This is a genomic window from Pedobacter nototheniae, assembly GCF_032678625.1.
GTDB lineage: Bacteria > Bacteroidota > Bacteroidia > Sphingobacteriales > Sphingobacteriaceae > Pedobacter > Pedobacter nototheniae_A.
The window spans coordinates 1-115343 of sequence record NZ_JAVTSO010000007.1 but is presented as its reverse complement, the minus strand read 5'-3'; the positions used below and the strand labels follow the sequence as shown (position 1 = coordinate 115343).

99 protein-coding genes and 1 tRNA gene (1 of these 100 running past the window's edge) are annotated in these 115343 nt (G+C 37.2%); 46 read left to right on the top strand and 54 right to left on the bottom strand.

All coding sequences use genetic code 11. The annotated features are described in order from the left end of the window. The 6 genes from R2Q77_RS18430 to R2Q77_RS18405 form a co-directional block, all read right to left on the bottom strand. Positions 1-768 carry the 5' portion of a bifunctional riboflavin kinase/FAD synthetase gene (locus R2Q77_RS18430; RefSeq protein ID WP_316805198.1) on the bottom strand. It extends 243 nt beyond the left edge of the window, so 768 of the gene's 1011 nt are visible here — the first part of the coding sequence; its start codon is at positions 766-768; its stop codon lies off the left edge, out of view. 30 nt (positions 769-798) lie between these two features. After that, complete coding sequence (locus tag R2Q77_RS18425; protein WP_316805197.1) at positions 799-1662, bottom strand: YitT family protein; 864 nt, start codon at positions 1660-1662, stop codon at positions 799-801. After that, the gene (gene truB, locus R2Q77_RS18420; protein WP_316805196.1) at positions 1649-2389 is read right to left on the bottom strand and encodes a tRNA pseudouridine(55) synthase TruB; all 741 of its coding nucleotides are present in this window, start codon (positions 2387-2389) and stop codon (positions 1649-1651) included. Before truB ends, R2Q77_RS18425 begins: the two co-directional genes overlap by 14 nt. Before the next feature lie 94 nt (positions 2390-2483). Next, positions 2484-3278, bottom strand: a complete 795-nt coding sequence (locus R2Q77_RS18415) for an undecaprenyl-diphosphate phosphatase (protein WP_316805195.1) — start codon at positions 3276-3278, stop codon at positions 2484-2486. Between the two features lie 65 nt (positions 3279-3343). Beyond that, the gene (locus tag R2Q77_RS18410) at positions 3344-3568 is read right to left on the bottom strand and encodes a DUF3098 domain-containing protein (protein WP_316805194.1); all 225 of its coding nucleotides are present in this window, start codon (positions 3566-3568) and stop codon (positions 3344-3346) included. Continuing rightward, complete coding sequence (locus R2Q77_RS18405) at positions 3568-4446, bottom strand: cell division protein FtsX (RefSeq protein ID WP_316805193.1); 879 nt, start codon at positions 4444-4446, stop codon at positions 3568-3570. Before R2Q77_RS18405 ends, R2Q77_RS18410 begins: the two co-directional genes overlap by 1 nt. 201 nt (positions 4447-4647) lie before the next feature. On the opposite strand from R2Q77_RS18405, the gene R2Q77_RS18400 reads away from it, so the two are divergent. Together R2Q77_RS18400 and leuS are read left to right on the top strand one after the other, a co-directional pair. Next, entirely contained in the window at positions 4648-5061 is a 414-nt protein-coding gene (locus R2Q77_RS18400) for a hypothetical protein (protein WP_316805192.1), read from the top strand. Positions 5062-5303: 242 nt separating this feature from the next. Continuing rightward, positions 5304-8090: a leucine--tRNA ligase gene (gene leuS / locus R2Q77_RS18395; RefSeq protein WP_316805191.1), complete on the top strand. Its 2787-nt coding sequence runs from the start codon at positions 5304-5306 to the stop codon at positions 8088-8090. Positions 8091-8170: 80 nt separating this feature from the next. Here leuS and R2Q77_RS18390 read toward each other — a convergent pair whose 3' ends face one another. From R2Q77_RS18390 to R2Q77_RS18375, 4 genes are all read right to left on the bottom strand, one after another. Then, the gene (locus R2Q77_RS18390) at positions 8171-8923 is read right to left on the bottom strand and encodes a glucose 1-dehydrogenase (RefSeq protein WP_316805190.1); all 753 of its coding nucleotides are present in this window, start codon (positions 8921-8923) and stop codon (positions 8171-8173) included. A 230-nt stretch (positions 8924-9153) separates the two neighbouring features. Beyond that, positions 9154-10452, bottom strand: coding sequence for a DEAD/DEAH box helicase (locus tag R2Q77_RS18385; RefSeq protein ID WP_316805189.1), 1299 nt, complete (start codon positions 10450-10452; stop codon positions 9154-9156). Between the two features lie 197 nt (positions 10453-10649). Then, entirely contained in the window at positions 10650-11984 is a 1335-nt protein-coding gene (locus R2Q77_RS18380) for an MFS transporter (protein WP_316805188.1), read from the bottom strand. A gap of 8 nt (positions 11985-11992) precedes the next feature. Then, a complete protein-coding gene (locus tag R2Q77_RS18375; RefSeq protein WP_316805187.1) occupies positions 11993-13333 on the bottom strand; it encodes an APC family permease in 1341 nt (446 codons plus the stop codon). 270 nt (positions 13334-13603) lie between these two features. On the opposite strand from R2Q77_RS18375, the gene R2Q77_RS18370 reads away from it, so the two are divergent. Genes R2Q77_RS18370 through R2Q77_RS18360 form a run of 3 tightly spaced genes read left to right on the top strand, consistent with a single transcriptional unit; the run spans position 13604 to position 18057 of the window. Further along, positions 13604-15472, top strand: coding sequence for a DNA topoisomerase IV subunit B (locus R2Q77_RS18370; RefSeq protein ID WP_316805186.1), 1869 nt, complete (start codon positions 13604-13606; stop codon positions 15470-15472). 34 nt (positions 15473-15506) lie between these two features. Further along, positions 15507-17648 (top strand): ATP-binding protein, encoded by a 2142-nt coding sequence (locus R2Q77_RS18365; protein ID WP_316805185.1) that lies wholly within the window; start codon positions 15507-15509, stop codon positions 17646-17648. Between the two features lie 25 nt (positions 17649-17673). After that, positions 17674-18057 (top strand): hypothetical protein, encoded by a 384-nt coding sequence (locus R2Q77_RS18360; protein ID WP_316805184.1) that lies wholly within the window; start codon positions 17674-17676, stop codon positions 18055-18057. 69 nt (positions 18058-18126) lie between these two features. Here the strand turns inward: R2Q77_RS18360 and R2Q77_RS18355 are convergent, their stop codons facing one another. The 3 genes from R2Q77_RS18355 to R2Q77_RS18345 form a co-directional block, all read right to left on the bottom strand. Beyond that, a complete protein-coding gene (locus R2Q77_RS18355; RefSeq protein ID WP_316805183.1) occupies positions 18127-19143 on the bottom strand; it encodes a YihY/virulence factor BrkB family protein in 1017 nt (338 codons plus the stop codon). A 78-nt stretch (positions 19144-19221) separates the two neighbouring features. Then, positions 19222-21537, bottom strand: coding sequence for a BamA/TamA family outer membrane protein (locus R2Q77_RS18350; protein WP_316805182.1), 2316 nt, complete (start codon positions 21535-21537; stop codon positions 19222-19224). Beyond that, positions 21521-26512, bottom strand: a complete 4992-nt coding sequence (locus tag R2Q77_RS18345; protein ID WP_316805181.1) for a translocation/assembly module TamB domain-containing protein — start codon at positions 26510-26512, stop codon at positions 21521-21523. The genes R2Q77_RS18350 and R2Q77_RS18345 overlap by 17 nt, the downstream gene beginning before the upstream one ends. Positions 26513-26659: 147 nt before the next feature. On the opposite strand from R2Q77_RS18345, the gene R2Q77_RS18340 reads away from it, so the two are divergent. The 4 genes from R2Q77_RS18340 (at position 26660) to R2Q77_RS18325 (ending at position 32360) form a co-directional block, all read left to right on the top strand. After that, entirely contained in the window at positions 26660-27157 is a 498-nt protein-coding gene (locus R2Q77_RS18340) for a cytidine deaminase (protein WP_316805180.1), read from the top strand. Between the two features lie 196 nt (positions 27158-27353). Continuing rightward, positions 27354-30293 carry a DNA gyrase/topoisomerase IV subunit A gene (locus tag R2Q77_RS18335; protein WP_316805179.1) on the top strand — a complete coding sequence of 980 codons (2940 nt, stop codon included), beginning with the start codon at positions 27354-27356 and terminating at the stop codon, positions 30291-30293. 353 nt (positions 30294-30646) lie between these two features. Continuing rightward, the gene (gene pnuC, locus R2Q77_RS18330; RefSeq protein ID WP_316805178.1) at positions 30647-31273 is read left to right on the top strand and encodes a nicotinamide riboside transporter PnuC; all 627 of its coding nucleotides are present in this window, start codon (positions 30647-30649) and stop codon (positions 31271-31273) included. Position 31274: 1 nt separating this feature from the next. Then, positions 31275-32360 carry an acyl-CoA dehydrogenase family protein gene (locus tag R2Q77_RS18325; RefSeq protein WP_316805177.1) on the top strand — a complete coding sequence of 362 codons (1086 nt, stop codon included), beginning with the start codon at positions 31275-31277 and terminating at the stop codon, positions 32358-32360. Between the two features lie 3 nt (positions 32361-32363). Here the strand turns inward: R2Q77_RS18325 and msrA are convergent, their stop codons facing one another. From msrA to R2Q77_RS18300, 5 genes are all read right to left on the bottom strand, one after another. Further along, a complete protein-coding gene (msrA, locus tag R2Q77_RS18320; RefSeq protein WP_316805176.1) occupies positions 32364-32906 on the bottom strand; it encodes a peptide-methionine (S)-S-oxide reductase MsrA in 543 nt (180 codons plus the stop codon). Between the two features lie 184 nt (positions 32907-33090). Further along, positions 33091-34137, bottom strand: coding sequence for a hypothetical protein (locus R2Q77_RS18315; RefSeq protein ID WP_316805175.1), 1047 nt, complete (start codon positions 34135-34137; stop codon positions 33091-33093). A 96-nt stretch (positions 34138-34233) separates the two neighbouring features. After that, entirely contained in the window at positions 34234-35115 is an 882-nt protein-coding gene (locus R2Q77_RS18310) for a class I SAM-dependent methyltransferase (RefSeq protein ID WP_316805174.1), read from the bottom strand. A gap of 138 nt (positions 35116-35253) precedes the next feature. Continuing rightward, the gene (locus R2Q77_RS18305) at positions 35254-36006 is read right to left on the bottom strand and encodes an ABC transporter ATP-binding protein (protein WP_316805173.1); all 753 of its coding nucleotides are present in this window, start codon (positions 36004-36006) and stop codon (positions 35254-35256) included. Beyond that, positions 36006-36740: an MlaE family ABC transporter permease gene (locus R2Q77_RS18300; RefSeq protein WP_131536049.1), complete on the bottom strand. Its 735-nt coding sequence runs from the start codon at positions 36738-36740 to the stop codon at positions 36006-36008. Before R2Q77_RS18300 ends, R2Q77_RS18305 begins: the two co-directional genes overlap by 1 nt. A gap of 148 nt (positions 36741-36888) precedes the next feature. On the opposite strand from R2Q77_RS18300, the gene R2Q77_RS18295 reads away from it, so the two are divergent. The 6 genes from R2Q77_RS18295 (at position 36889) to R2Q77_RS18270 (ending at position 43372) form a co-directional block, all read left to right on the top strand. Then, positions 36889-37578, top strand: coding sequence for an SDR family oxidoreductase (locus R2Q77_RS18295; protein ID WP_316805172.1), 690 nt, complete (start codon positions 36889-36891; stop codon positions 37576-37578). Positions 37579-37597: 19 nt separating this feature from the next. After that, complete coding sequence (locus R2Q77_RS18290) at positions 37598-38281, top strand: PspC domain-containing protein (RefSeq protein WP_316805171.1); 684 nt, start codon at positions 37598-37600, stop codon at positions 38279-38281. A 7-nt stretch (positions 38282-38288) separates the two neighbouring features. Further along, the gene (locus tag R2Q77_RS18285) at positions 38289-39257 is read left to right on the top strand and encodes a LiaF transmembrane domain-containing protein (protein ID WP_316805170.1); all 969 of its coding nucleotides are present in this window, start codon (positions 38289-38291) and stop codon (positions 39255-39257) included. Between the two features lie 71 nt (positions 39258-39328). After that, positions 39329-39934, top strand: a complete 606-nt coding sequence (locus R2Q77_RS18280; RefSeq protein ID WP_316805169.1) for an RDD family protein — start codon at positions 39329-39331, stop codon at positions 39932-39934. 147 nt (positions 39935-40081) lie between these two features. Continuing rightward, positions 40082-42061: a (E)-4-hydroxy-3-methylbut-2-enyl-diphosphate synthase gene (gene ispG, locus R2Q77_RS18275; protein WP_316805168.1), complete on the top strand. Its 1980-nt coding sequence runs from the start codon at positions 40082-40084 to the stop codon at positions 42059-42061. A 33-nt stretch (positions 42062-42094) separates the two neighbouring features. After that, the gene (locus R2Q77_RS18270; protein WP_316805167.1) at positions 42095-43372 is read left to right on the top strand and encodes a mechanosensitive ion channel family protein; all 1278 of its coding nucleotides are present in this window, start codon (positions 42095-42097) and stop codon (positions 43370-43372) included. A 145-nt stretch (positions 43373-43517) separates the two neighbouring features. Here R2Q77_RS18270 and R2Q77_RS18265 read toward each other — a convergent pair whose 3' ends face one another. Continuing rightward, positions 43518-44345: an alpha/beta hydrolase gene (locus R2Q77_RS18265; RefSeq protein WP_316805166.1), complete on the bottom strand. Its 828-nt coding sequence runs from the start codon at positions 44343-44345 to the stop codon at positions 43518-43520. 61 nt (positions 44346-44406) lie between these two features. Between R2Q77_RS18265 and R2Q77_RS18260 the strand changes: the two genes are divergently transcribed. Beyond that, entirely contained in the window at positions 44407-44745 is a 339-nt protein-coding gene (locus R2Q77_RS18260) for a YtxH domain-containing protein (RefSeq protein ID WP_316805165.1), read from the top strand. Between the two features lie 52 nt (positions 44746-44797). On the opposite strand, the gene R2Q77_RS18255 is transcribed toward R2Q77_RS18260, so the two are convergent. Then, the gene (locus R2Q77_RS18255) at positions 44798-45199 is read right to left on the bottom strand and encodes a DoxX family protein (protein WP_316805164.1); all 402 of its coding nucleotides are present in this window, start codon (positions 45197-45199) and stop codon (positions 44798-44800) included. Positions 45200-45304: 105 nt separating this feature from the next. Here R2Q77_RS18255 and hemA point away from each other — a divergent pair, with 105 nt between their 5' ends. The 13 genes from hemA to R2Q77_RS18190 all read left to right on the top strand — a co-directional run bounded on the left by hemA (position 45305) and on the right by R2Q77_RS18190 (position 59031). Beyond that, positions 45305-46531, top strand: a complete 1227-nt coding sequence (hemA, locus tag R2Q77_RS18250; RefSeq protein ID WP_316805163.1) for a glutamyl-tRNA reductase — start codon at positions 45305-45307, stop codon at positions 46529-46531. Positions 46532-46850: 319 nt separating this feature from the next. Next, a complete protein-coding gene (gene hemC, locus R2Q77_RS18245; protein WP_316805162.1) occupies positions 46851-48431 on the top strand; it encodes a hydroxymethylbilane synthase in 1581 nt (526 codons plus the stop codon). 227 nt (positions 48432-48658) lie between these two features. Continuing rightward, a complete protein-coding gene (gene hemB / locus R2Q77_RS18240) occupies positions 48659-49627 on the top strand; it encodes a porphobilinogen synthase (protein WP_316805161.1) in 969 nt (322 codons plus the stop codon). A 124-nt stretch (positions 49628-49751) separates the two neighbouring features. Next, positions 49752-51122: a glutamate-1-semialdehyde 2,1-aminomutase gene (gene hemL, locus R2Q77_RS18235; protein ID WP_316805160.1), complete on the top strand. Its 1371-nt coding sequence runs from the start codon at positions 49752-49754 to the stop codon at positions 51120-51122. A 137-nt stretch (positions 51123-51259) separates the two neighbouring features. Next, positions 51260-52126, top strand: coding sequence for a sensor histidine kinase (locus R2Q77_RS18230; protein ID WP_316805159.1), 867 nt, complete (start codon positions 51260-51262; stop codon positions 52124-52126). An 8-nt stretch (positions 52127-52134) separates the two neighbouring features. Further along, on the top strand, positions 52135-52839 hold the full coding sequence (locus R2Q77_RS18225) for a response regulator transcription factor (protein ID WP_269425576.1): 705 nt from the start codon (positions 52135-52137) through the stop codon (positions 52837-52839). Beyond that, positions 52839-53354 carry a hypothetical protein gene (locus tag R2Q77_RS18220; protein ID WP_316805158.1) on the top strand — a complete coding sequence of 172 codons (516 nt, stop codon included), beginning with the start codon at positions 52839-52841 and terminating at the stop codon, positions 53352-53354. Before R2Q77_RS18225 ends, R2Q77_RS18220 begins: the two co-directional genes overlap by 1 nt. A gap of 98 nt (positions 53355-53452) precedes the next feature. Next, on the top strand, positions 53453-54478 hold the full coding sequence (gene hemE / locus R2Q77_RS18215; RefSeq protein ID WP_316805157.1) for a uroporphyrinogen decarboxylase: 1026 nt from the start codon (positions 53453-53455) through the stop codon (positions 54476-54478). Positions 54479-54682: 204 nt separating this feature from the next. Beyond that, entirely contained in the window at positions 54683-55243 is a 561-nt protein-coding gene (locus R2Q77_RS18210; protein WP_316805156.1) for a CopD family protein, read from the top strand. A 168-nt stretch (positions 55244-55411) separates the two neighbouring features. Next, positions 55412-56572 (top strand): hypothetical protein, encoded by a 1161-nt coding sequence (locus R2Q77_RS18205; RefSeq protein WP_316805155.1) that lies wholly within the window; start codon positions 55412-55414, stop codon positions 56570-56572. Positions 56573-56864: 292 nt separating this feature from the next. Beyond that, positions 56865-57434, top strand: coding sequence for an RNA polymerase sigma factor (locus R2Q77_RS18200; protein WP_316805154.1), 570 nt, complete (start codon positions 56865-56867; stop codon positions 57432-57434). Then, entirely contained in the window at positions 57415-58164 is a 750-nt protein-coding gene (locus tag R2Q77_RS18195) for a hypothetical protein (RefSeq protein WP_316805153.1), read from the top strand. The genes R2Q77_RS18200 and R2Q77_RS18195 overlap by 20 nt, the downstream gene beginning before the upstream one ends. 54 nt (positions 58165-58218) lie before the next feature. Next, a complete protein-coding gene (locus tag R2Q77_RS18190) occupies positions 58219-59031 on the top strand; it encodes an outer membrane beta-barrel protein (RefSeq protein ID WP_316805152.1) in 813 nt (270 codons plus the stop codon). Positions 59032-59108: 77 nt separating this feature from the next. Here R2Q77_RS18190 and R2Q77_RS18185 read toward each other — a convergent pair whose 3' ends face one another. Continuing rightward, positions 59109-59600, bottom strand: a complete 492-nt coding sequence (locus tag R2Q77_RS18185; protein ID WP_316805151.1) for a DUF6141 family protein — start codon at positions 59598-59600, stop codon at positions 59109-59111. A 92-nt stretch (positions 59601-59692) separates the two neighbouring features. On the opposite strand from R2Q77_RS18185, the gene R2Q77_RS18180 reads away from it, so the two are divergent. Further along, a complete protein-coding gene (locus R2Q77_RS18180) occupies positions 59693-60685 on the top strand; it encodes an ABC transporter ATP-binding protein (RefSeq protein ID WP_316805150.1) in 993 nt (330 codons plus the stop codon). Positions 60686-60697: 12 nt separating this feature from the next. Here R2Q77_RS18180 and R2Q77_RS18175 read toward each other — a convergent pair whose 3' ends face one another. Then, positions 60698-61111: a hypothetical protein gene (locus tag R2Q77_RS18175; RefSeq protein ID WP_316805149.1), complete on the bottom strand. Its 414-nt coding sequence runs from the start codon at positions 61109-61111 to the stop codon at positions 60698-60700. A gap of 134 nt (positions 61112-61245) precedes the next feature. Between R2Q77_RS18175 and R2Q77_RS18170 the strand changes: the two genes are divergently transcribed. Further along, positions 61246-61806 carry a DUF4230 domain-containing protein gene (locus R2Q77_RS18170; RefSeq protein ID WP_316805148.1) on the top strand — a complete coding sequence of 187 codons (561 nt, stop codon included), beginning with the start codon at positions 61246-61248 and terminating at the stop codon, positions 61804-61806. Between the two features lie 71 nt (positions 61807-61877). Here the strand turns inward: R2Q77_RS18170 and R2Q77_RS18165 are convergent, their stop codons facing one another. From R2Q77_RS18165 to R2Q77_RS18065, 21 genes are all read right to left on the bottom strand, one after another. Further along, complete coding sequence (locus R2Q77_RS18165; RefSeq protein WP_316805147.1) at positions 61878-62228, bottom strand: cupin domain-containing protein; 351 nt, start codon at positions 62226-62228, stop codon at positions 61878-61880. Positions 62229-62382: 154 nt separating this feature from the next. After that, entirely contained in the window at positions 62383-63633 is a 1251-nt protein-coding gene (ilvA, locus tag R2Q77_RS18160; RefSeq protein ID WP_316805146.1) for a threonine ammonia-lyase IlvA, read from the bottom strand. A gap of 168 nt (positions 63634-63801) precedes the next feature. Further along, positions 63802-64962, bottom strand: coding sequence for a 2-isopropylmalate synthase (locus R2Q77_RS18155; RefSeq protein ID WP_316805145.1), 1161 nt, complete (start codon positions 64960-64962; stop codon positions 63802-63804). A gap of 10 nt (positions 64963-64972) precedes the next feature. Next, complete coding sequence (leuB, locus tag R2Q77_RS18150; protein ID WP_316805144.1) at positions 64973-66064, bottom strand: 3-isopropylmalate dehydrogenase; 1092 nt, start codon at positions 66062-66064, stop codon at positions 64973-64975. A gap of 1 nt (position 66065) precedes the next feature. Beyond that, positions 66066-67529 (bottom strand): ATP-binding cassette domain-containing protein, encoded by a 1464-nt coding sequence (locus R2Q77_RS18145; RefSeq protein WP_316805143.1) that lies wholly within the window; start codon positions 67527-67529, stop codon positions 66066-66068. Then, on the bottom strand, positions 67529-68113 hold the full coding sequence (gene leuD, locus R2Q77_RS18140; RefSeq protein ID WP_316805142.1) for a 3-isopropylmalate dehydratase small subunit: 585 nt from the start codon (positions 68111-68113) through the stop codon (positions 67529-67531). Before leuD ends, R2Q77_RS18145 begins: the two co-directional genes overlap by 1 nt. Positions 68114-68175: 62 nt before the next feature. Then, positions 68176-68943 (bottom strand): methyltransferase domain-containing protein, encoded by a 768-nt coding sequence (locus R2Q77_RS18135; protein ID WP_316805141.1) that lies wholly within the window; start codon positions 68941-68943, stop codon positions 68176-68178. A 127-nt stretch (positions 68944-69070) separates the two neighbouring features. Continuing rightward, positions 69071-69352: an antibiotic biosynthesis monooxygenase gene (locus R2Q77_RS18130; RefSeq protein WP_316805140.1), complete on the bottom strand. Its 282-nt coding sequence runs from the start codon at positions 69350-69352 to the stop codon at positions 69071-69073. 81 nt (positions 69353-69433) lie between these two features. Beyond that, on the bottom strand, positions 69434-70840 hold the full coding sequence (gene leuC, locus R2Q77_RS18125) for a 3-isopropylmalate dehydratase large subunit (RefSeq protein ID WP_316805139.1): 1407 nt from the start codon (positions 70838-70840) through the stop codon (positions 69434-69436). An 85-nt stretch (positions 70841-70925) separates the two neighbouring features. Beyond that, positions 70926-72407: a ketol-acid reductoisomerase gene (ilvC, locus tag R2Q77_RS18120; protein WP_316805138.1), complete on the bottom strand. Its 1482-nt coding sequence runs from the start codon at positions 72405-72407 to the stop codon at positions 70926-70928. Between the two features lie 96 nt (positions 72408-72503). Continuing rightward, the gene (locus tag R2Q77_RS18115) at positions 72504-72971 is read right to left on the bottom strand and encodes a DinB family protein (RefSeq protein ID WP_316805137.1); all 468 of its coding nucleotides are present in this window, start codon (positions 72969-72971) and stop codon (positions 72504-72506) included. An 8-nt stretch (positions 72972-72979) separates the two neighbouring features. Continuing rightward, a complete protein-coding gene (locus R2Q77_RS18110; RefSeq protein WP_316805136.1) occupies positions 72980-73357 on the bottom strand; it encodes a glyoxalase superfamily protein in 378 nt (125 codons plus the stop codon). Between the two features lie 112 nt (positions 73358-73469). Then, a complete protein-coding gene (ilvN, locus tag R2Q77_RS18105; protein ID WP_316805135.1) occupies positions 73470-74108 on the bottom strand; it encodes an acetolactate synthase small subunit in 639 nt (212 codons plus the stop codon). Between the two features lie 125 nt (positions 74109-74233). Further along, positions 74234-75985 (bottom strand): biosynthetic-type acetolactate synthase large subunit, encoded by a 1752-nt coding sequence (gene ilvB / locus R2Q77_RS18100; protein ID WP_316805134.1) that lies wholly within the window; start codon positions 75983-75985, stop codon positions 74234-74236. Between the two features lie 21 nt (positions 75986-76006). After that, positions 76007-76597 (bottom strand): ORF6N domain-containing protein, encoded by a 591-nt coding sequence (locus R2Q77_RS18095; RefSeq protein ID WP_316805133.1) that lies wholly within the window; start codon positions 76595-76597, stop codon positions 76007-76009. A gap of 45 nt (positions 76598-76642) precedes the next feature. Further along, positions 76643-78325 carry a dihydroxy-acid dehydratase gene (gene ilvD / locus R2Q77_RS18090; protein WP_316805132.1) on the bottom strand — a complete coding sequence of 561 codons (1683 nt, stop codon included), beginning with the start codon at positions 78323-78325 and terminating at the stop codon, positions 76643-76645. A gap of 285 nt (positions 78326-78610) precedes the next feature. Beyond that, positions 78611-79501, bottom strand: a complete 891-nt coding sequence (locus R2Q77_RS18085; RefSeq protein ID WP_316805131.1) for an aminotransferase class IV — start codon at positions 79499-79501, stop codon at positions 78611-78613. 505 nt (positions 79502-80006) lie between these two features. Next, positions 80007-80753 carry a hypothetical protein gene (locus tag R2Q77_RS18080; protein WP_316805130.1) on the bottom strand — a complete coding sequence of 249 codons (747 nt, stop codon included), beginning with the start codon at positions 80751-80753 and terminating at the stop codon, positions 80007-80009. Positions 80754-80867: 114 nt separating this feature from the next. After that, the gene (gene atpC / locus R2Q77_RS18075; protein ID WP_316805129.1) at positions 80868-81113 is read right to left on the bottom strand and encodes an ATP synthase F1 subunit epsilon; all 246 of its coding nucleotides are present in this window, start codon (positions 81111-81113) and stop codon (positions 80868-80870) included. Positions 81114-81192: 79 nt separating this feature from the next. Then, positions 81193-82713, bottom strand: coding sequence for a F0F1 ATP synthase subunit beta (atpD, locus tag R2Q77_RS18070; RefSeq protein WP_410479308.1), 1521 nt, complete (start codon positions 82711-82713; stop codon positions 81193-81195). A gap of 187 nt (positions 82714-82900) precedes the next feature. Next, positions 82901-83419 (bottom strand): hypothetical protein, encoded by a 519-nt coding sequence (locus tag R2Q77_RS18065; protein ID WP_316805127.1) that lies wholly within the window; start codon positions 83417-83419, stop codon positions 82901-82903. 107 nt (positions 83420-83526) lie between these two features. Here R2Q77_RS18065 and R2Q77_RS18060 point away from each other — a divergent pair, with 107 nt between their 5' ends. The 5 genes from R2Q77_RS18060 (at position 83527) to obgE (ending at position 87227) form a co-directional block, all read left to right on the top strand. Further along, on the top strand, positions 83527-84429 hold the full coding sequence (locus R2Q77_RS18060) for an SDR family oxidoreductase (protein ID WP_316805126.1): 903 nt from the start codon (positions 83527-83529) through the stop codon (positions 84427-84429). A 111-nt stretch (positions 84430-84540) separates the two neighbouring features. Beyond that, entirely contained in the window at positions 84541-85005 is a 465-nt protein-coding gene (locus R2Q77_RS18055) for a peroxiredoxin (protein ID WP_316805125.1), read from the top strand. 98 nt (positions 85006-85103) lie between these two features. Further along, positions 85104-85177 (top strand) — tRNA-Arg (locus R2Q77_RS18050). A gap of 413 nt (positions 85178-85590) precedes the next feature. Further along, positions 85591-86160, top strand: a complete 570-nt coding sequence (locus tag R2Q77_RS18045) for an adenylate kinase (protein ID WP_316805124.1) — start codon at positions 85591-85593, stop codon at positions 86158-86160. Between the two features lie 71 nt (positions 86161-86231). Further along, positions 86232-87227 (top strand): GTPase ObgE, encoded by a 996-nt coding sequence (gene obgE, locus R2Q77_RS18040; protein ID WP_269425529.1) that lies wholly within the window; start codon positions 86232-86234, stop codon positions 87225-87227. A 63-nt stretch (positions 87228-87290) separates the two neighbouring features. On the opposite strand, the gene R2Q77_RS18035 is transcribed toward obgE, so the two are convergent. Further along, on the bottom strand, positions 87291-87905 hold the full coding sequence (locus R2Q77_RS18035) for a YdcF family protein (RefSeq protein ID WP_316805123.1): 615 nt from the start codon (positions 87903-87905) through the stop codon (positions 87291-87293). Between the two features lie 182 nt (positions 87906-88087). Beyond that, positions 88088-88453 carry a YtxH domain-containing protein gene (locus R2Q77_RS18030; protein WP_316805122.1) on the bottom strand — a complete coding sequence of 122 codons (366 nt, stop codon included), beginning with the start codon at positions 88451-88453 and terminating at the stop codon, positions 88088-88090. Positions 88454-88588: 135 nt separating this feature from the next. Here R2Q77_RS18030 and R2Q77_RS18025 point away from each other — a divergent pair, with 135 nt between their 5' ends. From R2Q77_RS18025 to R2Q77_RS18010, 4 genes are all read left to right on the top strand, one after another. Then, positions 88589-88969: an OsmC family protein gene (locus R2Q77_RS18025; protein WP_316805121.1), complete on the top strand. Its 381-nt coding sequence runs from the start codon at positions 88589-88591 to the stop codon at positions 88967-88969. 132 nt (positions 88970-89101) lie between these two features. Continuing rightward, positions 89102-90355, top strand: a complete 1254-nt coding sequence (locus tag R2Q77_RS18020) for a DUF2130 domain-containing protein (RefSeq protein WP_316805120.1) — start codon at positions 89102-89104, stop codon at positions 90353-90355. A gap of 78 nt (positions 90356-90433) precedes the next feature. After that, positions 90434-92566 (top strand): glycoside hydrolase family 97 protein, encoded by a 2133-nt coding sequence (locus R2Q77_RS18015; RefSeq protein WP_316805119.1) that lies wholly within the window; start codon positions 90434-90436, stop codon positions 92564-92566. An 8-nt stretch (positions 92567-92574) separates the two neighbouring features. Next, complete coding sequence (locus R2Q77_RS18010; protein ID WP_316805118.1) at positions 92575-93051, top strand: acyl-CoA thioesterase; 477 nt, start codon at positions 92575-92577, stop codon at positions 93049-93051. Between the two features lie 1165 nt (positions 93052-94216). Here R2Q77_RS18010 and R2Q77_RS18005 read toward each other — a convergent pair. From R2Q77_RS18005 to R2Q77_RS17965, 9 genes are all read right to left on the bottom strand, one after another. Continuing rightward, entirely contained in the window at positions 94217-95971 is a 1755-nt protein-coding gene (locus R2Q77_RS18005; protein WP_316805117.1) for an ATP-binding protein, read from the bottom strand. Between the two features lie 121 nt (positions 95972-96092). Then, positions 96093-97223, bottom strand: coding sequence for a sensor protein KdpD (locus tag R2Q77_RS18000; RefSeq protein WP_316805116.1), 1131 nt, complete (start codon positions 97221-97223; stop codon positions 96093-96095). Positions 97224-97283: 60 nt separating this feature from the next. Then, entirely contained in the window at positions 97284-98354 is a 1071-nt protein-coding gene (locus R2Q77_RS17995) for a porin (RefSeq protein WP_316805115.1), read from the bottom strand. A gap of 155 nt (positions 98355-98509) precedes the next feature. After that, positions 98510-99070 carry a potassium-transporting ATPase subunit KdpC gene (gene kdpC / locus R2Q77_RS17990; protein ID WP_316805114.1) on the bottom strand — a complete coding sequence of 187 codons (561 nt, stop codon included), beginning with the start codon at positions 99068-99070 and terminating at the stop codon, positions 98510-98512. Positions 99071-99410: 340 nt separating this feature from the next. After that, positions 99411-101438: a potassium-transporting ATPase subunit KdpB gene (gene kdpB, locus R2Q77_RS17985; RefSeq protein WP_316805113.1), complete on the bottom strand. Its 2028-nt coding sequence runs from the start codon at positions 101436-101438 to the stop codon at positions 99411-99413. A gap of 44 nt (positions 101439-101482) precedes the next feature. Beyond that, a complete protein-coding gene (kdpA, locus tag R2Q77_RS17980) occupies positions 101483-103201 on the bottom strand; it encodes a potassium-transporting ATPase subunit KdpA (protein ID WP_316805112.1) in 1719 nt (572 codons plus the stop codon). Between the two features lie 77 nt (positions 103202-103278). Further along, positions 103279-103356: a potassium-transporting ATPase subunit F gene (locus R2Q77_RS17975; protein ID WP_131536157.1), complete on the bottom strand. Its 78-nt coding sequence runs from the start codon at positions 103354-103356 to the stop codon at positions 103279-103281. 326 nt (positions 103357-103682) lie between these two features. Next, complete coding sequence (locus R2Q77_RS17970) at positions 103683-105263, bottom strand: M1 family metallopeptidase (RefSeq protein ID WP_316805111.1); 1581 nt, start codon at positions 105261-105263, stop codon at positions 103683-103685. Positions 105264-105333: 70 nt separating this feature from the next. Continuing rightward, complete coding sequence (locus tag R2Q77_RS17965) at positions 105334-106671, bottom strand: sigma-54 dependent transcriptional regulator (RefSeq protein WP_316805110.1); 1338 nt, start codon at positions 106669-106671, stop codon at positions 105334-105336. 213 nt (positions 106672-106884) lie between these two features. Between R2Q77_RS17965 and R2Q77_RS17960 the strand changes: the two genes are divergently transcribed. From R2Q77_RS17960 to R2Q77_RS17935, 6 genes are all read left to right on the top strand, one after another. After that, on the top strand, positions 106885-109356 hold the full coding sequence (locus tag R2Q77_RS17960; RefSeq protein ID WP_316805109.1) for a PIG-L family deacetylase: 2472 nt from the start codon (positions 106885-106887) through the stop codon (positions 109354-109356). A gap of 102 nt (positions 109357-109458) precedes the next feature. Next, positions 109459-111150 carry a sodium:solute symporter gene (locus tag R2Q77_RS17955; RefSeq protein WP_316805108.1) on the top strand — a complete coding sequence of 564 codons (1692 nt, stop codon included), beginning with the start codon at positions 109459-109461 and terminating at the stop codon, positions 111148-111150. 34 nt (positions 111151-111184) lie between these two features. After that, the gene (locus R2Q77_RS17950) at positions 111185-111703 is read left to right on the top strand and encodes a DUF2911 domain-containing protein (protein WP_316805107.1); all 519 of its coding nucleotides are present in this window, start codon (positions 111185-111187) and stop codon (positions 111701-111703) included. 166 nt (positions 111704-111869) lie between these two features. Next, the gene (locus R2Q77_RS17945) at positions 111870-113960 is read left to right on the top strand and encodes a glycoside hydrolase domain-containing protein (protein ID WP_316805106.1); all 2091 of its coding nucleotides are present in this window, start codon (positions 111870-111872) and stop codon (positions 113958-113960) included. An 82-nt stretch (positions 113961-114042) separates the two neighbouring features. After that, entirely contained in the window at positions 114043-114231 is a 189-nt protein-coding gene (locus R2Q77_RS17940; protein WP_316805105.1) for a hypothetical protein, read from the top strand. Between the two features lie 518 nt (positions 114232-114749). Further along, the coding region (locus R2Q77_RS17935; RefSeq protein ID WP_316805104.1) for a hypothetical protein at positions 114750-115343 on the top strand (594 nt) is incomplete at its 3' end.

The window sequence follows — 115343 nt, the reverse complement described above, 5'->3', positions numbered from 1 at the left end:
GTTCGAAACTGGTAATTTTAATGCTGCAGATTGAGGTTTAACGCTTGCGTCCTGATCTTCAGGTTGCAGGCTCATTTCTACCGTAACCGCATAAATGCCGTCGCCGGGGATTAGTTTATAAGTTTCTTCCACAAAAATATTAGCGGTAGGGAAACCAATGGTTCTTCCAATTTTATCACCTTTAATTACACGGCCAAATATAGAGAAAGAATAACCCAGGTAATCGGCTGCTAAACTTACATTGCCTTCTAAAAGAGATTGGCGGATTTTAGTTGAACTTACTGCCACATCGTGAATGTCCTGCTCCGCAATTTCTTCAACGCTAAAGCCGTAATCTAAACCTGCACTTTTTAAATCAGTTAAATTGCCCGATCGGTCTTTGCCATAGCGATGGTCGTAACCAATGATAATGTGTTTGGTTCCGATGGTATTTACAAGGATGTTTTTAATGTAATCTTGTGGTAACTGGTTAGAAAAATCCCTGGTAAAAGGGGTGATAATTAAATGATCTACACCCAGGTTTTCTAAAATACCAGCCTTTTCATTTATGGTATTGATCATTTTCAAATCCTGATTTTCTGGATCGATAATCATCCGTGGATGGGGGAAAAAAGTGAGGATTACACTTTCTCCACCGCTACTTTTCGCCTTTTCTACCAGTTGTTTAATGATTTTCTGGTGCCCGAAATGTACGCCATCAAAAGTTCCAATGGTTACTATAGCATGGTTTAACTTAGCAAAATCGGATAGGTTATTGTATATTTTCAAGAGAATAATATTAAAAATGTTGTATTTGGATTAATGAAGGGCACTGTGTTTTTTTACAACACCGCCCTTTAAATCCGCTATTTGTTGTTGAATAACAAAAGCATCAGCATCAATTTGCCTGATCATGCTTTGCAATTTGCTCATTTCAAGTTTTGTAACTACGGTGTAAAGAATGTCAATGTCTTTCTTTTCTCCGTAACCGCCCTCGCCTTTATAAATGGTTACACCACGTTTCATTTCATGGATAATGTATTCGCGGATGTCGTCTTTCTTTTCAGAAATTATGGTTACACCAGTATATTGCTCTAAACCATTTACAATAAAATCGATGGTGTTAGAAGCCGATAAGTACGTTAAAATGGCGTAAAGGGCTGTTTCGATATTTAAAAAGATGGCGGCAAAACCAAAAATAATGATGTTTAAAATGAGGATAATATTTCCAACAGTAAGTGGACTATTTCTGCTGATGTAAAGGGCTAAAACTTCTGTTCCATCAATTACGCAGCCACCACGCATGGCTAAGCCAATACCACCACCTAAAAAGAAACCGCCAAAAAATGCAATCAATAATTTATCGTGTGTGATGGGCTGAAAAGGCAAAACAATTAAGGCAATAGATAAGGCCACAATTGCTGCCGCGGTTTTAATGGCAAAACCTTTACCAATTTGCTTGTAACCTAAAATTACAAATGGAATATTAATGATGATGATTAAATAAGAAAGCTGAAATTTAGTTAAAGTACTGATTAAAAGCGAAATACCAGTAACGCCACCATCAATAAAATGACTGGGCATTAAAAAGCTTTTTAAGCCAAAACAAGCAGAAGTTATACCTGCAGTAATTAGAAAAAGCTCTTTTATGTAACGGGTATTTTTATTTTTAATGTGGTTCATGCTGCGTTTCAGTTTTTGCTTCTTCTTTTTTACTGCGAATATAATTAACGAGTTCTAAAACCTCAAACGCATCTGAGAGCAAAAAGTTTCCGCTACGGGTTCGGGTAAGTTTGGATAAATATGCGCCGTTATTCAATTGTTTACCAAAATCAGAAACCAGAGAGCGAATGTAGGTGCCCTTGCTGCAAACAATCCTGAAGTCAATTTCAGGAAGCTCAATCCTGGTAATTTCAAATGCCGGTACACTTACAAAACGTTTGCGAAGCTCTACTTCTTCGCCCAACCTTGCCTTAACATATAAACGCTCCCCATTAATTTTTACTGCAGAATGTGCAGGTGGATATTGTTCTATATCACCTGTAAAAGGTGCTGTAGCAGCATAAATTTGTGCTTCAGTAATTTGGCTGATATCAAAAGTATTGTCTACTTCCGTTTCCATATCGAAAGATGGGGTAGTAGCGCCCAGAATCATTGTTCCGGTGTATTCTTTTTCTTCGGCCTGGAAGGTATCAATTTGTTTGGTTAATTTACCTGTACAAATAATTAAAAGGCCGGTAGCAAGTGGATCTAAGGTTCCGGCGTGCCCAACTTTAAGTTTTTGTGGCTTTAATGAATTGCGGATTTTGCCAACCACATCAAATGAGGTCCATTTGTAGGGCTTGTTGATTAATAAAAGTTCGCCCTCGGCAAAATTGAAATCTTTAAACTTTGGATTTTCTGTACTCAAAATCTTTTTTCTACAAAGATACAGATTAGTATCTGTTACGAAATAACAATTTGTTTAAACACCTTCGCGCCCCCGTAACTGGATAATACTTAACCTATATAATTTGCAGGTTATGTCCGGTTAATAATAGAATGATAATGGCTAAGCCAACAATAATTCTGTACCAGCCAAAAACCCTGAAACCATGTTTATTTAGATAGCCTATAAAACTTTTTATAGCCAGCAAAGCCACAATAAATGCAATTACGTTTCCGATAATTAGTAAATTGGCTTGTTCGTGTGTAATGGTGTGACCTTCTTTGTAAAAATCATATAATTTTTTTCCGGTTGCAGCAAACATGGTTGGTACAGCAAGGAAGAAAGAAAATTCTGCTGCTACCTTTCTGCTTAATTTTTGGGTCATACCACCAACAATGGTCGCGCCTGAGCGCGAAACACCAGGTATCATTGCAATACATTGGAAAAAACCAATTTTTAATGCAGTTAGGTAGCTTACGTTTTCTTCTTCATTAATGGTTGGTTTATTAAACCATTGATCTACAAATAATAAAATAATGCCACCAACAAAAAGAGAGATGCCTACAGCTAAAGGACTTTCTAAAAGCTCATCTATTTTTTTGCTTAACAGCAAGCCAAAAACGGCCGCCGGAATAAAAGCAACAATCAGTTTTAAATAGAAGTTAACAGATTTAAAGAAACGTTTGAAATATAAAACCAATACCGAAAGAATGGCGCCAAGTTGTATGGCAATGGTAAATAGCTTTACAAATGGATCTGTTGCAATGCCCATCAATGAGGATGCAATAATCATATGCCCGGTACTCGATACAGGCAAAAACTCTGTTAATCCTTCAATTACTGCAAGGATAACAGTTTCAAAATAATTCATACAATAATGTTATAGCAAAAAAGAAAACGCTTAGTTTTTAAGCGTTTTCTTTTAATCAGGTTAAATTACTTCTTAAGTATTGCGTAAATACCAAATGCAAAACCAAATAGCACAACTAAAGGAGCAAGTAAGGTTTTTCTAAAGTCGTATATGTCAGTGGTACCCATCATTAAAATGAAACCTACAGCAACAATAGCTATACTAATTAAGAGTAACTGATAATTTTTTTTACCAAAAACCAATTCGTTTTTAACGCCCTGGCTTGCAGGACTTGTTTTTTTTTCTGCCATTATCTATATAAATGATAAGATTTTAAACGTAAATATCTGCTTACTGCAAACCAGGTACTAATACCGGTTATAAATATGCCAATAATTAATAAACCAATAAATACAATTCCAAACTCTTTATAATTGTTTAAGATTATAATTTCAGGAACTTCTTTTCTGGCATAAATTAATGTACCCAACAAAATAATAATTGCAATGAAAGCTGCTATTAATCCGTGAAGGGCTGCAAATAATAAGAAAGGACGTCTGATAAAATTTTTCGTTGCACCAACCAGCTGCATACTTTTAATTAAAAAACGTTGAGAGTAAATGGCTAATCGTATTGTATTGTTAATCAATGCAATGGCTATTACTAAAAGTACGGCAGCAAAAGCTAAAATAATTAAACCAATGGTGTTTATGTTTTTATTAACCATATCAATTAAAGAACTTTGGTAAACCACTTCTTTAACAACAGGGTTTTTAGAAATACTTGCTTTTAAAGCATCAATACTTTTATTGTTTGCATATTCTGCTTTCAAATACACGTCAAAAGTTGATGTAAGCGGGTTATAACCTAAAAAGTTAACAAAATCTTCTCCTAAATCCTGGGTCAGGTTTCGGGCTGCTAATTCTTTATTTACATATTGAGTTTGTTTTACCGCAGGATTGGCATTTAATTCTTTCTGGAAGGTTAAAACATCGGCTTCTTTAGCGCCCTCATCAACAATAATATTTAAAACAATGTTTTCTTTAACATAGTTAGATAAGTTTTTGGCATGAACAAGTACTAAGCCAAGTAACCCAAGCATTAATAAAACCAATGCAATACTAAAAATAGTAGAGATATATACTGTTTTGGTTTTCTTAGATGCGTCACTTACTTCAAATTCTTCCATGTATTTAAATTTTGTTTCTGCGAAAATATAAATTATACCTTATAACACCAATTTAATGCGTTGTTAAATGACAATAACGAATCTATTCGAGGTTTAGTTTTTAGAATAATCTTTGGTTAAAAGTAGGTATTTTTTAGTAATCGGTACGAAATTTGGTTAAAGGCCGTTATTATGTCAACCTAAAACATTAAAACACCTATCATGAAAAAACAAATTACCCTTGTAAGTCTGTTATTATTAGTCACGGCGACTATTTTCTCCTGTAAAAAAGACACAGAATCTGTAAAGGCCCGTATTATGGGAAAGTGGACAGTTAATAAAATTGTGGCAACCGGTTATACAGGCGACCTGACTGCGCAAAACGGTACATTTACTTATGGCGCATCAACTGATTATATGGATTTTAAATCCAGTAATGATGATGTTTTAGAATTAAGCTTAAAAGGAACTAAAACCATTGGTGATTATACCGGTACAAAAGATTCTTTTAATATGTATTTACCTGAAGAAGGCGTTTCTTATTGTACAGTAAGTACTTTAACAGATAAGGAACTTCAGTTTACAGCTAAGCTTGATAAATCAAATGTTGTTAAAGTATATTATTTAACAAGATAAAGTGCCTGTTTAAATTTATAAAATTTAAGCAGTTTCAAAAATCTAATCCTGATTATTTGCTTGCGCCATTGGTTCTGATATCAATGGCGCATTTTTTTTAATTATAATACTGCTGTACTGAAATTAAGTTATTCTTAATGTGGTGTAAATCTGTATTTCAGCCTTTAAAATTTATAAGATAATCCATTTTCTAAAACCCCTTAATTTGTGTAATTTCGCCACTTTAAAATCAGAAATTTGCAATGGATTACCAATTCAAAGAAATAGAACAAAAGTGGCAAAAGTTTTGGGCAGATAAACAAACGTTTAAAGCCGAAACCAATTCGACTAAACCGAAATATTACGTATTGGATATGTTTCCTTATCCATCAGGGGCAGGCTTACATGTTGGTCATCCGCTTGGTTACATTGCATCAGATATTTTTTCGAGATACAAACGCCTGAAGGGTTTTAATGTTTTGCATCCAATGGGTTACGATTCTTTTGGTTTACCGGCAGAACAATATGCCATTCAAACCGGTCAGCACCCGGCAATTACCACCGAAGCAAATATTGCAACTTACCGCCGTCAGTTAGATCAAATTGGTTTTTCTTTTGATTGGAGCAGGGAAGTACGCACCAGTGAGCCATCTTATTATAAATGGACACAATGGATTTTTATGCAATTGTTTAATTCTTGGTACAATATTGAAAATGATCAGGCAGAAGATATTTCAACATTGGTTGAAAAATTTAACGCATCGGGTTCAGCCGATGTGAAAGCAGTGTGTGATGAAGATACACGATCATTTTTGCCGAGTGACTGGGCAACTTTTACAGAGGAAGAAAGACAGGAAGAACTTTTAAAATACCGCTTAACTTACCTTAGAGAAAGCACCGTAAACTGGTGCCCGGCCTTAGGAACAGTATTAGCCAACGATGAAGTAAAAGATGGTTTTTCTGAACGTGGCGGTTATCCGGTAGAGCAAAAGAAAATGATGCAATGGAGCATGCGGATTACCGCTTATGCTGACCGTTTATTGCAGGGCCTGGATACCATTGACTGGCCTGAACCGATCAAGGAAATGCAAAGAAACTGGATAGGTAAAAGTGTTGGAGCTTCGGTTAAATTCCAGGTTGAAGGAAATGATAAACAAGTAGAAGTTTTTACCACTCGTGTTGATACAATCTTTGGCGTTTCTTATTTAGTACTTGCGCCCGAGCACGAATGGGTTGCAGAGCTGACTACTCCTGAACAAAAACAGAATGTTGAAAATTACATCGCTCAAACCAAAAAGAAATCGGAACTGGATCGCATGGCGGATACTAAAACAGTTTCGGGTGCTTTTACAGGAACGTATGTAATTAACCCGGTAGGTGGTGAGCGAGTTCAGCTATGGATTGCTGATTACGTTTTAGCAGGTTATGGAACGGGTGCCGTAATGGGTGTGCCAAGCGGCGATCAACGCGACTGGTTATTTGCAACACATTTCAACCTTCCGATTGTGCAGATACTGGATGCTCAGAAAGACATTGACCAACAAGCTGATTCGACCAAAGAAGGAAAATATATAAACTCAGGTTTTATTAATGGAATGACTTATAAAGAAGCCGTTCCGTTTTTAAATAACTGGCTGGAAGAAAAAGGATCAGGAAAAGCAAAGGTTAATTTCCGCCAGCGTGATGCCATTTTCGGCCGCCAGCGGTATTGGGGAGAGCCGATTCCTGTTTATTTCAAGAATGATTTACCTTATTTGTTGAAAGAAGAAGAATTGCCATTGTTATTGCCAGAAATTGATAAATATTTACCAACAGAAACAGGCGAACCACCATTGGCAAGAGCTGAAAACTGGGTGCCAAACGAAGGTGGAACTTATGAATTAAGTACCATGCCGGGTTGGGCTGGAAGCAGCTGGTACTGGTATCGTTATATGGATGCCAATAACGATCGTGATTTTGCTTCAAAAGAAGCTATCGAGTACTGGAAAGCAGTAGATTTATACATTGGTGGTTCTGAGCATGCAACAGGGCACTTATTGTACAGCCGTTTCTGGAACAAGTTTTTAAAAGATTTAGGGTATACCAAAGAAGAAGAACCTTTTAAAAAACTGATTAACCAGGGCATGATTCAGGGCAGAAGTAATTTTGTATACAGAATTAATGATGCCGATGGAAAGCCAACAAATACCTACGTTTCTGCAGGTTTAAGAAAAGAATATAAAACCTCGGCTTTACATGTAGACGTAAACATTGTAGAGAACGATACCTTAGATTTAAATAAATTTAAAGCCTGGAGGGAAGAATATGCCAATGCAGAATTTATTTTGGAAGGTGGTAAATATATTTGCGGTGTTGAAGTAGAAAAAATGTCTAAATCAAAATTCAACGTGGTTAATCCCGATGATTTGATTGAACGTTATGGCGCCGATACTTTGCGTATGTATGAGATGTTTTTAGGCCCGCTGGAGCAAAGTAAACCCTGGAATACCAATGGTATTGAAGGTGTATTTAAGTTTCTCCGCAAATTCTGGCGTTTATTCCACAATGAAGAATGGGCTTTCCATGTAAATGATGCCGTACCAACAAAAGCAGAGTTGAAATCGTTGCATAAGATTATTAAAAAAGTGCAAGATGATATTGAACGTTTCTCTTTCAATACTTCCGTTTCGAGCTTTATGATTGCGGTAAATGAACTAACGGACCTGAAATGTAGAAACCGTCAGATTCTGGAAGATATGGTGATTATTTTATCGCCTTATGCGCCGCACATTTGCGAAGAACTTTGGGTTTTATTGGGTAATGAAGCCGGAACTTTATCTTATACTGATTTTCCAACCTTTAACCCTGAATATTTGGTAGAAGATGAGTTTGCTTATCCGGTATCCGTTAATGGTAAAATGAAAATGAACCTGAATCTGAACTTAACATTGGCTCAGCCAGAAGTTGAAGTCATTTTGTTGGCAAACGAACAATTCCAGAAGTTTTTAGATGGAAAAACACCAAAGAAAATCATTTTTGTTAAAGGAAAAATTATTAACGTCGTGATTTAAAAGACTAAAGCAGTCATATAATAAAAAAACCGGATTGCTTATACAGTAATCCGGTTTTTTTATGATGTTATATTTACTTTTTAAACGGCAAGGTAGCCACCATCAATTGCATAGTAACTTCCGGTTACAAAAGAAGATTTATCGCAGGCAAGCCACAAACACAATTCGGCAACTTCTTCTGCTTCGCCTAAGCGGCCCATTGGATGTTTCGCAGCCAAGGCGGCATAGGCTTCTTTACTCATGGCTTCTAATAATGGTGTTTTAATAAAACCCGGGCCAATGGCATTAACCCTGATGCCTTTTGTGGCATATTCTACCGCTGCATTTTGCGAAAGGCCCACTACACCATGTTTAGCGGCTACATAAGCAGAACTGTTGGGGAATGCAACCTGACCTAATATTGAAGCAATATTTATAATAGATCCTTTGCCTGAAGTTTTTTCTATGGCCGGAATCTGATAACGCAAGCCATAAAATACACCATTTAAATTTACCTGAATTACTTTTTCCCATGATTCGATAGGGTATTCGCCAACAGGCGCACTTGCACCACCTATACCGGCGTTATTAACCGCAATATCGAGTTTGCCATATGTTTTTACAGCTTTATCCACACTTATATCCGAATCTTCGGGTTTAGAACTGTCTGCTTTAACAAAAATTGCTTCACCACCTGCCTCTTCAATTTCTTTAACTACCGTATTTCCATGTTCTTCATTTATATCTGTTAATACAACTTTAGCTCCATTTTGGGCAAATAAAAGTGCAATGCTTTTTCCAATGCCCGATCCACTACCAGTAACCAGGGCAACTTTTCCTTCTAATGTTTTCATATTTAATCATTTTAAAAACACCATAAATAAGGTGTTTATGTAATTAAGAAACATGTTTGGTTAAAATAAAGTTTCAGCCGTGGGGATAAGTGACATCCATAAGACATGCGCCGTGTGCTGGGAAAAACATTCTAAAAAAGAAACCCCGGATTAAATTTAATCCGGGGTTTTTTATGCTTATTTATTTCTTTAGCATTCTGATGTTGAAACGAGTTCAGCACGAGGGAAAATTAATCTCTTTTTCTTCTGTTGCCACCAAATTTGCGGTTGTTGCTTGCATTTCGTGGTTTGCCACTCATGTTGCCATCGCCTCTTTTAGCGCCGCCACCACCACCTTTCGATTGTGCCTGTGGTTTGCGTTTTACCTGGTTTTTAGCCATCATACTTTGCCAGCTCAGCGGATATGGGTGATCTTCAACAATTGGTAACGTTATTTTAATCAGTTTTTGGATATCTAATAAATATTCATTTTCCTCTGCATCACAGAATGAAATGGCAATACCATTTGCACCAGCACGACCAGTACGGCCAATTCTGTGTACATAAGACTCAGGAATATTTGGCAATTCGTAATTGAAAACATGAGATAACTGATCGATATCAATACCACGAGCAGCAATATCAGTTGCCACTAACACGCGGATTTTCTTTTCTTTAAATTCAGTTAATGCACGTTGTCTTGCATTTTGAGATTTATTACCATGAATGGCTGCAGCTTTAATGCCTGCAAAACCTAAGTCTTTGGCAATACGGTCTGCACCATGTTTGGTACGCGTAAAAACCAGGGCCGTTTCAATGGTTTTATCATCCAGCAAATGGATTAATAATTTCTTTTTATCCGGTTTATCAACAAAATAGATTGATTGATTAATGGTTTCGGCCGTAGAAGAAACCGGTGTAACCTCAACTTTAGTTGGGCTTGATAAAATGGTATTTGCCAGCTTCTGGATTTCATCAGGCATGGTAGCCGAGAAAAATAAAGTCTGGCGTTTAGCCGGAAGTTTAGCCACTACCTTTTTCACATCGTGGATAAAGCCCATGTCTAACATCCTATCGGCCTCATCTAAAACAAAAAGTTCGATGGTGCTTAAGCTGATAAAACCCTGGTTCATTAAATCTAATAAACGGCCGGGTGTAGCCACTAAAATGTCGACGCCTTTTCTGAGCGCTTCTACTTGCGAATGTTGGTTTACACCTCCAAAAATTACCAGGCGGCGTAAGTTTAAATGACGGCCGTAAGCTTTAAAACTTTCTTCAATTTGAATGGCAAGCTCGCGTGTTGGCGTTAATACCAGTGCTTTTATATTTTTTGATGCTTTGGTGTTGATGTGTTTTTCGTGCAATAATTGCAACATTGGAATGGCGAAAGCAGCGGTTTTACCGGTTCCGGTTTGTGCGCAACCTAATAAATCTTTTCCTTTTAATATGGTTGGTATGGATTGCTCCTGTATGGGTGTAGGCTGTGAATAACCTTCGGTCTCAAGTGCCTTTAAAATTGGCTCAATGAGGTTTAATTCTTTGAATAACATGTGTTTTCTGTGTAATATTTATCGAAGAAGCTAGAACAATCATTTGTTGAAGGACTAACTTGCGGAGAGAATATGTCATTCAGAATGACAAGCCCTTATTCCTGCTTCAGCGGCAAAGGTACGAAAAATGTATGAGGAATATGAAAAGGAAAGTAATGTGGCTTTAAAAGTACAAATTGTCTTGAAGAATGTTGATGTTATCGTTCTTCCTTAAACCGGCTAAAAAACAATAAAGCAATCAGGCACAGTGCAAAGCCTACAATGCCGTTTAACCTTAAACCAAAGTCATTTCCAGGATCTTTTCCATAAATGGTAAGCATGGCAAAAACAGCAATGCCGAGTGTTTGTCCTAATTTTACGAACAGGTATTTTACAGCGAAAAACATGCCTTCATGGTTCTCTCCGCTTTCAAGCGTATCGCGCTGGGCAATATCGGCTAAAATGGCTGTTGGTAAAATCCCTAATGCGGCTAAAGGAAAAGATGCTGAAATAACCAGCAGATATATTTGGGTATAAGGGCCAAATGGTAATTTTCCCAGAAAAAATATGGTTACAAAAATCAGGCACAATACGCCAAAAGCAATCAGTACAAAAGGTTTTTTGCCAATTTTTGCAGATCCGAAGTTAACCAAGGGGTAGAAAAGCAAAGAAGCCAGCACCATTGCGCCCATAAATTTTCCACCTTCCGATTCAGGCAAACCCAGCAATACGGTACAGAAAAATAATAATCCGCTTGAAATGATACTCAGGGCTGTATAAAAAGCAAAATCAGAAATCAGGTAATATTTGAAATTACTATTTTTAAATGTGTTTTTAATCGCCGGCCAAAGTGGAATATGTGTTGGTTTTGCAACAGAAAAATCTTTTTCGTTAATGAAAAGAATAGGAATCAGCATTACAATCCCTGATAAAATACATAAACCCCAAATGGCATACTGTATGGCTTCGCTGCGGTTTGCAACATTGAAATGGTGTTGAACCAAATCGGCAAAATTATTGGTACAGGCGGATAAAATAATACCCAGTACAAAACCAATTTGCTGATAACTTGATAATTTTACTTTTTGTTGCGGCGTGTGGGTAACCTCAGCCAAAAGTGCATTGTAAGGAATAATATAGGTAGTTACTGAAACAAAGAAGAAACATAAGGTAAGCGTAAGCCACCATGCATTGTGTAAACTTTCAGTTTTTTCGATCGGGTAAAAGACTAAACTGCAAAAAATCATCGCAGGCAAAATGGCCCATTTCATAAAGGGCATTCTACGGCCATTTTTATTTGTGCTGGCATCACTTTTAGAAGCAATAAAAGGGTCGAAAATGGCATCAACCAATCTGCCCGAAGCAGCAATGATAGAAAGAATATTAAACGCGCCTAATAAAACAAGTTGAGGAACCAGCGGAGGTAAACCTGCATTGCTTGGCGGTAAATAAAAATAGGGCAGCATAACGATGATAATATTCGTCATAATGCTCCAGCCCATCATTCCGGCAGCATAAGCAATTTCTTGTTTAAAGGAGAGCGTTTTGCCCATTATTTACGTTAATTCTTTTTGTTAAACAATCGCGTTGCAAAATAAACCGCAACTAAACCCATAAAAATATACAAACCATTCAATGCAGCGTTTGGATCGTCGGCATAAATACTAAAAGCCACAAAGGTATATGCTGCAATAAAAATTATAGGCAATATAGGATATAATGGAACGGTATAGATTGTTTTTTTATCAATATGTGCGGTTTTTTTTCGTAAAATAAATATAGTTGCTGCAGAACTCGCCATACTGATGCTTTCTAAAAATATGGTATAGTTTAAAATTTTATCAAATGTTTTGGCATAAAAAATAATGGCTACCGCTGCCACTGTAAAAACAGTAAGGCTTACCGTCATTACCTCGGTTTTTTTATTCATTTTACTGAATACTTTTGGTAAAGCGCCTTCTTCGCCCATGGCGTACATAGCCCTTGGATTGCTTAACAGGTTAACATTAACATAACCCATAACCGAGAAAAAAATAATAACAGAAAGCAGGGTAAAACCTGCCGGGCCAAAAATTTTTGAAGCCAATATTGCTGCAATACTTTCTGCAGATTTTAATTCCTCGAAACCAATTACTTTAACATACACATAGTTAATAGCGAGATAAAGAATTACAATAATGGTTAAGCCAATAATAATAGACCGAGGAATTACCTTTTTCGGTTCTTTTACTTCACCTCCAAAATTGATGGTTTGTGCATAGCCTGCAAAAGAAAAAGAAACGGCAATTAAACATAATCCTAAAGCTTTTCCATAATCTGCCCAGGTTGGTAAATGGCCATTTGGTGTTTTAAATACCGGTGCAATGCCTTCTGTATGACCACCAAAAAATATGGCGCAAATTAAGGTGAGTACCATTACAATTTTAATTACCGTTAATACATTTTGTGTTTTAGAACTTGCTTTTAATCCTAAAAGATTAATAAGATAAAATACCAGAATGGTTGTTATGGCAATAATCACCCGGTATGTGTCTGTTTGTAAATGAACTGGTAAAATAATTTTACTTAAATATTCTGCGCCGATAATTGAAATCGCGGCTACTGACGCTGCACTGGAAATAATGGCAATGCAATTAATGGCAAAAGCAATTGAAGGATGATACCCAACAGAGAAAATTTTATAGTAACCACCTGTTACGGGGTAGCGTGATCCGATTTCGGCATAAGTTAAGGCACCGCAGAAGGCAACAAAACCGCCAATAACCCAGGCTAAATAAAATAAATCAGGTATTTGGGCCTTTGCTGCTACGTTTACCGGGGTACGGAAGATTCCCATGCCAATAACCAGGCTCACCACAATCATCGAAAGATCAAACAGCGAAAGTTGTTTTTTTTGTTGCATTAAGTCAGAATAAAGCTTGAAGTTTCTCAAGATACAGCTAAATGTGTATTTGTTGAAATTTTATAGTTGATAGCCACGCAGATTAAGTTAAATTTGTATAATAATTTTTACTGACTGGAAATGTTGGTGCAACATTTTGCAAACCTGAAATGAAAATTATCCCTAAATCACATCATGGTAAAGTTCAATCCGATCTGATTTCTTTCGGTATTGACGTTTTATAGTTAAAACGGACAAGTTTCTTTAATATGGTGGTAAATAAAAATATTTATGGCAGAAGTAGTATATAACGACGATAGTATCCGATCACTGGACTGGAAAGAGCACATCAGGCTTAGACCGGGTATGTACATTGGTAAACTTGGAGATGGTTCGGCACAGGACGATGGTATTTATGTATTGTTAAAGGAAATTGTAGATAACTCTATTGATGAATTTGTAATGGGAACGGGTAAAACCATCGAAATTACGGTTTCAGAACAAAAAGTAAATATTCGTGATTATGGCCGTGGCATCCCTCTGGGAAAAGTTATAGATTGCGTAAGTAAAATAAATACGGGCGGTAAATATGATAGTAATGCTTTCCAGAAATCTGTTGGTTTAAATGGAGTAGGTACCAAAGCGGTAAATGCACTTTCTGCCAGTTTTACAGTTCAATCTTACCGAGACGGCAAAACCAAAAAGGTGGAATTTTCTAAAGGTGAAATTGTTAGCGAGCAACCTATTATTGATACCACGCAGCGCAACGGAACAGCCATTACTTTTTATCCTGATGAAAGTATTTTCAGAAACTACCATTACATACCTGATTTTGTGGAGAGCATGGTTTGGAATTATGTTTTCCTGAATACAGGCTTAACGGTAAACTTTAACAATCAAAAATATTTTTCTGAAAGAGGGCTTTACGATTTACTTTCTAAATTTAATAAACCTGAAGAAATTCGTTATCCGATTATCCACATGATTGGAAACGATATTGAAATTGCGATGACCCATGGCCAGCAGTATGGCGAAGATTACCACTCTTTCGTAAACGGACAACATACTACCCAGGGCGGAACACACCAGGCCGCTTTTAGGGCAGCGGTGGTTAAAACGGTACGTGAGTTTTTTAAAAAAGAGTTTGATGCTGCCGATGTGCGCTCATCTATTATTGCCGCAATTTCTGTTCGTGTACAGGAACCTGTTTTCGAATCGCAAACAAAAACCAAACTGGGGTCTCAAAACATGGGCCCTGAAGGACCATCCGTTGCTACCTTTATAAATGATTTTGTTAAAAAGGAATTGGATGATTACCTGCACAAACATACCGATGTTGCCGATGCTTTACTGAAAAGGATTATCCAGTCGGAAAGGGAAAGAAAAGACATTGCCGGAATTAAAAAGCTGGCCAATGACCGTGCAAAGAAAGCATCGTTACACAATAAAAAACTTCGTGATTGCAAGGTGCATTTTAATACCACACACGAGAAACGTTACGAAACAACCTTATTTATTACTGAGGGGGATTCGGCTTCGGGATCGATTACCAAATCGCGTGATGTAGATTGCCAGGCCGTATTCAGTTTAAAGGGTAAACCTTTAAATTGCTATGAACTGACTAAAAAAGTGGTTTATGAGAATGAAGAATTTAACCTTTTGCAGCATGCCTTAAATATTGAAGATGGTTTAGAGGGCTTGCATTATAACAATATTGTAATTGCAACGGATGCTGATGTGGATGGAATGCACATCCGCTTATTGATGATGACATTTTTCCTGCAGTTTTTTCCTGATTTGGTTAAAGCCGGACATGTTTATATTCTGCAAACACCTTTGTTCCGTGTTCGGAATAAAAAGGAAACCATTTATTGCTACAGTGATGAGGAACGTAGAAATGCGATTGAAAAGTTAGGCAATAAGCCGGAAATTACCAGGTTTAAAGGGCTTGGTGAGATTTCTCCTGATGAATTTGGTTTGTTTATCGGGAAAGACATCAGGCTTGATCCGGTGATTTTGAAAGATCAGACAATTAAAAGTCTTTTAGAATATTATATGGGCAAAAATACTCCTGACAGGCAGCAACATATTATCAGAAATTTACGCATAGAAAAGGATGAGGTGGCGGAAGAACCTAAAATAATAGAAGACGTAGCTTAACCTACGAAAAAATCAACCTCCTAAAATTAACGTATTGAAACCCAGAAGAAGCTCTACTGCAAAATACCTGATACTCGTAACGCTAATCCTGGCAATTTTTGGAATTACGATAGGGCTTTTTGTCAACTTTTCTAAAATCCCGCTGTTAAAATCTGTCAATAAAATTGTGCAGGTTCAAAACGATTATACAAAACTGGATAGCTGTATTTTTAAGCTTTATAACGCCGAAAACAGTTTTAGAATGTATGTGGTTAACGGTGAAAAAATCTACTATGATTTATTTACCAGCGAAATTAAAGAAGTTTCTTCTTTGATGGACAGTATTGAAAAAGATAACCAAAATGAGAATGTGCTGGCATCTGAATCTTTTGATAACCTGATTAAACAAAAGCGGGAACGAACTACACAATTTATTAATCTGAAAAGGCTTTCGGATAGTTTAATAAACTTTTCAGTAGATGCCGAAAAGAAGGTTGGGGAACTGAAACCAAACAATAAACTTTTTACCGCAAGGCAATTTAAAAGCATTGTTAAAATAGATACACTCAGAGCGGGAGTGGTTGCCCAGCCAAAGAAAAGGTTTTTTGGAAGGTTAAGAGCGGCTATATTTGATAAAGGAACTAAAGGAACAGATAGTTCTAAATCAACAGTGGTTAAAACAACGGTATCAGAAGATACATCTTCGGTAAGCCTGGCATTTAATAAACTACAACTCAAAGCCATTAACGATTATTATTTAAAACTTTACAGCACTAATAAAAAACTTAAAGATAAAGAGCGTGGCCTTTTGGATGTAAATCATTTACTAATTACCAATATTGTTAGTGGCCTAAAGAAATATAAGCTAAAAGAAAAGAATTATTATTCTTCTGTACAACAGATTGTTAACACTTCGGCATTTGATACTGTTGAGAATCTCGACAATTTTACAACCATTTTATTGGCTTTAGCGGTAGGCTTGTTGTTGTTCGTTTTTTATATGATTTATAATTTTTACAGAAATGAAAAAGCACTAATTGATTATAGCAATAAAGCATCGCTTTATGCCTTGTCGAAAAGCCGGTTTTTGGCCAATATGAGTCACGAAATCAGAACGCCTCTAAATTCTATTGTTGGTTTTTCTGAGCAGTTAAATCAGGTGAATTTAGAGCCACAACAAAAAGAGCAGGTTGGAGCGATTAGAAACTCATCTGTAATGCTTTTAGATGTGGTTAATGATATTTTAGATTTTTCTAAATACGAAACGGGTAAAGTTACCTTAGAAAATATTCCCTTCTCGCCAAAGGTTGCCATTCAGGATGTTTTTGACAGCATGAAAATCCAGGCCATAAAGAAAAAAATTGGCTTCGAAATTAATATGCCTGTTGATGGTGATTTATACATTCTTGGAGATCCGCTGCGTTTAAAGCAAGTTGTAATGAACTTGTTGAGTAATGGAATAAAATTTACAAATAAAGGTACAGTTACTTTATCTGCAAATTTAATTAAGAATAGCGATCAGTCTGCTTTATTAAAAGTTAGCATTACCGATACAGGGTTGGGTATAAATCCGGTCGATCAAAAAATAATTTTTGATGAGTTTGCACAGGTTTATTATTCATCAACCAAAGAGAAACAACAGGGAACTGGGTTGGGGCTTGCCATCTGTAAAAAAATAATAGAATTGCAGGGAGGTACAATAGAAGTAAATAGTGAAGAAGGAAAAGGGTCGACATTTTCTTTCGGACTACCATATAAAATTACCAAAAAACCCGAACAGCAGGAATTGATTGATACGCCGCCCGGTTTGGAAACTAATTTATTGGCTGGTAAGCGTGTTTTATTAGCGGATGATAACATGCTGAATATTTTATTAGCAAGTACCATTCTTAAAAAATATCACGTTGTTTTTGATGCAGCTTATAATGGTAAGGAAGCACTTGAATTGTTTAATGAAAATATTTACGACCTAATTTTAACGGATATCCAAATGCCGGAAATGGGTGGTATTGAACTTACTCATAAAATTAGAAACTGTGGTGATTTGCAAAAACAAGCAACTCCAATACTTGGCGTAACAGCTAATGTAATGCAGGAAGATCGTAAAAAATACATTGCCTCCGGTATAAATGATCTTGTATTAAAGCCATTTTTAGAACAGGAATTATTAGCTAAAATGATTCAGTTTTTAAAATAAAGAATCCAACAACTTATAAAATATAATGAAGAGAACGATTTTCTTGCTCATTTCCTTAATGGTAGGTATTGCTGGCTATGCACAAACTTACGCCCCGGTAAGCAGTAAGAATAAAACCTTCCTGCAAACGGTTAAAGGAATTACCTATACCTATAAAAATGGAACCATTTACGTTAAAAATAATAGTGCGTATAGCATAGGTGTTTTAAGTATCACTGCTTCTTCAAAAACGGATTCTACCTTATTCGGCATTGTTTTATTTGATGAAGGGCTGGGGAAAACAGCGCAGCAAAAAGTTTATTTTTCGAAGGGTTTAGGTAAGGAGGAAAAAGAAATTTCTTTAAAGGAAATTGATGAAAAGAATTTAGTGTTTAGCATTGATAGAGCCAGCAGAGCAACGCAAGAATAAATTTACGTTGGTTTGCAATGCGATTTTATAAGTAAGGCATAAATTATATTTATGCCTTACTTATTCATATTAAACTGATTCGTCTACTTTGGTTTCTTCCGGGTGTTGAGGGGGCAGCACATCAACTTTTTTCTCTATAACTGTAATTTGAGTATGAACCGCATATTTACTTGGTGTAATTCCACCATCATATTTCTCTGCATAAGCCTGCGTAAATTCTGCTCCAAAATAAAGGATAATCGAGGTATAATAAATCCACAATAAAATTACAATAATGGAGCTTGCCGCACCAAATGCCGATCCTGGATTGCCTTTTTCGATGTATATACCAATTACATATTTACCTAAACTAAATAAAAGGGCTGTAAATAACGCCCCAATGATGGCAGATTTCCATTTAATATTAACATCGGGTAAAACCTTAAAAATAATGGCAAATACCGCTGTAACTGCTGCAATTGTTATTACGTTGTTTAAAATATAAATCAGCAATGCCATTGTATCATTGGCAACCGGAATTACATCATCAATCCTACTTTCTGATAGGAGTGAGGCTAATTTCGATCTCAGGCCGATAACTATGCTGTTGACCACAAGGGATACCAAAAGCAGGAAACCCAGTGAAACCACCAGCGAAAAAGATAATAATCGGTTGGAAAGCATTTTTAACCATCCTTTTTTGGGCACTGCTTTTACTTTCCAAATGAGGTTTATGCTGTCTTGAATTTCTATAAAAATGGCTGTAGCACCCACCACCAGTGTGGCGATACCAATAATTAAACCGATGGTTGATTGCCCTGTTTTATTTGCATGCTCTACAAAGCTTTGTATTTGAGTTGCAGCGCTTTCTCCAACCATTTCAGAGACTTCAACAAAAAATCTGTCTTTGGTTTGCATTTTATCGCCAAAAAAAAGCGTTGCAGCCGCCAGTACAATGATAATTAATGGCGTAAGCGAAAATATAGTATAATAAGCTAAGGCTGCACTTAGTTTGGTAACCCGATCTTCTATAAAACCCTTTCCTGCTGCAACAAATAAATGATAAAGCGCGATAAAAAAATGTTTTATTTTAAGTATTAATTTCATTCCAATATTGTTTGGTTAAGCCATTTTGATGCGGCAGTTGGCCGAAGTAACGTTCAGCAATAGTTCATCTTTATTCAATTAGAACGGGTAGCCGATCCCAATGTTATAAATTAAATTTTCTTTACGCCACGTTTTATCGCCAAAAGCAACCTGATCAATTACCCAACGTTGCCCTTCTGGTAAATATGGTTTTCTGATCGGGAAAGCTACATCCAGCCGAATTACAAATATGGTTGCATCAACACGAAGTCCGGCACCTGTACCTACAGCGAGTTCATTGAAAGTATTTTTAAATTTATATCCGGAACCCGGTCTGCCCGGATTGTTTGTTGCCGGATTACCCAAGTCTTCTTTTCTTAACCAGATGTTTCCTACGTCAGCAAACACAGCTCCATATAAAATACTTACCAGCTTAAACCTTAATTCGGTGTTTAACATTAGTTTTATGTCCCCGCCCTGATCGGCAAATGTAGCCGTATCAGGTACTTTGTAGGTTCCAGGCCCTAAGGTTCTGGCTGGAAAAGCTCTGATGTCGTTGCTACCACCTGCAAAAAACTGTCGCACAAATGGTAATGATGAACTGTTTCCATAAGCATAACCATAACCCAGGTTTAAGCGGTTTGCCCAAATCAGGTTTCTGTTTATTTTATAATAATCTCTTAAATCAGCTTCCAGTCTCACAAATTGAGTTAACGGAACATTAAAAATAGACCGCCTGCCTTCCTCATCTTTGGGTACAAATAAACCCCAAACATTACCACCGGTTTCAACACTCCCATTAAAATAGGTATTGTTCCTACGCCTATCTTCCATTTGATTGGTATATGTAAAATTATAATTACTACCAATGATAAACTGTTTTTCGAGGGTGTTTCTGAGTAACGGATTTTGCTTATAAAGTGCTTTTTCTACAGAATCAGATGGAAAGCCCGGTTTTACAAAGTTTACTGAGATTGGATTAAAAGTATGTTCCTTATACAGATTTTCTTTAAAATTGTATCCAAATTCTCCTTTAAAGGCACTTAAATTATATTCCGAACCGCGACTAAGGATTTGGTATGATAAAGACGCAATTGTTTTTGGAATAAAGGCAGTGGTGCTGTTTGGTTTGTAAAATGGAACAATAAACCTTGGAAAGGTTAAATTTCCTTCTGCTGTAAATGAATAAGAATTTTTTCCTTGCGAGGTACCTTTAACCTGGGTTTCGAAACCACCGCTTACGCTCACATCCAACTGTTCGGCACCTCTAAAAAGGTTTCTGGTGGTTTGGGTAACTTTAACTTCAGAACCCACAAAATTGTTAGATTTACTCGTTCCCGTTACCGAAAATGATAAAGAGTTTTTCTTTAAAGGCGTTAAATAAATATTAAGATCCAGCTGGTTATTTTTAAAACTATCCACCGGTAAAAACTCTGCCCTCACATCCTGAAAAGCCCCAATGTTAACCATCCGGTTTAAAGATTGGTTATGGTCTTTCCGGTTGTATAATTCGCCTTTCTGAAAGAAAACCAAACGATCAAATAAACGGGGTTTGAAGGTATTTTTATTGTCGTAAATTTCGAAATCTTTATATTCAACAGGTTTTAAATGGCGCAGCACACTGTCTCTTCTTAAAGAATAGTTCGGGTAAATATTAATCTCCTTTATCGTATATGGTTTTAGGCCGGCATCTGGTGCAATATCTTTTACCTTTAGCGTAATGTTTACCAAATCTCTGCCAATGGTACTGTCTACCTGTAAAATCAAATAATCAGGACTGAAATAGAAATAGCCATTTTCTTTTAAATCATTGTCAATCCGGATGCGTTCATTTTTATACGTTTCTAAATCATAGTAATTCCCAATCTTCAATAAAGTTTTATCTTTATTTGCGTTGATAATTTTAGTCATATTGCCGGTGTCTTTCGGGAAAGTGACTTTATTAATTTTATATCTGGCACCAGTATTTGCGGTGTAAATGGCCTTGCCTTTCTTCTCTTTTATAATGGTATCACCTGTTACAACAGATTGTAAATAACCTTTACTAGTGAGGTAACTTTTTAAAACATCGTTATTGTATTTTAACTTAACATCACTCATTAAAACCGGTGCTTCGCCTTTTCTTCTCAGCCAATTTTTAAAGCCTTTTGGTTTTGTTGGTTCGCCAGCTAAATTATATATCGCCAGCTTATATTTAATACCCAAAATGGATGCATTAGGTTTTGGCCTTGTTTTGCTTTCAAGATCTTTTTTCACCTGTTTCTGGTCATCAATTTTAACTGAAGAATCAGGATTAATTTTTACCTCGGCCCCGGTGTATAAAGCCTGCCCGGGTTTTAACGATTTTGTACTACTACAGCCAGCCCAAACTAAACAAGCCAGTATAAATAGGGAAGGTTTAGTTAGTTGTTTCATTTTGTGTTTTCTGTTCAATGTTACGGTTTCTTCTTACTCTCTTTTTCTGAAAAATTTCTCTGAATTTATTATAATCTACAACCAAAGTAAATCCAAGGCCAGTTTCAATAATCTGTCCTTCAATAATTCCTTCGTTTTGGTTGCGTCTATATGCGCGTAAACGGTATCTTCCATCGGCAGAAAGTGCATATTCTACGTTTACGTTGCCTGCAATATTAGTTGCATTTTGTCCTGGTGCCTGTGGGCCTTCCAGTCCAAATGAGCTCCCCACCGTAACCGTTAAGCGATCATTTAATAGTTTTTTAGATAAACCTACTTCAAGATCGGTTTTTTGCTGCATTGATCCTGTTGAATAATCTTCGGATGAGTTTACACCGAAATTAATATCAACACCCTGAATTAAATCAGATGCCAAATTATTTAATTGCTCTGTAAGCAATTTGCTCACACTTGAACGGGCAAGCGTAGATACACCACCGCCACCACCGGCCAAACTCTGGAATGGATTACTGGCAATAAACCTGTTTAAAGCAAGCAAGGCGAAAACCTGTTTGTTCAACTCGCTTTCATCACGGTTTACATTGATCAGCTTGGTATAAACGTCGCCACCTAATGCACCTCTTTCATTTTCAGGCAAATCTATTTTAAAAGAAATCGTCGGTTTTAGTAATTCACCCTTCATCATTAAATATACCTGAAACGGTAACTTAGTACGGGCCTGGTAGTTTGAAGGATCGTTTAACAAATCAATTGGTGCAGCGTTAACCTCATACAATGCCGTTAGGTTTGCATTGGCTGCGGTTGGCTCTCCGGTCCAGATAATGGTACTTCCTTTAACCAGCTTAAACTCTTTTTTTACAACGGCTACAGTTAAGTTGTAAGAACCATCAACGATTTCATAACGACCGGTTAAACTAATTTTACCGCTTGGATCTATCGTTGCGTTTAAATTGGCATCACCCCTAACTTTTAGTGCATCACCATTAACAGGGTCAACCACTACATTTAACTCTGCCTCAGGATCGATGGTAATTGCTGCAACTAAATTTAAACCTTTAATCGGCGATTTACTGATGCTGTCTACCTTTAAAGCTTTTTGTCCATTAAATGGTGGAGCATCGGCATCTATAAACTGAACAATGCCTTCCTGATCTATAATCGAAGGATCATCTGCAGGCAAAGCGAAGAAAAATTTCGTTCCCTTTTCTACTTTAATGGTCATGTTAACATCAGGCTGGTTTAAATCGCCTCTAACCTTAATGTTACTGGTTAGGAAAACCGTTCCATAAATCATTTCATTATCAGCAGCGGTAGAATTTAAAGCCCTGAAATTATTCATTTTAATATCCAGGCCAAATCTATAATTTCTAAAGTCAGAAGTATAAACTTTACCGTTAATGGTTGCCTTTTGGTTTAATGAATCTATCAGCGTAAAGTTGTTGAAACTAATTCCTTCATTTGTAAATGAAATTTTTTCGTTAGGCATACGGAAATATGAATTTACATAGGCTATATTAATGCCTGCATTGTTAAAGGTTAAATCGCCCAATACTTTTGGGGCGGTTAAAGCGCCTTTAACACTAAGCTGGCCTGTAATTGTTCCCGTTCCATTTTTTAATTGTCCCTGCGATAAACTTTCAATGTTCTTTAATTCTATTTTATCAATATTAACGGTTAAATCCAGGGCTCCTTCTGGTGCAGTATAATAAAAACCGTTGGCCCTTAATTCGTGCACACCACTTAAAGCCACATTAACTTCAAAAGCATTGGATGTATTGTTGTTTACTGCAACCCTTAATGTTCCAAGCTGATCTTTTTGATAACGAAGCTGATCTATGGTTAAATTGGCTTCAAATTTTGGCGTACTTGCTAAATCTTTAACGCTGGCTGTTCCATTTAAACGGCCACCAACAAGCGTTGTATCTGTTTCAGCAAATTTGGTCAGTGTTTCTAACTGGAAATCTTTAAAAGCTACATTTAATGGCGCATTGGGTTGGGTAGGGTTGCTGTTAATGGATAACGACTGGCCGCTATTGCTAATTTCGAACTGATTAACCAGGATGCCTGATTGACCAAACTGAATGTAGTTTTCTGGTGCTACAACCCATTTTTGATAATCTAAAAGAAGTTTCTGTGGATCTAAACTAAAGCGGAAATCTTTATTAATCGACTGGAAATTTCCACCTATGGTATATTTATTTTTTAACTTGCTATCCCGAAGGTATATGTTTACCCCAAGGTTATTATTTAGGGCATCGCCGCTTACTTCTGTATTGTACAATTGGATTGATGGGCTTTGCAGGCTTTTAACGGTTAAAGCATAATCAATTTTATTGTTGTTATTATTGATGTTTAAACGGGTGCTGTCTACTTTGAAATCGCCGTATACTACACCCGGAAAGTTTCCGCGAACCAATAAACTATCTTTCTGCGTATCAATTAAACCATAAAATTGCGAAGGTTTAAAGACCGTAAGCTGCGGTACAAAACTTTTTAATAATTTAGAATCGTATACCTGTACAAAAAAGCGGAATCGCTGATCAGGAATTTTAGTAACCTCACCAAAAGCATAGTATTTGTTAATTTGATTGATAACGGCACTTCCAAGTTTAGTAAGCTGGTACTTTCCATCAATCCTTGCCGATAATATTTCCGATTTCAGGCTTAATTCGCTTTCGGTAGCTGTTGTTTTAGCTTTAACTAAAATGGTATCTACATTAATTCTTTGCTGGTCTTTAACAATCTGTAATCCGGTAATATCAACGGTTCCATTCAGGTAGTCTGCATCAGCGGTTGCTAAATCTACTTTAACAACACCCGCGGCACTTAACACACCAGGTGTAAAGTTTAAGGCTTTAAGGTTAACTTCCTTTAAATTTAAATTGGCTTTAACCGCAGGATATTTACCAGCCATGTTAACCTTTGCATCTAAGTTAAAATTTGCATTGCTATCGGGCATGCTGCTTTTAATGTTGATGTTCTGATTGCTGTAATTTCCGGCCAGGGTTAAATTACGATAGGTATATTTATTATAATAAGCGCTTAAAACTTTTGCATTAAACTTAGCGTCAATTTTTTTAGGGTCCAGTCCTTTTCCAGCAACATCTGCTTTTACCGTAATACGGCCCAGCTTTGGCTGCATTTTTAACAGCTTGCCAACATTAAAATTATTCAGACTTACATTTGCTTTGTAACTTTCCTTTCCTTTAGGTCCGTTCATGGCTGCAACCAATACGGCTCCGCCCATATCAGTTTGTACATTAAGGTTGGTGCTAAAATCAGTCATTGAGCCTTTAAAATTACCTTTTGCGTTAATTACATTAGGTAAATCTAAATTTGCTGGCAACGATTTTTTAGGTACAGCAACCAAAATATCGCTTTTGGTTAAGTAAAGCTTTTTAATATTTAAATCCAGGAAAGTTTTTTTAACATCAGGTAAACCTTTTGCAGTTCCACTAATATCAATCTGGGTGCTTTTTAGTCCGGTTACCTGTAATTTAGGAATATTCAGGTTATTTAAGTAACCATAAACATCTGCATTTAACTTAATTTTTTCATTTCGGTAATTCGCAGGAATGGCATCGCTAAAAAAACCGGCATCTTTTAAACCAATGGTGGTGTTTTTGAAGTTCAAGCTCAATTTAACTTTTTCAGGATGTTTGGTTAAATCATCCATGGAAGTAAAATTCAGTTCTGTAGCGTTCTCAATGGTTGTATTTGGTGTTTTTAAAACGAAATCGTTCAGTTTAATCTGTTTATCATTATAAACAGCAAGTCCTTTTAAATCAGTTAAAATAAAACCACTTTTTTCTTTTAAAGTACCATTTTTTACATTGGCTTTAATACCCGCTGCGCTGTAACTAATATCACTGGCGCCTAAGTTTAACCCGTTAATTTTTAAATGATTAAAATCCATTCCCTTGGCTGCAGGTTTTGCGGCCAGATTATCAAACTGGATATTGTTATCGGCAAGACTAATGTTTTTAATTAAAAGAGCCAGTGGCGATTTCTCTGCCACAACCGTATCTTTAACTTTTTTAAGGTCGTTGCTTGGCGCAGGTTTAAAAGCAAACAGAATATTTGATTTGTTCAGTTTTGCATCATCAACATTATATTTGCTGTTGGTTAAATCTACTTTTAAATTAACCAAACCCAGTTCGTTAATATCAGCAATTGCTTTTGTTGTAGAAAGGCGGTCATCATAATTAACCTTAACATTGCTGAAAAGGAAATCCTGAATTTCAATTAAAGGTAACTTTCCCTGTTCTTTTTTACTGCTGTCAACACTGTTGGTAATGTGTTGCACCAGTTGTGTTAAAGGTTTTTGCTGTAAATAGCTTAAGCTGGTGTTCTTCAAACTCAGCTGTTTAATAACATAATGCTGGTTTGCAAGGTCAAAATCTTTAATTTTAGTTTTAAATTCTCCTAAATGTACTTTTACATCATTACCGGCAACATCATCTCTGTATGTAATGCCAATATCTTCAAATGATACTTTATCAATAGAGAATTTTAGGGTAGAGGTTGTGTCTTTATTTACTTTTTCTTCGGGCTTTTTTTGTTCGCTCATAAAAGCATCAACCAGAAAAGAAAAGTTAAAGGTAGTGTCGGGATTAATCCTTTTTACGTTGGCGCGTATGTTTTTTAGTTCAATGTCGTTAATCTCAACGGTGTTTTTTAAAAGTTTAAACAAGCTGATATCAACCGCCAATTTTTCAGCATAAAGCAAGGTATCGCCTTTTTTATCCTCAATATAGAATTTATTTAAGACTACATCTTTAGGCAAAGCAATTCTTATACTCTCTAAACTTACCTCGGTTTTTGTCTTGTTTTTTAGGTAGTTAATGGCTTTCCCTTTTACAAAATTTTGTACTGCCGGGATATTTAAGGACAAGGCTAAGGCTACCACCAATAAAATGATGCTACCAATTGTCCAAAGTAAAATTTTTAAACTTTTACGTACGTATTTATTCAAAGCTAAGCGTGTTTGGTTGTTACTAAAAGCTAAAAGTATGCCATGTAAATTAATTAATGGCGTGTTTTGTTTTAATAATACAAAAAATAACCTAAATTGTTCGCCCGCTATAAAAATTTAACACAGCGGATTTTGAAATTATTAATTATGAAATCAATTGATCTAAATATAACTTACGAACACTATACTGGTATTGAGGAGTTAAGCGAAAAAGACAGGGCATTGTGTGAAATGGCAGAACAGGCTTTGGAAAGTTCTTATTCACCCTATTCAAAATTTAGGGTAGGTACAGCTATACAGCTTGCATCAGGAGAAACTGTTTTAGGAAGTAACCAGGAAAACGTGGCTTATCCCTCAGGTTTATGTGCCGAAAGAGTTGCTCTTTTTACGATTGGTGTAACCCATCCCGATGCTGTTGTGGAAAGTATGGCAATTACCGCACAAACCGATTCTTTTGAAATTTTAAAACCCATTACCTCTTGTGGAGCTTGCTTACAGGTGATGGCAGAATTTGAGAAAAAACAAAATAAACCCATTCAGGTATTATTTTACTGTCTTAATGGCGAGGTTTTAAAAGTTAACGGCGTAAAAAGCCTTTTGCCTTTTGTTTTTGTAGAGGATAGGTTGGTTACACCAAAGCTTTAATTTTACCTAAAACGGCGATTTGTAATAAGCTGATTTTAACTCAGGCAGCTTTTTTCCATTGTTTTATAAAGTTTCAATTAAAAAATACCTTTTAAAACCAGCTGAAACTGTGGATTTATGCTATAATGTGAATAACCTGTGTTCACGCTGTGCAATCATTTTTATTATATTTACAGCTGCCAATTTTTGTAAATAGATGAGTGAAGAATTAGACCAAAACGTAAACGACACCAACCTGCCGGATGGACAGGATCATAAACACACCATAACACCAATTAATGGTTTATATGAAAACTGGTTCCTCGAATATGCTTCTTATGTAATTCTTGATCGGGCTGTTCCGCATATTCATGACGGATTAAAGCCTGTTCAGCGACGCATTATGCACTCCCTTAAGGAGATGGATGATGGCCGTTTTAATAAAGCAGCCAACGTTATTGGCAATACCATGAAGTATCACCCGCATGGTGATGCCTCTATTGGTGATGCGATGGTTCAAATTGGTCAAAAAAACCTTTTAATTGATTGCCAGGGAAACTGGGGCGATCCGGTTACGGGTGACAGCGCTGCCGCACCACGATATATCGAAGCGCGTTTGTCTAAATTTGCAAACGATGTAGTATTTAATGCGGATACCACCATCTGGCAATTGAGTTATGACGGACGTAATAATGAACCCATAACTTTACCGGTTAAATTTCCGTTGTTGCTGGCCCAGGGTGCCGAAGGTATTGCCGTAGGTTTAGCTACCAAGGTAATGCCTCACAATTTTGTCGAACTCTTAGATGCCTCCATAGAAGTCCTAAAAGGTGTTCGTCCGGATATACTCCCCGATTTTTTTACCGGTGGAATGGCCGATTTTTCAAATTACAACGAAGGGCAACGCGGAGGTAAAATTCGGGTGAGGGCAAAGATTACCGAAAAGGACAAGAAAACTTTAGTCATTACTGAAGTTCCTTTTAGCACCACAACGGGTTCTGTAATTGATAGTATTTTATCAGCTAATGATAAAGGTAAAATCAAAATCAAAAAAATTGAAGATAATACCGCGGCGAACGTCGAAATTGTCGTGCATCTGGCGCCGGGAATTTCTCCTGATGTAACCATAGATGCTTTATATGCCTTCACCGCCTGCGAGGTTTCCATCTCGCCGAATACTTGTATCATCCAGGGAGATAAGCCACACTTTTTAAGTGTAAACGATATTTTAATTGAAAATACAAAACACACAAAAAGCTTACTCAAAAAAGAACTCGAAATTCGTTTGCATGAGTTGCAGGAGAAAATTTTCTTCAGTTCTTTATTAAAAATATTCATTCAGGAAGGCATGTATAAGAATCCTGAATATGAAAACTCAACAGATTTTGAAAAAGTTGTTGAAGTATTACATGCCTTATTTGCGCCGTTTAAGCCTTCGCTTTACCGTGAAATCTTACCGGAGGATTTCAAGAAACTGATCGATAAGCCGATGAGTAGCATCACCCGCTTTGATGTGAAAAAAGCCGATGAGCAAATGAAAAATCTGGAAGATGAAATTAAGGTGGTTAAAAATCACCTTAAGCACTTAACCGATTATGCCATTGCCTGGTTTCAGAAACTGAAAGATAAATATGGTAAAGGGCGGGAGCGTAAAACAGAAATTCGCTTGTTTGACCGTGTTGAGGCGGCTAAAGTAGCTTTAGCAAATATAAAACTTTACATGAACCGCACAGATGGTTTTATAGGCTCTGGTTTGCGTAAAGATGAATTTGTTGCAGATTGTTCTGATATCGATGAAGTTATAGTGTTTCGGGAGGATGGAAAATGCATCATTACAAAAGTGGCTGATAAAACCTTTGTAGGTAAAGGGATTATTCATGCTCAGGTATTTAAGAAAAACGATGAGCGTACCATTTATAATATGATTTATAAAGATGGTACAAGTGGTACCTCTTACATTAAGCGGTTTGCTGTTGTTGGCGTTACCCGCGATAAAGAATATGATTTAACCAAGGGCTCAAAAGGCTCCAAGGTTTTATATTTTACGGCCAACCTCAACGGAGAGGCTGAAGTGGTTAATGTGGCTTTAAAACCGCATTCTAAATTGCGTAAATTACAATTCGATCAGGATTTTGCAGAAGTAGCCATTAAAGGTCGTGGTTCGCAGGGAAATATTATTTCCAAATATCCTGTTAAAAAAATAATCCTGAAAAGCAAAGGTGTATCCACCTTATCCGGACTAAAAATCTGGTACGATGATTTATTGAAACGCTTAAATGTTGATGGGCGTGGTAAGTATTTAGGAGAGTTTGACGGAGATGATAAAATATTGCAGATTCATAAAGATGGATATTACGAACTAAGTTCTTTTGAGTTAAGCAACCATTTTGATGATGGCTTAACGCTCATTCAAAAATATGATCCTGAAAAGGTTTTTGCTGCTGTACATTATGATGGAAAAGCACAGAACTATTTTATAAAACGCTTTATTTTCGAATCGCAGTCTGTAGGGAAGAAAATATATTTCATTAGCGAAGAGCCTAAATCGAGGTTATTGTTTTTAACAGCTAATCCCGCGGCAAAAATTATTGTTGATGTATTAAAAGGCAAAACCCAAACCCCTGAAACTTTAGATTTGGTTTTAACAGAACTGATTGATGTAAAAGGATTAAAGGCAAATGGCAATCGCTTATCACCACATGATGTTCAGAAGGTGGTTTTAGCAGAACCCGAGGAGGAAATAACCGAAGTGGAAGAAGGGCCGGATGATGATGGGGAAGGGGATGATAATGAACTTACAGAAGAATCGGACGCTTTAGAAGAAAATGCAGCTGAAACCGAAGAAATAGTGCCTCAGCTGGAAGAAAAAAAGCCAGTTGTAAAAGATGTAGAGCCAATAATAGAAAAAACAATAGCGCCGGTTAAAAAAGAAGCTGTACCTGTTAAAGAAGTGCCTGTAAAAAAGGAGGAGGAGAAACCTGTAGTTGAAAAACCAATAACAAACCCCGATCCTGTAAAAAAGGAAGAAACCGTTAAGAAAGAGGAAGTAAAAGAAGAACCGAAGGTGGAAGAAAAACCAGTTAAGAAGGTTGATTTTGAAATTACCAATCCAAATGACATTGAAATTGATGATAAAGGGCAATTGGGCTTATTCTAATGCACTTTAAGTAAATATAGATGGTTCGTGGTTTTACACGGACCATTTTTTTGAAAAATACATTCTTGCGTTTAACGCTTAATTCTCCAATTTAAAAATTATATTTGCCCTGCTCAAAGGGGTGCTGATGCTTATGCAATTTCTGTTGCAAACATTGGCTGAGATTACACCCATTGGCTTTGAATGAACAATACCAATAATCAAATTTCCTAAAGAACTGACTATTGGTAAATTGATAATTGGAATTTCAACAGCCATGCACCTGATTCGGATAATGCCGGCGTAGGGAAGAGGTTAAATTACATTGCTGTTCGCCCCTGTTGCAGCTTTTACAATTAAATACTTAAAGGTAAATGATCAATTTCCAGGAGTGGGTTACGCTATTTTTTAATCAAATTTTACAAACTTCTTTAATCGAATGGTTAGCCGTAGGCTTTGGTGTTTCGGAGGTATTACTCGCTAAGCGGAATAACATCTGGCTGTATCCAACAGGAATTATCTCCATTTGCTTATCTATGTTTCTGTTGCTTAAAGTTAATTTATATGCAGAAACCTTGCTTAATATCTATTATTTAGTGATGAGCATTTATGGATGGATAATTTGGAAGAAACGAAAAGAAGATCATGGCGTTCAAATTTCATGGTCGTCTAAAAAGGATTTAACCATCGCTTTAATCATTTCTATTGTCGGTTTTGGATTTCTTTACCTGATACTAAAACGCTTCACAAATTCCGATGTGCCAATTTGGGATGCTTTTGTATCATCAACAGCCTGGGCAGGAATGTGGCTGCTTGCCAAGCGTAAAATAGAAAACTGGATATTCCTGAACATTTCAAATCTGGTTGCCATTCCACTGTTTATTCATAAGAAATTAGCCATGTTTGCCGTGCTTACCACAATACTTTTTATTGTGGCAATTTTTGGTTTTATAGACTGGAAAAAGATTTATAATAAGAGAAAATTAGAACCTGCATTTTAAGATGGAAGAAACATTAGTTACAAACTGGCAGGAAAAAGTAAAAGAATACGCTGCTGCCGCTGAAGAAATCGGCACATTACCTCCCGAAATACTCGAGTTGGCTTATCAGGAAGATTGGTTTAAACTATTTGTTCCCGAAATATATGGCGGGCCAGGTAAAAAACTGCCAGAAATTTTAAGATTAGAAGAGGCTTTGGCAGAAGCAGACGGTAGTTTAGGATGGACAGTTACATTGTGCAGTGGCGCAGGATGGTTTGCTGGTTTTCTTGATCCCGGGCTGGCAAAAGAAGTTTTTGCTGATCGAAAGGTTTGCTTTGCCGGGAGCGGAGCTGTTGGTGGCATTGCAACAAAGATAAAGGAAGGTTATTTGGTTAACGGACACTGGAAATACGCCAGCGGTGCGCTTCATGCTACAGTATTTACCGCTAACTGCCTGTTGAAAACTGAAAATGGCGATGATGTTTTAGGTGCGGATGGGCAACCTGAAATAAAATCATTTATTCTTAAAAAAGAAGAAGTAAATATTTTGCCCGGATGGTCTTATTTTGGTTTAATGGCCACCGGAAACCATGCTTTTGAAGTTAAAAATTTAATTGTACCTGCCAACCGTACATTTAAAATTAACGAAGAAATTAATGTTGCAGATGAAGGGTTTAATTACCCGTTTTTACAACTTGCAGAAACCACACTTGCTGTAAATAGCTTAGGTATGGCCAATCATTTTATCCGCCTGGTGGAAGATTCTTTCTATTCGCGCTCGGGTTTAAAACGGTATAATGAAAAGCAGTTGGCTTATTTCGAATTGGAATTAAAACGCTGTAAACAAGAACTAAAAGCCTGCAAGGAAAACTTTTATAAAAGCTTTGATGAATCCTGGAATCAGCTCCTTTTAAATAATTCGATTGAAACTGATAAATTAAATGAAGTAAGTGCATCGAGCCGGAAACTGGCGCATACTGCCAGAAAAGTTTCAGACGATTTATTTATTTATTGTGGACTGGAAGCGGCAAAGAAGGAAACGGAAGTTAATCGGGTTTGGAGAGATTTACACACTGCAAGCCAGCATGCGTTACTCACCTTTGAGTAACGCTTATTCTAATAAACCAGCTTTTATTTTTTCTTTAAAGTCGGTAGCAAATTTATTTAATTTCGGCTGGATCACAAAGGCACAATAAGGTTTGCCCTGGTTTTGATTAAAATAATTTTGATGGTAATCTTCAGCCTCATAAAACTCCGAAACTGGCCTGATTTCAGTAACAATAGGTTTGTCAAAAACCATTTGCCTGGTTAAATCGTCAATCATTTTTTCAGCTTCTGCCTTCTGTTCCTGATTATCGTAAAAAATTACCGAACGATATTGCGAACCCGTATCATTTCCCTGCCGGTTTAAACTTGTAGGGTTATGTGTTTTAAAGAAAATAAGCAATAGATCGGAAAAGCTGATTATCGTTTCGTCATACTCAATTTGAACCACCTCTGCATGGCCGGTATCGCCATTGCAAATTTCCATATAAGTTGGGTGTTTTAACTCCCCGCCCATATAGCCTGATGTAACCTGGTTTACTCCACTTAAAGTTTGAAATACGGCTTCGGTGCACCAAAAGCATCCTCCACCAAATGTTGCTGTTTGCATAGTCTAATTTAACGAAAAACTAAGGTATAAAGTTTTTGAAAAGTACATAAAAAGCCTCTAAAAATTAATATTTACGAGACTGTGATAGTAATTAAATAATTTATTCCTGTAAGCTCTAAGTGGCTTGGTGTGCAAACCTTTAAGGGCATAAAAAAAGCCTGCAATTAATTGCAGGCTTCATATTTTATTGATATTGAATGTATATCGGTTTTGGGGTAAGTTTTAATAACTCTTCAGGAGTCATCAAACGTTTAGGCTCCTTTTTTAAATCATTTTTATAAAATAATTTGAAGCCTGTAAACTGTACCGGCTCAGAGTAAATGAAGTGACGGTAAGTTCCTTTTTTCAATTCAGGTTCTCCCCATCCGTCCATGTGCATTACAATTTGAACTTCTGGTCTTAGTTTAATATTTTGATAATTGGTTACCATTTTCTTTGTAAAACGGTGAACGGTGAAAACTTTTGGAGGCAAGTTGTATTTTTTTACCAGGTTAGCTAAATAACCCGATACATAGTTAATGTCGGCAGCGTCGTAAGTTCCAATTCTCTTGCCCGGTAATGAGCCATCTTTCATAGAAAATTCCGGATCAATACCCAGGTGAACGTATGGCAATTGCAAATATTTCTCAATGTGTGGCAATTCTGACTTGATGTTACTTAAAGCAACCTGTAAATCTAAAAACACAATGGTTCCGGGGTGCATTTTAGCAATGGCTAAAACAGAATCAATCTGGCTGTTGGCCATTCTGTTAATGTATTTTCCATCTTTACCAGGGGTACCGCTTGCAACTGCTGCAATATAATGTAGCCCGGGTTGTACTGGTGTAGAAGGATCTGCTTTTTCCCAGCGTTTAACCTCTGTGTTTAACCTCTGCCACATTTCTTTTGGCGCGTATTCGCCTAATGCACCCATTTTTTTCGAATGTAAATTACCATAATAAACAACAATGCGTTTAAATGGTAAAATGGCTCCAGCAAGTGGCGTAGGTTGGTTTTTTACCGGCCATTTTCCTGTAGTATCGCCATTGGCAAGTTTTCGGGTTAACGAATCGTACAATTTAGGGTCAACAGGTTTCATAACATTTACAGCTGCTGAATCTGTTTTCTTTTTAGTTGTATCAGAAGAAAATATTTTACCGGTACTGCTTTTTCCGTCTGAATTACAGTTTGCAAATAAGCTGATGGCGGCAAACCCAAGTATTAGTGTGCCCGCTAATTGTGGAAATTTCATAGATTATTAATAGGTTTTTTTAAGCGTTAAGATTAGTTTTCCGATTTTATGAAAGTAAACCGGATTACTGATGATTCAAAATAAAGTAATTAACATTTACACATTGCAGAATTTGCCAAAAACACCTAAAGGTAGTTTTATGCCAGCAGTAGCCTGTAAATACAGTTCTCCGGTTTCCAGATTTTTAACCTGAGGATAGGATGTAAGAATTAAATTTTCAACAATTACAGAAGAAAACCCTAAAGAATAAGTATTAAGGATTAAAAAATGTTCTTTTTCATCCAAAAGCTGAACAACATCCTGCATCATTTCCTGGATATGATCTTCCAGTTTCCATTTTTCGCCATTTGGTCCATGCCCGTAAGCAGGAGGATCTAAAATGATACCATTATATTTTTTACCTCTTTTAAGTTCTTTTTTAACAAATTTCAAGGCATCTTCAACCATCCAGCGGGTATTTTTTAAGCCAGAAAGTTCCTGGTTTTCATTTGCCCAGGTTACCACCTGTTTAATAGAATCAACGTGGGTTGTTTCGGCACCTGCAGCATTAGCAATTAAAGAAGCTGCGCCCGTATAAGCGAAAAGGTTTAATACTTTTGGCTGTGGTGTTTTAAATTTCTTAATGGATGATGAAATGAAATCCCAGTTAACGGCCTGCTCCGGAAAAACGCCTACATGTTTAAATGAGGTTAAGCCCAAACGCAGTTTAATGGCAACTTCATTGTTTTTATATTCAACATGCCAGCGATCTGGTGTAGATTGATTTTTCTTTACCCATTCTCCAGAGGTAGCAGAACGGCCTCTAAAAGTAATGGTAGCCGTTTTTTTCCACTCCTGTTCTGATAATGTTTTTTTCCACACTGCCTGAGGCTCAGGTCTGATTAAAATAACATTTCCAAAACGTTCTAATTTTTCAAAATCCCCGCAATCAATCAGTTCGTAATCTTTCCAATGCGTGGGGGCAAGTAATTGTATCATGTATTATAATGTAAAATCCGTCGTTGCGAGGCACGAGGCAATGACGATCGTTTAGCTTAAGTCTAAAAATTCGTTAAAATCCTTGAAAATGGTAGATAAACCTTTTGTTACTCCGTGTACTCAAATATAACAATTTTCTTAAAATTTATCTTTTGCAGCTTTCATAAAGCGGCTGGCAAACACAAAGTCATTCAGTTCCTGGATATCGGTATGGGCAATTTCTTTATTGCTGCCTTCCCAGAATTTTTTCCCTTCGTGCAAAAATAAAATGTAATCACCAATGCCCATAACCGAGTTCATATCGTGCGTTACCACAATGGTGGTTGTTTTGTATTCCTCGGTAATTTCTTTAATTAATTCATCAATCACAATCGATGTTTTAGGGTCTAATCCCGAGTTGGGCTCATCACAAAACAAGTATTTTGGATTCATTGCAATTGCACGAGCAATTCCCACACGCTTTTTCATACCGCCTGATAGTTCGGCCGGAAATAATTTATTCTTGCCTTCCAGGTTTACGCGCTCCAGGCAAAAATTTACCCTTTCCAGCTTTTCTTTTCTCGATTGATCTGTAAACATGTTTAAAGGAAACATAATGTTTTCTTCAACAGTCATACTGTCAAATAAAGCCGATCCCTGGAAAAGCATGCCGATTTCTTTACGAACTTCGATACGCTCTTCGTAACTCATTGGGGTGAAATCGCGGCCATCGTACAGCACAGAACCAGAATCAGGTTGATGTAAGCCAACCATACATTTTAACAAAGTTGTTTTTCCTGAACCCGAACCACCGATAATAAGATTGGTAACCCCTTCTTCAAATACACCGGAAATGCCTTTTAATACATCGTTGCCGGAAAATGATTTATAAATATCCTTAATCTCTATCATTACAATAACAATTGGGTTACGATATAATCGCAAGCTAAAATTGAAATACAACTAATTACAACGGCCCTTGTACTGGCTTGTGAAACTTCTAATGCGCCACCTTTAACATAAAAGCCTTCGTATGCAGGAACTGAAGTGATGATAAACCCAAATACAAATGCTTTAACCAGTGCCACAACAATTGTGTATGGATTAAAATCTGTTGTAATACCTTGTAAATATTCGTTAGGTGTAACAGCTCCAGATACAGAACCACCAATGTAACCACCGGTAATACTTAAAAACATAGAAATGATCACCAGCATGGGTACCATCGTAATGCCTGAAATAATTTTAGGTAAAATTAAGTAACCCGGTGCATTAATACCCATAATTTCAAGGGCATCAATTTGTTCCGTTACCCGCATAGATCCAATTTCTGATGAAATGGCAGATCCGATTTTTCCGGCAAGAACAATGGCACTGATGGTTGGACTTAGCTCCAAAATACTCGAATCCCGGTTAACAGAACCAATAATGGTTTTAGGAATAAAGTCACTCACCAGCTGGAACGCGATCTGTAAAGTCATTACCGCACCAATAAAAGTTGATATAATGGCAATAAGGCCTAAAGAGCCCACTCCAACATAATCCATTTGCTTGGCAATTTCCTTAAGATATATCTTTAGTTTCTCCGGCCGTCTGAATACAGATTTGAGTAGCAGGATGTATCTGCCAAAATTGGTGAAATTCATTCCGTATAGTTTTGCTTAATTTAAATGTTAAATCTATAATACTACAAAGAAACAATAAATAATTTGTAGGGCTTTGCTAATTATAAAAATATTCGTGGTTTTAAATATAAATATGGTTTTTTGCTTACAAAAATTAAACCACAAAAATATGAAAGCGGTAATAACAGGTGCAACAAAAGGAATAGGTAGGGCAATTGCAGTTAAATTAGCCCAAAAAGGATACGATTTGGTTTTGGTAGCCAGAGGTTTAACAGATTTGGAGCAATTAAAAAGTGAATTACTTGCTTACGATCAAACGGTTTTAATTTTTGCAGTAGACTGTTCTGATAAAAATCAGGTTTATCAATTTTTGGATTCAGCGGAGCAGAATTTTGGTTTTGCAACGGTGCTGGTTAACAATGTTGGTGCATTTTTACCAGGGAGCTTACTTGATGAAGAGGATGAAGCTTTCGAAAAACAACAACAGCTGAATGTAAATGCAGGCTATTATTTTAGTAAGTATTTTGGTAAATTAATGCGTTCTAAGCGTCAGGGGCATATTTTTAACATCTGTTCGGTAGCGAGCAATGCGCCTGTAAAAAATGGAGGCAGCTATAGTGTAACAAAAGCAGCGATGCTAAGTCTTAATCATGTATTGCGGCAGGAACTGGCCTCTTACAACGTAAAGGTGACTGCCTTTTTACCCGGCTCTACTAAAACGTCATCCTGGGAAGGAACGACAATTCCCGATGAAAAATTTGTACAGCCAGAGGATATCGCAGAAACCCTCTTCACCATTTTAAACTTAAGTAAAGGCGTGAACGTTGATGAGGTACTGATTACCCCGCTGGATTTTTAAACATAAAGGAAATTACATTATGGAAAAGAAGCTTTTTAGAAACGAACACGATAAGATGATTGCCGGTGTAGCTTCTGGCCTTGCAGATTACATGCAAGTGGAGGTTACCATAATCAGGTTGTTATTTGCATTATCGGCCATATTTATGGCAGGAGGTGGCTTGTTGGCCTATATAATTATGTGGATCATTTTACCGGTAAATAACGATCCGGCAGCCAGGTTCTCAAAATTTAACGATTATTTTAATAAGAATAATCCAAATACGCCACCTTACGGAACTGCTGATCCCTTTGCAACATCTTTTGGTACTGGAAATGCCAACTGGAATCAACCGGTTAATGATGGTACACAGAAAAAACCTTTTGAAACACAACCAAATTTCAACCAATTTAATAAACCCAACGATACCGGGCGTACCATTGGCGGCTTATTCCTACTAGTGATTGGTAGTTTTTTCCTAATGCGTGAATTTGACCTGATTCCTGATTTTTTTAGATTTAGAAACTTATGGCCTTTAATTTTTATTGCCCTTGGAATTAGTATTATCGCTAAATCAAAAAGAAAAAACGATTGGAAAGACTGGCAAAATCAACAAACTGCGGCAGAAGCAAAAAATACAACCGTTGCGGATGAAGCTGTAATTGTGCATGATCAGGAAACGCCAAAAGAAGATAATAACTCATCAACCGTTAACCCTCAATAATAATATTATGAAATTAGATAGATTAATTTGGGGTATTTTACTACTTTTTATAGGTGGTGTACTTCTACTCGAAAACTTTGGCGTAATAGATTTCTATTGGCGCAATATCTGGCATTTTTGGCCAGTGTTTTTAATTATTGCAGGTGTTAACATCTTGTTTAACCGAAATAATTCGCAAATGGGGCATATCATTTCCCTTGCAGTACTTGTGGTAAGCTTATCGTTCCTTTTTTATAAAGGACAGCAGCCACCTGAGCGTTCGTGGTGGGGAACTAAAAACAATGTTGACATCAATATTGACGATGATGACGATAGTGATAGCGACAATAGTGATACCGTTTCATCCAGTCAGCTTAAAATGTCTGAGCCCTTTGTCGCCTTGGATTCGGTGAAGAAAACAATCTTAAATATCTCCGGTGGTGGCATTTCTTTTAACCTTAATGGCGAAACACCAGAACTGATTCATGCTGATATTAAGAAAAAACATGGCGACTTTTCTCTAATTAAACAAGTTACCGATACCGCTACACTTTTAACCTTTAAAATGAAGGATAAACAGAATAAATGGAATTTTGGTGATGGAGGAAATGATGTTAATTTTAAATTAAACAAAGCGCCAACCTGGGACATCATTATGAAGCTTGGGGCAGGTGAAGCAGATTTCGATTTCGCAGATTATAAAATACGTACTTTCCGTTTTGAAGGTGGTGCCGCTTCAATGAATATTAAAATGGGTGCATTATTACCAATTACCGATGTAATTGTTAAATCGGGTGTTGCTGATATTAAAATTAAAGTACCCACAAATTCGGGTTGCAGAATTAAAACCAAAACAGGTTTATCGGCTAAAGATTTCGGAGGCTTTGATAAAATTAGCGATGGTGTTTATGAAACCTCGAACTACAATTCATCAAGCAAAAAAATCTTTATTAATTTAGATGGTGGATTGAGTAATTTTGAAGTTCAAAGATATTAGTTTTAAGTTTAAGGGTTATTAGTATTCCGGTTTCAGATTCATATCTTTCCCAATCCTAAACCCAATCCAGAATGGAAGCGTATATAATTGTTGTAAATGGTAAACCCCAAGGTCCGTATACTCTAAATGAGTTAAAAGGCTTAGATATAAAACCAGGAACTTTTATTCGCAAGCCGGGAATGGACGATTATAAAGAAGCTCATGCAATGCCAGAATTGCGTGAGCTTCTTGGTTTTGTTTACCAAAAAACAGCCCCTCAATATTTTGCCGCTTTCGATCAGCGTTTGCTGGCCTCTGTAATAGATCATTTTCTGATTTTTATTATTTATAGTCTGATTATTTTGACCAGCTACATTTTTATTGAAGGCAAAGACGAACGCATTATGGCCTTTGTAGCTCCATTACCTGTTATTTTTATATTCAAATTAATTTATGGTAGTTTTGCTGAATCTTCGGCAAAACAAGCAACCATAGGCAAAAGATTATTAAGTATTAAAGTAACCAATATGGAAGGTAGCCGCGTTTCCATCGCGATTTCTTTTATCAGAAATTTTTCTAAAATTCTATCCGTAATACCTGTTTTCTTTGGATATTTATACAGCTTCCTGAATAAGAAAAACCAATGCTGGCACGATATTGCCGCAAATACATTGGTCATAAAAGACAGGTTGATTTAAATTAGAAAAGCAAAAATTACATCTATTTTTGCCGGAAAACACTGCGCTTTCATTTCAAAAAAAATAATTTTGGCTATAGGTATCCGGTTGATATAATTACAACAATACCACATTAAAACATTACAACAATCCTTATCTTTGCAACGCATGGAGAATTTATCAGTAAAACATGAATTAGATGGCGGATACTGCAACAGTTTAACGCAGTATTCCAGGTTTTTAACCCGCGAGGTAAATATTGGAGATATTGCTCTTGGTGGCTACAATCCAATACGTATCCAATCCATGACCACTACTGATACCATGAATACGCTGGCAACAGTAGAACAAACCATTCGTATGGTAGAATCGGGCTGCGAATACGTGCGTATTACCGCTCCAAGTATAAAGGAGGCCGAAAATTTAGCCAACATTAAAAAAGAATTGCGCCTGCGCGGATATCAGGTTCCTTTAATTGCCGATATTCATTTTACACCAAATGCAGCCGAAATGGCGGCCAGGATTGTAGAAAAGGTGAGGGTGAACCCGGGTAATTACGCAGATAAAAAGAAATTTGAAAATTTAGAATATACGCAAGACACTTACAATGCAGAGCTGGAAAGAATTAATAAAAAATTTATTCCGCTCATTAAAATTTGTAAGGAATATGGTACAGCCATGCGCATTGGCACCAATCACGGCTCGCTTTCCGATCGGATTATGAGCCATTATGGGGATACTCCTCGTGGTATGGTCGAATCGGCGATGGAGTTTATCAGGATGTGTGAAGACCAGAATTATTATAACCTGGTAATTTCCATGAAAGCCAGCAATACGCAGGTAATGGTTCAGGCTTACAGGCTTTTGGTAGAAACCATGGTAAAGGAGGGGATGAACTATCCGCTGCATTTAGGGGTAACCGAAGCAGGTGATGGTGAAGATGGGCGTATAAAATCGGCTGTTGGCATTGGAACTTTATTAGAAGATGGCCTTGGCGATACAATCCGGGTTTCTTTAACCGAAGATCCGGAATTTGAGGCACCGGTGGCTAAAGCTTTGGCAGATCGATATGTTTTGAGAAGCCAGAAGTCGGAAGTTGTAAATCGGGAGTCGCTATCTCTTGGCCAAACACCAAATGCCTTGAGCCCAACTTATAGTCCTTACGAATACAACCGACGCATAACCGAGCCGGTACAGCATATTGGTGGTCACCATCATCCGGTTGTGATGATTGATGTATCCAATGAAAATCTAAAAGATCCTTACTTTTTAAATACGGTTGGTTATAATTACAGCGCCGGCTTAGATAAATACAACCTTGCCGATCAGGCTTGCGATTTGGTTTACCTGGGAGATAATTTGCCTTCCTTTTCTTTCCCGGGAAACTTAAAACAAGTTTATAACTACAAAACCTGGCTTGGATTAAAAGATAAAAACAACTGCCATCCGTTATTTACTTATAATGAATTTGAAAAAGCTGAAGTTAAAGACGAGTTTTTAAACTTTGTTGAAGTTGATGCCCATCAGTTCGATAATTTGACGATTGAACAATTCGGTAATAACACCGTGTTGGTGCTTACCACCGCTGCTGTGCATGGTATGGCCCAGCAAAGAGCATTTTTTGTGGCTTTGCAGGAAAAGAATATCCTGATTCCGGTAATAATTAAACGCAGTTATAAAAATGTTGATGCCGATAATTTAATGTTGTATGCCGCTACAGATTTAGGGGCTTTATTTACCGATGGTTTTGGCGATGGGACCTGGATTGATGCAGCCGGACAAAACTTATCCCTAATTAATGCAACCAGTTTCGGTATTTTGCAGGCCACACGTACCCGGATTAGCAAAACCGAATACATTTCTTGCCCGAGTTGCGGGCGTACCCTTTTCGATTTACAGGAAACCACCCAATTAATCCGCTCAAGAACAGATCACCTAAAAGGCATTAAAATTGGTATTATGGGCTGTATTGTGAACGGTCCGGGAGAAATGGCTGATGCTGATTATGGTTATGTAGGCACAGGGCCGGATAAAATAACGCTTTACAGGGGTAAAGAGGTGGTTAAAAAGAATGTAACGACGGCTTTTGCACTGGATGAATTGATTGATATCATTAAAGATGATGGCAACTGGGTAGAAAAAGTTTAAATTCTGCCTATATTAGGCTCTCAGGCATTGATAATGATTATAAATTTTGAAGAACTGTTTGCGCAGTTAAGAACTTTACTTACCGAAAATGGTTTTGCAGGCTCAGGCTTAAAAAATGCTTATTTATCTATCGGGCTGCTTTGTTTAATTCTGTTTTTGTACGTTACACTGTTCATTACCAGGCAAATATTTATTGGTATAATCAATAAGGTTATCATAAAGCGTAAACCTCAATGGCAATCTGCCTTATTGGAGTTTCGTGTTTTCAGAGCTTTTGCGCTCATTTTTGTCGCCTATATTTTATATAGCGTTATCCCATACCTTTTCGTCGATTTTAAAAGCGCCCATTTCTATGCCTTAATTTTTGCAAAAATTTATGTGGTTTTAGCCGTAATGTTTGCTGTGAATGCATTTCTTAATGCATTGGTTTCCATTATGGAAAGCACCCGAAAATATGCAGATAAACCCATTAGAAGTTATAAACAGGTTGCTAAAATTGTTTTCTATATTGTTGGTTTTGTACTTATATTATCCATTATTCTAAATGAATCACCCTTGTATATTTTTGGTGGTTTTGGTGCGGTTACAGCCGTTTTTATTTTGGTCTTCCGCGATCCGATTTTGGGTTTTGTGGCTTCGGTTCAAATGAGTGCTATTGATTTAGTAAGAGTAGGCGATTGGATTACTGTAGAAAAATACGGTGCCGATGGAGAGGTTACCGAGATTAATTTAACAACAATTAAGGTGCGGAATTGGGATAAAACAGTAACCATTGTGCCCAGTTATGCTATTGTAAGCGAATCGTTTAAAAATTGGCGTGCAATGGAAGAGAGCGAAGGGCGAAGAATTAAAAGACACATCAATATCAAAATTTCGAGCATTAAGTTTTGTGATGAAGACCTGATTCAGCGACTGCTAAATATTGACTTTTTAAAGGATTATTTAAAAGAAACCCAGCAGGAAATAGAACGTTACAATGCTGAAAATACGGTGAATCCCGGTAATCTGGTTAATGGCAGGCACATGACTAATATTGGAACTTTTAGGTACTATGCTGAAAAATACCTGGAAAGCAATCCGTATATCAATACCAATTTAACTTTTATGGTTAGGCAATTACAGGCTACAGAGAATGGCTTGCCTATTGAAATTTATGTGTTTTCAAAAGAAAAGGGCTTAAAGAAATTTGAAGAAGTTGCAGCAGACATTTTCGATCACCTTTTGGCTGCGGTTCCATATTTTGACCTGGAAATTTTCCAAAGCCCAAGCGGAAGTGATATGCGTAATTTTGTAAGGAGAGGGGATGATTAGAAGTTATTTGTCATTCTGAACATAGTGAGAAATCTGTTTTCAACTTATACTAATTAAAAAGCTTTAACCTTTGGTTGTAGTTTAATTATAACATTGCGTTCCGGAGGTTATAGATTCTTCGTAAGGCTCAGAATGACAGTTATTGTTATCCTTCCCTTAAAAACACCAGGCACTTTTCGCAAACTTTAAATAGCTGCGGAGGTAAATTCTCACTTTGGTTAGGATGCGATGCCCCATAAACGTGATTTGCATCTTCAATTTTTATTAAACGGCTACCGGGGTTTACATTTGCTAAACCTTGGGCAACATGAAAAGGAACGTTAACATCATCACTTCCATGGATAATTAACCACGGTATATTTATCTTCTTTGCTGCATTAATAATATTCAGTGTTTCAGTATTTTCATTAAAATCTTCAAGCAATGTTTTGTTTAAAGGCATTTGTTCTTTGGTACGGGCATTGGTTACATAAATTTTTCCTGTTTTTAACCATTCTGCCTCTTGTTCTTTTTTCCAGAGACTGCTAAAATCAGCAATTGCACTCCAGGTAATCAGTTTTTTAATCCTCAAATCGTTTGCAGCCTCAATAATACTCAAGCCACCACCACGGCTGTGTCCTATTAAATTAATTTCCACATCATTAGTGTATGTTTTTACAATAAAATCCAGTACAGCATTTACATCAAACAATTCTTTTGAAACAGTATTTTCTGCAAAAGCATTTAAATCGCTAACATCTTTTGGATCAGCAGCAGGCACACCGCTATGCGATAAATTAAACTTGATATAACAAAAACCATTGGCAGCAAAATAACGGGCAACCAGGTTATGAGCACCCCAATCTTTAAAGCCTTTAAATCCGTGAACAAATAAGATAACAGGTTTTTTTGTGCCATTATCCTCCTGGGTGATGTCGCCAATAATTAGTTTTCCATTAGCCCCACTCAAGCTAAATTTATTTTGTTTAATCATATGTTTTTTAACGGATTTTATTGGTATAAAGTTTGTTATGCTTTAATAAATATATTATAAAATGTCTACAGAGAACCAAAACCCAAACCAAGAATCAGAAAAAGGATTTTTTGATAATCTTAAAGGAAAATTAAACGAATATAAAGATAAAGCTGAAGATGCCTGGGAAGATGCCAAGGATAAGGCTGAGGACGCCTGGGATGATGCCAAAGAAAAGGCTGCCGATCTTAAAGACAAAGCAGAAGATAAGTGGGATGATTTAACTTCAAAAAAAGATGAAGAAGTGGCAAAAGCTGAAACTAAAATTGATACCTTAAAAGCTGATGCTGCAGATAAAGCAGAAGAAATTGGGGATAAAATTGAGGCTAAAACAGATGAGTGGAAAAAAAATAATCCATAATTTTCAGTCCGTTTAAAAGAAATAAGGGTAGAAATCAATCGATTTTCTGCCCTTATTTTTTGTCTTTTTTTACATAAATCCAAGCCCATCCAATAAAAAGTAATTGAAATGGAAGCCTGATCCAGGCAATTGCTTTGGTGATAAACATTGTGCCCAGCATAAAAGGGGCCTTTTCAATCATGTAAAAATGAGCGGGTAAAAAGGCAATTAACATTAAAATAATCAGCATTGCAGACTGCTTTCTGGTCGCCGGAAAAAGAAGTGAAATCCCCAGAATAATTTCTATTACACCAGAAAGGTAAATTAAAAAAGTGTGAGCCGGAATCCATCCGGGCATAATTTGGTGATATACATCTGTAGCTATAAAATGATTTATCCCCGCCAGGATATAAAAAAAGGCATATATCCAAAGGAATATTTTATAGATAGATGCTCGATTGTCAGTGTTTTGCATTTATTTAAAACCGTTCTAAATTGATGTAAATTACAGGTTAATGACAGTGACATGCCTCTACCTTGTTACTTTTGTATCCCGATAATAGTTAATAACGGAAGCCCATTGGAATATTTAAAAGTAATAGCTTTTACGCATCACCATTTAGACCTACAATCTTTAGGTAAGTTAGTCATTTGTGAGCACAGTCTTGAAGGCAGGTTGCACAATATTCGTACTCAACTTCCTGTTAGCGAAATTTTTTACGTTGGTACTTGTAACCGTGTAGAATTTGTTTTCTTAACCAAAGAGAAAACCGACAAAGAATTTGTAACGAATTTTTTAAGGGTTTTAGATATGGGCTTACCTGAAGAATTTTTAGAACGCTTTATTGATAATGTTTCGGTTTACGAAAACGAAGAAGCCTTTAACCATCTTTTAAGAACATCATGCTCTCTGGAGAGTTTAGTTGTTGGCGAAAAAGAAATTTTAGCTCAAATTCGTAAAGCTTACGAAAGTTGCCGGGATGCTGGTTTTACTGGCGATTACATGAGGATGATTATGGATCGTGTGGTTAAAACGGCTAAAGAAGTTTATACCCATACCAATATTTCTAAAAATCCGGTTTCAGTAGTTTCATTGGCTTACCGCAAACTTAAAGAATTAAACATGTGTGGCAACTCCCGCATTTTAATTATCGGTGCCGGCGAAACCAATCAAAATATTGCAAAATATCTTAATAAACATAAATACTCTAACTTCTCCATTTTCAACCGTACCCTATCAAAGGCCGAAACTTTAGCAACTGAGTTAAATGGTAAAGCTTATGATTTAGCTGCGCTTGAGAACTTTAATGAGGGCTTTGATGTAATTATTACTTGTACAGGCTCAACAGAAGTCATTATTAACGAAGCGCTTTATGCCAAATTGCTTAATGGCGATAAAACCAAAAAAGTAATTGTTGATTTAGCTGTTCCGAATGATGTTGATCCGGTTGTTGTGCATAACAATGCCATTCATTACATTGAAGTAGAATCTTTAAAAGAAGTAGCCCGTAAAAATATTCAGGAACGTTATAAAGAGCTGGTTCACGCTGAAGAAATTATTAGCACCAATATTGCAGAGTTTTTCTACGTATTAAAACAACGCCGCATTGAGCTGGCGATGCAAGATGTACCAAGAAAGATTAAAGAAATTAAAAATACGGCCTTAAATGGTGTGTTTGCTGATGAAATTAATCAAATGGACGATGCATCACGTGAGGTTTTAGAACGTGTAATGAATTACATGGAGAAAAAATGCATCAGTGTACCTATGATTATGGCCAAAGAAATTTTGGTTAATCAACCTTAACGTTTAATTCTATAAAAACAGATTGCCTGATTGTTGTTAAAACCCCGAAATAAATTCAGGGGTGATGGCCTTCTTTTAATCTTCATTAGTTAGAAGCTTACCCGCTAATCAGTACTTAGAAAATTCTGGAATAAATCCAAGCTGCTCAGCAATTGCTTCTAAGCCAATAGTTGCTGCCTCATCAAGCCGGCAAGCAATAGGCTTAATGTCATAGAAATCCCCTTAATTAGCCGGTCTGTAACCTCACTGTCTCATTTTTAAACATATTTATAGTTTCAGCACTATTTAACTTAAATTTGCAAATCATTTAAACGTTATAGTGAAGAAATTAATCATCGGAACACGCGGTAGCGACCTGGCCTTATGGCAAGCCAATCACATTAAAGATGAACTGGCAGCCAATGGAATCGAAGCTGAATTAAAAATTATCAAAACACAGGGCGATAAAATCCTGAACCTACGGTTGGATAAACTGGAAGGAAAAGGCTTTTTTACTAAAGAGCTTGAAGAGGAATTGTTAAGCGGAAGCATTGATTTGGCGGTACATTCGCTAAAAGATCTGCCAACAAATCATCCTGAAGGTTTAACCATAGCTGCTATTCCTGAAAGGGAAGAAGCTACAGAATACCTGTTAATTTTAAAAGATTGCGTTGATGTTTCTCAAAAACTTTCTTTAAAAAAAGGTGCAATGGTGGGTACTTCATCCAATCGCCGTAAAGCGCAGTTGCTGGGCCTACGTTCTGATTTGGAAGTTGAAGATTTACGTGGAAACGTACCAACCAGAATTCAAAAGCTTAGAGATGAAGATTATGACGCCATTATGCTTGCTAAAGCCGGTGTAAAGCGTTTAGGCTTAGATTTAAGCGATTTGCATGTAGAAGAACTGGATACTACGGAGTTTATTCCGGCACCTGCACAGGGCGCTTTAGGTATTCAGATCAGAGATAATGACCCGGAGCTTTTTGCCCTTATCCAAAAATTAAATAACCCTGATACTGCTGAAGAAGTTGGTGTAGAACGTAAAGTTTTAAACCTTTTTGAAGGTGGCTGCCACATGCCTTTAGGCTGTTACTGTAAAAAAGAAAACGGTCAGTTTGAAGTTTGGACAGCCAAAGCAGAAACTGCTGAAGATTTTCCGGAGCGTTTATTCTTACGTTCGGAAACGACTGAAGGACTCGCAGAAAAAGTAGTGGCCAAATTTAATACCGAAAGAAAAAAACCTGCAAAAGTTTTTATTTCCCGCGAAATTGGTGAACACAGTTACTTCCGAAGGGCTTTAGAAAATAACAATATCGAAATAGAAGGACGTTCTTTAATCCGTACTTTCCCTATCGTTACAGTTTTAGATCAGTTTATTTTAAAAAATATAGACTGGGTTTTCTTTAGCAGCCGTAACGGGGTAGAATATTTTTTTAGTTTAAAACCTTTATTACCAAAGAAAACAAAGTTTGGTGTTGTCGGACGTGGATCGGAAGATGCTTTACGTAAATATGGACACACCGCTGATTTTGTAGGGGCAAGTGGCGACATTACAGAGGTTGCTGAAGATTTTGCGCAATTGGTTGCCGGTAAAATTGTAATGTTTCCAAGAGCACAGGATTCTTTACAATCGATCCAGAAATCGTTACCAGCCGATGCTAAAATTATAGATTTACCAATTTACGAAACGGTAATTGAAGAAAATATAGATCAGAGTTATGCCGATGTTTTAATTTTTACCAGCCCATCAAACGTTGATGCTTATTTTGCTGATAATTTATTAGAACCAGGGCAACAGGTTATAGCCATTGGCAATTCTACCGGTAAAAAGTTTGATGAAATGGGTGTGAAATATGCTTTGCCTTATTCGCCAGATGAAATTGGATTAGCAGAAGCTGTTTTTGGAATAGAGATAAAGTAAGGTAGAAGGTTTAAAGCCGAAAGGTATTCCTTGCAAAGACATACAGAAGTTAACTAAACCCGATAGAAGTGGGGCCGGTTTTTCATCGGCATAAACGTATAGCGGGATTGCAATAACCGAAGTGGATTGAAACCTGCTTTTCTAAGCATACAATTGGTTTTTAACGAACCATATCAACAACAAAACAAATGGTTAGAGTTAACGCTCGAAACTAAATAGAATAAAATATGTTACACCGTCCGCGTAGATTAAGGAAAAACCCGTTGGTAAGAGAGATGATAGCCGAAACCCGGTTATCAAAAGATATGTTTGTATACCCATATTTTATAGTGCCGGGTACAAACGTTACACATGCAATTGATGCCATGCCAGGGGTAAACCATTATTCTATCGATACTTTGGTAAAAGATGTTGAAGATGGCCTAAAGAAAGGTTTAAATAAAGTGATGCTTTTTGGCGTTGGAGATGAGAAATCTGAAGATGCAAAATCTGCCCATCACGATCATTCGTTAGTGCCAACTGCTGTGCGCGAATTGAAAAAGCAATTTGGCGATGATTTATATGTAATTACTGATGTTTGCGTTTGTTCTTATACCACGCACGGGCATTGCGGCATTTTAGAAAATGATTACGTACAAAACGATAAAACGGTTGAGGTAATTGCCAAAATGGCTTTAACGCACGCGCAGGCAGGTGCCGATATGTTTGCCCCATCAGATATGATGGACGGGCGCATTGCCGCTATGCGCAACCTGCTTGATGAAAATGGCTTTGTAAATGCGGCCATTATGAGCCATGCTACAAAATTTGCTTCGGCTTATTACGGGCCTTTTAGAGAAGCTGCGGATTGCGCGCCAAGCAAAGGCGACAGGAAGGCTTATCAAATGGATTTCAGAAACCCTGGAGAAGCTTTACGCGAAGCCCGCCTGGATGAACAGGAAGGTGCTGATGTTTTAATGGTAAAACCAGGCCTGGCTTATCTGGATATTATTCACCGGTTAAAACAAGATACTACCTTGCCAATTGCGGTTTACAATGTATCTGGTGAGTATGCCATGGTTAAAGCAGCAGCGGAGAAAGGCTGGATTGACGAACAAAAAATAGTGATGGAAACAATGCATGCTTTTGCCCGCGCCGGAGCCAGCATAATTACCACATACCATATTAAAGATATTTTAAATAACAATTGGCTTTAAGAGGTGAGCGGTAGAAGATTTAAGGCCTGAGGTTTCCCGGGCTGGTCCAATATTTCCATTTCATAAAATAACAGATGGGTAATTGTAGTTTTTAAACGCTGATTACCTTATACCTTAATAAAAAATGTTAGATTCATTAAAAAAGATGTTTTCAGGCAATGAAGCCGATGTTCCGGTAAATACAGGTAGTAAGCCTGATATTTCAAGAGTAAAATCAGCCGAATTATACGAGAAATCAAAAACGTATTTCCCTGGTGGTGTAAATTCGCCGGTTAGAGCTTTTAAATCTGTTTATGGTACGCCACTTTTTATCGAAAAGGGCGATGGCTGCTTTATATGGGATGCTGATGGCAACCAGTTTATTGATTTTTGCGGAAGCTGGGGCCCGCTGATTTTAGGGCACAACAACCCAAAAATTAGGGAAAAAGTAACGGAGGTGATGCAAAACGGGATGAGTTTTGGTGCACCTACAGCTTTAGAAAATGAACTGGCAGAATTGATTATTAAGAACAATCGTTTTGTAGAGAAAATCCGTTTTACAAGTTCTGGAACAGAAGCCGTAATGTCTGCCATTCGTTTGGCCAGAGGTTTTACAAGTCGCGATAAAATTATAAAATTTGAAGGCTGTTACCATGGTCATAGCGATTCTTTATTGGTAAAAGCAGGTTCTGGTTTAGTTACTTTTGGCGAAACTTCTTCGGCAGGAGTTCCAAAATCTTTTGCGGAAGAAACAATTGTAATTCCTTTAAATGACACTGCCGCAATTGAGCAGGCTTTTGCACAATTTAAAGATCAGGTTGCAGCTGTAATTATAGAAGGTATCCCTGCAAATAATGGTTTAATCATTCAGGATGAAGAGTATATTAAATTCCTTCGCAAAATATGTACTGATAATGGCGCTTTATTAATTTTTGATGAAGTAATTACCGGTTTCCGTGTGGGTTTTGAAGGTGCGGCAGCGCATTATGGCATTACACCTGATATTGTAACCTATGGGAAGATTATTGGAGGCGGTTTACCTGTGGGCATGTATGGTGCATCTGCAGAAATTATGGCCCATATTTCTCCCGATGGTGGCGTGTACCAGGCCGGTACATTATCCGGAAATCCGGTTGCTATGGCAGCAGGTATAGCAACCTTAACAGAATTAAATAAATCGAGCTTTTATAAAGATTTAAATACCAAGGCACAAGAGTTTGTGGCCAGCATTCAGCGTTTTGCTACAGCCAGAAACTATAAATTTAGAGTGTTTACTGTCGGCTCTATTTTCTGGTTTGCCTTTACAGATAAAGATAAAATCCAATCGGCTGATGATATTGACGCAGGGAGCATGGAGAAATTTAAAATCATGCACCGCGAATTATTGAACAGAGGCATTTATTTAGGTCCATCAGGTTATGAAGTTGGTTTTGTTTCTGCCGCACACACTAAAATAGAATTAGAAAAAGCAAAACGTGCTATATTTGAAGCATTGGATTTGGTTTTTAAAAAATAAAGCATTTATTCAGAAATCGTCATTGGGAAGAGGAACGACGAAGCAATCTTAATAGATAAAATTTAATTAGCAATAATAGTAAGATTGTTTTGTGTTTCGCAATCACGGACAAGGAAATTATCAACCCGAACGAACAAATGAAAAAATCGATCATCATATTTTATGCATTATTGCTTTACGCATTAATACAGCTTATTTCCTGGGGAACGCTGGTGGTGCGTTTGCAGCCCAGCCGCATGACGATGATTATGGGCGAGGGTTCGGTATTTTTGTTTTTGCTTTGCATTGGTGGTTATTTTCTGCATCAATCTTTAAAACGTGAAGATAAGTTGAGAGAGCAGCAGCAAAATTTCCTGATGTCGATTACACACGAATTGAAATCGCCGTTGGCTGCAATAAAACTTTCCATCCAAACAATTGTTAAAAGAGATTTAGATAAAGCCCGGCAAACATCTTTGCTTAATAACTCGTTAAAAGATATTGAGCGTTTGGATGATTTGGTGGAGAATATGTTGCTGGCTACAAAAATTGAAAACCGTTCTTACAGTTTTCCGAAGGAGGAATTTAATTTTTCTGAACTGGTGTATAAAATTACCGATAGGCTGCAGGTGCACTCTTGTGGTTGCGAACAGCTAATTGTGGCTAAAATTCAGCCAAATTTGCAGCTTATGGGTGACAAATTTGCACTCTCCTCTGTAGTTACCAATTTAATTGAAAATGCAGTTAAATATTCCGATCCCTGTGATGAGATAAATGTGGCTTTAGATAAAGTAGACGGTCATTTGAAGCTCAGTGTAGCAGATACAGGTCCGGGTATTTCAGATGCCGAAAAAATGTTGATATTTGATAAGTTTTACCGCGTTGGTAATGAGAATGTCAGAAAAGCGAAGGGAACAGGTTTAGGCTTGTTTATTGTGAAAGAGGTTTTACAATACCATGATGCAGATATTACAGTAAAAGACAATCTGCCCAAAGGAAGTATTTTTGAAGTAACATTTAGTTAATCTCAATTATGTCACAAAAACAAAGAATTCTATTGGTTGAAGACGAGGATCACTTGTTAGATGCTATCAAATTAAATCTCGAACTTGAAGGTTATAAAGTTCATGCCGTTAAAGATGGCAAAACCGCTCTTAAAATATTTAAAGAAGAACGTTTCAATCTGATTATTTTAGACGTAATGCTTCCTGAAATGGATGGTTTCCAGGTATGCGAAACAATACGTTTAGAAAATACTGAAGTTCCTATTTTATTTTTAACAGCTAAAAACACATCTGAAGATCGTGTTATGGGCTTGAAAAAAGGAGCCGACGATTATTTAGTAAAGCCATTTAACCTGGAAGAATTAATTCTTCGTGTAGGTATTTTGGTTAAACGCAGTTTAAAATCAGACGATTTAAAGGAACTAAATTCTTACAAAATCGGAGATAAAACCATTTATTTTAATTCTTTCGAATTAAAGCAGGATGATGGTACAATAACCCCTTTAACCAAAAAGGAAACCATGTTGCTGAAACTTTTAATCGAACGTAAAAATGATGCGGTTTCACGTGAGCAAATTTTAGAAACCGTTTGGAATTATGATGTTTACCCATCAACCAGAACGATTGATAATTTTATTTTAACCTTCCGTAAATATTTTGAACCCGATCAAAAAAATCCGGTTTATTTTCATTCCATTCGCGGAGTTGGTTACAAATTTACGGATAGCCATTAATGTACAATAACAAGGGCAGGTATGCTTTAATGGCTGTTTTTGTGCTCGCTGCGTTGGTTTGCTTATATTACAACCAATACCAGCTGGCTGCTGTTTCAGGATTCTTATTTGCTTTTGTAGTGTGGAGTCATTTTAAACACAGCTCGGTGCTTATGGCCTCGAAGCATTTTAAAAACAACGAGTTTGCAAAAACTAAAGTATTGCTTGCAGAAATTAGCTACCCCGAAAGGTTATCGAAAAGCAGAAGAGGCTATTATGAATTTATGCAGGGAAACCTTGCTTTAAAAGATGAAAATTACGATAAGGCCGAGTATCATTTTCAAATTGCCAGCCGCTTTTCGGTTGGTGGAAAAAATGAGAAATCTTATGTATTGATTCACCTGGCTAACCTGGCTTTACGTAAAAGGGATAAAGAGCGTGCTGTAGCTTATACAGCACTTGCGAAAGAATTGGCAACAACGCAACGATCGCAGGATATAATTGTTAAAATAGAAAAAGAAATAAGTAAAATATAAAGCTTTCGGGTGTTATCCTGAGGAACGAAGGATCTCTTTCAAAGAAGGAAGATGCTTCGTTTTTATTATAAATAGCAAAGCCGAATCAAAATCCAACAATGAAGAATAATTTATTTTTAGACGCAGCATTTTCAAAACAAACAGAACGCCCACCCGTATGGATGATGCGTCAGGCAGGTCGTTTTATGCCACAATATTGGGAAATTAAAAACAAATACTCTTTTTTAGAGATGTGTAAAACACCTGAAATTGCAGCTGATGTAACCATGTTGCCTGTAGATTTGTTGGGGATTGATGCAGCGATTTTATTCTGTGATATTTTGGTAACAGGCGAAGCTATGGGTGGTGATTTAAGCTTTACACAAGGTGTTGGGCCTAAATTTGCAAACCCGGTACGCACCGCGCAGGATATTGAAAATTTGAATGTAGATTGTTTGGGTGAATTGGAATATGTGGCTGATGCCATTAAAGTAATTCAACAACGTCTGGATGGAAATATTCCTTTAATCGGTTTTGCCGGAGCACCTTTTACCGTAATGAGTTATTTGGTTGAAGGCGGATCATCAAAAGATTTTAAGTTAACCAAATTAATGTTGCATAACCATCCGGAGCTTGCGCATAAACTCCTGGCTAAAATTGCTAAAGTTACTGCTGATTATTTAAATCTTCAGATTGCGGCTGGTGTAAATGCCATTCAGATTTTTGACAGCTGGGCGCAGGCATTGTCCTGGAACGATTATCAGGAGTTTTCTCACCGGTATATTCAGGAAATTATTTCCAACCTAAACAGAAAAGATATTCCTGTGATTTCTTTCTGTAAAGGAAGTTCGGTTTTTGCACCAATTATGGCTGAAGCTAAACCAGATGTAATTTCGGTAGACTGGAATGCTGATTTATTAAATATCAAAAATAGCTTACCATCAAATATTGCTGTACAGGGTAATTTAGATCCTCATATTTTGTACGCAGATCAACCGGTAATTAAAAAACACATCCACCAGTTATTTGAACGCATGCGCGGCACAAATGGATTTATTTTTAACCTTGGGCATGGCATTATGCCAGATATTCCGTTTGATAACGTAAAATATGCAATTGAGGTGGTTAAAGAATTTAGGTATTAAAATCGTTTGATAAGGTTTGGAGTCGTTGTGTTTTCAAAACGAACTTATGAATCCATTTCTTTAAAAGATTGACGAAATTCACCTGTGAGATAACTCCGGTGGTAAACCTGATTGTATAGGCGGTATCGTAAATGGAATATTAAATTTGTAATTCTTTAATATTCCAGATTGGATAGAAACCTATATTTTGAATAAAATTAAGCAATGATAGAAACCTTATTGCCATATTATCACTATTTCCTTGCAGTACACATTGTATTTGTGATTAGCTGGATGGCAGGTTTATTTTATATTTTAAGCCTATTTATCTATCATACGGAGGCAAATGATAAACCTGAGCCTGAAAAAAGTATCCTTCAAAAGCAATTTGTTAAAATGGAGGCTACTTTATGGAAAATTATTGCTACCCCTGCCATGATTATTTCGGTATTGGCAGGCGCTTCCATGCTAACTTTAAATCCCGGCCTTTTACAAGCCGACTGGATGCAGGTTAAACTTGGTTTTGTAATCGGCTTGCTTATTTATCATTTCATTTGTCAAAACATCGTTAAACAGCTTAAAAACAACATATACAAGTTAACCAGTTTTCAGCTGAGGTTATGGCGCGAGCTGGCCACCATTTTTATGATTGCCATTGTATTTGTGGTTATACTTAAAAATGCCATTAACTGGATTTACGGTTTAATTGGAATAATGGGCGTAGCCATGGTAATTATGATTGCCGTTAAGTTGTATAAGAATTATCGTAAGAAAAACGGCCAATAAAATTTAATCATGAAGCCACTAAGGCAACTAAGAAATTTGTTGGTTAAGGTTTTGAGTGTTTGGCGTTAAATAACTAAAAAATTTTGTATCCTTTTCGTAAACTTCCTGTTCTTCCGGAAGTAATTAACCAAAAACTATTCTAAATTTGGGCGATAAAATCAAAAAATCATGATTAAAAACACGGGTCTGAAAAAGACCTTACTCCTTATAACACTTTCGCTTAGTTCTTATTTTGCCTCCGCTCAGTTTAATCAGTCGGCTATTGAAAACAGGATCCGTCCGGATAGCAGCTTAACCAACGAGGTTCATTTTAATTTTTACAATTTCAACTACGTCCGTAATTACGAATATACCAACGATTTTCACGATGGATATACAATGTACGGAACACAGTTACAGCCCCAGATTGTGTATTATGCACATCCAAATTTGGCCATTACGGCTGGCGCATTTATCCGTAAAGATTTTGGCCGGAACGGCATAAGCGATGCGAAACCTTTATTCAGCCTAAAATACCACAAAAGAAACCTGACCTTAATTTTTGGAAGTTTGGAAGGCGGCATTCAGCATAAATATATTGAACCGATTTATGATTTTGAAAGAACCATTACCACCCCAATTGAATATGGTACACAGTTACTGGTAGAGAGAAAGAAATTTAACCTGGATGCCTGGATAGCCTGGCAAAAAATGATTTATACCGGCGAGGCTGCAAAAGAGGAAATTATTGGAGGTTTATCTACTGAGACAACACTGGCCGAAAATAATGGCTGGAAGTTTAGTGTGCCGGCTCAGTTTTTAGCTTTTCATCAGGGTGGTCAAATCGATATTTTAAAAGAAATTCCAATCAGCACTTTATTTAATGGCGCCGCAGGATTAAAATTACACAAAGCGATAAACTCTAATGTTAAACAGGTTTATACAGATAATTATGTAGCCGTTTATAAAGATTTCTCCCCGGATAAAAGAAGAGCCTATCAGGGCGGATTTGGATTATGGTTAAATGCCGGTGTAGATACAAAATGGGGAAGTTTAGTAGGCTCGTACTGGAAAGGGAATAACTTTATTTCCATCAAGGGAATGCCTTTGTACGAATCTGTTTCTTCCAATTTATACAGCAATGGCTTAAAGCAAAGTTCCAGAAATATTGTTTCGTTGCGTTATGCTTACCAGAAAGAATTAATCCCTCATTTATATCTTGATGTTCGTTTCGAACCGCATATCGATTTAGACAATACCGATAAACAACTTCAGTTTAACCATTCATTTTTCTTAACCTACAAACAGGATTTTAAATTGTTTAAAGTGAAGAAAAAATCTGATCAGTAAAGATATTAAGTCATGCTGAATTTATTTCAGCATCTAAATTATTCACAAAGTATCTGTTTCATTAGAAATAGGTGCTTTGTGCTTTAGTAAGGAAATCAATTAGCATAACAGAAGATAAAATCCCTAAAAATTATCTATAATTGTTTCTAAGTATAAAAAACTATAATTTATTAAAATATTTATCTTATTGATAATCAGTGCTAATAAGTTTTGCTTCTAAAATATTTAACTTTTTGTTAACGCCCATGCAACCATTGTTTGTAATCCATCATCTTCTATATACAAACACACAATGAAGTTGACGCAACCCTATACTATAAACGATTTGATGGAAGGCTGTAAAGCTGGCGACCGGAAGATGCAAGAGCTGCTGTATAAGCAAACCGCATCCAAAATGTTGGCCGTTTGCATGCGATATGCGAGAGATAGAATGGAAGCTGAAGATGTATTGCAAATGGGCTACATCAAAATCTTTCAGAAAATTAAAGATTATAGGGGCGACGGTTCTTTTGAGGGCTGGATTAGAAGAGTAATGGTGAATACAGCTATAGAAAGCTACCGTAAAAATTTACGCAGCTTAAATGTAGTAGAAATTGATGAAGCTTACGAACAACCCTCAACAGGTTTTGATTTTAGTCAGTTGGGTATACAGGATTTAATGAAAGTAATCCAAAAATTAGCTGATGGTTACCGAATGGTATTTAATATGTATGCAATAGAAGGCTACTCGCATAAAGAAATTGCTGAAACACTTGGTATTACCGAAGGGGCCAGCAAATCACAACTCTCTAGAGCGAGAGCAATTTTAAAAGAGGAAATTATAAAAATGGAGGGATTTGGTTATGCAACCTACACCGGATAAAGATTTTGATCAGTTATTTAAGGATGCTTTTGCGGATGCAGAGGTTACACCTTCACGAAATTTATGGAGCGATATAGAACAGAAAATTGAACCTAAGAAAGCCTGGAAATTACCGGTTTACTGGATGGCTGCTGCGGTGGTTTTAATTGTTGCAAGCATTGGGGTTTTGGTTATAAATGGACAGAATAATCGTACTGAAAACAACAATAACATTGTAAAAACAGAGGTGAAAAATGTTCCTCAAGAAAATTTGATCCAACCTAAAATTGAAGTTCCGGTTGAAATTACTGAAAAGGCATTGCCAAAATTAGTTGTTGAAACAAAAAAAACTGCTTTTATAGCTAAAACTGAAGTTAAAACAGTTAAGCATGAGGAGCGCCAAAAAGTAACGATAAGCCCCGAAACAGTAAAGGAAGAGCCTTTAATTGCCAAGGTTGAGGTTTCGAAAGTTAAACAAGAGGATATAAAAGAAAAAATTAACGAAGCCATTGCTGCAAAAGACCAAGCCTTAACGGCATCGGCAGGAAATGTAGGGTTAACGGATGAACCGGCTAATGAGAATGAGCAAAGTAAGGGCATTAGAAATGTTGGCGACATTGTAAACCTGGTGGTAAACAAAGTAGATAAAAGAAAAGATAAATTTATCCAGTTCAGGACTGACGATGATGATTCTTCTATCTCCTCCATCAATATTGGTCCGTTTAAATTTGGGAAACGAAAAAATAAATAACAAACTATAGCCTAACTCGCTAAATATTAACATACACAAAACACACAGAATAAAATGAAACATCTAATTTTTACAGCACTAATGGTAAGCGGGCTTGCCGGTGTTATGGCTCAGGGTGCTTTTGCTCAACAAGATACTGTGGCGAAGGACACAGTTATCAAAAAGAAAAGTAAATATACCTTAACAATAGGTGGAGGAAACCTGATTACAAAAACTGGCGATTCTGCGGATAATTCCAAAAAAGGTCGTTTTATTGGAGGTATTACTTTTACACGAATAGATATAGGTTTCTCAAGGTTAATTGATAATGGAAATTTTAATCTTTCTCCAAATAACCAGTTTCTAGATTATAAAGGCGGCAAAACCAGTACTTTCTCTTTTGATGTGGTGCAATTTGGTTACCGTTTTAACTCAAACTTTAAAGTTTACATTGCGGGTGGTTTCGATTGGACATTAATTCGTCTAAGAGATAATATTACCATTCAAAAGAACCAACCTAACCTAACTTATATTGATGAGCCAATTATTTTTTCTAAAAATCGTTTCTCCAGCAGTTATGTACACATTCCATTGAACTTTGAATTTCGTACCAAAGAAAATGATAAAGGCAGAAGATTTTACTTTGTGTTAGGACCTGAAGTAAGCTTTTTATTAAATGGAAAAGTTAAACAAATTAGCGATGAACGTGGAAAAGAAAAATCATACGATGATTATCACTTCCAGTCTGTACGCTACGGAGGTACAGTAAGATTAGGATATGGTGCATTAGGCTTGTTTACTAAATACTATTTCAACGATATGTTTAATACCTCAGCACAGGCCGGTTTAAAAAATATGTCTTTCGGAATTACCTTAGGCTTAAATTAAAAAACACTATACACACAAATAAAACCCATCCTGTTTCGATTATCGAGACAGGATTTTTTTTTAATACTTATCAAGGCTTAATTTTTATACTCGCCTAATTTTTTCAGGGTTAAAGCGAGTTCTTTAGGTTGGTTGGTGCCAATTAACAATTTGTCCTCATTTTTAAAAACAAGCTGCAAACCTACGTTTCCCGATACATTTATTGCAGCATTATGTTTACTGCCTTTTAATCCCCAACCACCGTACTCCGCAATAGGACTATAAGTTCTTACATAAGATTTAGAAATAGCTGGCCAGCCATAATGTTTAAACTTTAAATTCAACGGAAATAGCTTTACGTAAATACCATCTTTTCTTATTTCTGTATACAACTGAAGGTTTAAAGTAAGCAGAATTGTAGCTGCCGCGACTATAAGACCGAAAGATGTAGCAATTAAATAGGTTCGGCTTTTAGTTTTAAACCCTTTAATCAGCAAAAAAATAAAGAGGATGATTACAGCACCTAAAAGGATAAGAAGAGAATAATTGCCCATTTTTTGGGATTCTGAAAATAGAATTTCTGGTGACATGAGTTGTTAATTATGAGTTCAAAATAAGTAAAAATATGAACTGTTCCAATTTGGTATTTTTAGGCTTTACGCATTATCCTTATCTTTAGCCCGTGAGTGATACGATAATCAGTGTAAAAAATGTAACCAAGCAATACCAGGCTGAACAAGCTGGTGGTATTCAAAATATTAGTTTCGAGATAAAAAGGGGAGATGTTGTTGCCATTATTGGTGAAAGTGGGAGTGGAAAATCAACCTTATTAAAATCTATTTATGGTTTACTTAAAGTTGATGAAGGTGAAATCTTTTTTCATAATGAAAAAGTAAAAGGGCCTGATGAACAATTGATACCCGGACATAAGCAGATGAAAATGGTTACACAAGATTTTTCGCTCAATATTTATGCAAAGGTGTACGATAATATTGCCTCACAGCTCTCCAATACCGACCTCAAAACCAAAGCGGAGAAAACCAACCAGATTATGGAGCATTTGCGCATTTCGCAATTGCAAAATAAAAAGATAATCGAATTAAGCGGGGGAGAGCAGCAGCGGGTTGCCATTGCAAAAGCCATGGTTGCAGACACGCAGGTTTTGCTTTTAGACGAACCCTTTAGTCAGGTGGATGCTTTATTGAAAAACCAGTTAAGAGCCGATATAAAACGTGTAGCAGCAGAAACGGGTGTAACTGTTGTGCTGGTATCTCACGATCCGGCAGATGGCTTGTTTTTAGCAGATCAGCTGCTGATTATTAAAGATGGTGAGTTGCTTCAAACTGGAAAACCTATAGAAATTTACCAAAAGCCCAAGCATATATATACCGCACGAATACTTGGAAATGCAGTGGTGTTAAATAAAACCGATGCTGAAAAAATTGGCTTAAAAACAGAAAAGGAACATGTTGTTTTTTACCCTGAATGGGCCGAATTAAAAAGCAACTGGGACAGCAGGCGTTTTGAAGTAAAAGATGTGTATTATAAAGGTTTCTACGATGAATTACTATTGGAAAGAAACGGCGTGCTGGTTAGGGCCATCCAATTGAACAGGGGAGCGCATAAAAAAAACGACCACGTTCAATTGAACATAGGTCGTTTTTTGGAGTTTTAAAATATTTTAATATTAATTAGAAAACTGTGAAGGTACAATTACAACCTTTACCAAAGTATCGTAATTTGGGGGTACTGAGTTTAATAAGTTATTCGTGTCTTGAACATCGAAAGTAATACCACCATTATAAATCTCGTAGCTATAGGCACTGTAGTTATAAGTGTATGGTAATTGAATATCCCCTTTTGCATCAGCCGGGTGTTGAAAGTAAACAAGTACGCCTTCGTCATCTAAAGTAATACCATCAAAAGCCGAATTTAGATATTTAGCGGAATAAGTTCCGTTAGCATTGCGTTTCCAATCAGAGGCTTTTAATGTATAATTATAAGTTCTGGCGTAAATTTGTTCTTTAACAAGTGTTTCCTTTTTGCAAGATGCCAGCCCCAGCGTGACAATGCAAAGCATTAGAATAGTTAGTTTTTTCATGTTGATTAGTGTTTTTTGTGTGTATTACTTTCGTATTACAAAACAACTGCCAAAAAAAGTTAAAAAATGATTTATGGATTAATAATTGTATAAACATGCTTATACAACATTGAAACCTTGTTTATTTTTTTAGTATGAAAGTATTTTTTCGCATTTTACCCTGGGTGATTTTATTGGCTGCCGGTTATTTTTTTATTTCTAAAAAGTTCAGTATCAATACATCTGTAGAGAATAAACATCAGCTCTTAGTAGAGAAAATTGAGGCTATTGGCAAATTAGAATTGGTTAGGTACCAGATTAGCGACGTTTTGGAACATAAAGAAAAAACTGATTTTTTGCCCGAAGCCAGTGTTTTGTTAATTGTTAAGGCTGAAGCAGTAGGCTGTATCGATTTAACAAAAATTAAAAAGGATGATATTCGTATTGAGGCGGATACCGCTGTAGTAAATTTACCACAGCCAGAGATTTGCTATGTGAAAATTGACCATAAAAACTCAAGGGTTTACGACACGAAAATGGCTTTCTTCCGTGAAGCAGCTTTGGTTGATGAAGCTTATAAAGCCGCAGAAAAACAAGTGTCGAATGAAGTGAAAAAATCAAGCATTTTAGATCAGACAAAAACCAATGCAACCAATGTTTTAAAGCCTATTATCGAAGGGTTGGGTTATAAAAACGTGAAGTTTACTTTTGATTAGTACTTCTATTTTGCGTTTATAAATTTACCTTGTTTAAAAGTAAATGTGCCCAACCTGGGCTGTTTGAGTGTTTATTTAAGGAAATCTTCGCGATGGGGGTTAAAAATGTCAATTAACAGGCCTGCTTCGAGGCAAACTACGCCGTGAAAAACATTAGACCGTGCAAAGAAAACATCGCCTTTATGAAGAATTTTCTTTTCATCGGCCATGCTTACTTCAAAACTTCCTTCAGCCACATAACTCATTTGCAAATGCGGGTGCTGATGAATTACACCAACCGCACCTTTTTCAAAGTCGACCTTAACCAGCATCAAACGCTCATCGTAAGCCATAATTTTGCGTTTAACACCCGCGCCTAACACTTCCCAATCGATATCATTATCCGCAATTAATGCTTTGTTGTCTAAATCTTTGAAATTCATGCTTTTTAAATTTTTTATAAGAAAACGAAATCGTCATTGCGAGGAGGTACGACGAAGCAATCTTTCCTATTTGCCAAAAAGATTGTTTCGCCGGCTGAAAAAGCCTTCTCGCAATGACGAATCGACAATAGTTAGCCTTCCGGTTAAACAAGTGTTAAACCAAATACTCGAACAAGGTCTGATCCTGGTTCAGTTCGATGATCTCAAATTTGAAATCTTTCATACGTTGCAGCAAACTGGCATAATCGTTTTTGTTCGAAAGTTCAATACCAACTAAGGCCGGGCCATTTTCCTTATTCGTTTTTTTAATAAATTCAAAACGGGTAATGTCATCGTGCGGACCTAAAACCTCATTTACAAAAAGTTTCAAAGCACCTGGTCTTTGCGGGAAACGAACAATGAAATAATGTTTTAAACCTTCAAAAAGTAAAGATTTTTCTTTAATTTCCTGCATGCGTTCAATATCATTATTGCCTCCGCTCACAATGCAAACCACTGTTTTGCCTGCTATTTGTTCTTTAAGCTGATCCAATGCGGCAATGGATAAAGCGCCTGCAGGTTCTACAACAATAGCATCTTCGTTATAAAGTTTTAATATGGTTGTACATATCTGTCCTTCAGGAATAAGGTGCATCTGATGAAGCAAATCTTTACAATACTGGTAGGTAATGTGCCCGATGCGTTTAACAGCTGCGCCATCAACAAAACGATCAATTTCATCTAACGTAAAGGGACCGCCTTTTTCTATTGCAGCCGTTAATGATGGCGCACCTAAAGGTTCAACACCAATTAACTTTACATCTGGTTTTACCGTTTTAAGATAAGCACTAACGCCCGAAGCCAAGCCGCCGCCGCCTACTGGCATAATAACCACATCTAAATCGGGCAGGTCTTCAAAAATTTCGACACCTACAGTTCCCTGACCTTCAATAACTTTTTCATCATCAAAGGGTGGAATAAAGGTAGCTGAATGTGCAGCACTATAGGCTAAAGCTTCTTTCAGGCAATCATCAAAAGTATCGCCAACTAAAATTACTTCAACATTATCGCCACCAAACATATAAGTTTGTTTTACCTTTTGTTTTGGCGTTATTTCTGGCATAAAGATTACGCCCTTTATATTTAGTTTTTTGCAGGAATAGGCCACGCCTTGTGCATGGTTACCTGCGCTTGCACAAACTACGCCATTAAGCAAGGCACTTTGAGGCAAAGAGCTGATTTTATTATAAGCACCACGTAATTTGTATGAACGTACAATTTGCAGATCTTCTCTTTTTAAATAAATATTAGCATTAAACCGAGATGAAAGTCCGGCATTAAATTCTAAAGGCGTACGTTTTACTACGCCCTTTAATCTTTCAGATGCAGCGTTAAAATCCAATGTGTGTGGTGTGGTATTATTCATTTTTTTAGTGTCAAGTAGCAAGAATCAAGATTTGTGTTCTGCCTGTTTATTCCTTTTGCCATTGCGAGTTACGGACCAATCCTACTACTGGAGCTATAGTAAAAGCCAGCAATTAAAATTGCTTTCCCAAAATTGGGGCAGGCTGTAGCTGGCAATGGCGGTAATGTGCTAAGCTAAATGCAAAGCAACCAATTGATTTAAATCCAGGTCGTTAATGCCTTGTTTGCCATCGGCTAAAACTAAAAACTGTTTGTAAACAATATCTAAATGTTCTTTTTCTAATTTATGGCCTAAACGATCTAAATGGTGTTTTAAGGCATGTCTGCCACTTCTGGCCGTTAATACAATCGTTGCATCAGGAAAACCAACATCTTCTGGTTTAATAATTTCATAGTTTTCGCGGTTTTTCAAAAAACCATCCTGATGGATCCCTGAGCTGTGTGAAAATGCATTGCCACCTACAATTGCTTTGTTTGGTTGAACAGGCATGTTCATCTGGTTTCTTACCATGTGGCTCATTTCATAAAAACGAGTGGTATCAATCTGCGTGTTCAATCCCAAAATTTTATGTGTTTTTAAAATCATGACGACTTCTTCCATAGATGTATTGCCTGCGCGCTCACCAATGCCGTTTATGGTACATTCTACCTGGCGTGCACCATTTTGTAAACCAGCAATTGAATTTGCTGTAGCCAAGCCTAAATCGTTATGGCAGTGAACAGAGATAATGGCTTTGTCGATATTCTTTACATTTTCTTTTAAGTAAAGGATTTTTGATCCATATTGATCTGGCAAACAATAACCGTTAGTATCCGGAATATTAACAACTGTTGCACCTGCGGCTATTACGGCTTCAACCATTTTAGCTAAAAACTCAATGTCGGCACGTCCGGCATCTTCCGCATAAAATTCAACATCTTCAACAAACTTTTTCGAATATTTTACGGCTTCTACTGCACGTTCTAAAATTTCTTCGCGGGTGCTGTTAAATTTGTGTTTAATGTGAAAATCAGATGAACCTATACCCGTGTGGATACGTGGTCGTTTTGCATAGCGCAAGGCATCAGCTGCCACATCAATATCGTTTTTATTTGCTCGTGTTAAAGCACATATAATTGGATGGGTTATTGCTTTAGATAATTCGATAACGCTGTTGAAATCTCCCGGGCTTGATACGGGGAAACCTGCCTCAATTACATCAACACCCAAAAGTTCAAGTGATTTGGCGATTTCTACTTTTTGGTTTGTATCTAACTGGCAGCCTGGAACCTGCTCTCCGTCACGCAATGTGGTGTCGAAAATATAAACTTTGTTCGGGTCGTGGATCATAATCTTGAGTTTAGGAATTGATTAATTTTTGTGATAAGAATTTTAATACCAATTTACCCATTTCGGCTGTGCCTAAAACTTTAAACCGGTTTGTAGTTTGGTCGGCAATATCGTGTGTTCTAAAGCCTTCCTTTAATACCTGGTCAATGGTATCGACCAATAATTTAGCTTCTTCTTTTAATCCGAAACCAATTTCGAGCATGAGTGCTGCGGATAGGATAGAAGCTAATGGATTTGCTAAATCTTTGCCTGCAATATCGTGTGCCGAACCGTGAATAGGCTCAAAGAAACCAGTGCTTTCGCCAACAGATGCCGAAGCCAGCATACCCATTGAGCCTGCAATTTGCGATGCCTCATCTGTTAAAATATCACCAAATAAATTGGCCGTTAAAACCACATCAAACTTTTTAGGGTTTTTAATTAATTGCATGGCAGCATTGTCGATAAACATGTGTTCTGTTTCAACGTCAGGATATTGTTTTGCAATTTCCTGTACCGTTTCGCGCCATAAACGCGAACTTTCCAAAACATTGGCTTTATCAACAGAGCACAATCTTTTATTACGCTGTTGCGCAGCCTGATAAGCTTTATGTGCAATGCGTTCTACTTCGTAACGATGGTAAATCATCAGGTCAGAAGCTGTATTTCTATCTTCAGAGCGTGTTTTTTCACCGAAATAAACATCACCGGTTAACTCACGGAAGAATAAAATGTCTGTTCCTCTTAAAATTTCCGGTTTAATACTCGATGCCTGGAGAAGTTCATCAAATAGTAATATCGGGCGGAGGTTGGCAAATAAACCCAGTTCTTTACGAATTTTTAACAAACCTTGCTCTGGTCTAACTTTTAAGCTTGGATCGTTATCGTATTTTGCATGACCAATTGCTCCAAAAAGAATGGCATCACTTTGTCTTGCTTTTTCTAAAGTTTCATCTGGTAAAGGCTCACCTGTAACTTCAATGGCTGCATGGCCCATTAAGGCCTCATCAAATATAAATTCGTGGCCAAAAATTTCTGCAACTTTTTCTAATGCTGCCTTTCCCCAGGTTGTAACTTCGGGCCCAATACCATCTCCAGGTATTACTAAAATGTTCTTCTTCATATTAAACGCTTTCCAGTATTGTTTCGACGACTTTTACTTCGCCTTTTTCTAATCGTATTCTTTTTTGTATGCAGGTTGGCAGCTGCGATTCAAAGTGGCCAACATAAATTAAGGTCATTCCGTTGCTGCACAATTCATCAACCAAATGGTTAAAATGTTGTGTTTGTTGATGATCTAAGCCCTGGCAAGGTTCATCGAGGATTAACAGTTCAGGATTTTTGATTATTGTTCTGGCCAATAAAACCAAACGCTGTTTTCCAAGAGGAAGCGCGTTTAATAATTCATTTTTGATCTCTGTTAATCCAAAATATTCAATCAGTTCATCAACCTGTGCACTCTTTGAGTAGGGCAATTGTTGAAATAACCCCACTGTATCGTAAAAACCGGATGCAATGCTTTGCCAAACGGTAGAGGTGGCATCGAAATACCAGTGAAACTCTGGCGAGATTAAACCAATGTGTTGTTTAATGTCCCAAATGCTTTCTCCACTTCCACGTTTGTTGCCAAATAAATAAAGCTCATTGGCATAAGATTGAGGATGATCGCCATTTACCAAGCTCAATAAAGTTGATTTACCCGATCCGTTGTGACCTTGTAACAACCATTTTTCACTGGATTTAACTTCCCAGTTAATATTTTTTAATACCTGTTTATCTCCATAACTGATGTTTACATCAACCATTTTAACAATATTATCGGATGAATAAACTGGCGATTCTTTTAAGAAATCAGGAATTTCTTTATTGTGTTTTTCAACGCCAACTGCAGCAACGCTTCTTGAATCTGAGGTAACAACCTGTCCATCTTTAATCATTGCAAAACGAGTAACAACAGTCGGCAATTCTGAATCATTGCAAATTAAGAGCAATTGTACGCCTTCTTTGGCAACCTGATCCAATAGGATATTCAAATTTTTACGCGAGGCAGCATCCAGGCCGGTATAGGGCTGGTCGATAATTAACAATTGTGGTTTTAACCATAAGGCTTTAACCAATTGTAGTTTTTTATGTTCGCCGCTCGATAATTCGATTAACTGCGAACTGGCAAATGTTGCAAAGCCAAGGGCTTCTAAAATGGGCTCAACCTCATCAAAGTGAAGCCCCTTTTCTTTACCGTACGCAACCAATTCTGCATGTACAGTTAAGGTTTCTTTGGCTTGCTGACTGGTGTAACGTTGCTGATAATAGAAATTTGCAACACCCTCCAGGTTTTTAAACTGGTACCAGCTTTCTACAAATAAAACTTCGGCGGGTAATTTACTTAGCGGATCATAATTGATTTCGACACTGCCTTGCGCAGCAACTAAACCCACAATGGCTTTGGCCAAAGAAGTTTTTCCGCTTCCGCTTTCGCCCGATAAAACCCAATTTTCGAAAATATTTATTTCCCAATACAAATCCTTTAGCACCGCTTTGTTGCGGTAACTTAAGTTTAAATCTTGTATGTACACAAAGGGTTTAAACATTATTTTGCTTGTTCGAATTCGGTTACCAATTTTGTTTGTGCCAGGATGAAATCGATATCATCATAACCATTTATTAAACATGATTTTTTGTACGGATTAATCTCGAAAGATTCCAGTGCTCCGGTTTCAACAATGGTAACCGTTTGATTTTCCAAGTCAACTTCTAAGGCTGATTTAGGATTGTTTTCCACCGCCTTGAAAATTTGTGCAAGGAACTCTTCAGTTACCTGAATAGGTAATAAACCATTGTTAAGGGCATTTCCTTTAAATATATCGGCAAAGAAACTACTGATAACAGCATCAAAGCCAGCATCCTGAATGGCCCATGCTGCATGTTCACGACTACTTCCACAACCAAAGTTTTTTCCAGCAACTAAAATCTGTCCGTTGTAAGTAGGGTTATTTGTTACAAATTCAGGCTTTGGAGTATTATCGCCATTATAGCGCCAATCGCGGAATAGGTTTTCGCCAAACCCATCGCGTGTGGTTGCTTTTAGAAACCTGGCAGGGATAATCTGGTCGGTATCTATATTCTCTATATTTAAAGGCACTACGGCCGATGTTAATTTTGTGAACTTTTTCATTTTAATCGTATCAAGTACAGCGCATCAAGTATCGAGACTTGCTTTTTGCATTGTTTTTATCTTTAGTCTTTTTGCTTAACGGCTTTAATCCTTAGTCTTCTATAATCGGCTACCCATTCTCCATTAATGAAATAATTGGGTTTAAGGATTTCTACAGCCAGGTTTTTGATGGATTTTGCCTGCTCTTCGTTTAATTTTTTAAATGCATGTTGTGCAAATTGATTAATCCAGATGTACATGCCTTCTTCGCCGATAAGTTTGGTAGGCCTGTCGAATAACCAGGCTTGCTCAACTTCAAAACCGTTTGTTTCTAAAAGGGTAGTGTAAGCGCTTACAGACGGAAAAAACCAGAAATTATTAGCCAGGTGATTTTCCAAGCCTAATTGCATTGCTGCATTTGTAATGGCATCGGTAATGCTTTTAACATTTCCTTTTCCACCAAATTCGGCAACCAATCTTCCACCAGGTTTCAGGCTTTTAAATAACCCTTGAACTAATGCCGGCTGATTTTCAATCCAGTGGAAAGTGGCGTTACTAAAAATGGCATCAAATTTTTCGTTGTATGGCAGTTTAGTTCCATCAACAACCTCGAAATTTAAATTCGGGTATGCTGCTTTAGCATTCGCAACCATATCGGCAGAGGCATCAGTTCCTGAAACGAGTGCACCACTTTCAGCAATTTGCGCCGCCAGCTGACCGGTGCCACAACCTACATCTAAAATATGTTCGCCGCTTTTCGGCGCTAACCATTGCAATACATCTGCTCCGTAATCTGATACGAAGTGATGTTGCTTGTCGTATAATGTTGCATCCCAAACTATTTCTGGCATAACTTTAAATTTTATTTAATCTTTTCACTCCTTTAAACACCTAATTGCATTTAAGTTTTTTAACAAGATTTGCAGGATTTTAAGCTATATTCTATCATCCAATCATGCAAAACTCGGTTGTTCCTATTTAAACATAATGCTCTACCGTTGGAAAAGGCTCATAAAAATGATGCAATAACTTTTTCCAATCCTGGTAAGCTGCCGAACCTCTAAAGCCTTCGGTATGTGCTTCTAAAGTTTCCCAGTTAACCAGCAGGATATATTTATCGGCCTCTTCAATACATTTTTTTAACTGATGCGAAATGTAACCTTCCATGGCTGCTATGATTTTTTGTGCTTCGTTAAAAGCTTTTTCAAAATCGGCTGATAAACCGGCTTTTATATTTAATATGGCAACTTCTAAAATCATATGTATTAATTTATCATTCTGAGGAACGAAGAATCTGTTTTATCGTTTGCAGATGTTTCCTTCGTCAGCATGACAGGTTAATTAAGCTTTTTCCAGCATTTCTCTTACATCGGTAATTTTTCCTGTAACGGCGGCTGCGGCTGCGGTTAAAGGACTTGCCAAGAGGGTACGTGCATTTTGTCCCTGACGACCTTCGAAATTTCTGTTCGATGTAGAAACACAGTATTTGCCTGCCGGAATTTTATCTTCGTTCATACCCAGGCATGCGCTACAACCTGGTTCTCTTAGTTGAAAACCTGCTGCCTCGAAAATTTTATCTAAACCTTCATTTTTAGCCTGCTGTTCTACTTGTTTGGAGCCTGGAACGATCCAAACGGTAACATTATCTGCTTTACGCTTATCTTTTACAAAATCTGCTACTTCGCGTAAATCTTCAATTCGTGAATTAGTGCAACTGCCTATAAAAACATAATCAACTGGTTTACCGATTAGCGAAGCATCATCATCAAAACCCATATAATCCAAAGCTTTTTGGTAAGAGAGTTGCTCTTTTTCTGGTTGTGCTTGTGTGGCAGGAATATGTTCCTGAATGCCCATACCCATGCCTGGATTGGTTCCATAGGTAATCATAGGTGCAATATCGGCAGCATCAAAAGTTAAAACACGATCAAATTTTGCATCGGTATCACTAAATAAAGTTTTCCAGTAGGCTAAGTCTTTATCCCATTCAGCGCCAGCCGGAGCAAATTCTCTTCCTTTGATGTAATCGAACGTAATTTGATCAGGCGCAATAAGCCCGCCACGTGCACCCATTTCGATACTCATGTTACAGATCGTCATCCTGGCTTCCATACTCAAAGATTCAATAGCTGAGCCTGCATATTCAATAAAATAACCTGTACCTCCGGCAGCAGATATTTTAGAGATGATGTATAAAATAATGTCTTTTGCTGTAACTCCTTTTTCCAAGGTTCCGTTTACCTCGATTTTCATAGTTTTAGGTTTCGACTGCAATAAACATTGCGTAGCGAAAACCTGTTCTACCTGCGAAGTTCCGATGCCAAATGCAATAGCCCCGAAAGCGCCATGTGTAGAGGTATGGCTATCGCCGCAAACCATTGTTTTTCCGGGTAAGGTGATGCCCAGTTCGGGACCAATTACGTGCACAATGCCTTGAAATGGATGCCCTAAGCCATATAGTTCGATGCCAAACTCAGCACAGTTTTTGGTAAGCATATCAACCTGGTAACGCGAAAGTTCTTCCTTAATTGGCAAAAGCTGATTTAGCGTAGGTACGTTATGATCGGCAGTTGCAACCGTTTGTTTCGGACGGAAAACCGGTAAGCCTCTTTTGCGTAAACCATCAAAAGCCTGCGGAGAAGTTACCTCGTGTATTAAGTGTGTATCAATGTATAAAATGTCAGGAAATCCCTCTTCACTTTTTACAACGTGTGCATCCCAAATTTTTTCTACTAATGTTTTTGACATTTTTATTTGTATTTAATTTTTGCCGGTCTGAGCTTGTCGAAGACTTTCTTTAAAGAGACAAGCTCAAACCGACATTCTTTTAATTTTATGCAGTTTTAATTGCTTTCATTGCGGTCATGGCTTTACGTAAAGTAGCCCCAATCTGTTCTACCTGATGAGAACGGATCGCTTCGTTAACGTCAATTAACTGTCTGTTATCTACCGCGCCATCTTTACCCTCGTTAAAGTTTTTGCCTACTAAATCGGCATCTACTTTTTTCATGAAATCGGCTAAAAGTGGTTTACAAGCTTGATCGAATAAATAACAACCATATTCAGCCGTGTCAGAAATTACACGGTTCATTTCGAATAATTTTTTACGGGCAATGGTGTTGGCAATAAGTGGTGTTTCGTGTAATGACTCGTAGTAAGCTGATTCTGGTTTAATACCGGCCTGTACCATGGTTTCGAAAGCCAGCTCCACACCGGCACGAACAAATGCAACCATTAAAGTATAGTGATCAAAATATTCCTGCTCACCGATTTTAACATCACCAGCAGGGGTTTTTTCGAAAGCAGTTTCACCCGTTTCAGCTCTCCAACCCAATAAGTTTTTATCGCCGTTCGCCCAGTCTTCCATCATGGTTTTGCTAAATTCACCGCTCATAATATCATCCTGGTGTTTTTGGAATAGAGGACGCATAATGTCTTTCAGTTCCTCAGAGATTTCAAAGGCTTTGATTTTAGCAACATTGCTCAATCTATCCATCATGGCAGTTATACCACCTTGTTTTAAGGCTTCGGTAATTACTTCAACACCATATTGAACCAATTTAGAAGCGTAACCGGCGTCGATACCCTTTTCTACCATTTTATCGAAAGATAGGATAGAACCTGTTTGTAGTAAACCGCAAAGGATGGTTTGCTCGCCCATTAGATCTGATTTTACCTCGGCTACAAATGATGATTTTAATACACCCGCGCGGTGACCGCCAGTGCCCACGCAATACGCTTTAGCCTGTGCCAAACCTTTGCCCTGAGGATCGTTTTCCGGATGTACAGCGATTAAGGTTGGTACACCAAAACCACGAACATACTCGGCTCTAACTTCACTGCCCGGGCATTTTGGAGCAACCATAATTACCGTTAAATCTTTACGGATTTGCATGCCTTCTTCAACAATGTTAAAACCGTGAGAATATAATAATGTAGCACCGTCTTTCATTAAAGGCATAATTGCATTCACAACCGCAGTATGTTGCTTATCAGGGGTAAGGTTGATTACTACATCAGCGCCCGGAATTAATTCTTCGTAGGTGCCTACTGTAAAGTTATTCTCAGTTGCATTTTTCCACGAATCTCTTTTGCCTTCAATAGCTTCTTTGCGTAAAGTATAACTTACATCTAAACCACTATCTCTTAAATTTAAACCTTGATTTAAGCCTTGGGCTCCGCAACCTACAATGACCAGTTTTTTACCTTTTAGTGCGCTAATGCCATCTAAAAATTCGTTGCTGTCCATGAAATCGCAAACACCTAATTGGTTTAATTTTTCTCTAAGAGGTAGTGTGTTAAAATAATTTGACATCGTTTTATTGATTAATTTCTATTTAATTATCGGTTCTTTTCTCAAGATTGTCAGGATTACAGGTTTTTCAAAATTTCCTTCTCCTTTCTAATCGTTTTATTTAAGTCTGCGTTTCAAAGCTAATGCATAACCATAATGCAGGTTATCGTGTCCAATAGTCGTTGTTAAAATTTCTTCAACATTATTCAACTGTGCACCATAAGTAGCCGTTGTAAACGGTGTAATTGCACCAAACTTTTCATTTGCGTAATCTTTCTCTATCTTTTTAATGCTTTCAAGTGCTGTAGCTTTCAATTCTGCAATTTCTTCGGCTGTTACTGTATAAGTTGGTTTGGTATCTTTTTTATAGAAATCATTAAACCTTACAGCCGATGCATTTTCCAAAATACCAGTACGTACATAACAAAGTGTTTGTGTACTGACAACGATATGCCCAAAATTCCAAATGATATTGTTATTGTAGCCATCTGGAATCTTATTCAATTCTTCGATGGTTAAGCTGTCGATTAACTGAATAAATGCCTTACGCGAGTTTATTATAAATTCAAATACCTGGTTCATCATGTTATATTCTAATTTTCAGCTTCGGCCAGTTCCTCGTTAAACGTTATTTTGTTAAAAAATGGATCGTTTACAGTTAGTGCCCAGGTTCCATAGAAAGTTTTCTCCAATCCCGGACGGTTGTATTTGTACTTTTTATCAATGATTTCTTTATGAAATGCTTTCAATCCGGTACAATCGATATGTACATGCGCACCAGGAGCACAATCTCCGTGGTGTTCACTTAAGTGCAATTCTATTCCGTTTAACGAAACCTGCATGTAAACTGGAGTGTTCTTTTCAAATGTATGTTCCCAATCTATTTTAAAACCCAACCAATTCACATAAAATTCAACCGCTTTATCGTAGTCGAATATTCTTAAAATTGGCGTGACTTTATTGCATTTCATATTTTTTATCTTTTCGTCATTTCAAGGCTGGGTTTATGTAAGCCAAAGTAATCTGCTTCTTTTTTCTTAAAAGATTGCTTCGGCATTCCTACTCGCAATGACAGATTTTGGTTTACATGGTGAAAATCTTCTGTCCTTTTTCTAAAAACTCATTTTCAACAAGTTCTTCTCCAGGTTCAAAGGCTTCAAATTCCTTTAATTTCTCATGGAAACCCGCACTGTCTTTGATAATGGCAACTCTTGCACTGCGTACAAACTCAATCAGTTCATAAGGTTCTAAAGCTTTTACCAAAGCATCCGTTTCTTCTCTGTGTCCGGTTACAGCAAAAACAGTATAATCTTTTCTAATCACTACCGCACTTGCCCCAAATTGTCTTAATAGCCTTTCAACCGTTACTTTCTCTGCAATTTCATCTGTAGAAACCTTGTAAAGGGCAAGTTCCTGCCAGATGATTTCGTCATTGGTGTTGAAATAAACTTTCAATACTTCAATTTGCTTTTCAATCTGGCGGGCTAATTTCCTCACCACTTCATAACCCTCATGGATTACGATGTTAAAACGGTGGATTCCATCAATTTCAGAAGGGGAGGTGTTTAAACTCTCAATGTTGATTTTTCTTTTGGAGAAAATAATCGCAATCCTGTTTAATAAACCGATGCGGTTTTCAGCATAAACCGTAATGGTATATTCCTGTTTTCCTTCTAAGTCGGCTTTATCTATTTTATGTCCTATTGTGTTTTCAATATTCATGATAATTCTTTTGGCAATTGTTCTTTTTAAATTGACTTGCTATCGCTTAAGATTGCTTCGTGCCTCGCAATGACGATTTGGAGAGGTGGCTTTAATCTTCAACCCTCCGCTTTTTACCTTCTACCTTATTTAAGTCTAATTTCGCTTACACTCATTCCTTGCGGAACCATTGGGAAAACATTGTTTTCTCTGCCAACCATTACTTCAAGAAGATATGAGCCATCGTGGTTAATCATCGTTTCTAATGCAGCTCTTAAATTTGCGCGCTCGTTAACCATTTGTCCTTCTATGTAATACGCTTTAGCTAAAGCCACAAAATCAGGACTGGTAATGTTGACAAAAGAATAACGTTTATCGTGAAATAACTGTTGCCATTGACGTACCATGCCTAAGAAACGGTTGTTCAGTATCAAGATTTTTACTGCTGCACCAAACTGCATAATGGTACCCAGTTCTTGTGGTGTCATCTGGAAGCCTCCATCGCCAATAATTGCAATAACCGTTTTGTTTGGTGCACCATATTTGGCACCAATAGCTGCCGGTAAACCAAAACCCATTGTGCCTAAACCTCCAGAAGTAATGTTGCTGCGGGTATTGTTAAATTTCGCATAACGACAAGCTACCATTTGGTGTTGACCAACATCGGTTACAATTACTGCATCGCCGCCACAAATTTCGTTGATGTTGCGTAATACTTCGCCCATGGTCATTTCATCACCGGCAGGATAAAGTTCTGGTGTAATTACCTGATCTATTTCCTGTTGGTTATAATCTCTGAATTTGGCAACCCATTCTTCGTGTTTATTTGCGTTAACCAAATTGGTTAACAGGGGTAAGGTTTCTTTACAATCGCCCCAAATACCAACCTCGGCTTTCACGTTTTTATCAATTTCGGCTGGATCAATATCCAAATGGATTACTTTAGCCTGTTTGGCATATTTATCTAAACGGCCGGTTACACGATCATCGAAACGCATGCCAATGGCAATAAGCACATCACATTCGTTGGTTAAAACATTTGGACCATAATTTCCATGCATTCCCAACATACCAACGTTTAATGGGTGTGCCGTTGGAATTGCCCCTTCACCCATAATCGTCCATGCTGCCGGGATACCTGTTTTTTCGATAAACGCTTTAAATTCTTCTTCGGCGGTACCTAAAACTACGCCTTGACCAAATAATACAAATGGTTTTTTTGCGGAGTTAATTAATGCTGCAGCTTGCTCAATATATTCAATCCTAACTTTAGGTTTTGGGCGGTAAGAGCGGATATGATTGCATTTTACATATTCAGGGAATTCCTCAATCTGTAGCTGTGCGTTTTTAGTAATATCAATTAAAACGGGGCCTGGTCTGCCACTTTTAGCAATGTAAAATGCTTTTGCCAAAACCTCCGGGATTTCTTTCGCATCAGTAACCTGATAATTCCATTTGGTAACGGGTGTGGTAATGTTAATTACATCAGTTTCCTGAAAAGCATCTGTACCTAATAAGTGAGCGAAAACCTGTCCTGTAATACAAACCAGTGGTGTACTATCAATTTGTGCATCGGCTAAACCGGTTACTAAGTTAGTAGCGCCTGGCCCGCTGGTTGCAAAAACAATACCTACCTGGCCACTTGCTCTTGCAAAGCCTTGGGCAGCATGAATACCACCTTGCTCATGGCGAACTAAAATGTGTTGCAATTTATCTGCATAATCGTAAAGTGCGTCGTAAATTGGCATAATTGCACCGCCAGGGTAGCCAAAAATGGTGGTTACGCCTTCTTCAATCAATCCATTCAATAGCATCTGCGAACCAGATCCTTTGAATAATTTATTTGAGGTTTCTGCCTGTGCCTCTGTTTGTTGTATTGTATCCTGTGCAGTTTCCATAATTATGTTTTTGCGGTTCTGTTATTCTTTAATTTTAAACCCAATCCTCTCTCTATCTTTCCACTTCAATTGAGCAATTTTTTCGTCTATTAAATTTTCCATTGCATCATAAAGCTCATTTAACTGAACATCATGTTCTCCAATCCGTTCTTTAATTTCTGTTAACTGATCGTTCATATTACTTTGCTTCAGCAAAATTTTCCGAACATCAACAAAGGCTCTCATAATGGCAATGTTCATGTTAATTGCTTTTACGCTTTTCAAAACACCACTTAGCATGGCTACACCTTGCTCTGTAAAAGCGTAAGGCATTTTTCGGGTGCCTCCCCAACTTGAAGTCACAAATTGTGACTTCAAGTTGGGGAGGCGTGTGTTCACAATTTGTGATTGTACTCCCTGATTAATATTTTCAATTTGAAGTCTTAAATTTTCAAACTCTTCTTTTGTAAGCTGGAACATAAAATCATCTGGAAAACGTTGTATGTTGCGTTTAACGCCTTGATTTAAGACTTTCGTTTCAACTTCATATAAAATTGCCAAATCGAAATCGAGCATTACCCTTTCTCCCCTGATTTCGTAAATCCTGTTTTGAATACTTTTAATTATCTGCATAATTTATTTTTTAGTACCAATTTAATCCAGGGATGGTTTTTGATTTTAATATTCGTCAGTTACACAACCACTGGCTGCGTCTGAAACGGTTTTAGCATATTTATATAAAACACCTTTTGTTACCTTTAATGCTGGCTGAACATATTTTTTTCTACGTTCGGCAATTACTTCGTCACTAACTTGTAAGCTGATGATGTTGTTTATTGCATCAATTAAAATTGGGTCATTATCTTCAACCAGCCCAATTAAACCACCTTTGTATGACTCTGGTGTAATGTGCCCCACTACAAAGCCGTGTGTACCACCAGAGAAACGACCATCTGTAATCAAAGCAACAGATTTACCTAAACCCGCACCAATAATGGCTGATGTTGGTTTTAACATTTCGGGCATGCCAGGAGCACCAACCGGACCAGAATTTTTAATTACGATTACATCACCCGGTTGAACACGACCGTTGGAAATACCAGCAATTAAATCATGCTCGCCATCAAATACACGTGCAGGACCCTCAAATTTTTCGCCTTCTTTACCACTGATTTTGGCTACTGAACCTTTCTCAGCTAAGTTTCCGTAAAGAATCTGCAAGTGACCAGTTGCTTTAATTGGTTCGCTCAATTTTTGCACAATCTTCTGATCGTAATCCATGATTGATTTCACATCAGCTAAATTTTCAGCTACGGTTTTTCCAGTTACAGTTAAGCAATCGCCATGTAACAAACCTTCATTTAATAAATATTTTAATACCGCTGGGATACCACCATATTGGTGTAAATCCTGCATTAAATATTTACCGCTTGGTTTAAAATCGGCAAGTACAGGAGTTACATCACTCATTTTTTGGAAATCATCCTGTGTAATTTCTATACCGATTGCTTTACCCATTGCAATAAAGTGCAATACGGCATTTGTACTTCCACCTAAAATGATAATTGAACGGATGGCATTTTCGAATGCTTTTCTCGTCATAATATCAGATGGTTTAATGTCTTTTTCTAATAAAATTTTGATGTATTTACCCGCATCTACACATTCTTGTTTTTTCTCTGGGCTAACTGCAGGGTTCGAAGAAGAATATGGCAAACTCATTCCTAAAGCTTCAATTGCCGAAGCCATGGTGTTTGCCGTGTACATGCCGCCACAGGCGCCTGCACCTGGGCAAGTGTGTTTAATAATGCCCTGATAATCTTCTTCAGAAAGGTTGCCACAGATTTTTTGCCCTAAAGCTTCAAATGCTGAAACAATGTTTAATTCTTCACCTTTATAATGGCCCGGAGCTATTGTGCCGCCGTAAACCATGATGGAGGGACGATCTAAACGTGCCATGGCCATAATAGCGCCTGGCATATTTTTATCGCAACCCGGAATTGAAATAATACCATCGTAATACTGTCCGCCACAAATGGTTTCAATGCTATCGGCAATTACATCGCGGCTTACCAAAGAGTAACGCATGCCGTCGGTACCGTTGCTCATACCATCACTTACACCAATGGTATTAAAAACCAAGCCCACTAAATCATTTGCCCAAACTCCTTTTTTAACGTCTTTTGCAAGGTCGTTTAAGTGCATATTGCAAGTGTTACCATCGTAACCCATACTTGCAATACCAACCTGTGCTTTGGCCATGTCTGCATCAGTCAATCCGATTCCATAAAGCATGGCTTGTGCGGCCGGTTGTGTTGGATCTTGCGTAAATGTTTTACTGTACTTGTTTAATTCGCTCATTGTTTAATATGTAATGTTTTGGTTTTGTTAGTTTTTTAATTTTTGAGGCAAAAAAAAACCGCCTCGTTTCGGAGGCGGTTTCGATATGGTATATTTTATTATTATACGCAACGATTTCCACCTCTATATTTAGAAATGACAATAATTAGGTTGCTAATAATGTTTGTGTTAAAATTCATGTCTTTGACTGTGAACCACAAACATACTAACTTATTGAAAAAATCAAAGAACTATTTTTTTTTATTTTTTACCCGTGTTACTATTGGTCGTATAGTCATTACTTTCTTATATAATCACTTCGTAATTCACTTTTTCAAGTACTAAGTTTTTATAAGCACGCTGTATGGTATAACCTAAAGATTCGCGCCAAAGCGGACGATAAACGGTATCATCTATAGAGGCAATCCCCGCAATTTCAGTAGCTGTTCCGCATAAAAAAGCGCTATCGGCAGATTTTAAATCTTCTACAGTCAGTTGTTTTTCAGTGCATTGAATATCGAGTACTGTACAAAGCTCTTTAACTGTTGCCCTCGTTATTCCGGGTAAAATGTTACCTAATGATGGTGTATATAGTTTGTTGTTTTTTTCGATGAAAATGTTTGCTCCCGAAGCCTCAGCTACAAACCCATTCATGTCTAAAAGCAAAGCTTCATCATAACCTTTAATGTTTGCGGCAGTGGTGGCCAGGATTGAGTTTACATAATTGCCGCTCAACTTGGCTTCCATTGGAGTTGATTTTGGATTTGGTCTTTCGTAATCAGAAATGGTCAAATTTAAAAGCTTATTGCCCGAATAGGCATCCCATTCCCAGGCACAAATCAAAATTGAAACGCCACTTGGCTCATTTAATTTCATATTTGGGTGACAAAATACCAATGGCCTGATATAAGCATCTTTTAACTTGTTTAACTGTAATAGTTTATAGGTTGCAGCAATCAGTTCATTTTTATCCCATGGGAAAGGAATATTGGCGAGTTGGCAAGAACGCTCTAAACGGTTAAAATGCGCAGCCGCTTTAAATATGCGGTTGCCGTTATGCGTTTTGTAGGCTCTTATCCCTTCAAAAGCGGCATAACCATAGTGTAGCGATTGTCCGTAAAGATCAGTGCTACTATCAACAGCTTTTTCAAACCGCCCGTCAAGGTAAATGATCGTGTTAGAATTATAATATTTCATTATACACGTGTTTTGTTGTTTAAAAAAAGCGCCTCTTTGTGGGAGGCGCTCGCTTATATTTTAATTTAAAAATTACTTAAACTGCGCCTGCTTTTTACCCAATAAAATATTTAGGAGTAGGAGGTGAACTAAAATGACTGGAAACAACACAATATTTCTGACTGCGTTTGCAGTAGAATTTATTGAATTTATGTTGCTTTGAATTGTCATTCCTTTATTGATTTGTTTATAAAACCAATTTAGTTTTTGGTCTATTAATAAGCAAGTGAAAATAAAAAAAAATGAAATAAGAATATTATTTTGTTTTTTGCGCAACAAACATGTATAAAATTTTGAATATTGGTTGTGTTAGTGATTTAATGCCGAGCGCTGTAGACCAAATATCGAATCGGTATACGGTATAAATATTATGCTTGCATTATAAATTATCTGATTTTCGGCGTAAAATTGATTCACGTTGATGTAAAATTGATTTTTTACACGAAATTATGCATACATTTTCGACCTATTTTTTGGGAAATAATGATTCGGTATCAGGCTTTTTATAACCCATCATTTTCATTCCATAAAACCACCTGTCGCGAATGCTGATCAGATTGCCTTCAAATTCATAACCGGGTACAAGTCTGGAAAAAAAGTTTTCTTTTTTCAGTATTTTTTCAAGTTTTGCTAAGGAGGAGGGGCTAAGTTTTTGATAATAAGGTTCTATCAGGTTTTGTTCTTTAAGCAATAAATTTCCATCCCAAATTTCGGCTTGCTTGCCGGTAAGTGCTTCCTGTACATAAAGCAATTTTAATTCTGCCCATATATCATTAAAAATAATTTGGTTGCCTTCCATTACAAAAGATTTAATTTCTGAATTGGAGCTGCCACTAATTTCTGCGGCACTGGTTAATAAACTTTCTAACTTTTTTGTTGTGGTTGCAGCAGCAAATCCCCATCTGGTTTCGAAACCTAAGGAATCCGTCTGGTGTTGAAACCATTTATAAAAGTCGGATCGTTCGGCAATGCTTTGATATTCCTCAAAACCTTTTGTTTTTTTAATGTTGGTTTTATTGGCATTACTCCAGGCAATGTTGTTCTTTTGCCTGTCGGTTTTTAACCAGTGCCCATCCATTCCGTCATGTTTCCCGTTGGGATTGGCCTTTAAATAGTCGCTCAGGCTATTGTATTCGAGATAGGAAGAAGCTTTAATTTGAGTGAAAGAAAATATCAAACCAGCAAAAACCAATATACTTTTATTCCTGAACATACTTAATAAGATCTATTTTAATAAGATACGATTAAATAAGGAATTAGGTTGCTGCTAAATAAAAAAGCCCTCCTGAGTTACATCGGGAGGGCTCCTAAAATGAGTTGATTGTATTTAAGCAATACCTTCGGCCAATACCACAATTTTGTTATGGATGGCTTCTACCACACCGCCTTTGATAAAAAAGCGTTCGTCGTCTGTTTTAGTGCTTTTAATAATAACTTCTCCATCTTCTAAAGTTGAAATGATAGGGGCATGGTCTTTCAAAATTTGAAAAGAACCCAAAGTACCAGGAACCGTAACTGCTGTTACTTCGCCTTCGTAAACTTTTTTATCTGGAGTTAATATTTCTAATGTCATTCTTTTTAGATTGAAGATATGAGATATAAGATATAAGATTTGCATCCCTTCTCACATCTCACACCTGATGTCTCGTAGCTTAGTTCGCTTCTGCTAATAATTTTTTACCTTTTTCGATTGCATCTTCAATGCTACCAACTAAGTTAAATGCAGCTTCTGGATATTCGTCAACTTCACCATCCATAATCATATTGAAACCTTTTATGGTATCTTTAATGTCAACCAACACACCTTTTAAGCCTGTAAATTGCTCAGCTACGTGGAAGGGTTGAGATAAGAAACGTTGAACACGACGCGCTCTTGATACTACTAATTTATCTTCTTCAGATAATTCGTCCATACCTAAAATTGCGATGATATCTTGTAATTCTTTATAACGTTGTAAAGTTTCTTTAACACGTTGTGCAGTGTTATAGTGTTCGTCACCTAAAACAGCTGGAGAAAGGATACGAGAAGTCGAATCCAATGGATCTACCGCAGGGTAAATACCTAACTCAGCAATTTTACGAGATAATACTGTAGTTGCATCTAAGTGGGCAAATGTTGTTGCCGGTGCAGGGTCAGTTAAATCATCCGCAGGTACATATACCGCTTGTACTGATGTAATTGAACCGCGTTTAGTTGACGTAATACGCTCTTGCATTAAACCCATCTCAGTTGCCAATGTTGGTTGGTAACCTACCGCAGATGGCATACGACCTAATAAAGCCGATACCTCAGAACCTGCCTGAGTGAAACGGAAGATGTTATCAACGAAGAAAAGGATATCTTTTCCAGCGCCTTCGCCATCACCATCACGGAAATATTCTGCAACAGTTAAACCTGATAAAGCTACACGTGCACGTGCACCAGGAGGCTCGTTCATTTGACCGAAAACCAATGTTGCTTTAGATTCTTTTAATTTTTCAGTATCAACTGCTTTCAAATCCCAGCCACCTTTTTCCATTGAGTGTAAGAATTCGTCGCCATAGTTAATTACACCTGATTCGATAAACTCACGAAGTAAATCGTTACCCTCACGAGTACGCTCACCAACACCTGCAAACACTGATAAACCAGCATAAGCTTTAGCGATGTTGTTTACCAACTCCATAATTAATACCGTTTTACCTACTCCAGCACCACCAAATAATCCAATTTTACCACCTTTTGCATAAGGCTCTAATAAATCGATTACTTTAATACCTGTAAAAAGTACTTCAGTTTCTGTTGATAAATCTTCGAACTTAGGAGGTGTTGCGTGGATTGGACGGCCATCTGTTTTATCAACAGGTGTAATACCATCAATCGCTTCACCAACCACATTAAATAAACGGCCTTTGATCTGATCGCCTACTGGCATTTTAATTGCTGAACCAGTATCAAGTACCTTCATTCCACGAACTAAACCGTCAGTAGAGTCCATTGAAATTGCACGTACACGGTCTTCACCTAAGTGCTGTTGAACTTCTAAAACAATTTTTTGTCCATTTTCTTTCGTTATCTCTAACGCATCAAAAATTTTAGGTAGATGGGCATCATCAGCAAAGCTAACGTCAACCACTGGGCCGATAATTTGTGCTATTTTTCCTAAGTTAGGCATATCTGTTGTGAGTAAAATTATTACAGTCAATGAATTAAAGCTGTTTGTAAGGGCTCCAATTCGGTTGGCAAAGTTAAACTTTTCTTAACGAATTTTAAATATATTATATAAATTTTTTCAACAGGGTTAATTGCGGGTAATTTGAATAAAAAAATGCCTTAAAAACTAAGCGCTTTTAAGGTATTTTTAAGCTGTAATTTGAGGCCTAAAAACTATAGCCCAAAGCAAGTCCAATGGTTAATATGGTTTCATCCCCGGTAAATAAAAGTGCGCCGGCTCGATACATAAAACCGCCAACAGGTTTTTGATGCCTAAAGCCGGCCCTTATAATTAATGGCGTATTTACCGTTTTATTATCAAAGTTATAATCATAACCATTTACGGTCAGTAATTTTCCATGGAATCCACTTAAGGGCTTTAATATGGTAACACCTATGCCTGTTTCGAAAAAATTTTTAGATGTATTGCTTTTGCTGATCAGCAGGTTAACTTCGAGTGGAACAATAATGACTTGCTGAAGTGTAGAGAGCCCAACTCTTGGTACTACTTTTAATCCTTTAGATACCTGGAATAACCTATCGTAATTAAGAGAATACGCTCCGCCATTACCCAAAAGTTCGGCATAAATGCTGTTCTTTTTTTCTACCTCCTGCGCATTAACCATAAAACTTAGGCCGGTTAGTATTAAACTAATAAAAAGGCTTGTTTTAAAATTTCGTTTCATTTGAGTGTTATTTAAATAGTAGTGTGTTTATTTATTTCCAGTAAGGAAGTTGATTGCAATAAATATATTACATTTAAATTGCCGAACAAATTAATTATAATTACGGGATGAAAACAGTGCTGGTAACCGGAAGTAATGGCCTTTTAGGACAAAAATTAACGGAGAAAATATTAAGTGAAGGCAGGGTAAATCTCATTGCTACATCAAAGGGTGCAAACCGTTATCCGCTTACGGAAGGTTATGAATATGCAGAATTGGATATTCTTGATAAAGGAAAGCTAAAAGAGGTGATTGAAAAATATAAGCCCGATGCAATTATCCACACAGCAGCTATGACCAATGTAGATGTATGTGAAGCCAACAAAGAACTTTGCCACCAGCTTAATGTTGATGCTGTACAGAACTTAGTTTCGCTTTGCGAAGTACAACAAATACAGTTTGTGCATTTAAGTACTGATTTTGTTTTTGATGGTGCTGATGGACCGTATAAGGAAGATGACGCTGTAAACCCTTTAAGTTATTACGGCGAATCTAAAGTTTTGGCAGAGGAGTTAATCAAAACATCGAAAACTAATTGGGCAATATTGCGTACCATATTGGTATATGGAATAACAAGCGATAGGAGCAGGAGCAACATTGTGCTTTGGGCAAAAGGTGCATTAGAGAAAGGGCTTCCTGTTAATGTGGTAAACGACCAGTGGAGAATGCCAACTCTTGCTGAAGATTTAGCTGAAGCTTGTTTATTAGCTGTTGAAAAAAATGCGCAGGGCATTTATAATGTTTCGGGTAAAGATTACATGAGTATTGCCGATTTAGTGCGAAAAGTTGCCGATTATTGGTCGCTGGATAAATCAATCATTACTGAAATTAGTTCTGAACTTTTAAATCAAACGGCAAAAAGGCCAGTGCGTACAGGTTTTGTGCTGGATAAAACAATCAGAGATTTAGGTTATAACCCACATAGTTTTGAAGAAGGACTGGCGATTTTGAAAGAACAGATGGGCACTTAGTCTCAAATATTTAGTGTCGGATATAAGGTTGATGGCCTCGGTATGGTTTAACCCTAACCTGTTCAGCTAACCAATTAATACAGTTTAAACAATTAACCATAAAAATAGATTATGTCATTACAAGTTGGCGATTTAGCGCCTGATTTTAAACTTTACAGTTCTGAATTAACAGAAATTTCTTTGTCTGCATTTAAAGGTAAGAAAGTAATTATCCACTTTTTCCCGATGGCTTTTACAGGTACCTGTACCGAACAGCTTTGTACCATGCGAGATAATTTTAGTTATTACGAAGGAATAAATGCTGAAGTGATCGGTATCTCTGTAGATTCTCCATTTTCTTTAGCTAAATTTAAAGAAGAGCAAAATTATCAATTCCCTTTATTGTCTGATTTTAATAAAGAAGTATCAAAAGCTTTTGGAGCCTATTATGAAGAATTTGTGTATGGATTAAAGGGTGTTTCCAAAAGAGCAGCTTTTGTAATAGGTGAAGATGGAAAAATTATTTATGCTGAAATTTTAGAAGATGCGCGTGAGTTGCCTGATTTTAAAGCAATTAATGATGCGTTGAGTGCTTAGCTAAATTTTCAGGATTAAAAAAAGTGATTTTTTTTCAAAAAAAATTGGGAAATTAAATTTCAAATCTTACTTTTGCAGTCCGTTAACGAAACGGAAATGCATTTGTAGCTCAATTGGATAGAGCATCTCACTACGGATGAGAAGGTTTGGGGTTCGAATCCCTACAAGTGCACTGAAAGCCTTAGAGAAATCTAAGGCTTTTTTGTTTTACAGCATTTTTTACTCATCGATCAGCTGCTTAATTAGCAAGTACCTCAATTTTTGTTAAAATGATACGGCTCATGTTGGTTAGTTTCAGCTGAAAATACATTGATTATTTGGCTGAAAAGGGAGTTCATTAAAGAATATTCTGTTAAATATAAAAATTACACAAGATTCTTTGCGTAACGAGAGAAATGTCACCAAAATAGCTCTTTTTTAAATAAATTATCAATTATAAATGGCATCTAAATTAATAATTATATATTTGCAGCCTCGAAAGTAAGCAGTTATGTTAATTCGAATAGGAACTAATCTGTACGTTATTTTTGGGAGAGCCATAGGAATAAGGCTTTTTTAATTTTGAAGACAACCTAAACAACTTGAATGCTTAATTTAGTTCTTTTTGGCCCTCCTGGGGCGGGTAAAGGCACCCAATCTGAAAAGCTGATTGCGAAATATCAGTTGGTACATGTTTCAACAGGTGATCTTTTTAGAGCACATGTTAGGAATCAAACCGAATTAGGAAAAAAAGTTAGTCAATTACTTGCTGATGGAGAATTGGTTCCGGATGCGATTACCATTGCAATGCTGGAAGAGGAAGTGGATAAAAACCCTGACGCTAAAGGTTTTGTGTTTGATGGTTTTCCCCGTACTGTTCCTCAGGCAGAAGAATTAGATTTATTTTTAGAACGTAAAGGAAGCAAAATTGCTGGTGTAATTGCTTTGGATGTTAATCAGGATGAGCTTACAAAGCGCATTGCTGAACGTCATAAAGTAAGTGGAAGACCAGATGATGATGCTGAGAAATTAAAAAAACGAATTTCAGAATATTTTGATAAAACCATCCATGTTTTACCTTTTTACGAAGCACAGGGAAAGTTGAACAAAGTAAATGGAATAGGTGAAAAAGAAACAGTATATAATGATCTTTGCGCTGTTATTGATCAATACTAATTAATAAGTTTTTTATAAATGGCGGAAAGGATTTTATTTTTTCCGCCATTTTTATTTAAAAAGGAAATAATATGTCTCAGGGTTCGAATTTCGTAGATTATGTAAAAATTTGTTGCCGTTCTGGTAAAGGCGGGGCAGGTTCTGCACACTTGCATCGCGATATTTTAACATCAATGGGTGGGCCCGATGGTGGAGATGGTGGTAGAGGTGGTCACATTATTGTTAAAGGAAACAGCAACATCTGGACGTTATTACATTTAAAATACCGCAAACACATTATTGCCGAAGATGGTTTGGCAGGAGGAAGTTCTCATAAATTTGGCCGTCAGGGTAAGGATGAGATTCTTGAAGTACCATTGGGCACCATTGCCAAGGATGCTGAAACCGGAGAAGTACTTTTTGAAATTACTAAAGATGGTGAAACGCAGATTTTAACGGCTGGTGGCCGTGGCGGATTGGGTAATGCACATTTTAAAACTTCAACTTTGCAAACCCCAAGATTTGCCCAGCCGGGAGAATCAGGGAAAGAGGTTTGGAATATTTTAGAACTTAAAGTGTTGGCTGATGTCGGTTTGGTTGGTTTCCCGAATGCCGGAAAGTCAACATTGTTATCTGTAGTTTCTGCAGCTAAACCCGAAATTGCTGATTACCCTTTTACAACGATTGTTCCCAATCTGGGTATTGTAAGTTATCGTAACAACAAATCCTTTGTAATGGCTGATATTCCCGGGATTATTGAAGGGGCATCAAAAGGCAAGGGTTTAGGTTACCGTTTCTTACGCCATATAGAACGTAATTCGGTTTTACTTTTTATGGTTCCGGCCGATACAAGCAGAAGCATTAAGGAAGAATACGAAATCTTAAAAAGAGAGCTTGAATCCTATAATCCTGAGCTGATGCAAAAACCCCATGTTTTAGCAATAACAAAATCAGATATGCTGGATGAGGAATTAACTGAAGAAATGAAAAAAGACCTGCCAAATGTACCTTCCATATTTATTTCTTCTGTAGCAGAAAAAAACCTGCTTGAATTGAAAGATATGCTTTGGAAAGCAATTGAAGGATAGCTATAAAGCTTAAAATAAAAAAGGACGCTGATTTTCAGGGTCCTTTTTTATTTATATGCTGCTTTAACTTCTGAAATTATCCACGATTAAACCAATCCATTCTTTTAACAACAACTCCCATTTAAACAGAGCATAGGCATCAGGAATTAAAATATCGCCAGCATCATAGGTGGTTTTACCCAGGTAATTGGTCGGGTAATACGTTAATTTCTTCCCAAAAACTTTATCGAAAATTAATTTAGATCTTGGAATGTGCCATGCACTTGTAATCACCAGCACATTGGCATTAGCTTTATATTTTTGTATAAGGCTAAAACTATTTTTAGCATTTTCGATGGTATTTCTGCTTTGGTTTTCAATCCATATAGCAGAATCGGGAATGCCAATTTCTTTTAAATAATTTAGTGCTAAATCTGCTTCTTTAACTTTAGTATCAAGGAGGTTGCCACTTCCGCCAGAAATTAAAATCTTATTTATTTTACCGCGTTTATAAAGACTTATTGTTTGAAAAAGCCGATCGCCTGTAAAACTTAACTGGATTTGGTTATTACGTTCATTTATTTCTGAAAATCCACCCAAAAGAATCCCAACCTCAAATTTTTGATCATCAGGGTATTTGGCTTCGTAAGCATTGAGTATTTTTCCGATTAAAAAAGAATTAGAAAATACAAAAAGCATTATAAAAGCACATAGTAATAGTTGCTTCCTCTTTTTTGCACTTTTACAAAACAGCGCACACAAGAGAATTAATAATACCCAAACAATTGGTTTTAAGAGAAAAAGAAGGATTTTTGAAAGAATAAAAAGCATATACAGATAAATCCTGTAAAATTAGGATTATAATTCTGCTTTTAAAGCATTTATCCTTGTCCTTCCTGCACCTGCACATTTTCGTGTACATCTTCTAACACTTCTTTAATATCGGATTTACGCTTGGCCTTTTGGTTATGTTTAAAGTGAGGTATCTCTTGCTCTACAATGTCTTCTTCCACTGCTTCAACCCCAAATACCTTTTTTCTGAGCGCTTCATAACGGTCCTGGAAATTATATTTCAGGTCTTTAGCTTTATCTGCAATTTTATCACGGGTTCCAGCCCCGCTATCGGGTGCAAATAAAACACTAATTACAGCACCGGCCGCTAATCCGGCAACCAAGGCTATTGCAATTTGTGCATTATTATTTGATCTTTTAATAAGATGTTTCGTTAGCATTTTTCTATAATTCATAGTCAGGTCGTTTTAAAAAGAACAAATGCGCTTTCAGAAAGTTTTTACTAAATTATTTTGGGTAATTTTTCGGCATCCAATTCGCCAATAAAGAATAGATATGTTTAAATTTAAAAATTCACAAAAACAGGATAGATGGTAAAAGCAACAATAAATAAAGAACATTACGCATGCTCAGTTACAAACGGATCTCATGAAGTTATAGTAGATGAACCTTTAGAGCTGGGCGGTACACATAAAGGCTTTGCGCCAAAGGGTTTGTTAATGGCTTCCTTAGCATCATGTGTAGCCATTACGCTTAGGATGTATGCAGATAGAAAGCAATGGCCTGTGGAGAAGATAGATGTAACGGTAACTGCTGAAACTGAAAACGGAGAACAGGTATTTGTAGAAGAAATTGTTTGTACAGGGGATTTATCAGAAGAGCAGAAACAACGGTTAGAAGATATCGCCGCAAAATGCCCGGTGAGTAAGATATTGAGCTTTGGCAGCATCATCAAATCCAAAGTTTTATAAAAAAAACCTAAGTCTGTTCCGTGTAAGAAATGCCTGATCGGTTCCACTTCTTGGCGAGGTATTACCCGCCAATTAAAAAGCTTTAATATCTTTGTGTAGCCCGGCAATGGCCACGGTTAAAAATTATTATACATGCCAACTGAAATAAAATGTCCTAATTGTGCCCATGTTTTTCCTATGGAAGAAGCAATGGCTGAAGATTATAAGAAAGAGCTGAGAGAGAAAATGGTCACCTTCACTAAACAAAAGGATGAAGAATTTCAACGTAAACTGGCTACACTTGATGCAGAAAAGCAACAACAACTAAAATCTTTTGAGGTAAAACTTGCTGAAGAAAAAACGAAACTAAAAGGCGACCTTGAAGAGAATTTACGTAAAACCATTGCCGCTGATTTTGAAACGAAACTACAGATGCTGGAAGGCAGTGCTAAAGACAATGCTGAAAAGCTAAAACTGGCTCGCGAAAGGGAGATTGAATTTTTACGGAGGGAAGAAAGCCTAAAAGTTAAAGAAGAAGAAATGGAGCTTGCTTTTCAGCGAAAAATGCAGGAACAACGTAATGAACTGGTTGAGCAAATTCGTAAACAGGAAGCCGAAAAAAATAGCATTAAAGATACCGAACATCAGCTGCGTTTAAAGGAACTTGAAAAACAGCTCGACGACCAAAAAAAGCTTGCTGAGGAAATGAAACGCAAAGCTGAACAGGGCAGTATGCAATTGCAGGGAGAAGTACAGGAATTGATCCTCGAAGAGTTGTTGCGCAGCAATTATCCTTTTGATTTAATAGAAGAGGTTGGAAAAGGGGTACGTGGTGCGGATTGTGTACAAGTGGTACGCAACCAGTTTGGACAGGAATGTGGGAAAATTATTTACGAAAGTAAACGTACTAAAGATTTTGGCGGCGACTGGATTGAAAAACTGAAGAAAGATATGCGAAGCATGGGTATTGATGTTGCCGTTATCGTAAGTCAATGTTACCCAAAAGGCATGGATTGCTTCGGACAAAGGGATGGTGTTTGGATTTGCTCTTTCGAAGAGGTAAATGCTGTAGCTTATGTATTGCGTGAAGGAATTTTAAGGTTAGCGGGCGCTGTAAAATCGCAGGAAAACCGTGGTGAAAAAATGCACATGCTTTACGATTACTTAACGGGCATAGAATTTTCTGAACAATGGAAAGCCATTCGCGAAGGTTTTATGAGTATGAAACTGTCCATACAGCGCGAACGTGATGCTATGGAACGTTTATGGAAAGCCCGTGAAAAACAGTTAGAAAAAGTATTGTTAAATGCCACACATATCCGGGGTTCTATTGAAGGGATTGCTGGAAGTGATAGCATTCAGTTAAGTTTGACAGATGAGGATGATGATCCTTTGTTGCTGGATTAATAGTCTGCTTTTAACAAAAAGATGCTGAAATAAATTCAGCATGACGCAAAAAAAATAATTATTAAATAAATGATATACTTGAATAAAAAACTAAACAGTTCCTCTAACCTCTCTAAATTTTTAGTCTTAATTTTCGTTTTGCTATTTTCCGGGAACGTTTCCGGACAGGAATTAAAATCGCCTGATGCGAATTTGGTAGCTAATTTTACTTTAGCTGATGGTGGCGTGCCCACTTATAGTTTGAAATATAAAGGTAAGGATGTTATTAAAACCAGTAAACTTGGTTTAGAACTTAAAGATGGTAAATCTTTAATGAATGGTTTTACGATCAGTGATAGCAAAACAAGTACTTTTAACGAAACCTGGAAACCGGTTTGGGGTGAGGTAAAGGAAATTGTAAATCATTATAATGAACTTGCAGTAACTTTAACCCAGGCAGAAACCAAACGGTATATTATTATTCGTTTGCGTTTATTTAATGATGGTTTGGGGTTCAGATATGAATTTCCGGAGCAGAAAAATCTGGACTATTTTGTGATTAAAGAAGAAAAAACCCAGTTTGCTTTGGCCGGAGATCATAAAGCATTTTGGTTACCTGGCGATTATGATACCCAGGAATATAGTACAGTAACTTCGAATTTATCAGAAGTTCGTGGAAAAATGAAGGATGCAGTTACCCCAAATGCGTCGCAAACTACTTTTTCGCCTACAGGTTTGCAAACCCCTTTAATGATGAAAAGTAAAGATGGTTTGTATATTAACATTCACGAGGCCGCTTTAATTAACTATTCTTTAATGTCATTAAATCTTGATGATAAAAATATGGTTTTAGAATCGTGGTTAACCCCCGATGCTGTTGGTGATAAAGGTTATATGCAGGCACCATGTTTATCGCCGTGGAGAACCATTATTGTAAGTGATAAAGCTGGCGATATTTTAACCTCAAAATTAACCTATAATTTAAATGAGCCTACTAAATTCAAAGATGTATCGTGGATTAAGCCTACAAAATATGTTGGTGTTTGGTGGGAAATGATTACCGGTAAAAGTACCTGGGCTTATAATGATTTAACCAGTGTACAATTAGGGGTTACTGATTATTCAAAAACTAAACCCAATGGAAAGCATGCCGCCAATACTGAGCATGTTAAGGAGTATATTGATTTTGCAGCAAAAAATGGCTTGGATGCTGTTTTAGTTGAAGGTTGGAACGAAGGCTGGGAAGACTGGTTTGGCAAAACAAAAGATTATGTATTTGATTTCGTAACACCATATCCCGATTTTGATGTAAAAGAACTTCATCGTTATGCGGCCAGTAAAGGCATAAAAATGATTATGCACCACGAAACTTCTTCTTCGGTTCGCAATTATGAAAGGCATTTAGATACGGCTTATAAATTTATGAAAGCCAATGGTTACGATGCTGTAAAAAGTGGCTATGTTGGCAATATTATTCCGCGTGGCGAACACCATTACGGACAATGGTTAAATAACCATTATCTGTATGCCATCCAGAAAGCTGCAGAATATAAAATTATGGTTAATGCACACGAAGCCGTAAGGCCTACAGGTCTTGCACGTACTTATCCTAACCTTATTGGTAACGAATCTGCCAGAGGTACAGAGTATGAAGCATTTGGTGGCAACAATGCCGATCATACAACCATTTTGCCTTTTACACGTTTAATTGGCGGACCTATGGATTATACACCCGGTATTTTTGAAACTAAAATAAGCGCCTATAATCCCGAAAATAAATCTTTCGTGCACAGTACGCTTGCCCGTCAGCTGGCATTATATGTAACGATGTACAGCCCTTTACAAATGGCAGCAGATTTGCCAGAAACGTACAATAAGTATATGGATGCTTTTCAGTTTATTAAAGATGTAGCGGTAGATTGGGACGATACTAAAGTTTTAGAGGCCGAGCCAGGTGATTATATCACTTTTGCCCGTAAAGCCAAAGGTAAGGATAATTGGTTTGTTGGTCGTACCAACGATGAGGAAGCCCGTACTTCTAAAATTGATTTTAGTTTTTTAGATGCTGGTAGAAAATACATGGCAACCATATATGCCGATGCTAAAGATGCTAATTATGAAACCAATCCTAAAGCGTATACCATTCGTAAAATGGAGGTAACTAATAAAACTAAATTAACGCAATATTGTGCACCGGGTGGCGGTTATGCCATCAGTATAATGGCAAAATAATTAGAGCAATGTCCAGAACTAAAAATCATATCGAACTTCAGTTTCTAAGTGAACCATCAGATGTTAACTATGGCGGTAAGGTGCATGGAGGAATGATGATGAAGTGGATTGACCAGGCTGCATTTGCGTGTGCACTACAATGGAGCCAATCTTATTGTGTAACCGTATATGTGGGCGGTATTCGCTTTTTTCATCCGGTTCATATTGGTCATTTGGTTAAAATGGAAGCACGGATTATTTATACGGGTAAAACCAGCATGCATATTGCGGTTGATGCATTCTCGAAGGCCATTGGTCAAACCGAATTTGTAAAAAATACGCACTGTATTATTGTTTTTGTAGCCGTTGATGATGATGGGCAGCCAAAAGCTATTCCTGCTTTTAAGCCCAAAACAGAAAAAGAAATTGCCATGCACCGGTATGCAATTAAACTAATGGATTTGCGTAAGGATATTGATGAAGAGATGAAACCTTATATTGTTTAAAGGTTGTATTGAAACAATAATAAGCCCGGGCTATATTTAATTTAGCCTGGGCTTTTTTATGATTATTGGACAAGGATTAGACTCCCTTCGGCTCCACTAAGTTTTTGTTTGAATATTTAGCAAGTATGATTTTTTGGGGTAAACCCATTAAATCTTTTTCTGTAGGTGATATTGTCTTGGCCAGACAGCCCTTTTTCTTTTTCTTGATAAAAAGAAGCAAAAATCAAGGCTTGCACCCTTTCTTGAATAGCATCATCAGAATTCTTATTGCGGCAATATGAGGCTTAGCCCTTTTCACAATGCCTGCGCCCGCTGCATATTCCCTTAGTTATTCCGGAGTACGAGAGGGAATACAAGAATTCTAATGTGCTCTCCTGCGAAATGCTGCTATGCCGGATGCGTACTTGGGTTAGAACAGTAGAAAATTTAAAGTTTGTTTAGCATGATTTTGCAATTGCTATTTACACCCAGCAAGGCCAAACCACCATTTCTCCGTTAAGCTTTTAAACCGGCATGGTCAATGTTTCGGTAAGCACTGAAAAAGCTTCATTACTAACTTTAAAAGAAAGATTGCGAGCCGGCAACTTTGCTTCTTTGGTTGTCCAAAGAAGAGGAGCCCTCGCGGCCAGCGGATAGATAATATTGTCTTGGCCAGACAGGTCTTTTTTCTTTTTCTTGATAAAAAGAAACAAAAATCAAGGCTTGCATCCTTTCTTGAATAGCATCATCAGAATTCCAATAGCGGCAATATGAGGCTTAACCCATTTCACAATTCCTGCGCCCGCTGCATATTCCCTTGGTTATTCCGGAGAACGAAAGGGAATACAAGAATTCTAATGTGCTCTCCTGCGAAATGCTGCTATGCCGGATGCGTACTTGGGTTAGAACAGTAGAAAATTTAAAGTTAGTTTAACATGATGTTGCAATTGCAATTTCTACCTAGCAAGGCCAAATCACGATTTCTCCGTTAAGCTTTTAAACCGGCATGGTCAATGTTTAGGTAAGCACTGAAAAAGCTTCATTACTAACTTTAAAAGAAAGATTGCGAGCCGGCAACTTTGCTTCTTTGGTTGCCCAAAGAAGAGAAACCCCGCGGCAAGCGGATAAATAATATTGGTAATACGGCATTCTGATCAATTAATTATAAGCAACTTCCTTATCAAAATTACTCAGCAACAGGTAGATTGAAATAAAACCTACTGCCTTCACCAATTGCACTTTCTACCCATATATTTCCTTGCTCGGCTTCAATAAAATCTTTTGAAATGGCTAAACCCAAGCCCGATCCTGATTTATTTTGGCCATCTGTGGGTACTTGAAAATACCGGTCGAATAAGCGCTTTTGGTATTTCTCATCAATGCCTTTCCCAAAATCCTGTACAGAAAATTCTATTGATTTATTTTTCTGCACAACATTGATCAGTACTTTAGATTTCTCTGAACTGTAACGCAAAGCATTGGATAAAAAATTGACCATCACCCAGGCTGTTTTTTGAATATCAGCATTTACTTTGGGTAAGTTGGGGTCGCAGTTCAGTTCCAATTGAATGGATTTCTGTTCGGCCTGAAATTTTACCGCATCAAGGGCATACTGCACAATTTCATCCGGTTTTGTAAGGGCAAACGTTAATTTCAAATTTCCGGTTTCAGCCTGCGAAAGATCTAACAATTCGCTGGTGATTTTTAAAAGCCTGTCGCTGTCATCTTTAATGTTTTCAACCAGTTCAGTTTGTTCTTCATTCATTATCCCAACGCGATCATCTTTCAGCAGCTTTAAACTCATTTTTATAGAAGATAAAGGAGTTTTCAATTCGTGAGAAACGGTGGCTATGAAATTTGTTTTAGCCTCATCGAGCTCTTTAAATTGAGTTATATTTTTTAAGATGTAAACATTACCGGCCGATTTTACCGTTTCAACCAAAGTTTTCTCTTCACGATCATCTTCATAATTAGGGATTACAATTTCACGGCTTTCCAAAACGAAATAAGACTCTCTTTCGTCGGCATAAATTTTAAGTGTTTTATCTTCGCTTTGGGGTTTTATGATTCTTTTTAACAGCTCATTTTTTTTCATCAGCTCTGTTGCATTCTGACCGATGATTTTTTCTTCATCTAAATTCATCAGCTTGGCTGCTAAATGGTTCAGGAATAAAACTTCTCCTTTTTCATTTAATCCGATAATGGCATCCTGCATTTGAGCAATAATGGCTTCAATACGGGATTTTTCAGATTTAATTTTAGAGAGGTTGCTGTTCTCCCATTCATTTAATTTAACCACCATACCGTTGAAAGAATTTGCAAGTTCAGTAAATTCATCCTGGTTGTTAAAATGCAATCGTTGTTTATAATTTTTACGACTGATTTGTTTAATGGCTGAGCTGAATTCGGATAAGGGGTTGGCTACAAAACCTGGAAAATTGACAATAAAAGTAAAGAGAATTAAAAAGCTAATGGTTGCAGCAATCATGATGTAAAAATTTGCCCGTCCGGATGCTTCATTTGCCAATTGATTTTTATGGTAAATGGCTTTCATATTTACCTGATCAATAATGTGAAGTTGTGATCTGATATTTTTTATCGCATTTTCTTTTATAACATCAGATGGAGCATTTTTATATTCTAAATAAGCGAAACTTAGTTTTTCGGCAGCGATTTTTTCGCCGGGTTCAGTTAAATTCTGAAGTTCTTTTTTAAGATTATTCTCAAAAGTCTGGGCATTTTGTTGATCTAAAGTTCCTGGATTTTTATCCAGTATGTTCCGCATGGCAGAAACATAATTAAGGGATTCATAATTGTCTTTCAAAATCATTTTTGATTTATCAGATAATTCATTCAGGTAGAAAAGAGCTATCAACCCAAAGGAAAGTACAATTATAAATAGAAACCCGAATCCGAGGCGGAGTTTGGTTTTGATTTTCATGGTTGTGATTTTATGTCCTGTCATTCTGATGATAGAAGACCTCTAATTTATGGAACACTGCAGAATCAATGTTACAGCAGTGCTTTAAGAGATGCTTGTGCCTCAGTATGGCAAAATTTATTTAAGATAATATGACTAAATCAATTTCTTTGCGTGCTAAATTACGCAAGAGTTGGTTAAAAATTGCCGTTCGCATTATAACCTGGAAAATATTTAAGTGGGGTTTTCCAATGCATATGGTTGTGATTTCTTTTTCTATTGCCATATTAATGATGGTTTGGGTAATTTGATTGCTTTTAATTTTGATCACTTCTGCACCTAATTCTGTTGCGAGTTTAAAGTGATTAATTAAATGCCTTTGCTTGTCGAGCTTAATTTTATCGAAACTTTCCTCATCGCTTTGCACGTATAAAACAATCCATGGCGAATGGTAATAGGAAGCAAGCCTGGCCGTTTTTCTAATCACTATGCCCGCTGTTGCTGAATTTGAAGAGATGCATGCTAAAAATCGTTCCGCTCTTAATTTTACCGATTTTGGGATTTCTTTCTGGATTTTGCGTTCAACCTGATGTACAACTTCTTTAAGGGCCAACTCCCGCAGCTGTAAAATTTTATCAGACTGAAAGAAATTTTCCAATGCCCTGTGTATTTTGCTTTGGTCGTATATTTTTCCTTCCTTTAAACGGGTAACCAATTCATCGGCTGTAAGATCTATATTTACAATTTCATCGGCTATTTCTAAAATTTTATCGGGGATTCTTTCGGTAACTTCTATTCCGGTAATGTGGGTTATTTCTTCATTTATGCTTTCGAGGTGCTGGATATTAACCGCAGATATGACACTAATTCCGGCTTCCAATAAATCAAAAACATCCTGCCAGCGTTTGGTATTTTTACTCCCTTCGGCATTGGTATGCGCAAGCTCATCTACAATTGCGATTTCCGGATGGCGGTTTAAAATGCCCTGCAGATCCATTTCCTCAATTTCCTTTCCCCGATAAAAAATATTTTTACGGGTTATAATGGGTAATCCACTTACTAAAGCTTGTGTTTCTGCGCGATTATGGGTTTCTACATAGCCAATACAAACATCAATACCACTGCGGAGTAAAGCATGAGATTCTTGTAACATACGATAGGTTTTCCCTACTCCTGCGCTCATCCCAATATAGATTTTGAGTTTTCCTCTTCTGGATTTTTTAACCAGATCGAGAAACTTACGTACCGAATCGTCTTTATTTAAAGGGTGCATTATTTTATAAATTTGATAAACATCCCACTGTTTTGTGGAATGTTTAAGCGTATAATCTCATTAAAAAGATACGGCTATACTTGCTGTTATACTGCTATTTGCATTGACCAGATTTTCCCCGCGGTTAAATATTTTATCTTTACTATCGTACGTTTTACCTTCCAAACGAATTGCGGCATTTGTAATCGGGTAATAATCTACATTTAAAGAATAACCCTTTGTTTTAAACCCATTGGGCGTAGCTGTTGATATTAAGATTCCATTTTTATCATCATAATATTCAAACCGACCAGCAAGGGCCCATTTTTCAGCAAATTTATACCGGGCAATGGCAATCGGAGAAAACACTTTATTCCTGGTTGGATTTTCTTTTGCTTTTTGCTGTGTACCATAATCAAATCCAAGTGTTAAACCAAATTTATCTGTTACCTGGAAAATACCGTAAAGATTGTGGTAGAGGCGATTTACGCGTACTGAATCGACACCCTCGGTTCCAAGGTAGTTGCTGTAATTTAAGGTAATTTTATCGCTCGGTTTCCACGTGAGTTGTAAGCCGCCTGCCGGTTTATTGTTTCCATTTTGACGGGTAATGCGTTGCCATCCATTTAGGTAGAGTAGGGCCGCGGTTAATTTACCATCTTTAGTGCCGTACGTAATTTTGGCACCAGACTCATAATATGGTGTGTTCTCTGATGAAATATTTCTGGTGAGCACCCAGCAATCTTTTGAAATTGCACTTTCAAAACCAATGTGCGAAGAAAATATTCCTGCGTCAATCCAAAGGTTTTCTGTTTTAGATAATTTGATTCCAGCATTTGCCTCAAATACATTTCTCAATACACCGGGTTCGGCGGCGAGATTGGCATTTGCATAAGTACCCGCCATTACAGCCACATTTGCCCGAAAGGTCCCATTATCGTAGGCTGCTTTAATAAAACCAAGGTTTAAATTCACTTCATTGGTACGGTTATGAGAATATACAAAACCTGGACGGTTATGATCATTGGGTTTATTAAAATCGTAAGCATAATAGGTTTCCAAATAGCCTGAGAATTTTACCTTAGGTTCGTTTTGCGCAAATGCGTTTACTGTTGCTGTTAATGTTGTAATAAGGGTGATTAATTTTTTCATTGCTTTTATATTATAAATTGTCATTCTGAACTTCTTTTCAGAATCTTTTGCACGAGCCTGAATCAATTCAGGTGATGTGGGCATTAATTTTAATCTATTTCATTCATTTCCGTCACTTTGTCGGCTTAAAAAGCCTTTTTGCAATGACGATCTATTTAAAGATTATCCAAGGCCTGGTTCAATTTCAAAACGTTTACAAATGAGGGTCCAAATAAGCCCATCAATGGTTTAATGGTGTTTAAGGCCACTAATTCCTTTACCTTTTTTTTGTCGATTTTTCTTGTTTTGGCTATTCTTGCAATTTGGATAGCAGCACCTTGTTCTGAAATGTTAGGGTCTAAACCACTTCCGGAAGCCGTAACCATATCAGCAGGAATCTCAGATTTTTTTAAACCAGGATTATACTTTAAAAGGGTATCAATCCTTGAAGAAACGTCCTTAAGGTAATCGGGATTTGAAGGGCCTTTATTTGAACCACCAGAGCCAGCGGCATTATAGGCAACGGCTGATGGCCTGCCCCAAAAGTATTGGGGTTTGGTAAAAGATTGGCCAAGCAATGCATAACCAATAGTTTTACCATTTTTAGTTACTTTTTCGCCGTCTCCATTTCCTTTTGAAAGCTTAGCGGCAAGAGCAATGCTGATTGGATAAATGATGCATAACAATACGATTAAAACCAGGGTTAAACGTATAGATTGTATGATGTACTTTTTCATGATGTTTTTAATTTTTTATTGTTTTCAATATTGAGTGGGAAACTCTTTTTTGTCATTCTGAATGCAATGAAGAATCTCTGAGTTAACTAAGAACCGTTTTATGTTACAGATTCTTTGCTGTACTCAGAATGACAGGTTGTTCTATTTTAGTGTTGTCATGCTAAAGGACTAAGAATCTCTGCGTTAACAAAGAGCCGTTTTATGTTACAGATTCTTCGCTGTACTCAGAATGACAGGTTGTTCTATTTTAGTGTTGTCATGCTAAAGGACTAAGAATCTCTGCGTTAACAAAGAGCCGTTTTATGTTACAGATTCTTCGCTGTACTCAGAATGACAGGTTTTATACCAATAAGCCTATTAATAAATCAATTAATTTAATGCCTATAAATGGTGCTACAACGCCGCCAATGCCATAGATAAAAAGATTTCGGCGGAGTAAAGCCGTTGCGCCAATTGGTTTATAGGCAACACCCTTTAAAGCCAGTGGAATTAAAATCGGAATGATGATGGCATTGAAAATTACCGCCGACATAATTGCACTTTCGGGTGTATGCAACCCCATAATATTCAAGTTTTTTAAGGCTGGAATTGAAGCAATAAACAGGGCCGGAACAATGGCGAAATATTTAGCCACATCATTGGCAATGGAAAAAGTGGTCAAGGTTCCACGGGTAATCAGCAGTTGTTTTCCAATTTCTACAATTTCAATCAGCTTGGTTGGATCATTATCCAAATCAACCATATTACCGGCTTCTTTTGCGGCCTGGGTTCCACTATTCATGGCAACACCCACATCTGCCTGTGCAAGCGCAGGTGCATCATTTGTACCATCACCCATCATAGCAACCAGTTTGCCTAAAGCCTGCTCGTCTTTAATGTAGTTCATTTTATCCTCAGGTTTTGCTTCTGCAATAAAATCATCTACACCAGCCTTTTCGGCAATATATTTAGCGGTTAGCGGATTATCTCCGGTAACCATTACAGTTTTAACACCCATTTTGCGTAAACGTTCAAAACGTTCGCTAATGCCAGGTTTAATAATATCCTGCAACTCAATTACGCCTAAAGCTTTTTCATTTTCTGAAACGACCAAAGGTGTACCGCCATTAGTGGCAATGGCTTTAACATGGGTTTCAATATCTGCGGGGAAAATATTTCCTGCTCTTTCAACCATATTTCTAATGGAGTCAAAAGCACCTTTCCTGATGCGTCTGCCATCCTTGGTATCAAGTCCGCTTGAACGGGTTTCGGCTGTAAACTTGATAAATACGGAGCCGGATGGCGTGTGGGAGTTTTTAAATCCTTGTTCTCCAGCTAATTCGATAATCGATTTGCCTTCCGGAGTTTCATCGGCTAAAGAACTCAATACACAGGCATCTGTAAAAGCGCTGACACTTACGCCTTCAGTAGGGTAGAAGTTAGTTGCTTTACGGTTTCCAATGGTAATGGTTCCGGTTTTATCCAACAACAATACGTCAATATCACCGGCAGTTTCAACCGCTTTACCCGATTTGGTAATTACGTTTGCCCTTAATGCCCGGTCCATCCCGGCAATTCCAATTGCGGAAAGCAGACCACCGATTGTGGTTGGAATTAAACAAACGAAAAGTGAGATTAAAGCCGCAATGGTAATGGGTGTATTGGCGTAATCAGCAAAGGGTTTTAAGGTTACGCAAACAATAATAAATACCAATGTGAAACTGGCTAAAAGAATGGTTAATGCAATTTCGTTTGGTGTTTTCTGACGTGAAGCGCCTTCTACCAAAGCAATCATTTTATCGAGGAAGCTTTCACCAGGAGCCGTACTCACCTCAACTTTAATCTCATCAGATAACACTTTTGTGCCGCCGGTTACAGATGATTTATCGCCACCCGATTCGCGAATAACAGGAGCAGATTCGCCAGTAATGGCCGATTCATCAATGGTTGCAATGCCTTCAATAATTTCTCCGTCAGTAGGGATAGTATCGCCCGTTTCGCAAATAAAAATATCGCCCTTTTTAAGCTGGTTAGAAGAACGAATTTCTATGGATCCATTTTCCATCAGCACCTTTGCGGGTGTTTCTTCCCTTGTTTTACGTAAACTATCGGCTTGTGCCTTTCCTCTTGCTTCAGCAATTGCTTCGGCAAAGTTGGCAAACAGCACGGTTAACAATAAAACTAAAAAGATAAAGAAATTATATAGCGGCGATCCCTGTCCGCTATGGCTGAAAGAATATACGGTAACGTAAGCCATTACAAGTGTTCCAACTTCAACAGTAAACATTACGGGGTTGCGAACCATTACACGGGGATCTAACTTGATGAAAGATTGTTTTAATGCGGTTTGCACTAAAGCAGGTTCGAACAATTTATTATTGGGTTTCATTTTTTTATATTTTAAGTGATTCAGATTTTAAATGAATTCACAGCTTATTTAAGCATGGTAAAGTATTCTGCCAAAGGCCCTAAAGCCAGTGCAGGGAAATAAGAAAGTGCATTTAGCACAAGAATTACGGCAAAAGTCATCAAGCTGAAGGTTAGCGTATCTGTTTTTAATGTGCCGGCTGATTCAGGAATAAATTTCTTTTTGGCTAATAAACCTGCAATGGCAACCGGACCAATAATCGGTAGGAAACGACCTAAGAAAATCACAATTCCGGTGGAGAGATTCCAAAACACATTATTATCGCCCAAACCTTCAAAACCTGAACCGTTGTTGGCGTTTGATGAAGTCATTTCATAAAGCATTTCCGAAAAACCATGGAATCCAGGATTGTTGAGCCAGTTTTTGGGTTGCACTGCCCAGGCGGCATTTCCGTGGCTGGTAAAAATGTAACTGGCTATAGCGGTACCGGCAAGAATTAAAAACGGACTTAACAACGTAATAATGGCTGCAATTTTAATCTCGCGGGCTTCTACCTTATGGCCTAAAAATTCGGGTGTTCTGCCAACCATTAAACCCGAAATAAATACAGCAATAATGAGGTAAATAAAATAGTTGAGTAAACCTACGCCACAACCGCCATAAAAGGCATTAATCATCATGCCCAGTAATTGCCATAAACCAGTAAGGGGCATGGTACTGTCGTGCATTCCATTTACCGAGCCAGTTGAAATTACAGTAGTTAAGGTACTCCAGTAGGCAGTAGCTGCAGGACCAATGCGCATTTCTTTACCTTCCATTGCACCTGAAGTTTGAGCAATACCCATTTTTGCCAGTGCAGGATTTCCACCAAGTTCGGAGCTTAAAGTAGGAATCATCAGCATAAACATGCCAATGGTCATTACACCAAAAATCATCCAGGCTAATTTTCTTCTGCGGATAAAATAACCAAATGCAATTACCATGGCCAAAGGGATAATGGTTTGGGCAATTATTTCGACCATGTTGGTTAGGTAACTTGGGTTTTCGAATGGATGTGCAGAATTTGCACCAAAATATCCGCCACCATTCGTACCCAAATGTTTTATAGCAATCATTTGCGCGGCCGGGCCACGCGAAACGTGCACTGTATCGCCTTGCATGGAAATAAACTGATCTTTAGCCTGGTAACTGGCTGGTGTTCCGTTAAAGGTTAGCACCAGTGCTACAACAATTGATAAAGGCAATAACAAACGGGTTATAGATTTTACAAAATATTCCCAGAAATTACCCAGTTGTGTTGCCGTTTTATCTCTGAAAGCCTTAAATAAAACAACTGCTGCGGCTATACCGGTTGCGGCACTTACAAATTGAAGAAACATGACAACAAATTGTTGAGTTAAATAGCTTGCGCCACTTTCGCCCGAGTAATGCTGAAGATTACAGTTGGCTACGAAACTAATAATGGTATTGAAGGCCAAATCAGGCGCCATACCAGGGTTAGCATCAGGGTTAAGCGGAAGTTTATCCTGAAAGATCAATACAAAGAAGCCATAAAATAACCATAATATATTAATGGTTAGCAGGGCTTTTAGCTGTTGCTTCCAGTCCATTTGTTCCTTAACATTGATGCCTGAAAGTTTAAAGATTAAGCGTTCTAATGGTTTTAGAAAATCAGTCCATACTTTTTCTCCGGCAAATACTTTGGCTAAATACTTACCCAAAGGAATGGCGATAAGTATGGTAAGCAGGAACGTGGCAATAATGCCAATTAATTCAGTGTTCATTTTTAATGTTTTTTACAATTGATTGTCTCTTGAGCGAAACAGATATAGCTTCTGTACATTCAGGGCGACAATTGTTTTTAAAATTTTTCGGGTTTAATAAGCACGTAAATCATATAGATAAATACGGCGATTGCGATGATGAATAGTGCGACCATAATTGTTAGATTTTTTCGAACCAGTTGATTGATTTGTAAGCTGCCCAGCAAAGCACAAGCAAGGTTAGCGATGAGATAATTGTCATAATTTTAATGTTATTTGAAAGCCAGTTGCCAACTGTTGTACCAATAAGGAATTGTTATATGTAAGATTTTGATTATTAGGCTGTTACTTTATTTTTGTTCGGACAACAAAAATTTAGGCATAAAAAAACCCTTCCGTTTTGGAAGGGTTTTTTTCATTTCGGGAAAGTAATATTGTAAGTTATTTTGGCAGAGAAGAGGGGGGCTGTTATACTACCTCTACCGGGAATGGAATAGTATTTTTAAAATTTACCTTCTTTATTTAAAAGATTAAAATAATCATCCAGGTTTCTGCCCAGCGTTTTTTCAAATGAAGCTTTCATATCCTGTGGTGATGGATGTTTATTTTTCCATTCGCTGAAATAGTTTTTAAAAGCCAGGTCAATTTGATCTTTTCCAACACTGGATTCTAATATATACAACCACAAGGCTGTTTTAACATAAGAGATCAACCCGTATTCTTCTGAAGTTGAAAATTTAGCTGATGGCGTTTCTATAGCCGATTGCATTGGCACACCGGAAATTGCACCATAAATGGCCTGAAGAAATTTATCGGTAGGTAATGCTTTTATGTTTTCGGGGATGGCATCGCCAAAAATTGAATTTGCTTTATATTTTTCGGCTTCGTACCTAAATTGAAAATAGGTGTTTAAGCCTTCATCCTGCCAGGTATGCATCCTTTCATTGGTGCCAAGCATACTCATAAACCAGTTGTGCCCAACTTCGTGTGCTATAACGCCATCAAGTGAACTTACTTTGGCATCAGGACTGGTAATTAAAGTTATAGTAGGATATTCCATACCGCCACTCGAATTATTTTTAGGCCCTTCAATGGCTTGTACAACCGGATATTCATATTCGCCAATCCAATTGCTGTAATGTTTAACCGCATCTTTAATATAGTCGATACTATTTACCCAAAGCGTGTTATTTTTATTGTGGTAATAAGAAAAGGCATCAACTATTTTACCACTTGCAAGCTTCGCTGTATCATATTGAACAACCAAATCCTTATCTGCAAACCAGGCAAAATCAGGAACATTGTTTATGATGTAACTCAGGGTCTTACTTCCGTTTTTATCTTTAGGCTGATATAAAACCGGGTTTCCTTTTCTGCTGGCTGCATTTTTTGCCCCGATAGTTTTGTATTGCATAAGTTCATCGGCATTTTGTAAAACACCGGTAGCGCCCACTACGTAACTGGATGGTAAAGTGATGTTAACCTTATAATTTCCATACTCGCTGTAAAATTCGCCCATATCTAAATAAGGAAATTCATGCCAGCCGTCTTTATCAAATACAGCCGGTTTAGGATACCATTGGGTAATCATGAATTCAGTATCAGCATAACCCGATCTCGAGAAATAGTTTGGTAGTTTTACCTTAAAATCGGTTGAGATATTAACCGAATCTCCAGGTTTTAATGGCGATGGCAGGAGCACTTTAATAATGTCGATGTATTGAGGGTTAGAATGCGCTTCTGTTTGAGCTACTTTACCGTTCACCTTAAAATTAAGTCCATCAATGCTTCCATAGGTTACATTATTCAGCTTTTCTTTACGGGAGGTATCGGTTCTGATTTGCTGAAAAAGTGCTGTATTTTCATTTTTATATGCATTTGGCCAAATGTGGAACCAGATAAAGTTAAGTTCGGAAGGAGAATTGTTTTTGTAAACAATTGTTTCTGATCCTTTTAAAGATTTTTCAGCATCGTTTAAAGCCACATTAATGGTATAACTGACCTGTTGTTGCCAATAACTTTCCTGCGCAAATAACGAGAAAGACAGCAGGGATAGTAAAAGAGTTAATAGATTCTTATTCATAGATTATTTTTTTTGAAAGATAATAAATTCGCTGAAAATGAAAATCTCAAGCGAAAAAGGGTAATTAATTTTACGATTCACGAATCTGGTATTCATCAATTTTACGGTAAAGGGTGGTTAAGCCTATCCCGAGTAATCGCGATGCTTCTGTTTTATTTCCTTTAGTATGAACGAGTACTTTTTGGATATGTTGCTTTTCAATGTGCTGCAAATCGAAGCTGTTTTCTGAAGGGGCAAATTCAAAAAACTCTGGTGGAAGGGCAGCGGGGTTTAATGTATCACCATCAGACAGGATCACCAAACGCTCGATCACATTTTTTAATTCGCGAATGTTGCCTTTCCAGTTGTGACCAGTAAACAGGGAAAGGATTTTGTCGTCCATTGCTGGTGCTGTTTTATTTACCTTTCCGGCAAATTCCTTTAAATAATGGTTAGCCAAGGCAGGAATATCTGCTTTTCTTTCGTTTAAAGGAGGTAGGGTAATGCTAAAAACAGAGAGTCTGTAATACAAATCAGTACGGAATTTGCCCGAAGCAGCGTCGGTTTTTAAATCTTTGTTGGTTGCTGCTAAAATACGCACATTTACCTGCTGCGTATTCGTGTCACCAATCTTTATAAAGGTTTGGTTTTCCAGTACCCGTAATAATTTGGCTTGTAAATCGAGGCTCATTTCACCAATTTCATCTAAAAATAAAGTTCCCCCGTTGGCTTCTTCCAGGAGTCCTTTTTTATCTTTATTGGCACCGGTAAAAGCCCCTGCTTTGTAACCAAATAATTCACTTTCCAACAAATCAGGGCTAAAACCGCTACAATTTAAAGCTACGAAAGGATTAAGTGCCCGTGGGCTTTCATAATGAATAGATTGAGCAAAAACTTCTTTCCCCGTTCCGGTTTCACCTAAAAGTAAAACTGTTGTATCGGTTTGGCTTACCTTTTTAGCAAGGTCTATTGCCTCTTTTAAGGCTTTTGACTGGCCTATTATGGTGTTGAAGCTGTGTTTTCTGGTAATTTTATTTTCAAGATCAGATACACGGCGCTGCAGATTTGATTTATCCATTGCTTTGTAAAGCAACGGGATAATTTTCTCATTATCATCTCCTTTCACAAGGTAATCAAAAGCCCCGTTTCTAATGGCTAATACACCATCTGCAATGGTTCCGTAAGCTGTTAAATTAATAACCTCCACATAAGGTTTCAGGGTTTTAATATCCTTTACCAAGGCTACTCCATTAACGTCGGGCAGTTTTACATCACTAATTACAATGCTGATGTCGTTATTTTTTAAAAGTTTAATCCCTTCTTTGCCCGTGTTGGCTTGTAAAGTTTTAAAACCTTCAAGTTCAATAATTCTGGAAAGTAAACTACAAATCTTCTTTTCATCATCAATAATGAGCACAATTCCGTTCATAGGCTTAATTTATGAGGCAATATTAAGCATAAAATAAATGTTTTATTCTGCTTCTGTTTAATCAGGGTATTATTCTGTCTTCAGTTTTTAGGCTGGTATAGTTCATAGTTTTCGGGATAGCGGATGAACGATAAATAATTATGTACCTTTTTCGTTTCGAAAGATGCAGAATAAAAGCAAATTGAGCATATTTGGGTGCACAAAACAAATTTTATGTTTAGAAACCTGATTGCAATAGCCTTATTGCTTTTGAACGTGGTATTTTGCCAGGCTCAACAAGTTCGTCCTGCAAAATCATCCGATATTTACAGAGAACTTAAAACACTCCAGCATTTACCTAAGGTATTGTACCTCGCAGCCCATCCTGACGATGAAAATACCGGGCTATTATCTTACTTCGTTAACGAGCAAAATGTTGAAACGGCTTACCTGTCTTTAACCAGGGGTGATGGCGGACAAAACCTACTTGGCAATGAGCAGGGTGCTGCCTTAGGCTTAATTAGAACACATGAACTTTTGGAAGCCAGAAAACTGGACGGTGCCCAGCAGTTTTTTACCAGGGCCATTGATTTTGGTTTCTCTAAAAATACAAATGATACTTTTAAACAGTGGAATGCCGACAGCCTTACTGCCGATGTTGTTTGGGTAATCCGTAAATTCAGACCTGATGTAATTATCTGCCGTTTTCCACCTACTGCGGCGGCGGGGCATGGCCAGCATGCGGCATCAGCAGTTGTTGCAGAGAAAGCTTTTAAAGCGGCGGCAGATCCCAGTCAATTTCCAAGCCAGCTAAAATATGTTGATGTTTGGCAGCCCAAACGTTTATTGTGGAATACGTTCCGGTTTGGGAATGTAAATACAACCTCAGAAAATCAGCTTAAAATTACAGCAGGACAGTATGATCCACAACTTGGCATGGGCTATGGTGAGCTTGCCGGAATTAGCCGAAGTCTGCATAAAAGCCAGGGTGCAGGTACACAATCTGTTGCCGGTATCCGTACCGAATATTTTACATCTGTTGCCGGAAACCCAGCTAAATTAACCTTATTTGATGGGTTGAATAAAACGTTTACTTCTATTGGTTATAAAAATATAGACGAGGCATTGAGTTTAATTATTAAAAAGTTCGACTTTAAAGCACCTGATTTAATTTTGCCTGATTTAATTGATTTACGCAAGAAATTAAGCACAATTAAAGATAAAGCCTTACGTAAAGATAAAGTGGGGGCACTGGATCAGTTAATTTTACATTGCAGTGGGTTTATGGGCGAGGTGGTAACCAATATGCCTACAGCTGTAGCCGGAGACCAATATAATTTTAAGCTGAACCTGATTGCCAGATCTAAAATACCTGTATCTGTTGAAGAAATCAGCTGGTTGCAAAATACCGAAAAGCTAAACCGTACTTTATCAAACGATTCGCTAATTACCCTAAACCATAAAATTGAAATTCCGGCCGATGCAGCTTTAACTGAACCCTATTGGTTGGCTAAACCGGCAGAAAACGCAGCAACTTTTAGTGTTACCAACGATACTTTAATTGGTTTGCCAGAAGCCGAATCGCCTTTAAATGTGAAACTGATCTTAAAAATAGGGGCTGAAAAATTTAATGTTTTACTTCCTCTATCGTATAAAAAACTTGATCCAGTTAAAGGAGATGTGGTAGAACCATTAAGGATTGTTCCGGCATTGGAGTTAAAGTTTAGTCAATCTGTGTACCTGGTTAAAACCGGCGGTGATTTGGCTCTTGATTTAAACTTTAAGGTAAATGCCACCCGCGAATTTAAGAATGGTACGATGATTTTGAAAACGGGTAACCATACACTGGCAACATTATCGGGTATTACTTTAAGTGGTAAAGACCAGATGCTAAGTTTTAACCTTAAAAAAGCAGAGCTGGATCAGTTAAATGCTACTCAGTTTAAACTTGATGCCAGTTACACATCCGGAAATGTAACCTACAACAAAAACCAACAGCTTATCCAATATTCACATTTGCCATCCTTACAGTATTTTACACCTGCAAGTACATTGGTTTTAAAAGGTGATATTAAGGTTACCGCCAAAAAAATAGGTTATATAGAAGGCGCGGGTGATTTTATACCAACTTTTTTAAGACAAGCAGGATTGCAGGTTGATGTATTAAAATCTGCCGATATTTTTGATGCCGTGAAGCTGGCTTCTTATGATGCCATTGTAACTGGTGTAAGGGTTGTAAATACAGAAAAACAAATTGTTAATTGGTTGCCACAGTTAAAAAATTATGTTAAAAATGGAGGTACCCTGGTAATGCAATACAATACCCAGCAGGATATGGCCATTGAAGATTTTGGAGTATATCCTTTTTCTATAAGCAACAAAAGGGTGACCGAAGAAAATTCTGCAGTTACTTTTTTAAATCCCGATCATCGCTTGTTAAACTATCCGAATAAAATTACTGAAGAAGATTTTAAAGGCTGGGTACAGGAGCGAGGCGCTTATTTTCCCGATCGCTGGGATAAACAGTACGAACCATTGTTCGAAATGCATGATACCGGAGAAGAACCTTTACAAGGCTCTACGCTGTACGCAAAATATGGAAAGGGCAATTTTATTTATACCCCACTTGCATTTTTCAGGCAATTACCCGCCGGTAATATTGGAGCTTCCCGTTTATTTTTTAACTTTTTATCTGTAGGTAAATAAGATGAAAAAGGTTTTAAAAAATTGGAACACCTGGTACATTCTTCTCGCCTTGGCTTTGGTAGCCCAAATTATATTCTATTATTTTTTCACTAAATACTGGGCATGAGCAATATAGATTGGATTGTTCTTGTTTTTACTTTAGTGGCCGTTGTGGCCTACGGAATTTTTATTGGTCGCGGGCAAAAAAGCAATGAATCTTACCTCAAAGCAGATAATAAAATGCCCTGGTACATTGTGTTATTGGGCATTATGGCAACACAAGCCAGTGCCATAACCTTTCTTTCTGCACCCGGGCAAGCATATACGGATGGAATGCGCTTTGTGCAATATTATTTTGGCCTGCCACTGGCTATGATTGTAATTTCGATTACGTTTATTCCAATTTTTCAACGGCTTAATGTTTATACAGCTTATGAGTATTTAGAACAGCGTTTTGACCGTAAAACCAGGGTGCTCACCTCGTTTTTATTCCTGCTTTCAAGGGGTTTATCAACCGGAATAAGTATTTACGCACCAAGTATTATTTTATCAAGTGTTTTAAACTGGAACATTTACTTAACCAATATTTTGACGGGTGGTATTTTGTTGATTTATACCTATATAGGCGGCGCGAAAGCTGTTGCACATACTCAAAAATTACAGTTTCTGATTATTTTAGGAACCATGGCATTTGCAGCTTATTTATTGGTGCAAAACATGCCAAATGGGGCCAGCTTTAGTGATGCCCTTTACCTTGCCGGTAAATCAGGGAAGTTGAACGTAATTACAACAGATTTCGACTGGAAGGATAAATACAACATTTGGAGTGGTGTTTTCGGAGGTTTTTTTCTTGCACTATCTTACTTTGGTACCGATCAAAGCCAGGTAGGCAGGTACATCAGCGCGAAAGATACCAGTACAGGAAGAATGGGCTTATTACTAAACGGGCTCGTTAAAATCCCGATGCAGTTTGCCATACTGCTAATCGGGGCTTTACTTTTTGCTTTCTTTGCATTAAAGCCAGCGCCTATTTATTTTAACGAACATTCTTACCAGTACCTGAAAACCAGTAATCCTGTTGTAGCTGCTAACCTGGAAAAAGAACATACCTTATTGCAACATCAGTTTGGAGCGCAGTCCAAGCAAATACTTGCAGAACGTAAAACCAACAATCCACATTTAAATACTTCAATAGCTGAATTTAAAACAACTCAAAAGCAAATTAAAGATCTGCATACCAAAGTAGAAGAAGCAATTAATAAAACCAATTACAACGCTGAAAGGACGGATACCAATTACATTTTTTTATATTTTGTAAAAAGTACTTTACCAGTAGGTATGATTGGTTTATTGTTTGCGGTCATCTTTCTGGCTTCCTGGGGTTCCATTTCAGCGGCCTTAAATTCGCTTGCATCTTCCTCATTAAAAGATGTGCATTTAATTTTTAGCAAAAAGAAACCCGATGATTCACAGGAGCTTGCTTACAGCAGGTTACACACTTTAGCCTGGGGTTTGTTTTCTATTGCTGTAGCCATGTTTGCAACGCAAATGGGTTCTCTGATAGAAGCTGTAAATGTTTTAGGTTCTCTTTTTTACGGCCCCATACTGGGTATTTTCTTAGTCGCCTTTTACTTCAAAAAAATCAACGGTTCGCTGGTGTTTATCTCCGCTATTTTAGCCGAAATCAGTGTGATTGCCGTCTATAAATTCGACGTGGTTTCTTTTCTCTGGCTTAATATTATCGGGGCCTTCGGAGTTATCTTTTTTTGCATCATTGGCTTATTGTTTTATCGGCCTAAAGCCTTAAATTCGTAAAATCAAAATACAACAAAAACAAAAATATAATACTATGAAAACGATTATTAAATCAGTTGCGCTGTTTTTTACAGCAGTAACGGTTTCAGTAAGTGCTATGGCACAAGACACACAACCAAAGCCAAGCCCGGCCGCTACTGCAACAGGAAAAGTAAAAGGTGCAACCATTACCATTAACTACAGTAGCCCGGCAGTTAAAGGCCGTAAAATATGGGGTGGATTAGAAGCCTACGATAAGGTATGGCGTGCAGGTGCAAATGAAGCGACCACTTTCGAAACTGATAAAGACATTAAGGTACAAGGTAAACTTTTGCCTGCCGGAAAATATAGTTTCTTCTTAATTCCTAAAGAAAAAGGCCCGTGGGTGGCTATTTTTAACAAAGAACCCACACAATGGGGTGCTTATAAATACGAAGAAACAAAAGACCAGTTAAGGGTAAATGTTAAAACAAAAGCATTAAAAGCAACACAAGAGCGTTTGGTGTATAAAATTACCAATAGCGGTTTTTCTTTAGATTGGGATATGATTTCGGTTCCGGTATCTGTTAAATAAAAAATATAATCGAATTTAGGCCAGACTGCAATTGTAGTCTGGCTTTTTTGTTTTATAGGGATTGGTTTAATCTAAAATTGCTTTGTAAAGAACCGAATAGGTAACAATTCCTTAATCCAAAAAGATTATTTTAGCCGCAAGTTAAACCCAAGTTTTAATAATCCCGATGAAGTTTTTTACGCTGAAAAATACCCTAAGCATTCTTTTAACAACATTTATATTAAGTAGCGCTGCACAACAAAAAAGTATTTTTTCAATAAAAACCACGAGGCCGGTAGATCAGGTTAATGTTTTTTTAGGTTCTTCGGGCGATCATGGACAAATGTCGCCGGCTGCATCCTATCCCTTTAGCATGCTGAGCATCGGTCCGCAAACTTATCCTAAAACGCATACCGGTTACGAATACCTCGCAAAGAAATTTCTTGGCTTTACCCATAACCGTTTCGAAGGCGTTGGCTGCCAGGGCTCAGGAGGAAATATTTTAATTAAACCTTTCCTGGGTAATAATCCGGATGCCGGTGAACTTATAAAAGTTTCAGAAAAAGCTGGCCCGGGGTATTATGAAGTGGGCTTTGAGAATAAAATAAATGCACAATTAACGGTATTGGCCAATGCAGGTAAGCATGTTTATCATTTTCCAAAAGGAGAAAAAGGGGTTTATTTAGACCTCAGCTATGCTTTTAATCATGCATTTGTGGCTGAAGAACATGTTATCGAGGGAAATGCTGTGTTTGGTTATATAGAATCAAAAACTACCTGTGCCGTTGGCAAATATCGGTTGTATTATTATCTGGAATTAGAAGGGAATGCCAAATGGAAGGATCACGCTACGCATAAACTTGTCGCATTGCTTAATTCTGAAGCAACTTCATCCGGGATTAATATTGCTTTTTCAAGTGTGGGTACCGAAGCCGCCAAAGCCTCTATAAACCGGTCGTCTTTTGCGCAATTAAAAGCCCGGAGTAGTGCAGACTGGAATGAAAATTTAAGTAAAATAGCTGTTGAAGGAGATTTGGAGCAAGCAAAACTATTTTATTCTTTAATGTACCGAACAATGCAGTCGCCTTATGTAATTTCAGAACCCGACGGGCAGTACCGCAACACTAAAGCCGAATTGCAGAAAAGTAGCGAAATCCGGTACAATGGCTGGGCGATATGGGATAATTACCGTACTCAATTGCCTTTGCTTTCCATTATTATGCCCAATCGTTATGCAGGAATAATTACATCAATAGCGGATTTGTACAATTCAGGAAAGAAAGATTATGCTACCCAAACAGAACCAAGCAATACCGTGCGCACAGAACACGCCATTGTGGTTTTGTTGGATGCTTACCGTAAAGGTTATGTCGTAGATTTTAATAAAATTGCGGATTCATTAGTTAAAGAAGTGAATGGTTTGGACTATAAATCGCCTGATAAAGCATTGGAATCAAGTTATGATAACTGGGCACTATCTGAAATTTTTAGCCTGCTTAAAAATAAGGAAAAGGCAGATTTATACCGGAACAAAGCCTTGGAATATAAAAAGTACTGGAATAAGGATTTTAAGGATATGGGAAAAAGGGATGTAGACCAGATGCAGGCACGGGGATTATACCAGGGAACGATCTGGCAATATCGTTGGTTTGTACCTTATGATGTTAAGGGACTGATTGAACTGGATGGGGGAGAAGCCACTTATTTGGCAAAACTGGATGAATTTTTTGATAAAGATTATTACAATCATGCCAACGAACCTGATTTGCAGGTTCCACTTATGTATAACGTAACCAAATCTGGATATAAGTCGCAATATTGGATGCGCCAGCTGGCCGCGGATACCGTGATCCAAAATTACTTTAATGATAACAGCCGGGGAATTGGAAGTTATATTGGTAAAATTTACAAAAACGAGCCACAGGCATATTTACGCACCATGGATGATGATGCCGGAGCAATGAGTGCCTGGTATGTGTTTACGGCAAGTGGTTTCTCGCCCGCTTGTGTAGGTTGGCCAGTTTATTACCTTAATGTTCCGTTATTTCCATCTATAACTTACCACTTACCCAAAGGAAAAACTTTTAAGGTTATGACAGAAAATTTTAGCCTCAAAAATAAATATATTAAATCTGTTAGTTTAAATGGCAAGCCTTTGCCAAGGAATTACATCACGCAGGATGATATCAATAGTGGTGGTGAATTAAAAATAATCTCTTCGGCAATTCCGGTTAAAACCCCGGATACTGCAAACTGGATTTCGAGCATCGAAAAATAAACCTGGAAGAAATAAAATTTTTAATTGATGCCGACAAACAAATTGCTGAAAAACATGTTTTGAATATATAAAACGATACGACATGGCACCTTTAAATTTAAGCGAAGATAATTCTGCATTAACCAACAAAAATACAATTGAAGAAATAAATGATCAGCCATTGGAACTTCATCCGGAGGCATACAAAGTTAAAGGACCATCGCCCGACAAGATGAAAACGGTGTCATCTTCCCTTAGGAATTATGCACATGGTTTATATGGTTTACTTTAATAAAAATATTTTATCAAAATTTAAAGTCGCAGTTGCAAAACGCGGCTTTTTTTATGTTCTTTTTTTGGGTAAATGAAACAGCCCAACGCCATAATATTTTCTCAATCGTTTTCAGGTTTAGGTTGCTGTTAAACGCTCCAGAAAGTTTGTTTATCTGTAGAAAAATGAATTGATGGCTATTCTAAATTTTTTGTGTCATCATATCGAGAATTATATGTAATATTCTTAATAGTTTTATTGAAGCTACATTTATACGCATGTTTATCTGTTTTTTTTTGTAGAAAATAAGTCCCTGTTTGTTTCCTTAGGGGAAAAAATTCCTCATTATTTTTTTTCGCTACACGCTTGTTAGTGATTTTAAACGTCTTTAACCAAACATCCCTCTTTTGGTTCAGTGTTTGACTATTTGTTTCGAAAGCTGTAACCTTAAAGATACAAGTTTCTGAATAATTGTCCCAACTTCTCAATTAGCAGTTCATTTTCTTAAACAGCTTATAATCAGTACACAAATTAATAAGATGAATAAATTTTTACTACTCAGCATTACTGGGTTCCTTTTAAGTTTTTCGGTTTCATATGCCCAGCAAAAGGTAAAGGATGGTACTATAACTGGTGTTTCCTTGCCTAATAAAGATGCAATTTTAGAATTAGAAAGTTCAAATAAAGGGCTCCTGTATTCAAGAGTAGAATTAAAAGGGACTAAAGTTGCTTCGCCATTATCGGCGCACGTTGCAGGTATGATGGTTTACAACACACAAACAATTGCTGACGTTGTGCCGGGAATATATTATAATGATGGTACAAAGTGGATTTTAGCCGGTGCGGGTGCAGCTGCTAATATTAAATATAACCCCGCTACCTATACCATTTCTTATATTGATGCAGATAATAATACCGTAGCGATTAATTTGAAAAACGTAGTTAAGGAAAATGAAACCTTAACATCGCTCGTGAATAATAACGACGGAACATATAAATACACTTCCGAAAATGGTACTGTGACGTTAATCAATGTGCCTGCCGATGTAATCAATAACTTTCAGGCCATTGCCAACGACAATACAGTAAAACAGATTATCGAAAATATTGTAAAAAATTCGGGTGGTAATGTA

Bases quoted from the DNA above. Each gene is read 5' to 3' on its own strand.
- R2Q77_RS18425 (WP_316805197.1), bottom strand. From the start codon at position 1,662: ATGAACCACATTAAAAATAAAAATACCCGTTACATAAAAGAGCTTTTT.
- R2Q77_RS18415 (WP_316805195.1), bottom strand. From the start codon at position 3,278: ATGAATTATTTTGAAACTGTTATCCTTGCAGTAATTGAAGGATTAACA.
- R2Q77_RS18410 (WP_316805194.1), bottom strand. From the start codon at position 3,568: ATGGCAGAAAAAAAAACAAGTCCTGCAAGCCAGGGCGTTAAAAACGAA.
- R2Q77_RS18405 (WP_316805193.1), bottom strand. From the start codon at position 4,446: ATGGAAGAATTTGAAGTAAGTGACGCATCTAAGAAAACCAAAACAGTA.
- R2Q77_RS18400 (WP_316805192.1), top strand. From the start codon at position 4,648: ATGAAAAAACAAATTACCCTTGTAAGTCTGTTATTATTAGTCACGGCG.
- leuS (WP_316805191.1), top strand. From the start codon at position 5,304: ATGGATTACCAATTCAAAGAAATAGAACAAAAGTGGCAAAAGTTTTGG.
- R2Q77_RS18390 (WP_316805190.1), bottom strand. From the start codon at position 8,923: ATGAAAACATTAGAAGGAAAAGTTGCCCTGGTTACTGGTAGTGGATCG.
- R2Q77_RS18385 (WP_316805189.1), bottom strand. From the start codon at position 10,452: ATGTTATTCAAAGAATTAAACCTCATTGAGCCAATTTTAAAGGCACTT.
- R2Q77_RS18380 (WP_316805188.1), bottom strand. From the start codon at position 11,984: ATGGGCAAAACGCTCTCCTTTAAACAAGAAATTGCTTATGCTGCCGGA.
- R2Q77_RS18375 (WP_316805187.1), bottom strand. From the start codon at position 13,333: ATGCAACAAAAAAAACAACTTTCGCTGTTTGATCTTTCGATGATTGTG.
- R2Q77_RS18370 (WP_316805186.1), top strand. From the start codon at position 13,604: ATGGCAGAAGTAGTATATAACGACGATAGTATCCGATCACTGGACTGG.
- R2Q77_RS18360 (WP_316805184.1), top strand. From the start codon at position 17,674: ATGAAGAGAACGATTTTCTTGCTCATTTCCTTAATGGTAGGTATTGCT.
- R2Q77_RS18355 (WP_316805183.1), bottom strand. From the start codon at position 19,143: ATGAAATTAATACTTAAAATAAAACATTTTTTTATCGCGCTTTATCAT.
- R2Q77_RS18350 (WP_316805182.1), bottom strand. From the start codon at position 21,537: ATGAAACAACTAACTAAACCTTCCCTATTTATACTGGCTTGTTTAGTT.
- R2Q77_RS18340 (WP_316805180.1), top strand. From the start codon at position 26,660: ATGAAATCAATTGATCTAAATATAACTTACGAACACTATACTGGTATT.
- R2Q77_RS18335 (WP_316805179.1), top strand. From the start codon at position 27,354: ATGAGTGAAGAATTAGACCAAAACGTAAACGACACCAACCTGCCGGAT.
- pnuC (WP_316805178.1), top strand. From the start codon at position 30,647: ATGATCAATTTCCAGGAGTGGGTTACGCTATTTTTTAATCAAATTTTA.
- R2Q77_RS18325 (WP_316805177.1), top strand. From the start codon at position 31,275: ATGGAAGAAACATTAGTTACAAACTGGCAGGAAAAAGTAAAAGAATAC.
- msrA (WP_316805176.1), bottom strand. From the start codon at position 32,906: ATGCAAACAGCAACATTTGGTGGAGGATGCTTTTGGTGCACCGAAGCC.
- R2Q77_RS18315 (WP_316805175.1), bottom strand. From the start codon at position 34,137: ATGAAATTTCCACAATTAGCGGGCACACTAATACTTGGGTTTGCCGCC.
- R2Q77_RS18310 (WP_316805174.1), bottom strand. From the start codon at position 35,115: ATGATACAATTACTTGCCCCCACGCATTGGAAAGATTACGAACTGATT.
- R2Q77_RS18305 (WP_316805173.1), bottom strand. From the start codon at position 36,006: ATGATAGAGATTAAGGATATTTATAAATCATTTTCCGGCAACGATGTA.
- R2Q77_RS18300 (WP_131536049.1), bottom strand. From the start codon at position 36,740: ATGAATTTCACCAATTTTGGCAGATACATCCTGCTACTCAAATCTGTA.
- R2Q77_RS18295 (WP_316805172.1), top strand. From the start codon at position 36,889: ATGAAAGCGGTAATAACAGGTGCAACAAAAGGAATAGGTAGGGCAATT.
- R2Q77_RS18290 (WP_316805171.1), top strand. From the start codon at position 37,598: ATGGAAAAGAAGCTTTTTAGAAACGAACACGATAAGATGATTGCCGGT.
- R2Q77_RS18285 (WP_316805170.1), top strand. From the start codon at position 38,289: ATGAAATTAGATAGATTAATTTGGGGTATTTTACTACTTTTTATAGGT.
- R2Q77_RS18280 (WP_316805169.1), top strand. From the start codon at position 39,329: ATGGAAGCGTATATAATTGTTGTAAATGGTAAACCCCAAGGTCCGTAT.
- ispG (WP_316805168.1), top strand. From the start codon at position 40,082: ATGGAGAATTTATCAGTAAAACATGAATTAGATGGCGGATACTGCAAC.
- R2Q77_RS18270 (WP_316805167.1), top strand. From the start codon at position 42,095: ATGATTATAAATTTTGAAGAACTGTTTGCGCAGTTAAGAACTTTACTT.
- R2Q77_RS18265 (WP_316805166.1), bottom strand. From the start codon at position 44,345: ATGATTAAACAAAATAAATTTAGCTTGAGTGGGGCTAATGGAAAACTA.
- R2Q77_RS18260 (WP_316805165.1), top strand. From the start codon at position 44,407: ATGTCTACAGAGAACCAAAACCCAAACCAAGAATCAGAAAAAGGATTT.
- R2Q77_RS18255 (WP_316805164.1), bottom strand. From the start codon at position 45,199: ATGCAAAACACTGACAATCGAGCATCTATCTATAAAATATTCCTTTGG.
- hemB (WP_316805161.1), top strand. From the start codon at position 48,659: ATGTTACACCGTCCGCGTAGATTAAGGAAAAACCCGTTGGTAAGAGAG.
- hemL (WP_316805160.1), top strand. From the start codon at position 49,752: ATGTTAGATTCATTAAAAAAGATGTTTTCAGGCAATGAAGCCGATGTT.
- R2Q77_RS18230 (WP_316805159.1), top strand. From the start codon at position 51,260: ATGAAAAAATCGATCATCATATTTTATGCATTATTGCTTTACGCATTA.
- R2Q77_RS18225 (WP_269425576.1), top strand. From the start codon at position 52,135: ATGTCACAAAAACAAAGAATTCTATTGGTTGAAGACGAGGATCACTTG.
- R2Q77_RS18220 (WP_316805158.1), top strand. From the start codon at position 52,839: ATGTACAATAACAAGGGCAGGTATGCTTTAATGGCTGTTTTTGTGCTC.
- hemE (WP_316805157.1), top strand. From the start codon at position 53,453: ATGAAGAATAATTTATTTTTAGACGCAGCATTTTCAAAACAAACAGAA.
- R2Q77_RS18210 (WP_316805156.1), top strand. From the start codon at position 54,683: ATGATAGAAACCTTATTGCCATATTATCACTATTTCCTTGCAGTACAC.
- R2Q77_RS18205 (WP_316805155.1), top strand. From the start codon at position 55,412: ATGATTAAAAACACGGGTCTGAAAAAGACCTTACTCCTTATAACACTT.
- R2Q77_RS18200 (WP_316805154.1), top strand. From the start codon at position 56,865: ATGAAGTTGACGCAACCCTATACTATAAACGATTTGATGGAAGGCTGT.
- R2Q77_RS18195 (WP_316805153.1), top strand. From the start codon at position 57,415: ATGCAACCTACACCGGATAAAGATTTTGATCAGTTATTTAAGGATGCT.
- R2Q77_RS18190 (WP_316805152.1), top strand. From the start codon at position 58,219: ATGAAACATCTAATTTTTACAGCACTAATGGTAAGCGGGCTTGCCGGT.
- R2Q77_RS18185 (WP_316805151.1), bottom strand. From the start codon at position 59,600: ATGTCACCAGAAATTCTATTTTCAGAATCCCAAAAAATGGGCAATTAT.
- R2Q77_RS18175 (WP_316805149.1), bottom strand. From the start codon at position 61,111: ATGAAAAAACTAACTATTCTAATGCTTTGCATTGTCACGCTGGGGCTG.
- R2Q77_RS18170 (WP_316805148.1), top strand. From the start codon at position 61,246: ATGAAAGTATTTTTTCGCATTTTACCCTGGGTGATTTTATTGGCTGCC.
- R2Q77_RS18165 (WP_316805147.1), bottom strand. From the start codon at position 62,228: ATGAATTTCAAAGATTTAGACAACAAAGCATTAATTGCGGATAATGAT.
- ilvA (WP_316805146.1), bottom strand. From the start codon at position 63,633: ATGAATAATACCACACCACACACATTGGATTTTAACGCTGCATCTGAA.
- R2Q77_RS18155 (WP_316805145.1), bottom strand. From the start codon at position 64,962: ATGATCCACGACCCGAACAAAGTTTATATTTTCGACACCACATTGCGT.
- leuB (WP_316805144.1), bottom strand. From the start codon at position 66,064: ATGAAGAAGAACATTTTAGTAATACCTGGAGATGGTATTGGGCCCGAA.
- R2Q77_RS18145 (WP_316805143.1), bottom strand. From the start codon at position 67,529: ATGTTTAAACCCTTTGTGTACATACAAGATTTAAACTTAAGTTACCGC.
- leuD (WP_316805142.1), bottom strand. From the start codon at position 68,113: ATGAAAAAGTTCACAAAATTAACATCGGCCGTAGTGCCTTTAAATATA.
- R2Q77_RS18135 (WP_316805141.1), bottom strand. From the start codon at position 68,943: ATGCCAGAAATAGTTTGGGATGCAACATTATACGACAAGCAACATCAC.
- R2Q77_RS18130 (WP_316805140.1), bottom strand. From the start codon at position 69,352: ATGATTTTAGAAGTTGCCATATTAAATATAAAAGCCGGTTTATCAGCC.
- leuC (WP_316805139.1), bottom strand. From the start codon at position 70,840: ATGTCAAAAACATTAGTAGAAAAAATTTGGGATGCACACGTTGTAAAA.
- ilvC (WP_316805138.1), bottom strand. From the start codon at position 72,407: ATGTCAAATTATTTTAACACACTACCTCTTAGAGAAAAATTAAACCAA.
- R2Q77_RS18115 (WP_316805137.1), bottom strand. From the start codon at position 72,971: ATGATGAACCAGGTATTTGAATTTATAATAAACTCGCGTAAGGCATTT.
- R2Q77_RS18110 (WP_316805136.1), bottom strand. From the start codon at position 73,357: ATGAAATGCAATAAAGTCACGCCAATTTTAAGAATATTCGACTACGAT.
- ilvN (WP_316805135.1), bottom strand. From the start codon at position 74,108: ATGAATATTGAAAACACAATAGGACATAAAATAGATAAAGCCGACTTA.
- ilvB (WP_316805134.1), bottom strand. From the start codon at position 75,985: ATGGAAACTGCACAGGATACAATACAACAAACAGAGGCACAGGCAGAA.
- R2Q77_RS18095 (WP_316805133.1), bottom strand. From the start codon at position 76,597: ATGCAGATAATTAAAAGTATTCAAAACAGGATTTACGAAATCAGGGGA.
- ilvD (WP_316805132.1), bottom strand. From the start codon at position 78,325: ATGAGCGAATTAAACAAGTACAGTAAAACATTTACGCAAGATCCAACA.
- R2Q77_RS18085 (WP_316805131.1), bottom strand. From the start codon at position 79,501: ATGAAATATTATAATTCTAACACGATCATTTACCTTGACGGGCGGTTT.
- R2Q77_RS18080 (WP_316805130.1), bottom strand. From the start codon at position 80,753: ATGTTCAGGAATAAAAGTATATTGGTTTTTGCTGGTTTGATATTTTCT.
- atpC (WP_316805129.1), bottom strand. From the start codon at position 81,113: ATGACATTAGAAATATTAACTCCAGATAAAAAAGTTTACGAAGGCGAA.
- R2Q77_RS18065 (WP_316805127.1), bottom strand. From the start codon at position 83,419: ATGAAACGAAATTTTAAAACAAGCCTTTTTATTAGTTTAATACTAACC.
- R2Q77_RS18060 (WP_316805126.1), top strand. From the start codon at position 83,527: ATGAAAACAGTGCTGGTAACCGGAAGTAATGGCCTTTTAGGACAAAAA.
- R2Q77_RS18055 (WP_316805125.1), top strand. From the start codon at position 84,541: ATGTCATTACAAGTTGGCGATTTAGCGCCTGATTTTAAACTTTACAGT.
- R2Q77_RS18045 (WP_316805124.1), top strand. From the start codon at position 85,591: ATGCTTAATTTAGTTCTTTTTGGCCCTCCTGGGGCGGGTAAAGGCACC.
- obgE (WP_269425529.1), top strand. From the start codon at position 86,232: ATGTCTCAGGGTTCGAATTTCGTAGATTATGTAAAAATTTGTTGCCGT.
- R2Q77_RS18035 (WP_316805123.1), bottom strand. From the start codon at position 87,905: ATGCTTTTTGTATTTTCTAATTCTTTTTTAATCGGAAAAATACTCAAT.
- R2Q77_RS18030 (WP_316805122.1), bottom strand. From the start codon at position 88,453: ATGAATTATAGAAAAATGCTAACGAAACATCTTATTAAAAGATCAAAT.
- R2Q77_RS18025 (WP_316805121.1), top strand. From the start codon at position 88,589: ATGGTAAAAGCAACAATAAATAAAGAACATTACGCATGCTCAGTTACA.
- R2Q77_RS18020 (WP_316805120.1), top strand. From the start codon at position 89,102: ATGCCAACTGAAATAAAATGTCCTAATTGTGCCCATGTTTTTCCTATG.
- R2Q77_RS18010 (WP_316805118.1), top strand. From the start codon at position 92,575: ATGTCCAGAACTAAAAATCATATCGAACTTCAGTTTCTAAGTGAACCA.
- R2Q77_RS18005 (WP_316805117.1), bottom strand. From the start codon at position 95,971: ATGAAAATCAAAACCAAACTCCGCCTCGGATTCGGGTTTCTATTTATA.
- R2Q77_RS18000 (WP_316805116.1), bottom strand. From the start codon at position 97,223: ATGCACCCTTTAAATAAAGACGATTCGGTACGTAAGTTTCTCGATCTG.
- R2Q77_RS17995 (WP_316805115.1), bottom strand. From the start codon at position 98,354: ATGAAAAAATTAATCACCCTTATTACAACATTAACAGCAACAGTAAAC.
- kdpC (WP_316805114.1), bottom strand. From the start codon at position 99,070: ATGAAAAAGTACATCATACAATCTATACGTTTAACCCTGGTTTTAATC.
- kdpB (WP_316805113.1), bottom strand. From the start codon at position 101,438: ATGAAACCCAATAATAAATTGTTCGAACCTGCTTTAGTGCAAACCGCA.
- kdpA (WP_316805112.1), bottom strand. From the start codon at position 103,201: ATGAACACTGAATTAATTGGCATTATTGCCACGTTCCTGCTTACCATA.
- R2Q77_RS17975 (WP_131536157.1), bottom strand. From the start codon at position 103,356: ATGGTCGCACTATTCATCATCGCAATCGCCGTATTTATCTATATGATT.
- R2Q77_RS17970 (WP_316805111.1), bottom strand. From the start codon at position 105,263: ATGAATAAGAATCTATTAACTCTTTTACTATCCCTGCTGTCTTTCTCG.
- R2Q77_RS17965 (WP_316805110.1), bottom strand. From the start codon at position 106,671: ATGAACGGAATTGTGCTCATTATTGATGATGAAAAGAAGATTTGTAGT.
- R2Q77_RS17960 (WP_316805109.1), top strand. From the start codon at position 106,885: ATGTTTAGAAACCTGATTGCAATAGCCTTATTGCTTTTGAACGTGGTA.
- R2Q77_RS17955 (WP_316805108.1), top strand. From the start codon at position 109,459: ATGAGCAATATAGATTGGATTGTTCTTGTTTTTACTTTAGTGGCCGTT.
- R2Q77_RS17950 (WP_316805107.1), top strand. From the start codon at position 111,185: ATGAAAACGATTATTAAATCAGTTGCGCTGTTTTTTACAGCAGTAACG.
- R2Q77_RS17945 (WP_316805106.1), top strand. From the start codon at position 111,870: ATGAAGTTTTTTACGCTGAAAAATACCCTAAGCATTCTTTTAACAACA.
- R2Q77_RS17940 (WP_316805105.1), top strand. From the start codon at position 114,043: ATGGCACCTTTAAATTTAAGCGAAGATAATTCTGCATTAACCAACAAA.